Origin of the sequence: Pseudalkalibacillus sp. NRS-1564, from assembly GCF_050467905.1 — a bacterium.
GTDB lineage: Bacteria > Bacillota > Bacilli > Bacillales > Guptibacillaceae > Guptibacillus > Guptibacillus hwajinpoensis_B.
Map to the genome: position 1 here is coordinate 1 of NZ_JBITPM010000037.1, position 81,988 is coordinate 81,988.

Consider the following 81,988-nt stretch of genomic DNA (forward strand, 5'->3'; position numbering starts at 1 on the left):
TTATGTCCCAGCCTCTTTTTTAGTTCTCTAACGCTTGAAGAATATCTTCCCAAATATCCTCCCATGCTTCAAGACCAACAGAAAGGCGAATAAGAGTTTCACTAATCCCCATTCTTAATCTCTCATCTTCCGGGACAACGGCATGTGTCATTGTAGCGGGATGTTGAATCAGGGTTTCAGCATCCCCGAGACTAACAGCTATTTTAATCATATTAAGTCTATTCATGAAGGCTTGGGAGTCTTTCTTTTCCCCCGCAATTTCAAAACTAATTAAACCGCCTGGGCTCTTCATTTGTTTTTGAGCAATAGCATACGATGAAGATTCTTCCATACCTGGATACATCACGTTCGTTATGGCAGGATGCTCAGCTAATTTCTGCATAATTTGTCTAGCATTTGAAGAGTGACGATCCATTCGAATAGGGAGGGTTTTTAAGCCTCTTAACAATAGCCATGCATCGAATGGTGAAAGAATTCCACCTATATCCTTTTGCGTACTTTTAGCAATTGAAGAGATGGTCTCTTGGTCACCCACAACTAAACCGGCTACCACGTCTCCATGGCCACTGATATATTTCGTTGCACTATGCAAAACAATGTCACAGCCATATTCTAGCGGGCGCTGTAAATAAGGAGTCGAAAATGTATTATCCACCACAACCTTAATTCCTTTTTCTTTTGCGACTGCAGAAACCATTTCAAGATCAATTAATTTCAATGTTGGATTAATCGGAGTTTCAATATAAATAACTGTAGTATTTGGACGAATTGCTTTTTGTAATTGCTCAACTGAGTCTAGCGGAAGCAAGTCATGTTCAATCGAAAATTTCTCTTCTAACATTTTAAGTAATCCGAAAGTACATCCGTAGACCCCTTCTGAACAAAGAATGTGGTCGCCTGTCTTCACTAGGTTCAAAAGAACAGCAGACACGGCAGCCATTCCCGAACCAAACGCTAAGCCTGCCTCAGCATTTTCAAGAGAGGCAATCCGCTCTTCCAACATTCGAACAGTAGGGTTTCCAAGTCTTGAATAAATATAGCCAGGCTCCTCACCTGCAAACCTTCGTTCACCAGCCTCAGCCGTTTCAAATGTAAAAGTTGATGTTTGATAAATAGGAGATGCCAGGCTGTTGTGATGCGATTTAGATTCATATCCATCATGAATTGTTTTTGTCTCAAAGCGATGCTTCCCTGTCAAAGTTATAACCCCCTGTTATAAAAATAGCTAGATACACTTCCATTGTAAGCGCTTTCTATTATAAGGTGAAGAGGTATTTATCTTTCTCATATCCTAACCAATGATGTACACTTACTTTCTATCCACCTCATTTCTACTAAAGTTGACATCTAATACTGAAAGAGTTACAATAGCATTTGTGTAAAATAAGAATGGGCAGCAGCGTGACGGGCTGTGATTTCATTGTGTTCCTTTTAATAGGTACGCCGCGTAACCTCCGGCTGTCGAGGTGAAGGCGTGTGAAAACACAATGTGCACAAACCGGAATCACGACACTGTTTTTATTTTATACCAATAATAATGGTATAAAGGAGGAGCTAATTATGGCTCGTTATACAGGACCAAGTTGGAAAATTTCTCGTCGTCTTGGTATTTCTCTAAGTGGAACAGGTAAAGAATTGGAAAAGCGTCCTTACGCTCCAGGTCAACACGGACCTAACCAGCGTAGAAAGCTTTCTGAATATGGTCTTCAACTTCAAGAGAAGCAAAAGCTTCGTCACATGTACGGCATGACTGAGCGTCAATTCCGTCGTCTTTTCGATGATGCTGGCAAAATGAAAGGTGTTCATGGTGAAAACTTCATGATTCTTCTTGAAGCTCGTCTTGATAACCTTGTTTATCGTCTAGGTCTAGCTCGCACTCGCCGTCAGGCTCGTCAGCTAGTTAACCACGGCCACATCACAGTTGATGGCAAACGCGTTGACATTCCTTCTTATCGTGTAGCGACTGGTCAAGTGATCAGCGTTCGTGAGAAGTCTAACAACCTTGACATCATCAAAGAAGCTATCGAAGTAAACAATTTCGTTCCAGAATACCTTACTTTCGATGCAGATAAGCTTGAAGGTACGTTCTCTCGTCTTCCTGAGCGTTCTGAACTTCCTGCTGAAATCACTGAAGCTCTTATCGTTGAGTATTACTCTCGTTAAGCTGTTTCAAAAACCCCGGAACTTATTCCGGGGTTTTTTATGTCCAAATTTACTTAGTACAAAAAATATAAAAATGAGGAAGATCCTCCTCTTTTCAATGGGAGGGTCTTCCTCTTAAAGATTGGCTGTTCATAACCGCTGGTGATTTTTTACTCATTTACTCTCTGTGATAACCAACCGTTATTGGGAATCACCAGTATTAGTTAAAATAGCTAAATGATTAATACGTAAGAAGGAAATATTTCTTCTTCCCTCTACGAATAATCACGTATTGACTTTCGATTTGGTCGCTTTCTGAAATAACTTTATCCATTTCCTGACACCGTTCACCGTTGATATACACCGCTCCATTTTTAACATCTTCTCTTGCCTGGCGCTTAGATGAAGAAATACCAGCTTCTACAAGAAGGTCAATAAGTCCCTTTTCATTATCTTCTACATGGTAAGAAGGAACATCCTTAAAACCTAAACGGATTTCATCAGCTGTTAGCTGTTTAATGTCACCACTGAACAGCGCTTCCGAGATGTTGATTGCCTGCTGAAGCTTTTCTTCTCCGTGAACAAGCTTTGTCACTTCTTCAGCAAGAGTACGATGAGCTTCTCTCTTTTCCGGTGCTTCGATATGTTTTGATTCAATCTCTTTAATTTCTTCAATACTTAAAAATGTAAAGTAATGAAGAAATTTCACAACATCACGATCATCTGTGTTAATCCAGAACTGATAGAATTCGTAAGGAGAGGTTTTATCGGCATCAAGCCAAATCGCTCCACCTTCAGATTTACCGAACTTAGAACCATCACTCTTCGTAACAAGTGGGAATGTTGCTCCATAGGCTTTTGAAGACTCTTCGCTGCCTTCTTCTTTACGAATCAGTTCAAGACCTGCTGTGATGTTCCCCCATTGGTCACTTCCTCCAATTTGAAGACGACAGTTTTCTTTCCGGTAAAGCTGAAGAAAATCATATGATTGAAGAATCATATACGTAAATTCTGTAAAAGAAATTCCCGCTTCAAGACGTGAAGTAACAGAATCTTTCGCAAGCATATAGTTCAAACCAAAGTTCTTTCCAACATCACGCAGGAATGGAATAACATTTAACTCCCCAATCCAGTCGTAGTTGTTTACAGCTTTTGCAGAGTTCGCATCTGTTCCAAAATCCAAAAAGCGAGCAAGCTGTCCCTGTAACTTATTCGTCCAATCTTTTACAATGTCTTCTGAATTCAACGTACGTTCATTTGAACGGCCACTAGGGTCACCAATCAGCCCAGTAGCTCCACCAACAAGCGCAATCGGCGTGTGGCCAGCTAACTGAAATCTACGTAGGGCTAGAATAGGCAAAAGATGCCCAATATGAAGGCTATCAGCTGTAGGATCAAAGCCAGAATAAAGAGCAATGCGGTTTTCTGAAAGTTCCTTTTCAAGGCCCTCTCTATCTGTAACTTGATTTAAAAGTCCTCTTGTTTCTAATTCTTCTAATATGTGCATGTAATCGACTCCCTTTCGTTAATAATATCTTTTGGCAAACCACTAAAATAATCCAAATGGGCAAAAAAACAAAAAAAACCCGCCCCAGAAAAGGGACGAGTTTCATCGCGGTACCACCCTTGTTGAAGAAAGTAACCTTTCTCCCACTCAGTCAGAATAACGGTCTGAACCGTCTAATGCTACACAGACACTGTCTTTCCCATTAGATGCTCATGGAGGTAATTCACATTTTCCTTTATGCTGATTCTCACCGCACATCAGCTCTCTGAAAAAGGGAGAAAAATGCTACTTCGTCCAATCAAGGCATGTCGTTCATTAAAAAACACTAATTAAATTAATATCACAAAGGTAAAATCATGTCAATTCTAAGCCTACAGAAATCCCTACCAGTTTATACAAATCTCGACGACATATGCTATAATAAACAGGATTAATTTGAGGGGGTATAGGAATGCGAGAGCTTTTTTCTTCTATCAGGCAGAAGTGGAACGCGTTCATTGATAGATTACAAGAATATAACATCTTAACCGGGTCCAGGATCGCCTACAAAGTGACTTGGAATTTATTTCTTATTTTTATCGTGCTAGGTCTAATGGGCACTATTTTCGCCGGTGGTGTTGGTGCAGGATATTTCGCATCACTTGTTAAAGATGAACCGATTCGCTCTTACGATGAGATGAAGAGAGACGTTTATAACTATGAAGAAACCAGTGAGGTATATTTTGCAGGTGATGTTCTTCTTGGTAACTTTCGTTCTGATATTGAGCGAAAAGAGGTTGAGTTAAAAAACGTTTCTCCTCTTCTACAAAAAGCAGTTATTTCCACAGAAGATGAATATTTCTTCGATCACGATGGTATTGTTCCAAAAGCAATTGGACGTGCCGTTCTTCAAGAAGTCACCAATTCAGATGATCGAAGCGGTGGTAGTACATTAACACAACAGTTAGTTAAGAACCAGATTCTAACAAGAGAAGTTTCTTTCGAACGAAAAGCAAAAGAAATGCTACTCGCTCTTCGACTCGAAAATTTCTTTAATAAAGAAGAAATTCTAGAAGCATACCTTAATATCGTTCCTTATGGACGAAATGCTTCCGGTAATAATATTGCGGGCGTACAAGCAGCCTCACAGGGCATATTTGGTGTCAATGCTAGTGATTTAAATTTGCCTCAAGCTGCATTCATTGCAGGTATTCCCAAAAACCCTTATACATACACCCCTTTTACAAATTCGGGTGAGGTAAAGAAGGATCTTTCAGCTGGAATCGATCGGATGGAATTTGTTCTATATCGTATGTATGAAGAAGAAACAATCACTGAAGAAGAGTATAACAAAGCGCTAGAATACGATATTGAAAAAAATCTAGCTGAGTCTTCGCCTTCGCCAGTAGAAAAATACCCTTACCTTACATTTGAGATTGAAGATCGTGCGAAGCGAGTTCTTGCCGAGCAGATCGCGAATGAAGAAGGATATGACGGGAAGGAACTTTCGAAGAGTGTAGACTATTACAATCAAATCACTTATGATGCTAACGTTACTGGTAGATCTGCAACGGAAATAGCCAAGAAAATGGATTTGAAATGGGAAGAAGTTCAAGAAAATTCAGATGTATTCCTTGAATTTATGAGTAATGCAGAGAAAGAGCTTCGCAAAAATGGATATAAAATTTATACTACAATTGACAAAGATATTTATGAATCTATGAATGCTGCAAGAGATAAAGTGCTAGAAAACGGAAGCTATTTCCAAAGTGCTAAAACCCTCTCCGTGCAAAATCCTGAAACTGGAGAGCTTGAAAATAAAGAATTTCCTATGCAAGTAGGTAGTATCCTCATCGAAAATGAATCTGGAAAAATTCTTTCATTTGTTGGTGGAAGGGATTTCGCGCAAGAAGAACTTAACCATGCTACAGACGCCTATCGATCAAACGGTTCTACAATGAAACCATTGCTTGACTATGCCCCGGCAACGGAAATGGGAAAAGTTCAGCCTGGGTATATTGTGCCAGACTTACCAATTCAAGATGGATATAATCCTGGTAACTATTCATCAAACTACCATGGTCTTGTAACTGCACGTAAAGCGTTGGAAAGGTCTTATAACGTTCCAGCTGTTCGAGTTTATAATAAAATGAACCCAGTGGACGCAACCGACTATTTGGTGAAGATGGGCTTTAGTACAATGACTCTTGATGATCGAACCAATCCTTCAATGGCAATTGGTGCGCTACAACGGGGAGTAAGTGTCGAAGAGAATACCAACGCATTTGGCACGTTTGCTAATGGAGGAAAGTTTGTTGATGCTTATTTAATTGATAAAATAGTTGACCGCGATGGAAACACCATTTTCGAACAAAAACCAGAACCAGTGGATGTTTTCAGTCCTCAAACTGCCTATCTATCAATCGATATGATGCGTGATGTAGTTAACCAGGGTACTGCCCAAGACATTCCAGGGAAATTAAAATTCGCTTCTGACTGGGCAGGAAAAACAGGAACTGGACAAAATTATTATGATTCATGGTTTGTAGCAGTCAATCCTAATGTTTCACTAGGTGTATGGACTGGATATGACAAACAAATTAGCATGGATAGTCAATATGCCAACAGAAACAAAAACTTATGGGCACTATTTGCTAATGCCGCTTATGATAAAAAACCAGAAATAATGGATCCAGAAGAATCATTCAAAATGCCAACGGGTATTGTGCGACGTTCGTTCTGTGGTATATCTGGAAAGCTCGCTTCTGATCTCTGTCAGAAAGCCGGACTTGTCAAAACTGATCTATTCAACGCAAAGTATGTACCAACTGAAGTGGATGACAGTCTCACTCAAGGTCGTTATGTCATCATGAATGGTAAGACCTATCAAGCACTTAGTTCCACTCCAGAAGAGTTTGTATCCAGCGGAGTCATGATTAAAGAGGATTACTTCTCAGGAGTTGATATTTCACAGCTTCTCCCTTCTGGATTTAGTGATTTAAATATCGTGTCAGAAGGAAAAACTGCTTCAGAAAATGGGAAAAAACCTGGCGCAGTTGGTGGCGTTTCAATAAGTGGCTCTTCACTAAATTGGGGTGCTTCAGGTGAAAGTGATATTGTTGGTTATCGTATTTATCGCGCTTCGAACGGTAGTAGTTCATTTACGAAGCTTGGAAGCGTAAAAGCATCTGATGGTAGCTCATTCAACATCCCTTCTGGTGCATATGCCTATTACGTAACAGCAGTTGATGTAGCTGGGAATGAATCGGGACCATCGGCTAAAGTAACAAATGGAGATTGGTCTGATAAACCAGAGCCAAAACCTGAGAAAAAACAAGAAGCAGAACCTTCAACAGATGAAGAAAATGATGAAGCTTCTGATAATGAAGAGAACGAAAATAATGCTCCCTCCGATAATGAGAGTGATGAATCTAGCAACTCAGAAGATTCATCTTCAAATGAAGGGAATACCAACACCGGTGAAAATGCAAATGATAACAACTCCGGTAATGGAAATAACAATGGAAATAGTAGTCCTACAAATGGTGCTGACAGCGGAAATAATTCAAATAGCACCGGCGGCAACACAAGCAATAACGACCAGTAAAAAAACAGCCTGCAGCATAATGCTGCAGGCTGTTTTCTATTACTTAATCTTCCATTGTAGACAAATCGCCAGTTGGTAAATCCAGCTCCCACGCCTTTAATACGCGACGCATGATCTTACCACTTCTCGTTTTCGGAAGCTTATCTCTAAATTCGATTTCTCGAGGTGCTGCATGAGCTGCAAGTCCTTTTTTAACGAAATTTCTTATCTCTTCCATCAACTCATCAGACGGTTCATGACCATCTCTAAGTGAAATAAAGGCTTTAATAATTTCACCTCGCACAGGATCCGGTTTCCCAATCACTCCAGCTTCAGCAACAGCACTATGTTCGACTAGTTTACTTTCAACTTCAAATGGACCAACTCTTTCACCCGAAGTCATAATAACATCATCGACTCGCCCCTGGAACCAGAAGTATCCGTCCTCATCTTTATAAGCTGAATCACCAGATACGTACCAGTCTCCTTTTAAGAAATAGCTTTCATATTTTTCAGGACGATTCCAAATCGCTCGCATCATTGATGGCCAGCCTTTTTTAATCGCAAGGTTCCCCATTCGATTAGCAGGAAGTTCATTTCCTTGATCATCTACGATTGCTGCGTGCACGCCTGGAATTGGTTTGCCCATTGATCCTGGCTTTATTTCCATTGATGGATAATTACTGATTAGCTGTGCTCCCGTTTCTGTCATCCACCAGTTATCATGAATTCTCCGTTCAAGAACTTTGTTACCCCATTTAATAACCTCAGGATTTAATGGCTCTCCTACGCTTAGTACATGACGTAAAGATGAAAGTTCGAATTTCTTAACGATCTCATCTCCCGCACCCATAAGCATACGAAATGCAGTAGGAGCACTATACCATACAGTTACTTCATATTTTTCGATCGTACCGTACCAATCTTCTGGACTAAAACGACCACCACGAATGACGTTCGACGTTCCAGCAAGCCATGGAGCAAATATGCCATATGACGTCCCCGTTACCCAACCTGGATCAGCTGTACACCAGTAGACATCATCTTCTTTTAAGTCAAGTACCCATTTCGCCGTTTGATAGTGTTGTATCATCGCATTATGAACATGAAGTACGCCTTTCGGCTTACCAGTTGAACCTGATGTGTAGTGGAGAATCATACCATCTTCACGGTCAACCCATTCTATTTTAAGCTTCTTTTCTGCTGATTCAAAATGCTTATAAAAGTCTATATAAGGACCTTCTTCTTTAACGTTATTTCCTACTAGCACAACACTTTCGAGATTAGGAAGCTCATCAACCGGAACGCGCTCAAGTAGCTCAGGGGTTGTAACAAGTACCTTTGCTTCACTATCCTCAAGACGATCCCTTACTGCACCTTCCATAAAGGCTTCAAAAAGTGGGCCAGCAATCGCACCTAACTTAAGCGTTCCGAGTAGAATGAAGTATAGCTCAGGAGATCTTGGCATGAAAATAAAGACCCTATCTCCTTTTTCGACATTCACTTTTTTTAGAACGTTACCTGCTTTGTTACTCATTGATTTCATCTCACTGTACGTATACTTCTCATCTCGTGTTGGGTCAGAAAAATAAAGAGCTACTTTGTTTTTACGATCGGACTCAGCGTGCCTATCGATTGCTTCGTAGGCCATATTGACATTACCTGTCTCACTCCAGGTAAATGTTTTCTCCACGTCTTTCCAATCAAAATTCTCGTATGTAGCTTCATAATCCTGTAAATTATGATTACCCAATGTAGCAGAAAGCGGTTTCAATTCCATAAGTAATCTCCTCCTTCTCCTTCATGTCTTTCACTGATAGTATAACATAAATTCCTAATTTTTTAACAAATGACAAAACTTCAAAAAATAACATTGAAACCCCTTACATTTATCGCGTTTCATGTATAATAAGAACTGAGACCATTATTAAAAGGTGGTGACTAGATGGAACATCGTAAAACGTATAATGCAATCGAGAAGAACACCCCGCATGGAAAACTTATTATTGAAGGACCAATTACTCCAGATCGCCTGGCATCCTATCATTTACATAAGGACCTTGTCGCATTTCGCCCACCGGAACAACAGCATAAAGCACTGGTTGAAATAGCAGGTCTGCCTGAAGGCCGTATCATTGTGGCTAGGGAAAGAGAAACCATTGTAGGCTATGTCACATTTCTATATCCAGACCCACTTGAGCGTTGGTCAGAAGGCAATATGGAAGATTTAATTGAATTAGGAGCGATTGAAGTTATTCCAAAGTACCGTAATGCTAAAGTCGGCAAAAGCCTTCTCAAAACGTCATTTATGGACGATGCAATGAATGATTACATTGTGATAACTACCGAGTATTATTGGCATTGGGACCTTAAAGGAACAGGTTTATCAGTTTGGGATTATCGTAAAGTGATGGAGAAAATGATGAATGCAGGAGGTCTTGAGTGGTATGCAACGGATGATCCTGAAATAAGCTCTCATCCTGCAAATTGCTTAATGGCTAGAATTGGGACAAGAATTAACCAGGACTCTGTTCAAGCGTTTGATCGCCTGCGATTCCATAATCGCTTCATGTATTAAGATTGCAAAGGAGTGAGCCAAGTTGGTCATTGAAGAAATTATGAATCAAAATGTTTTTTCACTTGAAGAGAACCAAACCATTGCGGATGCCATTAAAATGATGAGAGAAAAAAACATTCGCCATCTTCCTATCGTAAATAGCGAAGGGGAGCTCACTGGCATTATATCAGATCGAGATATTAAAGATGCTAGTCCATCAATTCTTGACTCAAATCCAAACAAGGAAGTGTTACAGTCTCCTCTTTCCTCTATTATGAAGAAAGACGTCATTACAGCTCACCCATTGGATTTTGTAGAAGAAATTTCTACGATCTTTTATGAGCAGCGCATTAGTTCGATTCCGATTGTTGAAAACCGAAAAGTAATCGGAATGGTTACTGAAACGGATATGTTACATACGTTAATCCTTTTGACAGGGGCACACCAGCCGAGTTCACATATTGAAGTACAGGTGGAAAATGTGTCAGGACAATTGGCCGATATTACCCAAATCATTAAAAAGCGCAATGTTAACATTATTAGCGTTCTAGTCTACCCGTGTAGTCACAATGAAAAATTCAAAAATATCGTTTTTCGAATACAAACGATGAATCCCACTTCCGTTGTAAACGATATTAAAAATGAAGGTTATGAGGTTCTCTGGCCAAATATGCCGGGTGTTCAAAAATGAAGTGCGACTCCCTTTTTGTATATTCCTCAGACTATTTAAATTATAAATTCAGTGACGATCATCCTTTCAATCATATACGTGTTAAGCTCACACAGGACTTGCTTACCGAAATAAATGCTTTAAATGATCAAGAAGTGGTCCCTCCTCGGATTGCAACCGATAGTGAGATTGCTCTTATTCATGACCCAGCCTACATAGAAGCTGTAAAAAAAAGCTAGTAAAGGAAACCTTGCATCCTCTGTTGCAGCTAACTACGGTCTTGGAACAGAAGATACGCCAATCTTTCCGAACATGCATGAAGCTAGTGCTCTTATTGTTGGGGGAACGCTGACTGCAGTTGATGCAGTTATGACAGGAAAGTCTGATCATGCCCTTAACATAGGCGGAGGACTCCATCACGGTTTCCGAGGTAAAGCATCAGGCTTTTGCATCTATAATGACAGTTCAATCGCCATTGAATACATGAAACAAAAATACGGTGCAAAGGTCCTTTATGTTGATACTGACGCCCATCACGGAGACGGTGTGCAGTGGGCTTTTTACGACGACCCTGATGTTTGCACACTATCTATCCATGAAACGGGACGCTATTTATTTCCTGGAACAGGAAATATTAATGAGAAAGGTCAAGGAAAAGGATATGGGTTTTCATTTAATATTCCGATTGACGCTTTTACAGAGGACGAGTCATTTCAGGAAGTGTACGAGGATTCGTTTCGAAAAGTAATCGATTTTTTCAAGCCTGATGTAATCCTAACTCAAAATGGTGCAGATGCTCATTATTATGATCCGTTAACACATCTCTCTGTTTCCATGAAAAGCTATGAGTTCATTCCGAAACTAGCACACCAATTAGCTCATGAGTATTGTGATGGAAAATGGATTGCCGTTGGCGGGGGTGGTTACGATATCTGGCGTGTTGTACCACGCGCTTGGTCAAGAATTTGGTTAGAAATGAAAGGGCTATCAGTAGCCGGTGCCCTACCAAAACAATGGATTGAAAGGTGGGCCCCACTCTCACCACTTTCTCTTCCAGAGAATTGGCATGATAAAGCTGATTTGTATGAGCCCATTCCAAGGAAACAGGAAATCACAGAAAAAAACAAACTAACTTGCGAACGAGCGCTTTATCAAATAGTAAATTAATAAAAAAACGAGCCTAGGCTCGTTTTTTTAATCTTGATTATGAGTAGTTGAATTACGATGTTGCAAACGGTGTGGTAAAACAACCGTTTGTTCTTCTACTGTTTCTTTATTCATTAATTTTGTAAGAAGACGCATGGCGACAGCACCAATATCGTACATAGGTTGAACAACGGTTGAAAGCGTTGGTCGAACCATCGTTGCTAGTCTTGTGTTATCAAATCCAACGACCTCGAAATCTTCCGGAACGTTATAACCGTTGTCCTGTGCAGCGTGAATAACGCCTAGTGCCATTTCATCCGTACCTGCAAAGATAGCTGTTGGCTTCTCATCTAGTTCAAGAAACCCTTCCATTGCTTCAATACCTGAGTCATACGTATAGTCGCCAATTGCAACGCAATCTTCATCAACTTTCATACCTGCATCCTCTAAAGCTGTTCGGTAACCAAGAAACTTTTCTTCACCGTTAATTGGATCTTCTAATGGACCACTAACAAGTCCAATTTTTTTATGATCTTTTTCAATAAAGCTAGTCACAAGCTCATATGCAGCTTTTTGATAATCAATGTTAACTGACGGAATCTCCTGGCCCTTTTCTAGGGTTGCTGCTAGAACAATCGGAACAGGTGAGCGCTTAAATTCTTCAACATGTTCTTCTGTAATTTTACCGCCCATAAACACAATTCCATCTACCTGTTTTCCAAGCATCGTATTTAGAAGATGAATTTCTTTTTCTTTATTTTGATCTGAGTTACTCAAGATAATATTATATTTGTACATTGTAGCAATATCCTCAATACCGCGAGCAAGCTCAGCAAAGAAAATACTCGAAATATCAGGGATGATAACTCCGACAGTCGTCGTTTTTTTACTAGCAAGACCTCTTGCTACAGCATTGGGACGGTATCCAAGTCTTTCAATCGCCTCTAATACCTTTTTTCTTGTTGCAGGCTTAACATTAGGGTTGCCATTCACAACCCTTGATACAGTTGCCATTGATACTCCTGCTTCTTTCGCTACGTCATAAATCGTTGTATTCACGATGATCCTCCTTCATGCTCTTACGGACTTTAATTTATTTAATGATACGATACTATCCGTTTGACTGCAAACCAAAACCTATATCGACTCACACTAATAAACCACTATTAGCTGTGAAACACCTGCTATTATGATTATGTAGGTTATTTCACAATTAGATACTGTATTAAAGATAGCATATTTAGTCGCTTTTTGCTTTATATAAGCGTAAATTTTCAAAGACTAAATCATAAATCTGTCGTATTTGCTTCCATCTTTATATATGATAACACTCTTACGTTCTTTTATTCCAATAGAACCCAAGCCACTTAGGAACATCAGGTTGAGGATTCATACATCATACACAGAAAAAAACCTTCTACTTATAAAGTAGAAGGCGCAGCTTTCGCTGGATTGAATAAACCACTTGCTTTTAGATCTTTAACAAATTGTTCGTATTGTGGAATATCTAACTGCTGAGCCGCATCGGAAAGAGCTACAGCTGGGTCTGGATGAACTTCCACCATGATACCGTCTGCTCCAATAGCTAGACCTGCTTTTGCTGCAGGGAATAGAAGATCTTTGCGTCCAGTTGAATGCGTTACGTCAACTAGAACTGGCAAATGAGTTTCCTGTTTAAGAATTGGAACTGCTGTAATATCCAACGTGTTTCTCGTTGCTTTTTCGTAAGTTCTAATTCCTCGTTCACAAAGCATTACTTGTGTATTACCGTTCGATACGATGTATTCTGCCGCATTAATGAATTCTTGAATTGTCGCAGATAAACCTCTTTTTAGAAGAACCGGCTTATCAACGGATCCTGCCGCTTTAAGTAACTCAAAGTTCTGCATGTTACGTGCTCCGATTTGAATTACATCAACGTACTTAACTGCTGTTTCAATATCTGCAGGGTTTACAATTTCACTGACTACAGCTAGATCGTACTCATCAGCAACTTGTTTAAGAATCTTTAATCCTTCTTCTCCAAGACCCTGGAAGTCGTATGGCGATGTACGTGGTTTGAAAGCTCCACCACGAAGCATTTTAAATCCTTGCTTCTTAACAGCCCTCGCTACTTCAGCAACTTGCTCATAGCTTTCAACAGCACAAGGTCCTGAAATAAGAACTTGCCCGCCATCTCCAACTTTTTCGCCTTTAATATCAATAACCGTATTATCGGGTTGGCGTTTTCTTGAAACTAAAAGCGCCTTACGATGATCGTCTTCCTGTAACTCAAGGCTTGCCTTAAAAATTTCCTTGAATATATGTTGAAGAGTGGAATTATCAAAAGGCCCACCATTTTTCTCTGTAAGCAAATCAAGCATCTTACGTTCCCGAACAGGGTCAAAACGATTAATCCCCTGTGCTTTCTTTACTCTACCTATCTCTTTCGCCACTTCAGCACGCTCATTAATTAAATCAAGCAGCTGCAGGTTAATCTCGTCTAATTTCTCTCTCAACTCATCAATTTGGATATTAGCCATAATATCTCCACTCCTATCTGTTTAAGTGATTAGGGTTATTATATACGATGAAAAATAAAATGTCACTACTTTTCTTTTAATTCTTAAACGCTTTTAAGCATTAAACCATGTCAGTGAAAGAAAAACGGCTTTATAAAGCCGTTTACTTTAAATATTTTTTCGCAGCATCCGATAACGAGGTATTAGTGATTCTCCAATGTGAATCATTCCATACAACCTCATTTTCATTAAACACTAGCGCTTGTGGCGACTGATGCTTTACTCCATATGAGTCAGCAATTTCAGTTGATAAAGGACGTGATTCCTGCACGTTCAAATAATACACGTCTTCTGACACACCCTCGGAAAACTTCTGAAATTCTTCAAAAGCTTGAGCACTTATTGGGCAAGTTGTACTATTTTTAAATAATAGAAATTGATTATTAGCTTCCTTGATGCGTTTGAAATCTTCTGATGTAGTTATTTTTGTAATGGCCATAAGTTTATCCCCCTTCAAATTGCTATAAATTCATTATAAAGAAGTTTACAGGAAATGAAAAAGAAGAAGCATTATGCTTCTTCTTTTTCATTTCTATATAACAAATTAGGACTTAGTAGGATTCTCCATTGAAGCTGGTTCTTCTTCAGAGAAATGATCGCTAAGATCCTGTTGGAAGCTCTCAACGTCAGCATCTGCCTGAGTATGCAGATCACTATTTTCTTCTGTTTCAAGATTACGATCTTTAATCTTTGAAACAATGTTATTCGATTGATCCGATACTTGCTTGTAAATTGTTGAAGATTTTTCTTTAGCACGGTTAGCAAAATCTGTGCTACGTTCTACTGCAGAATCACGGAATTGAGAAGTCTTTTCCTTCACTGCTCCAGCTTGTTGATTTAGATCACTTCTAAGTTCTTTACCTGATTTAGGTGCTGAAAGTAGTGCAGCCGCTGCTCCAACGATACCACCAATAAGTGAACCAATGATAAAATCTTTTGTGTTAATGTTGTTATCCGACATATAAATACCTCCTATTATTTTGAATCAACGTACTGATCTGTGGCTTTCTTCTTAACTTGCCATTTTTGCCATATTTGCATGACAGCATTTCCCCACTGAACGACTTTTGTAACTTGTTCAGATTGACGCTCTGCCTCATCTGTTACTTTTCCAGAAATATTTCTTAATGAATGATTCATCTTTCCAAGTGATGTTCCGACTTCTTTTACTTGTACAAAAACAGTATCCAGAGCTTCAGATTTCCCCTGAATGTCTTCTGCAAGCAAATTAGTCTTATGTAACAGTGCAGTAGTTTCAGTTGTTAAACCATTCATTTGTTTTTCAAGGCTATCAAGTGTTTTCGCCGTATTACTCAGCGTATCCTTCAAGGATTTGAGAGTTTGGGCTACGAAATAAACAAGAACTGCAAATGCAATCGCAATAATAGCTACACTTAAATACAAAATAATCTCCATGTGCTGGCACCTCCCTTTTCTGAATCTCTTCCCTTCATTCCTCTTTCGTAAACACAAGTTTGTCATTTCACATACGAACGAAAAATGAGTCTACTTTACTACCCTACACCATAATTAATTCGTTACAAGTTTCATTATTCCTTTTTTAATTTTTTTTTATAACATATTCTCATTCTTCTCTATCAGGAGAATAGTAAAAAAAAGAAGGCTCAAGGAGCCTTCTCGCTTAAATAGACGCTTTTTCGGTCTCATATGCTTCTTGATATTTCTGAATATCACCGGCTCCCATGAAAAGAAGTACTCCTTTATCATGGTCATTAAGCTGCTGAATGGAATCTTCAGAGATCATGTGAGCATTAGGGATTTTTTCAATCAGTTGATCAATCGATAACTGACCTGCATCTTCCCGTGCCGAACCAAAGATGTCGCATAAGTAAACAACATCTGCTTCTTTTAACACATCTGCAAATTCATTTAGGAACGTCTTTGTTCTTGTAAATGTGTGAGGTTGGAAAATGGCCACAACTTCACGATTTGGATACTTCTGATGTGCTGATTCTATAGTTGCTTTAATTTCAGTTGGATGATGCGCATAATCGTCAATTAGTACCTGGTTATCAACGACTTTTTCTGTAAATCTACGCTTAACTCCTTTGAAGTTTGCAAGTTGAGCAGCTACTGCATCTCCTGAAAGATTTTCATAGTGACAAAGAGCAACGACAGATAAAGCATTCAGCACATTGTGTTTCCCGTACATCGGAATCTGGAATGTACGATAGTAATCATCACGAACATGAACATCAAATGTTGTCCCATGTTCATCAATTTTAATATTGGTTGCCTGAAAATCGTTTTGATCATCAAAGCCGTAGAATACGACTGGTACTTTTGTTTGGATTTGCTGAAGGTAAGAATCATCACCATAAGCAATAATACCCTTCTTCACAAGCATTGCCATTTCCTGAAATGCCGAAAAGACATCATCAACATCTGAAAAATAATCTGGGTGATCAAAATCGATGTTTGTCATAATCGCATAATCAGGCTGGTAAGATAAAAAGTGACGACGGTATTCACATGCTTCAAACACAAAATACTGACTGTCCTTTACGCCTTTACCAGTACCATCTCCGATAAGATACGATGTCGGTTCTGCTGCCCCAACAACATGAGACAACAAACCAGTTGTTGATGTTTTACCATGAGAGCCTGTTACAGCAATACTAGTGAATTTTTGAATAAAATCTCCAAGGAATTTATGGTAGCGATAAACAGGAAGGTTCATTTCTCTTGCTTGCACTAACTCTTCATGCTGATCATCAAATGCATTGCCGGCGATAATAATCATATCTTCTTTAATATTTTCTTCTCCAAATGGAAGAATAGTAATACCTTTTTGTTCAAGAGCCTCCTGTGTAAAGAAACGTTTCTCTACGTCTGAACCCTGTACACTGTATCCTATATCGCTAAGGATTTGTGCTAGAGCGCTCATCCCGGATCCCTTAATGCCAACAAAGTGATATATAGTCATTTCAGAACCTCCACACTTTCATTTCTTCTCCGCGTAACCTTTTTTAGTATATGATGTCATTACAAGTATGCGCTGCTTTTCTTTTCAATACTACATTATAGCAGAAAAAGAGACAGGTCTCCAATATAATTCATCAAAGTAATTTGGCACTACGGGCGCAAAAAAGACAGGATTTTGTTCCTGTCTTTTTTGCTTATTCAACACGCTCTAAACGCGGGTTGTGTCGATATTTTCTGCCTGCTTTAGCTTCTGCTTTATCATCAAGAATGACATTATCTCCTGTAAATCCAATGTCTACTTTAAGCAAACTACTTCCAACACCATAAATATCAACAGGAACGTTTTGAGATTCAAACGTTCGAATTCTTTCTTCCGTAAAACCGCCGCTTACTACAATTTTCACATGCTCGAAGCCTTCTTTATCAAGGGCATCTCTAAGTGCAAAAATCAGTTCTGCATTAACCCCTCTTGGATCGAACGTCCCTAGAACATCAGGATTACGCCAAAAATACTGATCAACCATCGTACGAGAGGTATCAACTCGAACACCCTTCAACGTCTTGCCAAATTCCCTTGCTACACGTAATGAATCCGTAATAACATCATTATTGTAATCAACAAGAGAAATCAATTCATCTTCAGGGTATTTCGCATAATAAGCTTTTGATGCTTCAACAACATCACCTTTAAAAAGTTGAATTAAGGCATGAGGCATAGTTCCCATTCCTCTTTTTCCCCACCATTCATTCATCGCATGGGTTGCCTGTGCAGTAGACCCCCCAATATGAGAAGCATACCCGTCACCCGCTTGTTGAGTATAATGATCATCACGATCGCCCATGAAAATAACCGGTTTTTGGATACCTGATGATCGTGCTGCTTTCACTACATGATAAACATTCGTCGCGACGGATGTTCTTCTGCCCAGAATACCATCAATAATTCCTTCGAGAAAACCGAAGTTTTGATATGGCCCTTTAATTTTCAAAACCGTTTCAAATGGAGAGATTTTATCCCCATCCTTTAGCGACTCTATTTCAAGCGATTCAGGGTCCTTCGCAAAGGTTTTTATGAGTGCAATTGCTTCATCTGAACCACAAAGAACGGCATCATGTTTTTGAAAGAACTGCATTGTCACAATATTGTCCGGCTTGAACTCTTCCACAATTTCGCATGTCTTTAGGAAGTAAACAGCTGAAAACCAGCCTTCGCCTACACGCTCATCAAATTTAAAGGTTCGGTTCGTAAGCCTTTTTATTTTGCCTTGCATTTTAAGTTCAATTTCCTTCATAATGGGGCTCCTTCAAGTAGTTTCGTCATTCGAATGTGAGCTCTCTATGTTCAACCATTCACTTATCTGACTATAATTTAACATTAGCTTAACACTACTTATCATATAGAACCTGGCTCTATAAAACAAGTAGAAAAGATATGCACTATACGTGCATATCTTTTAGGAATGTTTCTTCAAAATCAGCTTTCGTCATTAAAATACTTCTAGGCTTGCTTCCCATAGCTTCAGATACTAATCCACGTTCTTCCATCATTTCAATTAGTCTTGCCGCTCGATTGAATCCTATTCGGAAACGACGTTGCAGTGCAGAAGAAGAAGCCTGACCTTGTTCAAGTGCCCACATGCACGCTTCCTCAAACAATTCATCTTCCTGATCATCGTACTGCTGCTTCTTCATTAAATCTTCTTTTTTGATCAAATAATTCGGCTTCCGCTGCTTACGTACGTAGGATGTCACTCGCTCAATTTCTTCGTCCGAAACAAAATTACCTTGCAATCGAACTGGTTTCGAGGATCCATTCTCCAAACAAAGCATATCGCCTTTTCCTAGAAGCTTCTCAGCGCCACTTGTATCAAGGATTGTTCTAGAATCAATTTGCGAAGATACAGAGAAAGCAATACGTGTAGGGATATTCGCTTTAATAAGCCCTGTAATTACATCAACTGACGGTCTTTGCGTTGCCACTAGTAGATGAATCCCACAAGCTCTTGCTTTCTGTGCAATTCGACAAATCGCATCCTCAACGTCCTGTGGTGAAACCATCATTAGATCAGCGAGTTCATCAATCACAATGACAATGTATGGTAGTTTGTGCTGAGGTTCTCCGTGGTTTATCGCTCGCTCGTTATATCGCTTGATATCTCGAACACCAGCTGCCGCAAATTTCTCATAACGCTCTTCCATTTCATCCACTGCCCACTTTAAAGCAGTAGTAGCTTCTTTCACATCATTAATAACTGGTGTGACTAGATGTGGCAGGCCATTATATGGTGCAAGTTCTACCATTTTAGGATCAATTAACATCATCTTTACATCATTAGGATTTGCTTTAAGCAATAAGCTCACTAAGATCGAATTGATACATACACTCTTACCAGACCCTGTAGCACCCGCAATAAGACCATGAGGCATTTTTTGAATATCAGTTATTTTTGCTTCCCCAGCAATGTCAAAACCGAGCGCCGCATTTAATAGTGAACCTTCAGATTGGAATGCTCCACTTCGAACAATCTCCCGAATAAATACAGGCTTACTCGTAGGGTTTGGCACCTCAATTCCTATTGCATTCTTTCCAGGTATCGGTGCTTCCATTCTTATGTCTCTAGCTGCTAGACTTAATTTAATGTCATCACTTAAATTCGTAATCTTATTCACCTTAACTCCTGGACTTGGCTGCACTTCGAAACGGGTAACCGTCGGCCCCATTGTTGCCCCTACTACCTTAGCCTGTACATTAAAGTTTGAAAGGGTTAGCTCCAATAGTTCCCTTTGCTCTTCAAGCCACTGCTCGTCATTACCTTCATTGCGAGGAGGGATATCAAGAAGTGAAATAGGAGGAAGTTTATATTCTGCTCCACTGCCTGGTTTTTTTGTTAAATGACGTCGGTCATTCGCAAGCATCATTACATTGTAAGGAACCTGCGGCTTTGGTCGAGCGGAATCCCGTCCGGATTGTTCTTGAACATTTTTCTCCTTATGTTCAAGATGTTGAGACGACTCCTCAATTGATTCTTCTATTTGTTCTCGCTGAAACTGCTGTTCTACTTCGAGTTGATTAGATGGTTCTGGTTCTGGTTCTGGTTCTGGTTCTGGTGATTCTTCAATAGCTGTTTGTTCCTCATTTTGATGCTCAACAATAAAATCTTCATCTGAAATGATAAAGTCCTCTTCCATATCATCTGTCACTTCATAATCAGCAGTCCACTCTGATTTCTCTTCGTTTTCCTCTTCTAACATCTCGTTCTTTTGAAGGTCGTTTGTTTCTTCTAATGTTACATCTTCAGTGAGAGTTTCTATTTGCTCCCACTGTTTCTCAGGCTGACTGATTTCCAAATCGGCTTCACTAGATTGTTCACTCTCTTTTTCTGTCTCAAGAGGTAAGGAAGCATCGCTTTTAACTCCAAAGTTGTTCTTATCAGAAATGAAGACCTCTCTATTGTCTTCTCTTTCTTCTTCATTAACAATTGCCTTGCTTGTCGTTTCTTCTTTCACACTAACGGCTTCAGTCTCTTGCTGATCGACACCTTGAGTAACTTGATCTGAATCCGTCAGTATGCCGTTCCCTTCGCTTAGTGAATAAGGTTCAGGTTCCTGGATAAGTTTTTCAATTACGTCACTTTTATCGAGTGATGTATATCGATTGTTTGGATGTGATTTTTTTACTTCTTCTTCCATTTTTTCAGTAACAGGACGTTTGCTAAAACCATAAATAGGTGATGGGATTTGAGATGGTTTGAAATTCACACCTGAGAATTTTTTATTTGTTACTGAACCGTTGTTTTCTGAAAGCCCATCCCTCGTCGTTTTGCTGGAGGGGCCATCTTTCTTCGGAGAAGTGATGCTCTGATTACGATTCTCAGCCTTAGGTTTTTTCGTAGGAATCTGTTCACTTTGATGGCGTTGGACTTCTTTTCTCCCTTCTTTATTCTTTTGGTTATTTGAATGATCCGGAATAAGAGGGAATCGAAAGTTCCCTTCTCTTGGGTATTGGTGAACAATCCTTGCTTCATTCTTCCGATTCGCATTTTCCATCCGCCCAATGGAGTGTTTTCGATCAGGTCGGTCTTTTAACGATTTTGTTTCTTTAACATCTGTTTCCTTTCTTTGAGGTTCTTCTTCCTCATCAAGGTCAAATAATTTATTCCACGCTTTTTTTATCCAATTATTATCCAACTACTATCACCTTTTCTAATTAAGCCCTTTTAGGTCGATTTATTCTTCTATTTTATCGGAAACTCCCCTATCATTGTAAGGCTGTTTCTAAAATCTTTCGTAAAAAAAACAGGTTCTTCGTCTAAAACCGCAAAAATAGGTTCAATATTCCTTATTCCCAATTTTATAGAAAGAAAAAACCTACTAGAAAAATTTCTAGTAGGCCTTAAATTCCGTACCAATTTCATGATCCTCTGGAAGGACCAGAATCCCTTTCTCCTGAGGAGCATCTGGTAGTGCAAGTTCTTTTGCTGAGCAAATCATTCCAGTTGATTCAATTCCTCGCAAGCTCGCATCCTTTATGATCATACCAGAAGGCATGACGGCTCCAACCTTCGCAACGACCACCTTTTGCCCTTTGTCGACGTTTGGAGCACCACAAACGATTTGGAGCTTTTCTTGTCCTACGTTCACCTGACAAATATTTAATTTATCAGCATTCGGATGCTTTTCCATTTCCTCGACATAACCCACAACAAACTTAGGGGAAGCATCGTACACAAGCTCATCATCAAATCCGTTAGCTTGGATGGCCCGATTGACAGCATTAACAAGCTCTTCGCTTTCCTCAACGACACCTGAGCTTGTTAACTCCTGGATTTGTGAAAAATGAAATAGATTATAGCCAATAGTTTTATTCGTTTCTTTACTATAAATACGTGCAATATTCTCTTTGCGCTGAACTGCTTTATCTTCTCGTTCAGTACTTCCTAAAGTAACGATTAGAGTATCTCCAACGCCTTCTTTATTGTAAAACATGTTCATTGTCCATGTACTCCTTTTATCAAACAGTTATTTTTTCGGTTTGTTTTTCGCCATAATAAATACCGGCTCTAATTTTCCATCTTCATACATAAAGGGAAGTCCAGTTACTGGTACGAGTCCACTAGAAAAGAAATGCATGGTCAACTGTGCAAGTGCATCATAACCTTGCTCATTCTCAATATCAGCAAAAATCAGGACATCTTGATGAGGAACAGCTACCGCTAATTCACCCTTCGCACTCTTCGCCATGCGTTCCAATAATGAATCATTAAGAATTCTACTTGCGTCATATCCGTCGTTTGTATTCAAGAAATAAAATGTATTTCCTGCAACCGTATCTGCTTTCACTTCAGTAGATAACCCTCTTAAATTGAACAATGACACTTCATGCAAGGCTTCTTTCGTCCAATTTTCCTTCTTTAACCATTCCTCATCAATCAAGCGATAAGAATGACCAAGATCAAGTGCATAGTAGATTCTTGTCTCCGCCGTATGTTCTTCGAAAACAAATGGAACGCCAGCTTCCGTTTCTGAAGCAAACGACCCCGAGCGAATGACTGGAAAGATGCGGTTTTCTTTACCATTAAGTTCTTGCTTCTCTCTCATTACTTTTAACGTTTCTTCTACATGATGAACGACTTCATCTAGTATCTTTTCGCCTCGCTCTTCATACTTAGCAGACAATCCCTTTAATCCAAGACTAATTCCTTTACCTGTTGAACTATCCTCTACCCTAAGTTTTTCTTCCTTTTGATTGTATGTAAGCTCACGGTCTTCTTGTTGAAGACGTTTTTCGAGCAATTTCTTCAATTCTTTTGGTTCCATATTTTCACCACCTATAATTGAGATGTTCTTTTATCATACCATGAAATAAACCAATACAAAAACAAAGCTATGCCACGCATAGCTTTGTACGAAATTACTTAACTTCTGTAAGAAATTCCTCAATTTCTTCCTTGCTTTTTCTCATCTTACTTACAAATCTTCCTGTCTCTTCACCTTCATTAAAGGCTACAAAACTTGGGATGCCAAAAACATCCATTTCTTGGCAAAGTTCAATATGATCATCACGATCAACGTAATAGAAATCTAGCTCAGAGTACTTCTCTTCTAAATCTGGAAGAAACGGATCGATAACGCGACAATCAGGGCACCAATCTGCGGAAAATAACAAAACCGATTTCCCTTCTTTAATTGCTTGTAAATATTCTTCATGAGTGGCAAATTTCTTCATGATAAACCTCCTAGTACTAATCGGTATTAATTTTCATATCTCCTGGACGAATGAGTCCTTTTTTTCTCATTACCTCGGATATTAGCAGACTTATAATAGCTGGTCCAATAAAATGCAATAGAAGAATAGCTGTCCAAATATTTCCTCCGGCGCCCATAACGTTCAATGTCATGATTTGTCCAACAAAGCCGCTCGTCCCCATACCGGCACCTGATGGGTTGTTTAACATCGTCAGCCAACCGCTGCCAATCGGGGCAAGAATAGCGCCAGCTAGCGTAGGTGGAAGAAGAATCCATGGATTTCGAACAATATTCGCAACTTGTAACATAGAAGTACCAATTCCTTGAGCAATAACGCCTCCTACCCCATTCTCTCGGTAGCTACTTACAGCAAAACCAACCATTTGAGCTGCACAACCAACTGTAGCTGCTCCTGCAGCAATGCCTTCTAATCCTAGCATGATTGCAATGGCCGCACTAGAAATCGGAGCCGTAAGAGCTAGTCCCATAAGAACAGCTACTATGATTCCCATAATTATCGGGCGTTGCTCTGTCGCCCACATAATGAGTGAACCAAAATTAGTCAGTAATGTTTGAATGCCAGGTCCGATAAGAGCTGCCGTTCCATAACCTGCAAAAATAGTGATTAGTGGCGTCACGATAATATCTAACTTAGTTGACTTGGAAACAAGTTTGCCTGCTTCCGCCGCGATAATCGCTGCAGCGTAACTACCTGCTGGACCGCCAAGCTCAGCACCCGCTGCACCCGCTAGAAGCGATGCAAATAAGACAAGAGGAGGAGCTTGTAGACCATACGCTACGGCGACACCAATCGCTGGTCCCATTAAACTCATCGCAAGCTCACCAATAGGAACAAGAAATGATAACGATGAGATTTGCCCTCCAATCGTTTTCAGTATCAAGCCAATAATTAACGACGAAAATAGACCAAGAGCCATGTAGCTTAGAGCTGTAATAAAATAGACTCGTGGTGATAGAGTTACGCCTTTCCTTTGCAAAAATCCGTTCATTACTTTCTCCTTCCAGACTGATGATCCTTACTTAGTATACACAAATTTCTTATTTACCACGTTTGATTAAGGTTTCAGAACTAACAGGCATTTTCATTTTGCCTTATTCAAACAGAAATTGTAATTTAACCTTCTATTATCGAGAAAGGCTTTACTCGTTCTCTTTACTGGGAATATATGAAAAAGCCATGCTACAATAATACCGGTATCAAATTAAAGGAGGACTACAAATGGACTTAACTGTTTATCTTGCTGGACAAATTCACGATAACTGGAGAAATGAATTAAAAGAAAAAGCAATCAAACTGGAATTACCTATTCACTTCGTAGGACCCATGGAAAATCATGAGCGTTCTGACGCCATTGGTGAAGAAATTAAAGGCAATCAGCCTAATGCTATTATGAAGGATGAAGCAGCTTCAGAGATCAATAATCTCAGAACTCAGGTTCTTCTTGAAAAATCAGATGTTGTCCTCGCATTATTTGGTGAAAGTTACAAACAATGGAACAGTGCAATGGATGCTGCTACAGCTATCACCCTTGGCAAACCACTTATTCTAGTTCGCCCTGAATCATTGCACCATCCTTTAAAGGAGCTATCGAACAAAGCTCAAGTTACAGTAGAAAATACTGATCAGGCACTAAAAGCCCTGTCCTATATTTTAGAAACAAATTAACGAATCATCAGCTGATATTGACCGACCAGTAAAGAAACTAGTTGTTCATACATGTCAGTTCTTGTAACGGCGCCATTGGTAAAAACACCAATGGCGCCTTCTTTTTTGCTAACATCGACTTGTCTCGCATAATCTGAAATGACAGGACCTAATTCCTCCCCTTGTTCTAACTTCTTCTTAATTTCTTCAGGAAGTGGAAATCTTGCACCACCGGCTACTACTTCATTCCCATTCCCATCTACAAGTGCTCCCCAATTACAAACATATAAGTGGTCCCCTACCATCTGTACTCCGCCTTCAAGACCTATACCAATTATCGCATGCCCTTTTTCCATTGAAGCTATTGCTCTTTGTTTAGCACCAAGAAGTGTTTCTTCATCACCCCAAGGCTGCTCAGCGACACCTGACTCAACGCTCACCCCCACTACTTCACCTTTAAATTGAGCTTTGACTGCATTAACTTTCACAGGATTTGTCGACCCGATTGCAACTTTATCCATACATCTTCCCTCCACCATTTTTTTAAAAGATCTCATAAGAAAAGGAGCCGTTTTGGCCCCTCCTCACTTACACGTTGCTTTTAATGCTATCTACTGTAGCTTGATCTGTTGACTTCACTAATTTAATCAATAGTTCTTTTGCCGCTGCGTAATCATCTACGTGGATCATTGATGAAGACGTATGAATGTATCTTGAACAGATTCCTACTACTGCAGATGGTACTCCGTTATTAGATAAATGCACTCGTCCAGCATCAGTTCCACCTTGAGAGATGAAATACTGATAAGGAATTTCGTTGCTCTCCGCTGTATCAAGCACAAAATCCCTTAGCCCCTGATGAGTAACCATTGATCGATCATAAATACGCAGGAGAGCCCCTTTACCAAGCTGGCCAAATTCATTTTTATCTCCAGTCATATCGTTGGCAGGACTAGCATCAAGAGCATAGAAAAGATCAGGATCAATCATGTTTGCCGCTGTTTGTGCCCCACGTAAACCTACTTCCTCCTGAACTGTAGCACCAGAATAAAGCTCATTTGGATGCTCTTCATTCTGAAGCTCCTTCAACAGCTCAATGGCAAGACCTACACCATAGCGGTTATCCCACGCTTTTGCCATGATTTTCTTTTCGTTTGCCATAGGCGTAAATGGACATACCGGTACGATCTGTTGTCCAGGCATGACACCAATTTTTTCTGCGTCTTCTTTGTTATCCGCACCAATATCAATGAGCATATTTTTAATAGCCATTGGCTTGTTTCGTGTAGCATCATCAAGCAAATGTGGAGGGATCGAACCAATAACTCCAGGAATAGGACCATTTTTGGTCATAACCTGAACACGCTGAGCAAGAAGCACCTGGCTCCACCAGCCACCAAGTGTTTGAAAACGAAGCATCCCATTTTCAGTAATTGATGTAACCATAAACCCAACTTCATCCATGTGGCCAGCTACCATAATGCGTGGGCCATTGTTTCGTTTAACTCCAAAAACGCTTCCAAGATTATCTTGAATAATTTCATCCGTGTACTTGCCAATCTCACTTTTCACGAATTTTCTAACATCATGTTCAAAACCAGGAGCACCTTGTAATTCCGTTAATGTTTTAAATAACGAGAGAGTTTCTTTTTCCATATGTATCCCCTTCCATCGTTCCTCTATTCCTTTCCTATTGTATCGAATCTAGATAATTGTTGCTAGTGTCACGGATTTTCTATAGAAATATTTGGTCAGAGAGCTAACTTCAGATATACTAAAGATGGAAAATAAATCGTCCATTAAAGGAAGGGAGAATCATAGTAATGAGAACAAGAGATCTATTAATTGGAGCGCTTATTGGAGCTGGGGCAGCAGCTATTACTACTTCAACGATTGCTTCTAAAAAAACGTATATATCACCTGAAAAGGCACTAAAAGCTGTGAAGGGAGCTGTCAAACCTACTTATACTGTCAAAGGTTCATGGATTCACATGAAAACGGATTCAGTAGAAAAGTTCCACCTCCCGTTCACAGTATATGCTGGTGGACTAACCTGTGAAAAAGAAGGACAGCTCCAACAGCTTGAATTTATGGTTGATGCTGAAACAGGCACACTAGTAGAACTACAAGCTCAATAAGAGGACTAACTCTTTAGGCTTCTTGGGACTCCCCTTTGGAGTCTTGAATCATTAAAACCCCCTTGCGGAAGAATCGCAAGGGGGTTACATACATTAATTAATTAGAAAGTAGTATTCGTATCGTATACGTTATTTTGTAATTTAAAACGAAGAGTTGAATACTTATTTTTTGACCATAGATAAGCAAGAAGTGCTGGACCAACAAGCATTATCGCACTTAGAATTAGAATAACACTCATATGAAGATGCTCACCCGTTACGTCTGCATGACTGTCTTTGTATTCTTTTGCTTTTTCAATGTCTAATACTTTTGAGTCTGGAATAATAGCATTAGCTTCAGTGTCATAGAAAAGGACCTGTGTATGATCTTCAAAGAAGATATTGTCACGAACTGTCGTGAATTCTACAAGCATCATAGAAACCTTACTAAAGTCCTTATCTGCCGAGCTATCAACTTCAATGTTTTCAGCATCTACAACTTTAAGAGAACCTTTATCATAGTCATAATGCTCTTCCCCAAGGTAACCCGCAACACCCTTCTCTACATCACCACTAACATCAGCTTCAGCTTGTGCTGCAGTATTCGCGAAAGGTAATGCGATCAAAAACGCAGCAATAAGTGCAAAAATCCCTTTTTTCATCATTTTTTCCTCCTCTATCAAACAAATTATCCAATTCTTATCATATCATATTCCATCTATTATTCTACTAACATTTTATAGAAAAAAACATCCAATACGAGGAAGTAGAGGATAGATTCTGGTTCTACCTTTATAGCCCCATATCCTTTTTCACGATTTCATAACGGCTATATAAGTTTCCTTTAATCTCATATGATTTGGTATAAAAATGGGATACGAACGAGCACAGCAAAAAAAAAGAACCGGTATGCACCGATTCTTATTGAATAACAGGTTTTTTATTAAACTCGTTGCTAATTTCTTTTGAGCGTGTTGCAGCATTATCAACAGCGGCTTCAAAAGCTTCTCCTCCACCATTTTCATACAATGCCTCAAGACCCGCTTGAGTTGTTCCATTTGGTGAAGTAACTTTCTTTCTAAGATCAGCTGGAGAGTCTTCTGACTGCTCTGCCATCATTCCAGCACCAAGTACAGTTTGAACAGCCATTTTCCTTGCTGTTTCCGTTTCAATACCGCCTTCAATTGCTGCTTTTTCTAAACTTTCAATAACATAATAAATGTAAGCCGGTCCGCTTCCAGCAACACCTGTAAATACGTCCATTTGTTTTTCTTCGATCACGACTGTTTCGCCAATAGAACGAATAAGTGCGCGGGCAATTGATACCTGCTCATCATTTACATGTTTTCCTGCTGCTAGGGCAGAAATGGATTTACCAATCATACTTGAAGTGTTCGGCATAACGCGGATCACTGGTTGCTCTCCATCGAGCTGATCCTCAATATAAGATGATGGTACGCCAGCAAGAACTGATAAGAGAAGTTGATCATCTGAAATGAAATCTTCAATTCCTTCAAGTGCACGTTCAACATCTTTTGGCTTCATTGCTAGGATAACAACATTAGCCTCACGAACTGCGAATTCTATACTTTGAGTCGCCAATACGCCGTGGTTCTCCATAAGTTCCTGACGACGTTGTTCATTACTTCTGTTTGTCATAATAATACGTTCAGGTTCAATAGTACCTGACTCAATCATTCCTGCAGCCATTGCTTCTGCCATTGAACCCGCTCCGATAAACGTTACGGTTTTATTTTCTAGCATGATTGCCTCCTTTGGATTTCCGAAAAATCATCTACGGTCATTTATACTAACACTGCATCCACCACGCTTCAACCTTTATGAAGCAAGAAATAAGCATACGTGCAAGATACATAGTGAAAACGCTATCATTCGAATCTCAACGTAAACTAAGTGATTGAGATCGACTTATATCGCTTCTCACGCCCTCTCACAATCTCTCATCAAGACTGCATTATTAACATATTGTGGTAAAAAAGGTTCACTTCAGTTTTTTTAAACGATGGATTCTATTCATTACTTATATGAATTTCGATTTGCTTTTCCATAAATATAGCAAAAAAGAGGTCCCCTTTTGGGACCTCTCATTATTATGCTTGTACTTGTGGTTTAGATTTCTTCAATATTCCTACCATCAATGCCGTAATAACTGTACCAATGACAATGGCAAGGATATAGAGAAGAATATGAGTTAATGAGATGTTATTTACAGACCAGATAACAAACGCTCCGCCATGCGGTGCTGGTAAAGCTATATTAAACAACATTGTTAATGCACCTGCAACAGATGAACCAACAATAATGGAAGGAATCACTCGGCCTGGATCTGCTGCTGCAAATGGAATTGCGCCTTCAGTGATGAATGAAGCCCCCATCACATACGCTACTTTTCCTGCTTCACGCTCAGTTTTGTTAAATCGATTTTTAAATAGTGTTGTTGCAAGTGCGAGTCCAAGTGGTGGTGTCATACCGCCTGCCATAATCGCTGCATGATACGTCAGATTACCTGCATCAATCATCGCAATACCAAACGTAAAGGCCGCTTTATTAATTGGACCACCCATATCTACCGCCATCATTCCTCCTAGAATTAAGCCAAGAAGGAGTTTATTCGTAGTGCCCATACCACTCAACCAGTTCTCAAGCCCAGTATTCAGAGCCCCAACTGGCTCGATTACAACGTACATCATAATAATCCCTGTAATAAAAATACCAAACAGTGGATAAAGCAAGACTGGCTTTAACCCTTCTAGAGACTGTGGTAGTCCAGAGAAAAGCTTTTTCAAAAGAAGAACAGCGTAACCAGCAAGGAAACCAGCAATGAGTCCACCTAGGAACCCTGCACCGTTTGTAGAAGCCATCAAGCCACCAACAAGACCAGGAGCAAGACCAGGACGATCGGCAATACTCATTGCAATAAATCCTGCAAGAACTGGAATCATAAGGGCAAAGGCATTTCCACCACCAATTGTGCTAAGTGCTGCTGCAAATGCATTGTAACTTGGGTCATCTGGATCTGCGGCATTGATACCAAAGATAAATGAAAGGGCTATCAAAATACCGCCACCAACTACGAGCGGAAGCATATTCGAAACACCGTTCATTAAGTGCTTGTAGAAAGCTGATTGCTTTCCTTTTCTTTCGTTTTTCTTCTCACTGATTTGATCTTCGTATGACCCTGAAGATTTATAGACTGGCGCATCGCCATTTGCTGCCTGCTTCAACAAGTCAGCTGGCTTCCGGATTGCTTCTGCCACTGGAACTTCAATTACTTTTTTTCCTTTGAAACGTTCCATTTCTACCTTCGTATCAGCAGCAACAATAATACCAGGTGCCTTTTCAATTTCTTCATCAGTTAGACGATTTTTCACGCCTCCAGATCCATTTGTTTCAACTTTGACACTATAACCCATTTCAGATGCTTTCGCTTTCAGCGCATCCGCAGCCATATACGTGTGAGCAATTCCTGTAGGGCATGCTGTAACAGCTAATATTTTCCCAGTAACTTCAGTTGTTTCTTCTACTTCTTCTTCATCAGCATTTTCTTCTTCTTTCTGATCAAATGCTTGCAAAACTTCTTCTTCCGTTCTTGCTTCAAGAAGCCCTTTACGGAATTCGTTATCCATTAAGAATGAAGATAGTCTTGATAGCGCTTCTAGATGCGTTTGGTTTGCACCTTCAGTAGCAGCAATCATAAAGAACAGGTGCGCCGGCTGACCGTCAAGAGACTGATAATCGATACCCGCATTAGAACGTCCAAACACAATCGCTGGTGCCTTTACTGCTGCTGTTTTGGCATGAGGAATGGCTATACCTTCTCCAATACCAGTCGTACTCTCTTTCTCACGCGCATGTATCGCTTTTTTGAACGCGTTAAGGTCCTGTAATTTGCCTGCTCTCTCTAGTTTTTCAGATAGCTCATTAATAACACGATCTTTTGAATCCGCTTCAAGATTCAGAATCATTGTCTCTTTTGTTAATAATTCTGTAATTCTCATATACCTCGACCTCCCATTTCTTCATAAGTCTGAACCTTAATTTGCTTTCGTAATTCTTGTACTTCTTCTGCTGTACAAAAGCCTGTTGAAAATGCGCTTGCACTGCCTGCTGCAATTCCAGATTGGAATGCTTCCTTCAAATTCTCAGTTTCAATATATTTACTTAGAAAACCAGCTACGACTGAATCCCCTGCTCCAACTGAATTCTGTACTTTACCGACCGGGACATTTCCGAAAAGAATCTCATTAGATGTAATCAGCACAGCCCCATCACCGGCCATTGAGACAATCACGTTCATTGCTCCCATTTGTTGCACTTTCTTCCCGTATTCAACTGCATCTTCCACTGAAGTTATTTTAACTCCAAACAAATCGCCAAGTTCATGATGATTCGGCTTCACTAGGAATGGCTTTGCTTTCACGGTTTCTTCCAATGCTTTTCCCTTGGTGTCGACAATAGCCTGCACTCCGTCTGGTAAGGACTTCAAGATATTAGAGTAGATATTTTGATCAATACTAGTCGGCACGCTACCTGCCATTACGACGATATCACCCGCGACAGTTTGTGAAAGTTGTTGAAGTAATTTCTCAACATTTCTTTCAGAAATCATTGGGGATAGTCCATTAATTTCAGTTTCCTCACCATTTTTTAACTTAATGTTAATTCGCGTATCACCTTCAACATGGATGAAATGAGGATGTAGGCTTTCATCTTTTAGTGATTGTTCAATAAATTGACCTGTAAAACCGCCTACAAATCCTAACGCTGTAGAATCGTGTCCAAGTCGTTTTAATACTTTGGTAACATTAACGCCTTTACCACCGGCAATCTTTGTTTCCTCATCTACTGTATTAACAAGCCCCGTTTTAAGGTCATCCAGTCGAACAATATAGTCAACTGAAGGATTTAATGTAATTGTATAAATCATATTTTCACCACTTCTACTGTTGTTTGTTTACTAATATTATCTAAGAGCATTTCAGAATTTTCGTTCGTAATGATGGCACATGCTTCAAGATCAGCCACCTTACTGAATGCCGCTTCTCCGAATTTCGAGTAATCTGCAATAATGTATGGTTCGCGCGATAGTTTAATCGCTGCTCTTTTGATAATGGCTTCATCAGGGTCAGCTGTTGTATATCCTAACGTTTCATGAATACCGTTTATACCTATAAAACATTTATCAAACCGATATGTTTCAATACTTTCAAGCGCCTTTACTCCTGTCATAGCTCCTGTTCTTGATTTGAACTTCCCACCAATCACATAGGTGGTTATTCTATCTCCTTGAAGACTCTCAATTACAGGATATCCGTTAGTCACGACCATCACCTGTTTGTCAGATAAAAACTCAGCAATTTTCTGAGTCGTTGTCCCTGCGTCAAGAAAAATACAGTCACCATCTTTAACTAATCCAGCGGCGTAAGAAGCGATCTTTTCCTTTTCGGTCAAATTCTGTGTTGATTTCTCACCAAGGGACGGTTCTGTCCACTTCGAGTGAAAAAGAGATGCTCCGCCATGTACTCGCTTTAGCTTATTCTCTTCTTCGAGTTGGACAAGGTCACGACGAATAGTTGAAACTGAAGCACCAGTTGCATCGCTCAAATCATGCACCGTAACCGTTTCTTTTTCTTTAAGAACTTGTAAAATGATGAAATGACGTTCAGCATTTAACAATTCATCACCTACTTTCTAATCTCATTATAATGAAAGCACTTTCAGTAGTCAATCATTTTCGTTCAAATTTATTCAAAAACAATCAAAAACAATCACAAATGATCATACGAGACTTTCTATCAACCACAATTGCTTATTATTACACTTTGAACAAAGCTTTATTTGAACAAAAAAAGAAGACTGCCATTTAGCAGTCCCCTTACTATCACACATTTCGTTTTACTTCATCCGTCACGTTGTACTCCTTATCCCACTTTAAAGCACGATAAATCGCATCATGGTAAAAAATAAACCACGAATTTTGATCAACAGCATCTTTTATCCATTTCTCTTTCTCATAAATCGATGTCATCGGATAATCATCGTATGCAAGAACCCATAAAGGATTGTGATGGGCATGAGTTGGCATAAGATCTGCCATATGAATCAGGCGCTCTTCGCCCTCATTCATAATAATGATCGCATGTCCATCACTATGTCCTCCTGTATGGTACATATTCAAGCCTGGAATGACTTCATAAGATTCCTTAAATGTTTGGACTTGGTTTTGAATCGCTTCCCAGTTTTCTTTCCAATATGTATTTTTCGAACGAATATTTGGCTCCTTCATTTCGTTCCACTCTACCTCTGAAGCATAAATAACAGCATTCGGAAACGTTGGTTTATATCCATCTCCATCTGGCTCTGTTAATCCACTCGCGTGATCAAAATGAAGATGTGTCATTAAGACAATATCAATTTCCTCAGCAGATAGGCCAAGTTTTTCAAGGGATCCATGAATATCTGACTCTTCTTCAACTCCATAATTTCTTTTTTGTTTTTCACTTAATTTGTCTTTTCCAATCCCTGATTCAATTAAGATGTTCTTGCCCTGCCATTGTAAAAGGAGAGGATCTGTTCTAAGCTCAATCTGGTTTTTTTCATTTACCGGGTACCGCTTACTCCACAATGGTTTTGGTACAACTCCAAACATTGCGCCCCCATCCATATGAGTCACGCCACCTCTAAGCCATGTAATCGATAAACTCCCAACTTGTAACTGCTCCATCGAAATCCCACCTTTATAAGATTAGTTTCATTTTCTCACCAAAAGAAATCGCTTTCAATAATATTCAAAAAAAGAGCCACATTTAAACGACTCAACTTCTAAACTGTGCTTCACATCGATAGATCCGACTACCTTTTGATGAGAACTTTTCTTCATATTCCGTCATCACATTATCTTCCATATTACTCTGATGCAAGTTAAGGCTAACTTGATTAAGTATCATCCCATATAAGGAGAAGCTATGAAGAGAATATTCAAAAAGCCCTTGATTATCTGTCTTAAAATGAACTTCTCCATTTGGTTTCATAACACCCCGATAAAGATCAAGGAATGTCTTATTGGTAAGTCTTCTTTTCTCATGACGATTTTTTGGCCAAGGATCAGAGAAATTCAAATATACTCGACTGACTTCATTTTCTTCAAAAATGGTGCTTAAATCTTGTGCGTTCTCATTCAACAAACGAACATTTGGAACATCTTCTTCAATTAATTTCTCTAATGCTGACACCATTACGCTTGATGAAAGCTCTAAACCAACATAATTCACATCGGGATTCTGTCTGGCCATACCGATTATAAATTGACCTTTACCAGTTCCAACCTCTAAATGTATCGGATTACTATTATCGAAAACATCTTTCCAATTTCCTTTACGATCAGTAGGGTTCGTCGGAACGAATTGAGGATTCTTTGCAAACATATCTTCTGCCCATGGCTTATTGCGTTGACGCATACTTTCACTTCCTTATTATCTAATCACCGTTTTTACACAATCGACATTTTACCATGAATTCTTAAGAATAGAAAGGCGAGGGAGGGGGTATGTAAAAGTAACAAGATTGTTGAAAAGCAAACCAGAATCATTTAATAATATCGGTTATGCTAGAGACAGAGAGGAGGGTGAATAAATGGAGCACTTTCTCATGATGTGGGCACCCTGGATTGTCATCGTCGTTTCCGTGGTTGCACTTTTTGGCTGGGGAGCAAAAGGGGACACTAAATAACATATCCAAAAGCAGATAAAAGAAACTTTTCATTTCAAAACACGGAGGAATCCGTGTTTTTTCATTATTCAACCGGCATAATTCCTACACACATGTACACGCTATCTAATAGTACAAATAAGGAGGAACAATTATGCCACTATCACATCGCGACCAGCTTTTTATACTCGCTGATATTCTCAAAAATCATCAAACCGATTGCTCTGGAACAACTTCAGAGTGTGAGCAAATTCAGCGCCTTGCCAATTCCCTGCAACAAAATAATGGCATTGCACCAGAAATCAAACAAATCCTCAATCAAATTGAGCAATATAGTGTAACAGGTGCGACAGAAACAAATTTATTAAACCACATAGAAACCCACCAGCCTCATCTTAGCCAGTGGGTCGATACTATTGATCGGTATCAATAAGTCGATAATGATTCAAATTTTCTAAATCCCTTTTCCAGAATTCAACTTCCCCGTCTAAGCCTTTAAGATCATACCAGTAAATGGACAGTAAGGTCTGCGCTACCACATACCAATACATGCGGTGGCGAAGGCTTTCTGTATTCTCTAGCCCATAATGACCGAGCCATTCTCCCCATTCTTCTTTTGGAACATACCAGTATAGAAGCATCCCAATATCCAAAGCTGGATCTGCCACTACCGCTCCATCCCAATCAATCAAATAGAGATTCCCTTCTTCGCTAAACATCCAGTTGTTATGATTGACATCGCAATGACACACAACTTTTTCGACATGTTCAAGGTCATTCTTATTTGCAGCTAAATACGAAAGGGCTCTTATCACTTCCACGTCTCTCCGATGATGATTCTCAAACTTCTGCAATAGATCAAAATAAATCACATCAGGTGAGAGGGGCTTTTTCCCAAGCCGATTGAGCATCCTTCGGAGTTCTGAAGACCGATGTATTTTATAAAGCATTTGCGCCACTCGCGGCTGCTTCATTTCATAGGACTTCAGTTCCCTCCCCGGCAACCACTTTTGGGCTGTAATAACGTCTCCATTCTCAAGTCGCTTGGTCCAGAGAAGTTTCGGTACAATTCCTTCCGCCGACAAAACAGCCAGAAAAGGCGAGGAGTTCCGTTTTAGGAATAATTTCTCGTCTCCATATTGAGCTAAGTATGCTTCGCCTGTCGCTCCGCCAGCAGGGGTCACCTGCCAGCCTTCGCCTAAAATGTTATCCAACAAATTCACCTTCGATTTCCGTTAGTTTGTAGATTCTGGAAGTTTTGCGTTTTTAGCGAGATCTTCTCCGGACTTAGCTAAAAACCGTCTACGAATAAAAAATTATAACACACGTTGAAGAAATCTTCATGTGTTAATCTCTCGTTATTAGAACAATTGTGCTAAACGGTGCAATAGATATGACTTTTTCAGATGTTTTTCTTAGCGGTTCAACACTTGCATGTTCACCTTCAACAAGGACCCATTTGTCTCCATCTCCAATATCGATCACATCAGGATGATATCCTCCGTTATGAATCACAATAATCGATTCGCTAGTATGGTGCTGGTTGATTCGATATGCGAGAATAGGCCCTGGAGAATCGATAAAGTTAATTCGATTCATGTCATGACCTTCAGTCATTTTAAATGCTTCAAAATGTTTTCTAATCGAGATTAGTCCTCTAATATACTTGACATTTTCTTGGACAGCTCTCATTCTCTGCCAATCAAATCGGTTAATTTTATCTGGAGATTTATAGCTATCTTCTACCCCATTCTTTGTTCGGAAAAATTCCTGACCTGCATGAATAAATGGAATTCCCTGACAAAGTATTGTAATGGCAGTAGCCAATCTATGCATGCCTTGTTTCACTTCTTCGCTCACACTAGGATGACTGCGATTTAAGCGGTCCCATAGCGTATGGTTATCGTGACACTCCACATAATTAATGGATTGAGATGCTGTAATAAATTTTTCTCCAACACTCCCCATTATACACTTCTTTACATCTTCTTTAACTGAAAAATTTCCATTAGCGAAGCCTGTAGAGCCTGTATCAAACAATTTCCCTTTAACTGAATCTCTAAAGTGATCATTGAAATAACCGATTCTAGGCGTTTCCCGCGCATTTGAGCTCATCGCTTTCCGATGATCCGGTAGGATGGTGTTCATATGCCACCCTTCACCAAAAATCAATATCGATGGATCAATGCAATCTAACGCATAACGTACATCATTCATCGTTTCCTTATCGTGGATACCCATCAAATCGAAGCGAAATCCATCAACACCATATTCTTTTGCCCAGTAAACGACGGAATCTACAATTAACTTTCTCATCATTCTTCTTTCTGACGCCGTATCATTCCCAACGCCAGTTCCATTTGAAGGTTTTCCACCATGATCAAACCGGAAGTAGTAACCTGGCACAATTTTTTCCAAAGGGGATGCATGAAGTTGATAGACATGATTATAAACAACGTCCATAATCACTCTCAATCCCTTCTCATGAAGCTTCCCAATCATTTCTTTTACTTCTCTAATTCGCGTATAAGGTTCATGAGAATTTAATGAATAGCTTCCTTCTGGCACAAAATAATGGATAGGGTCGTAGCCCCAATTATATCCCGGAGGAGCTTTCATTTCATCCACACTACCAAAATCCTGAATTGGAAGAAGTTCAACATGCGTAACACCGAGCCACTTTATATAATTAATCCCAGAAGGAAGACCATCTTTAGGCGGTGGCTCTTCTGTAAATGCCTTATATTTCCCTCTATTTTTAAGACCACTTTTTGCTTGTGAGCTAAAATCTCTGACGTGAAGTTCATAAATAACTGCATCAGAAGGTTTTGCAAAAGTAGGTTTTTCCATAGGATTCCAGCCATCGGGGTTCGTATTTGAAGCGTTCATTACCATCCCAAACTTGCAGTTAGACGTAGCGGCTTTCGCATAAGGATCGATTGTTTCTCGCATTTCTCCATTCACATATACTGTGTAAGTGTACAGCGTTCCTTCTCCATCTTCAGGAGCTATCCCCTCGAATACACCTTGTTCTTGTTTTAGCATCGGTAATTCTTTTACCTTTTGGAATTCCTCATTATAAATATTGACGATTACTTCTGTAGCAGTCGGTGCCCATACTCGAAATATGGTTCCATTCTCAGTTAGAATTGCCCCTAGTTCACCATCATAATAATAGCGTTCATCAAATAAATCAGTTCTGACAACTTTCCCAGTAAAAACAAGACTTGTTTCACCACTCGAATGAACTAGAAAATAATTGTTTCCTGGACTATATTCATGATCAACATGCAACGAAACTAGCCTCTTTTTTCCCATTTTAGAGGTTTCTTTTACTTCAATTGAAAGATCTATATGTCCATCAGTAAGGGTGTAGGCATCTTGAACATCTAACGAGACATCAGCCATTACCGTAATCGTCTGAAAGTCATCCCAATAGGCTGTAAAAGCCTGGCTCACTTTTTTATATGCGGAATAATCTCGTATCATATGAATCCCATCCTTTGCTGAGATGCTTACAACCGTTTGTCACTACCTATCTTATTTTGAAAATCTTTTTTTGACATTTGTTCGATTTAGATTTTCATGAAAACCAACTTAATAATATCGGCCCAAGTATAGAGACACTTAGGGCACATAAACTTAACCCAATAGAACTAATAGCTGCTTCTCTCTCTCCATATTCAAGGGCTTTTGAAGTGCCAATGGCGTGTGATGCCCCACCAAATGCCATTCCCACTCCAAGAAAATTGGATATACCAAGTAGCTGAAATAACCATGGGCCTGTGACAGCACCGCCAATCCCAGCGATCATGACGAAAATAACCGCAAAAGCTGGCTCTCCACCAGTCATACTGGCTACTTCCATTGCAACAGGGGTTGTCACGTTTTTGGAAATAATTGTGGAGACAATCATTTCATTATACCCACTTATGACCGCAAGCCAATATCCTGACAAAATGCCTACTATACTTGCTATTAGTACCGTTACAAGTATTTCTAATTTGTATTTACTTAATAATTCCCTTTGTTGATATAGCGGAAAGGCAAGTGCCACAATGGCAGGTCCTAATAAAGCATCAATCCATTTCCCCCCGCTGAAATACGTGTCATATGACACATCCAAGGACGTTAAGATGATAACGAGAATAACAGTGCACGTTAGCACTGGTATCATAAATGGATAAGGAAATATCTGATAAAGACGCCGGAAAACAACATATAACAATAAAGTAATCATAAACCATAGAATCATTTGCATGATCATCATTTTTCTCTACTCCTTTCGATTAGCAAGAAACTGGCCAAGCAATCCTGTCGTTCCCATTACAACCCATGTGCTTATCAGAACGATTGGAACTAACCAGAGACTTTTTCCACTAAAGAAGTCGAGATGTTGCACAATACCGACAGTAACCGGTATAAAAAGCAACGGTAAATGATTTAATAATGTAGCTGCTCCTTGAGAAATCCAACTCACGGGAATCCACTTTAAATAAAGTCCCAACAAGAGAAGGAGCATTCCAACAACGCTTCCTGGAATTGGAAGTGATAAGACCTTTTGGAGATAACCTCCTACAATGTAAAACCCGAACAGAAGGCCAACCTGCAAGGTGATCATAAGGAACTTATTAATTAGTGAATTCATAAGAGGCCACACATTTGTATCTCGGTTTATCATTAGGTTCAACTCGATATAGATGAATGCTTGAGACGTCCTGACTTTCACATGATAGTGACGGCCAATCAGGATGTATTTCTTTACTAGAGTCGCGCCATTTTTTTGCAAGCGTAACGTGAGGAGAATATTCCCCTTCACTAACAGGAAAACCTGCCAATTCACTCACCCGGAGTATTTCTTGATGAATTATTTCCAATGGTTCAGTTCGATGGACGGAAGCGTACAGTACTCTTGGGCGTCTATCATGACCGAAATGATCTAACCCTTCAAGCATAACCTTAAAGGGTTTACTATTCCTAACCACCCTTTCCAACCCTTGATGAAGTACAGATAACTGTTCTTCTTCTGCTCCACCTAAAAAAGCTAGTGTAATATGAAAATCTTCAGGATACACCACATGTTTAAACAATTCTAAAGGAGAGCTTTCTTGAATTTCTTGAAGCGTTCTTCTAAGTTGTGGTTGGATGGGGAGTGCTATAAAATAATGTGTATTCAACTTACTCACTCTTTCTATCCTAATTCTATTCTATCAAAAAAACTGAATAATCTTTTATCTTTTTGCTTTTAAGCTAGTTCTTATTACTTAAGATTTATCTTTTGCTATAATGGGGAACAGTAATAGGAATCATTATCTGTTGGGCTCCACCGATATTATTACTCTCTATACTCTTACCAATTAAATAAGGTAAATAACCTTAACTTGTCTGAAAAGGATGTGCTTATATGATCTATGAAAATATGGCTGATCTTATTGGTGATACACCATTACTTAAATTAAACCGTGTTCCAAACCCAGACGGAGCAAAAATTTACGCCAAACTAGAGTATTTCAACCCCAGTCGAAGCGTAAAAGACCGCGCAGCGTTCAATATGATTGAAAAAGCTGAGCAAGATGGGTTACTCAAAGAAGGTTCAACAATCATCGAGCCTACTTCTGGAAATACAGGTATTGGTCTTGCCATGAATGCAGCGGCTAAAGGATATCCAGCTATTATTGTTATGCCCGATAATGCTACGCAAGAGCGAATCAAGCTTCTTAAAGCTTACGGATCAAAAGTCGTATTAACTCCATCTTCTGAGAAAATGCCTGGCGCAATTAAAAAGGCCAAAGAAATTGCCGAAACAATTAAAAATAGCTTTATCCCAATGCAATTCGAAAATGCAGCTAATCCGGATGCTCATAGGACATCAACGGCTCTTGAGATTATTGAAGGAATGAAGCAGCTCGGCGTTACACCGGCAGCCTTTATCTCAACAGCTGGTACTGGCGGAACTGTAACAGGAACAGGAGAAGTACTGAAAGAACACTACCCTGACTTAACCGTTCATGTTGTGGAACCTGAAGGCTCACCAGTGTTGTCTGGTGGAAAGCCCGGAAAACACAAGCTTGTTGGAACAAGCCCAGGCTTTATTCCAGATATTCTTAATACGTCTGTCTATGATGGAGTTATTAAAATTTCAGATGAACAGGCATACGAAGTAACCAGGAAACTTGCTCGAGAAGAAGGGCTTCTTGTGGGACCCTCATCAGGTGCAGCCGTATATGCTGCTATGCAAGTTGCTGAACGTTTATCACCTGACCAAGTTGTTGTCACAATGACCTGCGATTCCGGTGAACGATACCTTTCAAGTGATTTATTCAGCTCTAAATAAAAGAAGTGATCTTTGATTTATCATTAATTAGTCAGCGCCATGCCAATGTTGGCATGGCGCTCATTCTATTATTTTGCAAGTTCATAAATAGCTTCAGCATAAATGGCTGTTGCTTTTAATAAATCTTCTATATCAACATACTCATCTTTTTGATGAGCGAGTTGTGGCTTCCCTTCAAATAAAGCACCGAACGCAACCCCCGCTTTTAGTGAACGAGCATAAGTCCCTCCACCAATCGATAAAAGTCTTGCTTGCTCACCAGTCTGCTTTTCATACACCTTTTGAAGCTTTTGAATCAATTCATGATCCTCAGGTACGTGATGGGGTGTCATATGATCAACTACATTCATTTGCACTTCCAGTGGTTCAGTTACTTTATTGAACGTTCTCTTAACATCATCGAACGAGCATGTAACAGGGTAGCGCAGATTAATGCCAATTCGCCCTTCATGATTAGCTTTATATGAAAATGTACCTGCGTTCATCGTTAGAGAACCTGTTGCCTTATCTTCGTAAGCTACACCAAACCGCTCCCCATTAAAATCATTCAGGAGCCACTTAGTAATAAATCCAATATAGTTGGCGCCATTTTGATCGAGAGCTTGTTCATCTAGAAATTCAGCTAATTTGAAGGCTGCATTTAATCCTTCATGGGGAGCAGATCCGTGGACAGATACACCGTGCACTTCAAGTGATAGTTCCTGATCTAGTGTTACACGACCTTCTAAACCTTTCTTTTCTAAAAATAGCTCGAATGCTTTCTTTGCGTCAAGTAACTCAGCTTCATCCCCCTCACATTTAGCACTAGCAAAATCGGGAACCATGTTCAAACGCTGACCGGAAATAAATGATTGAAGAATCATTCCTTCTTTCTGAGTGTCATTAACAGGAAAAACCCATTCGAAATCAGCAATCCCCTTCTCCGCATGTATAATAGGGAAAACTGCATCAGGTGCAAAACCCATGTCTGGCATTTCTTCATATTTAAAATATGTGTCTACACAGCGCCATGAACTTTCTTCATCTGTCCCGATAATCATTCGCACTCGCTTTGAGACTGAAGGCAAAAGCTCTTTCACTATATTCATCGCCCAATAAGCAGCAATAGTTGGTCCTTTATCATCAATAGCTCCTCTAGCAAACAACTTTCCATCGCGTAGATCAGGATCAAATGCTGGAGTCGTCCAACCATTTCCCGCTGGAACAACGTCCACATGACACAGCACACCTACAATGTCTTCTCCTTCACCAAATTCTAAATGTCCTGCCACATGTTTAACATCCTTCGTTTGATAGCCATCTCGCTCACCTAAAGCAAGCATGTAATCAAGAGCTTCTTTTACGCCGGGACCAAACGGTGCTTCTTCATTTCCTATCTCTTCTTCTAGCACACTTTCGATTTTCAAAAGTCCTTTTAAATCAGCTAACAAATCTTCTTTTCGATTGATCACTTCTTTTTTCCAATTTATACTCTCCATATTATTTACACCTGCCTACTTATTTTTTCATATACGCTTTTATCACAAATCACAAATAATTTTGCGTCACGTGAAATTGGTTCATCAAGACGGCGATTTATATCCATGCGGTTACCATCTGCAACCAATGTGGCACCCTGCTGTAATAAGTCCTGAAAGGCTTCCCTATATGTATTCCAATCTGGATGAACAGCTATTTCATATAAATTATCACCATGTCCTCGACTTAATAGCTGAGAATAGACGCTTGATATTCCTTTCGTAAATGCTGATCTAACCGCCATGCGAGATACAGCTTCATGCGAAAGTACAAATTCATCTACCTGGACATGAGTGAAATTCTTTATGTGCTCTTCTTTCATCACTTCAACCGTTGTGTGAATATCAGTTGACATGCGTTCGATCGAACTAGCAATAATCAACGATTTCCCATCAGCAAGAAGAGAATCGTGGATAGCATCATCCGAAAACACCAGAACCGCCTTCGCTTTCATTATATCCGCTTTTTTGAGAGTGGCTTCTTCAGCCGCATCCCCCTGTATATAATGAATGTTATCTTCTGTTAGCGGGGTTTTTGGTAGTTTATCAATGATGACAATCTCACATTTATCAGAATCCCTAATCTCTGATACGGCATATGCCGCCTTTTGTGACCACCCTATTATAACAATATGATTATCTCCCTGATACGGCATTTTCCCTTCCTCCTTTCGCTTTTTAATTTCTGCAAATCCGTCCACAAACTTACCGATAACCACACCAATTAATCCAATTCCTGCGATATAGAGAAACATTGCATAGATTCTTCCTCCAACTGTGACAGGGAAGTAGTCTCCATATCCTACTGCCGTAACGGTCGTCATAACCCACCAAAATGAATCAAAGAGTGAAGGAAATGTCTCAGGTTCGAGTAAACGCATAACAAAAGCACTTATGATCACTAATGCTATAGCGACAATGATCATAAACCGGTTGTTTAATTTAATCGCATTTTTAATAAATATTCGAAATAACACCAGCACACGCCTCCTCTCAATATTAGTCCTTTAAGAATAGCAAAGGTAAGTTCGATAAGGAAGTTTGACTCAAAAGAAATGAAATTTTTTGCCGAAATAACAGAATTATTGTAAAATAAACTTTAAAGAGGGGGTGTAAGTTCGCCCAAAAGAGGGAAATGGGAGTAGGAGTGGAATTAAATAATAATACCAATCAATCGCTTATCTTATGAAAGTGGTCATACCTATTCGTCAATACACCAAGTTGGGGAACCCAACACATCCAGAAATCACTTCCAGTCATAATCGGAGCACTCAACCAAACTTTCATGAAAAAATCGAAGGAACAATTAGAAAATTAAGTATATCTTTACGTTTCCTTCATATGGTTTTAATAGTCACTATTTATGCTAAGGATAAGGCATTGATTACATGTTAGGGAGTGGTTCTTTGAGTATTACTTCAACTGATCGTATGATGACCCGTATCAAGTCTATCTATTTATTTATTAGCAAGCATGGTACTGTCAGCACTAATGAGTTAGTTGAAGAGTTTGGGATTACCCAGCGCACTGTTCAAAGAGATTTAAACGTGCTGGCCTACAATGAACTAGTCAAAAGCCTAAACCGAGGATTCTGGACAACCACAAGCAAGAGAGTAAAAGTTGGATAACAAAATAAATTCACTCGTAAAACCTGGCTTTTCGTCAATGTCATTCTGACGAAGGCCTTTATTTTTGGTCTCTTTCACTTTTAATTTTGGATATGTTAGCTTCTATTGTTGATTTTCGATTTTTGAATCATTGAAGTGAGTATTCGCTTTAAATGCCTAAATGAGCTAAAATTCAACAACGCTTATTAACACAGCCCTCTAATTAAGGAGACCACGATAAAAGCCCTGCTACTAGAGCAGGGCTTGCATCATTTATTTTTTCAATAATGAGTGATGATAATTCGCTGGAACCATGATTTTATCATGACGATAACTTACAGATTGATCCGCACTTAGAAAAGGGTGATCACTTGAAAGAAAATCAGATAAGAAACCCTCTGAAAGATAAAATCCTTCAATCTGTCCATCCTTATGAATCACGATATCTTTCACCTTCCCTAACTCTTCACCATCCTCCGTTAGAACCTGACATTTATCCAACGATTTATATGAACATTGATCAATTAAAACGGAGGATTGCACTTCTTCTTGTTGATTATGAAGAAGGTAATCATCACCTTCCCAATTGATCTGATTATATGAAATAATCATCGTTTCATCGGCTTCCTTTTCTTTTCGGTCATCGTCTGTAACAGGATAGTTATCAGGAGTAAACTGCCCCCCAGAGGCTTGAATAGAATGAAGCATTTCATCTGAATGATGATCTGGTATTGCATTCTGCTTATTCGTTGCTTCTTTTTTCTGAACCTCAACAAACGTTGCTTTAGAAAGTGATCGATCGAAATAAACCTGCTTTACAACAAATTCAGCTGTTGAATCATTCTTAAGCTTTTGATTCAGCACTTCTTTTCCAACCTTAATCATGAACATCCTCTCCTTCGCGACTGACTAGTAAGGGTATTCCCCAGCTACACGAAAAGAAAACGGTAAAGTAAACCTTCCTTCATCAGAGGAGGACTTACTTATGCAGAATGTCTACTTCTTCAGCTGTTAATTCGCGGTACTCCCCCGGTTCTAAATCGCGATCAAGGTGAATATCCCCCATTTGAATCCGCTGCAAATAAACGACTTGCTTTCCGACTGCTTCAAACATCCGCTTTACTTGATGAAACTTCCCTTCATGTATCGTTAATTCAATCTCCGAGACCTCATCCGATGATAGAATGGTCAATTCACCTGGTTTTGTTTCGTAACCATCATCAAGAGTGACACCTTTTTCAAAAGCATGAACATCTTCTTCTGTAACAACACCATTAATTTTAGCGAAGTATGTTTTAGGAACATGATGTTTTGGTGACGTTAAATGATGTGCGAGCTTTCCATCATTCGTAATGATAAGCAATCCTTCTGTATCTTTATCAAGACGACCGACAGGAAATGGTTCAAAAACTTGATCATCAGGAACGAGAATGTCAATGACGGTCTCATCGTCTTCATCTTCCGTTGCTGAAATCACACCTGCTGGCTTATTCATCATCAAATAAATAAATTCTCGATATTCAACTATTTCTTCATGCACCGTTACTTGGTTCTGTTCAGTGTTAACGTGTTGCTTTGGATCTTTAATGATCTCTTCATCAACGCGGACAACGCCTGTCTTAAGAAGTTTTTTTACTTCCTTTCTAGTTCCATAGCCCATATTTGCCAATAGTTTATCTAAACGCATAAAATCAATCCTTTTCCATATTTTTTCCACGATTTATTTACTTTTTTAGCATACTTTCTAGTTCTGAAGGGTATGTAAACGTTAAATGCCAATATGCACGTTTGGAGTGAATCGAATGACTGTGAAAGTTGGACTTTTAGCAACGGCTCGTAAGAAAAGTAATAAATCAGCGCCTGTTACAGAATTTTACCAGAGTCCTTTATTTCAAAAAACGCTTGAGTATGCATCACACCACTATGATCGCATGTATTTTTATAATGCCAAAGACGGCCTCTTATTACCAGACGACATCATGGATCCATATGATGTATCCATCAAAACATTTACACATCATCAACGTGAGGAGTGGGCTCAAAAAGTAATTGAGCAATTCTCTCAGTATGAAACGTCTACAGATATTGTTGTGTGTTTGCACGGAGGATCTGTCTATCGCAAACACCTTGAACCGCAGCTAAATCATTTCAATTACAAATATGAGGTTCCTCTCAAAGGTCTTGGAATTGGAGAACAATTAAGCTGGTATCAGAAAAACTCAGTATAACACGGGACATATGCCCAGCAACACTGCCCAGCACTCACATACACTATCAGGTACCTATTTAAGGAGGGATCTTTATGTATGATCGTCAGCAAGGGCAAGGGTATCAAATGTATCCCGGATTCCCAGGATATCCTGGTCAGCCCGGTTACCCTGGCCAACCAGGATACCCAGGAAACATCGAGCAGCAATTAAGAGAAATTGAGCGTCAATTAAGACGACAGGATCGTCGAATTACAAGGATTGAAAGACAAATTGGAATAAGAGATGAGGACTACGGATATTAATATCATCTCTCAAAAAAATGAAGGCCATTTTGGCCTTCATTTTTTAACGTCTTTTTAAGAATGAGAATCGCTCTCCTAAAATTAAGCCTGCAAGGTTTGATCGGTAGGATAGCCATAGAAATACAATTCCTCCAACTGTTACTCCAATCAACAGGTTAATGATTGAATACAGCATGCTACCACCTTCACTTGTTGAACGATACAAATCAGGCATGAGAAATTCCAATGGTAGTATTGAAAGTTTAGAAGCCACGGCCATCACGACCACAAAGATACCGATAAGCAGCAATCTTCTTGAAAGAAAACCAAATTCGTATTCAGTATATTTCTTAATAATAATGATTGTGATTAACACCGATGTAAACAATCCAAGATTTGTAGCTAGGATAGAACCTTTCCCTTCAAAAATTGTGACGAATGGGTAAGTTAATCCTGCTTTAAGGGCTAATCCTGCAAGTAAGCTATAAACCGCAAATTTTTGTTTATTTATTCCCTGTAGGATAGCAGCCGTTACAGAGAAAAGAGCAAACAATATAGCAGTTGGCGCATACCACATTAACAACGAACTTCCGAGTTCCTGATTCACTGTAGGATATAGCACTCTAAATATCGGTTCAGATAGAACCGCTAGTCCAATTGCGGCAGGAGTAGTCAAAAACAATAAAATCTGGAAGGTTTGTGTTAACTGAGTTCGCAAAGCACCTTCACGATTTGCTGTAAATGATTTCGTAATGGCCGGTATAATCGTCATTGAAAGAGCTGTTGCAAGAGAAACTGGGATCATAATCAATTTATGAGCAAGGCCTGTAATAATCGCAAAAACTTCTTCATAAGCGGGTTTATCATAACCAATACTCTTTAGCGCCGGATTAATTAATAAAGTATCAATTTGCAAATACAATGGAATTGCTAGACCAACAACGACAAACGGAAGAGCGTACGTAATAATTTCTTTATACATATCCTTTAACGACACATTATGATCAACCGTACTTTCAGCCAAATGTTGATCTAAAGCAGGTTTACGTTTTCTGTAATACCAGAAGACGACCATCAGTCCACCTACTGCACCAACGAAAGCGCCAAACGTAGCGTACGTAGCAGCAGTTGCCTCATCTCCGTCCATAAATTTCATAATAATAACACTTGATACTAGAATAAAAACAATACGAAAGATTTGTTCAACGACTTGCGAAACGGCCGTTGGCCCCATTGATTGAAGCCCCTGGAAAAACCCTCGAGTTAAACTCATAATCGGTACGATCAATAACGCCATACTCACAACACGGATAACCAATGTTACATCAGCAATCGTGTTACCTTCATTACCTTCATCAATGACGATATGAGCAATTGGTTCTGCCAATAAAAAGAGAGCTAAAAACGCAACGAATCCAGTAAGAGACATTAAAAGAAGTCCTGATTTAAACAGCCTCCGACCAGTTCGATAATCCCCGAGAGTATGATATTTAGATACAAATTTAGAAACAGCCAATGGAATCCCAACCGTAGACAGGCTAAGCATAATGGTATAAGGAGTATAAGCATACGTATAAAGCGCTACCCCCTGTGTACCAACTAGTGCTGTAAAAGGAAACATATAAATCATACCAATAATCCTAGAAAAAAGGGTGGCTGCTGATAACAGCATCGTCCCTCTAATCACATTTGAATCAGACATTTCTCCATCTCCTACTTCTAACCATTCAACTATATCTATTCGTCATCTATCAACAATTTTCAACAGTTATGAAATACACTTCTCCATTTTAAGCTATTTACCTAGTAACAACAAATATAAATTTTTGTGAAACTTTTATAATCAGTACAAATTGTGGTATGTTTGTGTGTAGCAAAATGAGAGAGGTGTAAGTATGAACTATGATGTCATTGTGATTGGCGGTGGCCCGTCCGGACTCATGGCGTCTGTATCAGCGGCTGAACATGGAGCAAAAGTACTTCTCGTTGATAAAGGGAATAAGCTTGGGCGAAAACTAGCCATTTCTGGGGGAGGACGGTGTAATGTCACTAACCGCCTTCCACTAGATGAACTAATTAAATTCATTCCAGGTAATGGGAAGTTTTTATTCAGTGCATTTAACATATTTGATAATGAGGATATCATCACATTCTTTGAAGATCTAGGCATTAAATTAAAAGAAGAAGATCACGGTAGAATGTTTCCCGTAACTGATGATGCAAAATCTGTTGTAAATGCGCTCCTAAACAAAGTACGCCAGTTGAATGTGACTATCCAAGTAAACACCCCAGTTGAGAAAGTTCTATATAGGGATGGAGAAGTAGCTGGAGTGAAGCTACAAACAAAAGAAGAGATCCACTCTTCAAATGTAGTTATTGCAGTAGGAGGAAAATCTGTTCCACATACTGGTTCAACAGGTGATGGATATGCATGGGCAAAAGAAGGTGGTCATACCATCACAGATCTTTATCCTACTGAAGTGCCTCTTACATCTAGTGAACCTTTTATCAAAAATAAAGAACTGCAGGGCTTATCGTTAAGAGATGTCGCCCTATCCGTTCTCAATCCAAAAGGAAAGATAATAAAGACACATCGATGGGATATGATCTTCACCCATATCGGACTATCTGGCCCCGCTGTTCTTCGCTGCAGTCAATATGTCGTTAAAGCAATGAAAAAATTTAATGCTCAGTATATTCCCTTACAAATTGATGCCGTACCAGATCAAAACGAAGAAGAATTATTTCGCGAGCATATGAAACTCGCAAAAGAAGAGCCAAAAAAAGCGATTAAGAACATTTGGAAAAGTAAAGTTCCAGAGCGATATATGCTCTTTCTATTTAACAAAGCAGAAATTTCTCCAGATACAACTTACGCTCACTTATCGAAAGAAAAAGTGCGCGAATACGCGCGGCTATTAAAGCAGTTCCAGGTGGCCATAGACGGTACGCTTCCAATCGATAAAGCTTTCGTAACAGGTGGCGGAGTATCTCTAAAAGAAATTAACCCAAAAGAAATGGCGTCAAAATTCACAACTGGTCTTTACTTTTGTGGTGAAGTACTCGATATTCATGGGTATACCGGCGGATACAATATTACATCAGCCTTCGTCACAGGCTATACAGCAGGAAAAAGCGCAGCCGAAAGGAAAGCGGAATCCGCCGTTTAGTTCAACCACTAGATATTTTTAAGGTGAATACATGCAAAGAAAGAGGGACCAGTCCATAGACAGGTCCCTCTTTCTTTCGTTTAACTTATCGTTTGTTTCGATTTCTTCCGTTATTTCGATTGTTCGATGCCCCTGGCTTCCGTGAAGATCGATGATTTCTTCCTCTTTGATCATTCTCTCTACGATCGTTACGCTCTTCATGCGAAGGTAATGCACCCTCAACGCTCTTTCTGGCAAGTTTTTTACCGATTCCCTTTTCAATCATTTGAATAAAGGCCTGATCTTTTGCAGCAATAAACGTATACGAAGCTCCATCGCCACCAGCTCGTCCCGTTCGACCAATTCGGTGGATATAGCTCTCTGTATCTTGAGGAATATCATAATTAAAGACATGGGTAACACCTTCGATATCAAGACCACGCGCTGCCACATCTGTTGCTACTAGAAGCTGGATTTTAGCATCACGGAATCGCTTGATGACACCTTCTCGTTTCGACTGTGATAAATCACCATGAAGCTCGTCAGTTAAATAGCCTCTTGCTTTTAAATCTCCATTTAGTTTACTTACTCTACGCTTTGTACGGCAGAAAATAATCCCGAGGAACGGTCTGACCTCATCGATGGTTTCGGTAAGCGATGCGAACTTCCTCCGATCGGTCGTTTCAATTACAAACTGCTCGATTTCTTCGACAGTTTTCCCTTTTTCCTTCCCTCTAATTTTCTCAGGGGAACGCATAAATCTCTTTGCAAGCTGTTTAATATCACTTGATAACGTTGCAGAAAAAAGAGCTGTAAGACGACTTTCAGGCGTTTCACTAATAATATCTTCCACTTCTCTTAGGAAACCGATATGAAGCATTTGATCAGCTTCATCTAATACAAGATAAGAAGTATGGGATAAGTCAATGGTCTCTCTCCGAACGTGATCAAGCAGACGTCCAGGCGTTGCTACAACAATGTGTACTTGTTTATTAAGGCGCTTAATCTGTCTCTCTACATCCTGACCACCATAGACAGCTAGTACATTAATGTCATCGCGATGTTCTACTAACTTCATTAGTTCCGATGAGATTTGGATGGCTAGCTCTCGTGTCGGGGTTACAATAAGAGCCTGCACTTCAGGTGCTTCTGTATCCATTTTTTCAAGTATCGGTAGTAAAAACGCAAAAGTTTTACCCGTTCCTGTCTGGGCCTGAGCAATCACGTCTTTTCCTTGTAACATAACAGGGATTGTTTCTTTTTGAATATCGGTCGGGGTACTAATACCCTGAACTTCTAGTTGTTTAACGAGACGTTCATCAAGTCCCATTTCTTTAAATTCGTTCAAATTATTCACCTCGTGTTTAGTATAACAATTATCTTTATTATCTTTAAGGCCATAAGAAACCATGACCCATCTTGGTCAAGATTGGAACGATTCTAAGTCCCATTCCATATAAAAAACTGCCTCCTTTACGACTGCTGAAGAGCGGTCGACGAGACAGCCTTTACTTATTATGTCTGGTAATGACCCATTACTTTTGAAACATAATTTTGCGTTTCTTCGAATGGAGGAATCCCACCGTAACGATCAACATTCCCAGGTCCAGCGTTATAAGCTGCTAATGCAAGCTTAATATTGCCATTATATTTATCCATCATTTGCTTAATGTATTTCACGCCACCTTCAATGTTTTGTCCAGGATCAAAAGGGTCCTTCACACCAAGTGAAGTGGCAGTTGCGGGCATTAATTGCATTAATCCCATAGCTCCTGCTCCGCTAACACTATCGGATTTATAGCTAGATTCCTGTTTAATAATCGAATGAACAAGTTTTGGATCAACACTATATTTAGCCGATAATTCTTCAATATATCCATCAATTTCAAGCGATGAAGATGTGTACGAAGAATTAGTCGACGGTACTATTTGGGAATTGTATGTGCCATAGGAATTCACCGAGGTTGAGTTTACAGGGACTTCTGCTTTCATTTGCTGTCCTGTACTTTGAGTTGAGAGAGCTTGCTCAAGCATGTCTGTAAAGGAAAAAGTAGACGGCTGTTGCTTGCCTAATGCGTTAGGCTGTAGCTGTCGCAAAGCCTGTAAATCCATCATTGCACGTATAAGATCTGCTTTCATTTCAACACCTCGGTGTAGTCTTTTCCATCATTATACCAGATCATGAGCAAGAACGATTGTTTTTCTCATATTTTGATCCACTTACGAACCGAGCGATATACCTAGGAATCAACAAAATGAATAGAGAGCTTTAAGGCAATTTACTTGGACAATGGAGAAAAAAGTGCTATGATTTATTAATCTTATCAACTTACTAGGATTAAAGATTCAGTAAAACGCCTTTTAGAGACCAGCTCCAAAAGACGTCGTACTTAAGAAACTGTCATGTAATAAATAGGTTGCTTGCGTTGTTTCATCAAAATTTTAACAGCAAGACGTGCTGCTTTTCGATCTTCCGCAAGAACAATAATCTCTTTATCACACACTTCGTTTTCTTTCGTTTGTCTGCCTAGATAAGAAAGCGGGATGTTCTTTGCTTTTTCATAAGGTGTCCGGTGTGAAAGAATGTAATCTCTCACATCGATTAGACAATATTTATCATCATCAAACCGCTCCATATTAATTGGCTTCATATAAGAATAAGGATAAATGACTCTCCATAATCCTAAAGTAAATGCAACAGCTGCTAAAGCCGTTCCCCATATCGCCATTCAATCTCTCTCCTTTTTAGCAGGGCTATTTCACTTTACCCTCCCATTTCATCATACCGCCAACCATGTTCTTCACTTCATAACCAGCTTCTTGCAAGTACTCACATGCGCGCTCACTACGACGTCCTGAACGGCAAATCATAATATGTTCTTCTTCTTTATTGATCTCATCAAGTCGTTCCGGAAGTGTGCCAAGACGAATATGCTTTGCTTCAGGGATCATGCCTTCTTCTACTTCTTCATCCTCACGAACATCGATTAATGAAACATTTTTGCCCTCATTAAGTAACTCTTGAACCTCTTGAGGTGTTACCGTCTTAATTTCGTTACTCATAAAAACATACCCCTCTCGTACAGTTTTAATATGGATTTTTCAGTTATAATCACTTCAACAAATTCAATCGTACATGATTTGCACATTCAATACAAGAAATCTATCTTCCACTCATCTTAGTAGTATTCTCAGCTTTAGGAAAAGGTTATTCGAGTTGTTTAAAAATTTCCCATCCGTAGTTTACATTCAAAAACCCTCTCCTTAGTCGTTAGGAGAGGGTTCAACCTTAATTAGCTACAATATTAACTAGCTTTCCTGGTACTGCAATCACTTTTCGAAGTGTTTTGCCATCAAGTTGACCTTTAATCTTCTCATGCTCTAAAGCAATTTCTTGCATTTCATCACGAGATGCTTCAGTCGGAATAGAAATTTTGGCACGAAGTTTTCCATTGATTTGCACTACAATTTCTACTTCATCTACAGTAAGCTTGCTTTCGTCAAACATTGGCCAGTTTGCATATGCGAGTGTATCCTCATGTCCAAGCGCACTCCACAGCTCTTCAGCAAGGTGCGGTGCGATTGGAGATAGCAACTTCACAAAGCCCTCCATTAATGTAACGGAAACTGACTCTTGCTTATATGCTTCATTCACAAATACCATCATTTGTGAAATAGCTGTATTAAAGCGTAAGCCTTCCATGTCCTCAGTTACTTTTTTAACCGTTTCGTGGTAGACGCGCTCCATGTCTTCTCCTGAATTTTCTTCAGAAATAGAAGACTTCGTTAGATCCCCTTCACCAAATAAACGCCACACACGATCAAGGAAACGGCGCGCGCCATCTAAACCATTGTTAGACCATGCAATAGAACCCTCGAACGGACCCATAAACATTTCATATAGACGAAGCGTGTCAGCACCGTGGCTTTCGACAATTTCATCTGGGTTAACAACATTTCCTTTTGATTTACTCATTTTCTCGTTGTTCTCACCAAGGATCATCCCTTGATTTCGGAGACGTTGGAATGGTTCTTTTGTTGGCACAACACCGATATCATAAAGAACTTTATGCCAGAAACGAGCATATAACAAGTGAAGAACCGCATGTTCCGCACCGCCGATATACATATCAACAGGCAACCACTCATCGAGTTTTTTCGGGTCAGCTAGCATTTCATCGTTATCCGGATCAATGTAGCGAAGGTAATACCAACAGCTTCCAGCCCATTGCGGCATTGTGTTTGTTTCACGTCGGCCCTTCATGCCCGTTTTAGGATCAACTACGTTCAACCAATCCTCAATATTAGCTAAAGGAGATTCGCCAGTTCCTGACGGTTTAATTTCCGTTGTTTCAGGAAGAACGACAGGAAGCTCTTCTTTCGGGACAGCAGACATTGTGCCATCCTCCCAATGGATAATTGGAATTGGCTCGCCCCAATAACGCTGACGACTAAATAACCAGTCGCGAAGACGATACGTCGTTTTTTTCGTTCCCTTTCCTTTTTCCTCTAGCCATTCAATGCTTTTCGTAATTGCTTCTACTTTCTCAAGGTCGTTTAAGAAATCAGAGTTCACATGCTTTCCGTCTTCTGTATAAGCTTCCTTGGATACATCTCCTCCAGCAACGACTTCTTTAATAGGAAGATTAAATGTAGTAGCGAACTCATAATCGCGCTCATCGTGAGCTGGAACTGCCATAATAGCTCCTGTTCCATAGCTCATTAGAACGTAATCTGCTACCCAAATTGGAAGCTTCTCATTATTGATTGGATTAATGGCATACGCGCCAGTAAACTCGCCAGTCTTCTCTTTTGATAACTCTGTACGCTCAAGGTCACTCTTTGTTTGTACTTTTGATCGGTAGCTTTCAACTTTTGAGATTTGTTCACTAGTAGAAATTTTGTCAACGAAAGGATGCTCAGGTGCAAGGACCATATACGTAGCTCCAAAAAGTGTATCAGGACGCGTCGTAAACACATCGATCGATTCATCATGACCGTCAATCGTGAATGTCACTTCAGCACCCTCAGATTTCCCAATCCAGTTACGCTGCATTTCTTTAATGCTGTCAGACCAGTCAAGCTCTTCAAGGTCTTCAAGTAGACGATCGGCATACTCTGTAATTTTAAGAACCCATTGCTTCATTGGTTTACGAACTACCGGATGGCCTCCACGTTCACTTTTACCGTCGATCACTTCTTCATTCGCAAGAACCGTTCCAAGTGCTGGACACCAGTTAACAGCCACTTCATCTACGTACGCAAGTCCTTTTTCGTAAAGCTTTGTGAAAATCCACTGTGTCCATTTATAGTATTGTGGATCTGTTGTATTAACTTCTCTATCCCAATCATAAGAAAAACCTAACTCTTTAATTTGACGACGGAATGTGTCAATGTTCTTTTGAGTAAAATCTCGTGGATTATTTCCTGTATCAAGAGCATATTGCTCTGCCGGAAGTCCAAATGCGTCCCATCCGATTGGGTGAAGAACATTATATCCCTGCATTCGCTTCATACGTGAAAGGATATCCGTAGCTGTATATCCTTCAGGGTGCCCAACATGTAGCCCAGCCCCTGAGGGGTATGGGAACATATCAAGAATATAAATTTTTTCACCATTAGCATCGTTTTCTGTCTTAAAAGTCTTGTTTGTTTCCCAGAAGTGTTGCCACTTCTTCTCAATTGTTTTGTGATCAAATGCCATTGTCACTCTCTCCTTCCAGTCCTTGCAAAAAAATAAAAAAACCTCCCGTCCCCGTTGTTCATCAACAGGGACGAGAGGTTGAGAATCTAATATTCACAATCACCCGCGGTACCACCCGGCTTAGTGCTAGAAACAGCACTCACTTAAGGCCTTTAACGCAGGCATACGGGCAACCTTACTCTATTCAGGCTTCCGATTCAAAGGTGAGTTCACAAATCTCCTATGTTAACTTCCACCAGCCGTTAACTCTCTAGTAATAGAATTTTTGTTACTATTCCTTATCATTATCTTTGGTTTCACTAGTTACGTATATAATTTGTATTGTATGAATACTTGTGAGAAATGTCAAGAACATTATCAGAATAGACGTTTTTTTCGTAATCTATACATCCGCTGTCCTTATATTCGATGAATTAGCATGTGTGCCAAAAGAACAATTCCAATTAATACAGTAAGCGGATATCTCAAAAAAAGAAACGCACCCTGATTGGGTACGTTATCCTTTACGATACTTTTTTTGACTAGCCGAATCATCTTTGGAATGTGGCTTATCTTTTTCTTCTTTTTGTTCTTCTTTTAAATCTTCTAATGGAATCGCATCGACATTCATTTCTGAAGCATCCTCGTCGAGCTGATTTTTTTCCTTATTTGGTAATTGCTCGGGATTATTAGTTTCGCCTTGTTTATGTGATTTTTCATGCTCTGCCATATGATCACCTCATTTTTTTGTATAGTACTCTGTACCACGAGCCAGATATTCCCAAACACATAAAGATGTTAGTTGGAGTAAAAGGTCGATCATGGTAAAGTCATACTTAGTTAGAAGCAAACAAGAAGCCACTCTAAACCTCGACGTCCTAATAAATTGATAGGATAAGTTTCAGAAGACTCATTTAAGAAAATTTTAATTGTTAGAAAGGATTACAGATCATGCAACGAATATTACCTTTTACAAGAACGCTACTGAATTCAGTATTAAAAGAAGGAGGCATTGCTATTGATGGCACTTGTGGAAACGGACATGACACTCTCTTCCTAGCTGAATCAGTTGGGAATTCAGGAAAAGTGTATGGCTTTGATATCCAACCTGAGGCGATTGAAGCTACAGAAAAAAGGCTGACAGAAGCTAAGCAATCTGCCCAGGTGGCATTATTCCACGAGAGTCACGCTTCAATCAATAGCAAAATTGAGACGAAAGATGTAGGAAACGTTTCTGCCGCAATCTTTAACCTTGGCTACCTCCCAGGTGGAGATAAAACTATTGTGACGAAACCTGAAGAAACGATCCAAGCAGTAACAGACATCCTACATTTGCTTCGTTCAGAAGGGCTCCTTATTCTAGTCGTCTACCCAGGACATCCAGAAGGTAAAATTGAAAGTGAAAAGGTGTCAGATTTCGCTTCAGATCTCGATCAGTCACAGTATCAAGTTCTAAAATACCAATTTATTAACCAAATCAATGAACCACCCTATATTATTGCCATCAGCAAAAAATAAGAGGCTGTGCATCTGCACAGCCTCTATTCTCTATAGAATTCCCATCGTTTCGATATGTTCTCTTGTTTTCTTATTCCCTAATTTGTGTAAAAGACCATAGATCTCTTTCATATGATTATCATAATCATCATTGTTCTTATCTTCATGATAACTCATAGCTGGAACATGTGAACGATATAACGATAGGCGACTATCCTTATCTGTCAGATCAAATAGCTCACTGAGCTTGAAGATATCTTCCTCATCCGCATCGATTTCAAAATTATAGCTCGATGCCCCTTGATCTTCGAGTATCTCGCCCGAACTTACAGCCACATAGTAACGCTTTTTCATTTTAAGAGCCCCTTTCAAAATCCTATAGGCTTCTTTTCTCACGAAAGAGCGTTTTTTATACGCTTTTACTGAGACGCTTTGTGAAGTCTTCTATAAACCCAACCATTAAAGTAGAAGAAAAGGCTCGATCTTCCTCCAATTCGAATAATTTTACGAGCAAGAGAGCGCACGTCTTTCTGTTCCATTACTTTACGATCCGCAAGGTAAATACCAAGTAAACCGCGATTAATTAATCGATGAAAGGAAGAATGTGGAAGACTTTCAACGCTTTTATCCGCTTCTTTAATGAAGTGAGCAACACGCTGAGCGAGCTCATCATTGTCTTTATAATAAAAACAAAAATTCAAATCGCCACCTGCTCGATCTTCTTCCTGATCTATAAAGTAATCCAGCATTATGTGAAGACCCTGAACCCAGGGGAAATAACCTTCCTTAATCATAGCTGTACCGCCCTTAGGGATCATGTCTCCTAATGAGTAAGATACAAGACAGAAAATCCCTAAGGTTGATCCAGCACACGCTGAGAATTCATTCCATGTCATTTCTGGAAGCTGTTGCTTATGCTGGTCAAACCAGCTTTTCAACCTTGGAACACGGTCTTCCTCTGTAACATGCTTATGTACCTGGAGATCACAATAGTAATGGCAGAGTTCAAGTAAGGCAGGCTGCACTTCCCTTTGATTCGGCAATTCACGAATGACTTTTTGACACGTTTGAACCAGTTCTAATAGATAGCCTCCATCATCTTTTTCTTCACGATACCGATAATAGTTATTTGAAGCTTCAACTTCAGGGGAAAGAGCCTCCGCCATTGCCTCATGTAATGCACTAAAGTCTTCTGGATCAAGCGAAGTACTTCGATCACACAAGTTATCCAGATAGTCACTTATCGTCTGGTAAGCTGCGATAAATGAAATAGAACGATCAATTTCTTTCCCGGCAAGCAATCCATAAATCCCTCCACCTTCACAGTGAAACGTTTTTGAATCAATGCTATCTAACGCCTGCTTTCTCAATTCAGGATTAGGGATTTCTTCAGCCCGCTTCCTCCAATATTCTAATTCATGATGAACCCTCGGTAAGACGCGTCTATAAATACTATACATTAGCGTCCACGGTTGACTTGGTACTTTCAAGTGATCCCACTCCTGTATTAATTATTTATCTTATTTTCCTTACGCTCTAATAATTCAAGTTTTAACTCAACAAATGATTTTGCCGTTTGAAATACATCTTCACGATCTGGTTCATTAAACACCTCATGATAAAATCCATCCCACTCTTTAAATGCTTTCTCTGTTAATGGAATGCGATTGAACCACGAAATAACAGCATGCTTATCTACAATTCGATCGTCGCCACCCTGTAATACAAGCAATGGTAAATTATGAAATGATCTCGCTCCTTCATTGGCTATTTTCATCGCTTTTAGAAGTTCACGGTACCATCTAACAGATACTTTTTGAACCATTAATGGATCTTCTTGATCTCGTTTGTGGAACTCTGGATTCCTTGTCCCAATGTTCGGTTCTAGCTTTGAATTTAACCTTAGAGAAGGGACAATTGGATTTAGTACTTTTGAGAGCAAGTCTACACCTTTGTTAGGGGGATTAACTAGTCCAATACACGGAGAAGATAAAATGACTCCAGTTAGAGAAGGACGTTTTTCCATAATCGTACGGATGGATGCAAGTCCTCCCATACTATGCCCAAGTAAGAACACAGGTAGCTTATACTCATGAGCTCTCTTGATCCACTTATCAATCGTTTCAATATATTGGTTAAATGAATCAATATGGCCCCGTCTTCTAGTACTTTCACCTTGTCCAGGTAAATCGCCAAGCACTACATGATAGCCTGCTTCAATCCACTTAGAAACGAGCCAATCATACCTTCGATGATGTTCGTTTGCTCCATGAACTAACACAATAACCGCTTTTGGATATTCAGTTTCTTTTATACGCATGGACATTAGCCCCCTTATGTAGGTTCCTTCTTTTTGATACACTACTTTTGGAAAGGATTTCATCTATAATAAATGAAAGTTGGGATTGGAATGCTTTATGCTTATCATGACAAAAAACCAGTGATTCATGAAACGGTCTATATTGCGGATTATACTACCATTACAGGTGATGTGACAATCGGGGAACATAGCAGCGTCTGGTTTAACACGACCATACGTGGAGATGTGGCCCCAACTGAAATTGGAAATAAGGTCAATATTCAAGACAATTGTGTCCTTCATCAGAGTCCAAATAAAAAACTCATTCTGGAAGATGGTGTGACGATCGGCCACCAGGTAATCCTTCATAGTAGTATTATTCGCAAAGAGGCACTTATTGGAATGGGTTCCATTATTCTTGATGGAGCTGAGATCGGGGAAGGTTCCTTTATTGGCGCAGGAAGCCTTGTTCCACCAGGTAAGAAAATCCCCCCTCATTCCCTTGCTTTCGGGAGACCTGCAAAGGTTGTTAGAACATTAACAGAGGATGATCGAAAGGATATGAACCGCATTCGAAGAGAATATGTTGAAAAAGCTGCCTATTACAAAGAGCAAAAGCCGCTCTAGAAAGCACGCATATTTATCGCTAGTTTGAGGAAGGTTACCAATACAATCCTAATGGATCGAGGTGGCCTCCGTGTACAAAATGACCATGGTCTTGATCGTGCTCGTCGTCATCACCTTGCTTATAGGGGCATATATGACGTACAGACTCGGACAAAATCAAAAAGGCGAATATGATAATCAAGGGAACGCCAGGGTGAAATCTTCTTTCTTTAGCAATCCGATTTTTCTTGTTTATATCGTCGCAACAGCACTTGCAATCGGTTATGTTATTTACTTCACATTAATTTGAAGAAAAAGATCAGGATGGTATTCCTGGTCTTTTTTCATGGTATTTTGTGTGGTTTTTGAAAACGTTTGGAGCGTTAGAGTGTGGACGATCTTATGTATTTTCTTGAAAGCCATCTATATATTCCAGATCCTGGGTCGCTTCACCTTTCAATTCAAACAAAAGGGGCTTGTTCTAGTTCAAGAGCTCCAATATCTCCGTTTCTAAACGCTCGGCTACGCTTTTCTTGGCTAGCTGCGACTCGCAGAAACTGCGATATTTCACTCTTTCACCAGAACACAAAGGACGTGTTCTAGTTCAAGAGCTCCAATATCTCCGTTTCTAAACGCTCGGCTACGCTTTTCATTATACTCTTAACAATTCTTTAAGATTTCTTTAATAGTAGCATTAAATTTCTCGTATAGGATAGAAGTAACACATAGGATGAAGGGGGATTCTTTTTGAGTAAAGTGGTTGGGTGGCTTTATGAGCGTGAGTGTACGATGTTTCGGTTTGTGAATTTAACGTGTCATTCAAGATATCTTACTTCTATTTTTGGATTTGTTACACATACGGGTGGTGCTCGGGCAACGATTTTAAGTACACTTTTGTTGATGTTCCTGTTACCTGCTCCTTTAAAGATATGGGCGTTCCAAGCTGCGCTTGCCCTTGCTGTTAGTCATATACCTGTTCAATTTATAAAAAAGCATTATCCAAGACACAGGCCATATCTCGCTCTACCTGAAACAAAGATACTCGTATACCCTCTAAAAGATCATTCTTTTCCATCAGGACATACAACGGCTATTTTTTCTGTGCTTACACCATTTATCTTTCATATTCCTTCACTAGCTATTCCCTTAATGGCTCTTGGGAGTCTAGTTGCCATATCGCGGATTTACTTAGGTCATCATTATCCTTCTGACGTTCTTGTTGGTTTTATACTTGGTGGCGGATCCGGTATTCTTTCAACTTTCATCCTAAGCTGAAAAAGGGAGGGCTATTCATGAAACTTGCACTTTTTACTGACACTTACTATCCACAGGTTAACGGAGTATCTCGCACTCTGGGTAAACTAACCAGGTATATGGACCGTCAGCAGGTTAATTATATGCTTTTTGCTCCTAACTGTCAGAAAGATGATGACCTTTTCTCAAGTAATATTCACCGCTTTACCAGTATGAAGTTTTTCCTTTATCCCGAATGTCGCATTGCCCTTCCTAACGTAAGTCTTATCCGCAACCAACTTAAAGATTTTCAACCAGACCTTCTTCATGTCGCGACACCTTTTAATATCGGCATGTGCGGACTACATTACGGAAAGAAAAATAACATACCTATGGTTGCTTCATACCACACTAATTTTGATGACTATTTAAAGCATTACCACCTTGAATGGTTCTCTCCTTTTATGTGGAAATACTTAACCTGGTTTCATCAACCATTTTCCACTACCTTTATTCCTTCCAATGAAACGCGCTATCGATTAAAAGGAAGAGGTTTTAAGAACCTCAAGCTTTGGAGAAGAGGCGTCGATTGCGAACACTATTCTCCGATTAGAAAAAATCACTCGCTACGTGAACGATATAATATTCAGGAGAAGTATATTCTTTTATTTGTTAGTCGACTCGCTCCAGAAAAAAATCTTGAAACATTACAAAAAATCATGTGGAAGTTACCAGATCAGCTGAAACAACAAACAAGGTGGCTGATTGTTGGTGATGGACCAGCCCTCCCTCATATTCAAGAAAACGTCCCTAACAACGTCACTTTCACCGGTTATAGAGAAGGGAAAGAATTAGCAGAGCTATACGCTACTTCAGATCTTTTCATCTTTCCATCAGCTACTGAAACATTTGGAAATGTCGCATTGGAGTCACTTGCCTCCGGGACCCCTGTTATCGCTGCAAATGCTGGAGGGTTATCCGACGTTGTCACTGGAGAAAGAAACGGTCTTTTCTGCTCTCCGTATAAAGAAGACGAATATATCCACGCTATCAATCGTCTCTTATCAGATGATACCGAACGGAGAATGATGGGTTATGAAGGACGTCGTTATGCACTTACTCAATCATGGGATGCGATCTTCGGACGATTAGTAGAGGATTATGAGAAAACAATTGGAATTAAAAGATTAGCTCGATATGCTTAGAAAGGAGAAAAAAATGATTCTTACTGTATTTGGGATTAACGAAATCGGCTTAACTGCACCTTCTATCTTCGCAACACATGGTCACAACTTGTACGCGCTAGATGAAATGCGAAAAATAGCAAATACGTATGATCTCATTTACTGCTCCATTGTTCAACCAAACATACACAAAGGTTTGGGCTCGATTTCTGTTCAATAAAGACGTTTAGTGTAACTTTCTTTCAACGATTCAATCACTTTTTCTTCGCCTATTTTTGCATGATCAGATAGCATTCTGGCAGCTGGGGCGAGCCCCTCAGTACTCGGCCATCGTTCAGGTTCAAAAAGATATGATCGTTTAAAGGCTTTGGCACAATGAATGTAGCATTCCTTTACTTCTACTCCAATACCTAACAAAGGCGTTTTCCCCTTATATTCACACTGCTCTAGCAGCGTTTTATCTTTTACAATCAAGGCCTTCCCATTAATACGCAACGCTTCTTCTCGGCCGGGAATCATCAGCAGCAAACCGATATTTGGGTTTTCTAATAAATTGATCAATGAGTCCATTCGTTTATTTCCCGGTCTTTCCGGTATCAATAAATGATGATTATCTAGAACCTGAATAAACCCCGGTGCATCGCCTCTTGGCGAAACATCACCACCCGTACTTGATTGGGTGGCAATCGTAATAAATGGTGTACGGCATATGAACTCTTTACAGTGTTTATCAAGAAAAGATATGACTTTGTTTGCAGCCAATTTACTCGGTATTCCTGCCATGTCTTTTAGTTCATTCACATCGGTCACGGTTTCTCCGAATATACTAGTATTCACACATTACACTCCTCCATTTTTTCTTCCATTTTATCACAACACCCATCTATTTTATGATAATTCAATACAATATAACGGATGTCAAAAAGGATGATAGAGCAAAAAAAAGAAGCCAAAATATTTTTGGCTTCTTAGAAATTAATTAAATTCCGGCACCCTGTTTAAGGGATTCTGCACGATCTGTTTGTTCCCATGGAAGGTCAATATCAGTACGTCCAAAATGTCCATACGCAGCTGTTTGCTTATAAATGGGACGTCTAAGATCAAGCATCTTTATAATGCCTGCTGGACGAAGATCGAAGTTCTCTCTTACTAGCTCTACAAGACTTTCCTCAGACACTTTTCCTGTGCCAAATGTATCAATAGCAATTGATACTGGCTGAGCAACCCCAATAGCGTAAGCAAGTTGAACTTCACAACGATCTGTTAGACCCGCTGCCACAAGGTTCTTAGCAACATAACGAGCAGCATATGCCGCAGAACGGTCTACTTTCGTAGCATCCTTACCTGAGAAAGCACCGCCACCGTGACGCGCATAACCGCCGTAAGTATCAACAATGATTTTTCTTCCTGTTAAACCTGCGTCACCCTGCGGTCCACCGATAACAAAGCGTCCTGTTGGGTTGATGAAGTATTTTGTTTCTTCATCAATTAATTCAGCAGGAACAACCGGCTTCACAACGTGTTCTTTGATGTTACGTTGAATTTGTTCAAGTGAAATTTCAGGATGATGCTGTGTAGAAACAACAATGGTATCAACGCGAACCGGCTTACCAGCTTCATCGTATTTCACTGTTACTTGTGTTTTACCATCAGGACGAAGATAAGGAAGAATTTCTTCTTTTCTTACTTCACTCAAACGACGCGCTAGTTTATGCGCAAGAGAAATCGGAAGCGGCATTAATTCCGCTGTTTCATTACAAGCGTAACCAAACATAAGCCCCTGGTCACCTGCACCAATTGCATCGATTTCATCATCTGACATCGTACCTTCACGTGCTTCAAGAGCAACGTTTACACCTGCAGCGATGTCTGCAGACTGTTCATCAATAGATGAAAGAACAGCACATGTTTCAGCATCAAATCCGTATTTCGCACGTGTATAGCCGATCGTTTGAATCGTCTCACGAACCACTTTCGGAATATCAACATAGTGTGATGTTGTAATTTCACCGGAAACTAGAACAAGACCAGTTGTTACTGTAGTTTCACAGGCAACGCGCGCATTTGGATCATGCGCAAGAATATCATCCAGAATGGCATCGGAAATCTGATCTGAAATTTTATCAGGATGCCCCTCTGTTACTGACTCAGAAGTAAACAAACGACGATTACTCACTCAAGTACCTCCTTAAGGATTGGATCCTATCTAATTATGTTGTAATGGATACGGTACTCATTTCCCTATTACCCTGTGCCGAAACGAGAGAACGAATTCAATTTCTTATCGTCTTACCTTTTTTTATAGCGTCATCAATCTCAACGACATTAAAAAAGCCCTTCCCTACATTCAGAGGGAAAAGGAGCTGATATCTCATGCCTTTCGCCTCTTATCTTCCAAGACTATCGTCTTGCAGGTTAGCACCTTAATCCTGTTGTATAGGAGTTGGTTGCTGAGCTTCATCGGGCCTGTCCCTCCGCCTGCTCGGGATAAGAGTATCCATTCTCGACATATAATAACGCACATGAAAGGATGTGTCAATGAAGAAAAGCGGAAGCGCCCGTTTAGCTTCGACAAGCGCTGGAGCCCTACAAAAAGAACACGGGCTTTGTGTTCGAATTCAAGGGCGAAGCGACCGAACCACTACCCTAATCCTTACCCATAAAATAATCACTTCCTATATAATGGCGACAGGATTTCAACCTAAAGAAATAGTCATTCACCCATTTTTCACTTTTTATGCAAAAAATACATAGATTAGTATAGAATAATTGAATGAATGTGTTATACTATTTTTGAGTTAAACAAGTCAATCAACGAAATCTTTAAAAAAGGATGGGTTTAACGTATGAAAACAGCTTCCTTCTCCTCACCGTTATTGGATGCGATATTAAATAAGAATAATCCACATGTGAATTTATCAGTGTCTGAACTGGTTGAACATTCACTATTTAAAAACGAAGGGCAACTATCAGCTACAGGAGCTCTTCGCGTAGAAACCGGAAAATATACAGGACGTTCTCCTGGGGACAAGTTCATTGTAAAGGAAGATTCCGTAAAGAACAAAGTGAACTGGGAAACAAACCAACCTATTTCCGAAAAAAGTTTTGAAAACCTTTACACAAAGGTGTTGAACTATCTCGGTGAGAAAAAGGGACTTTATGTGTTTAAAGGATTTGCTGGTGCTGACCAGTCATCAAGACTACCCATTCAGGTTATTAATGAATATGCCTGGCATAACCTTTTCGCCCACCAGCTGTTCATCTGTCCGAATGAATCAGAGTTAAAAGAACATGACGCTGAATTCACTGTCATTTCTGCACCTGGTTTTCAAGCTGATCCAGAAGTGGATGGCACAAATTCAGAAACATTTATTATTATCTCCTTTGAGAAACGAACCGTCTTAATTGGTGGAACAGAATATGCTGGAGAAATTAAAAAGTCTATTTTCACCGTTATGAACTACTTATTACCAGAGCGAAATATTCTTTCAATGCACTGCTCTGCTAACGTAGGTAAAGAGGGGGATGTTGCTCTATTTTTCGGTTTATCTGGAACTGGAAAGACAACGCTCTCAGCAGATGCTCATCGATCTCTTATCGGTGATGATGAACACGGATGGTCTATGAATGGTGTCTTTAATATTGAAGGTGGATGCTACGCTAAGTGCATCAACTTATCAAAAGAAAAAGAACCTGAAATCTGGGATGCAATTCGCTTTGGAACGGTTCTTGAGAACGTTATGATGGATAACGGCTCGCGTGAACCTGACTACGATAACACTAGTCTAACTGAAAATACTCGCGCTGCCTATCCGATTGACGCCATACCTAATATTGCAATTCCTAGCGTTGCCGGACATCCCAACACGATTATTTTCTTAACGGCAGATGCATTTGGCGTCCTTCCTCCAATTAGCAAACTGACCAAGGAACAAGCCATGTTTCATTTCCTATCAGGTTACACGAGCAAGTTAGCCGGAACAGAAAGAGGCGTCACTTCACCAGAAGCCACTTTCTCTACATGCTTTGGTGCACCGTTCTTGCCATTACCTGCCCATCGCTATGCAGAAATGCTCGGCGAGAAAATTATGGAGCATGATGTTCAAGTCTTCCTCGTAAATACCGGATGGTCTGGGGGCGGTTATGGTGTCGGAGAGCGCATGAAGCTTTCATATACTAGAGCGATGATCCAGGCGGCTTTAAATGGAGAACTTGATCGTATCGAAACAGTAACAGACCCTATTTTCGGATTGCATATTCCTTCTCATTGTCCAGGTGTTCCAGCAGAAGTATTGCAGCCAAAACAAACATGGGAAGATCAAGAGAAATATGATGAGAAAGCAAAAGATCTCGCTACTAAGTTTGTGAAGAACTTCGACAAATTCTCAAATGTAGCTGACGAAATCAAACAAGCAGGCCCAAATGTTTAGTCTCATTGCAAAAAGCACCTTAACGGGTGCTTTTTTTATTTGAAGACTCATTCACCTTCACTTCGCGCATCCTCCTCTTTCTATCTACCTCCATTAATTTACCTATTCAAAACACCAATTGTTTTAAAATACATAGGCTATAGTATCTAAAACATGAGCCTACCTCATGTGACAAATGTGGAGGATAGATAATGAAAAGAAACTGGTTTATAACGTTTTGTATATACACAAGTGTATTTCTTCTTATTCTTTCGGCGTGTGGTACAAATAGTGGAAACGATCAGGTAAGAGTAGCTGAGGTTACACGCTCGATTTTCTATGCACCACAATACGTGGCACTCTCAGAGGGTATTTTTGAGAAGCATGGCATTGATGTCGAATTAACGACTACTCGGGGCGGAGATAAAACAATGACCACTCTACTATCTAACGGAGCTGATGTCGCCCTTGTAGGATCAGAGACGTCCATTTATGTCTATGCACAAGGCACTGATGACCCTGTCATAAACTTTGCTCAACTTACACAAACAGACGGTACGTTCCTTGTATCAAGAGAAAAAGTCGATCATTTTGAATGGAAAGATTTGAAGGGAAGTACATTCCTTGGCCAACGTAAAGGTGGTATGCCACAAATGGCTGGTGAATACGTGCTGAAACAGAAAGGAATTGATCCACAAAACGATTTGGACCTTATTCAAAATATTGATTTCGCAAACATTTCAAGCGCATTCGCTTCTGGAACTGGCGATTACGTTCAGTTATTCGAGCCAACAGCAAGTGTCTTTGAAGAACAAGGGGTTGGACACATTGTAGCTTCATTTGGAAAAGAATCAGGGGAAATTCCATATACAGGATTTATGGCAAAAGAAAGTTATTTGAGTAAAAATGCTGATGTAGCAGAGCGTTTTACAAAAGCACTTTATGAGGCTCAACTGTGGGTAGATACTCATTCTTCTGCAGAAATTGCAAAGTCAATTGAACCCTTCTTTCAGGATACCGATCTTGAACTCATTACAACTGTAGTAGATCGTTACAAAAGCCAGCATTCATTCGCTACAAACCCATCACTGGATCAAGAAGAATGGGATAACTTACAAAATATTATGGATGAAGCAGGAGAACTCCCAAAACGCGTTGATCATAGCAAATTAGTAGATAATAGCTATGCCGAAAAAGCGCAAAAATAGGAGGGAAAATAATGTCTTTCCTTCAACTCAACGCTATTTCACATGTGTATTTAACGAAAAACGCTGCCAAAGAAGCGATTTCCAACCTCTCTTTCGCTATTGAAGAAGGAGAATTCGTTTCCCTCCTTGGGCCAAGTGGATGCGGGAAATCTACTCTGTTGTCGATCATTTCAGGATTAGTAAAACCTACTGAAGGGAGCGTTTCTCTACAAAATAAAATTATAAAATCTCCCGGCGAACGAATGGGCTATATGCTTCAACAGGATTACTTGTTTCCTTGGAAAACAATTGAAGAAAATTGTTTTATAGGATTAAAGCTTCTAAACAAGTTGACAGCGGATAAAAAAGAACAAACATTGGAATTATTGGATAGCATGGGGTTAAGCGATGTCCGCTCGGCCTATCCTGATCAGCTTTCAGGTGGAATGCGTCAACGCGTAGCTCTCGTTCGCACACTTGCAACAGATCCTGATCTACTGTTATTAGATGAGCCTTTCTCTGCACTTGATTATCAAACAAAATTAAAACTCGAAGACCTTGTGTTTAAAACATTAAAAAAGCATCGAAAAACCGCCTTGCTGGTGACTCATGATATTGGAGAAGCGATTGCGATGTCAGACCGCGTCATCCTTTTAACGCCTCGTCCCGGGAAAATCGCGAGAACTTTTCAAGTCCCAGCTTCCCTTAAAGAATTACTTCCTTTTGAAGCTAGGAATGATTCTGCTTTCCCTGAGAATTTCCAGCTGATTTGGAAGGAGCTTGATTCTCTTGAACCATCTCCAACTTAAACATAAGCATCAACATTATCTAAGAGAGTTGAAAAGGGAAAGAAATGAAATATTGGGTTTTCAGGTGTGTATTCTCTTTGCATTTCTCACTTTATGGGAATTAGCAGGACGGTTCACATGGATCGATCCGTTATTATTTAGCTACCCCTCTAAAATTGCTTCTCTCTTTATAACAAAAGTAACAGATGGTTCATTACTGTTACACACTGGTGTAACGTTACTTGAAACAATTGCTGGATTTCTTCTTGGAACAGTACTTGGAACCGTGTTCGCGGCAATTCTATGGTGGTCACGCAAAGCTTCTAGAATCTCAGATCCGTATCTTGTTGTATTGAATTCCATGCCTAAAGTAGCTCTTGGTCCAATCATCATAGTTGCGCTTGGTCCAGGTTACATCTCCATTATTACGATGGGTGCTTCTATTTCCGTTATTATTACTACTCTTGTGATCTACCACGCATTTCATACTGTTGAACCAAACTTCATCAAAGTTATTCGCTCATTTGGTGGTAATAAGCGCCAGATCTTCTTTGAAGTAATCCTGCCATCTTCCTTTCCAGCGATTATCTCTACCTTGAAAGTAAATGTGGGTTTATCGTGGGTCGGCGTTATTGTTGGGGAATTTCTCGTTTCAAAACAAGGTCTTGGTTATATGATTATTTATGGCTTCCAAGTATTTAATTTCACATTGGTTTTACTGAGCTTATTTATGATTGCGATTCTCTCATCAATCATGTATTTAGGGGTCGAATGGTTAGAACGGAAATTAATTAAACACTAGCTCCTCTTAAGAGGGGCTTATTTTGTTGTGATTGGGCAAACTAGTTAGCCACCACTCACAAATATGATGGGTTCCTACACGTCTTACCACTTGCAAAATGATTGCTATAGACCCACCCAAATACCATCTGCTAGCATATAGAAGAACATATTCTTATATAAGACAGGTGAAAACAATGAGCGCACTAAGAGGTGTATGGCTTAGCATAACAGCTTACTTACTACTTTCAATGATCAAATTAGGCGCAGGGTATCTCTTTGGTTCAGAAGCCCTCTTAGCAGACGGATGGAATAACGCATCAGATATCGTGGCATCCATTGCTGTTTTAATTGGCATGAAAATCTCTCTTAAGCCACCAGACTTGAACCATCCATATGGCCATTCTCGAGCAGAAACCGTTTCTTCTCTATTCGCCTCATTTGTTATGTTTGCGATTGGAATACAAGTCCTCTTCCATACAGCTACTGTCTTACTCAGTGGTAAAGTCTCCTCTCCTCCACTTAGCTCTGCCTGGGTTGCCTTTTTTTGGAATGATCGTTATGGGAGGCGTTTATCTTTTTAACTACCGCCTCGCTAAAAAAACGAATAGCCTCGGACTAATGGCTGCAGCTAAAGACAATTTATCAGATGCTCTCGTTAGTCTAGGTGCTTTTATTGGAATTATTGGTGCTCACTTTAACATGCATTGGCTAGATCCTCTTACAGGCTTTATTGTAGGTCTTATCATATGCAAAACGGCTTATGATATCTTTAAAGATTCATCACTCATGTTAACGGATGGATTTGATAAAGAGAAATTGAATGATATAGAGGCGACGATCCAAAACATTGAAGGGGTAGAAACATTAGTGGATATTAAAGCACGGATGGCCGGAAATGATATTATTGTCGATGCCGTTGTAGAGGTAGCACCTCATTTAAATATTAAAGAAGGGCATACGATTACGGACAAAATAGAAGCCCAGTTAGAGAAGGATCATGACGTTCGAAATGCCACCATTCATGTTGAACCTGGCAGGGAAATTACTGAAAGAGGCTCTGCCAATGAATAGTGCATTCTCCATCTGTTATTTGTTTGAAGAAAGTGGCTTATTGGATTTTGTATAATTACGAGCAAAAAAGTCCAGTACAATGAACTGGACTTTTTTCTCATTACAAATAATTAAGATGTTTTAGACTATAAGTAAGTACTTGATCCTTCATCATAAAGCTATAACGCTCATTTAAGTGAATATCTTTCGGAAGTGTTGTTAGCTTCACCGGTCCCTTTGTTTCCATATAATCTTCTTTGTCTACGAGACGATCAATATCAGCATAATAGACATTCTTAATAATTGTCCCGCCTTTTCCTTCAACACGATACTGACCTACATATTGAAGATGCTTAACAACTCCACCTGTTTCTTCATATACCTCACGCACCGCGGCTTCTTCGGCATTCTCTCCTACTTCCACTTTCCCACCTGGAAATTCAATGCCTCTTCGAGAGTGCTCGGTTAACAGCCACTGTTTTTCGAGGCGACAAATAACCCAAACATGTTTTGGTGCGGGAGAGTAAGGATGATCCTCGAAAGAAAATGTTACCTGATTATGATAGTAATCTGTAAACATAAATTCGCTCATTTGATAACCTCGTCCTTTAGTTTCTTACTTTATTGTAAAAGAGTAGCCTGTGCTTGTCCAATCTACCTGTACAAAAAATAAAACGCACGGACCAAAAGTTCCGTGCGTTTGAATTATTTAATCTCAAAATCATTAATGATCCAATGGTTGTTTTCATAAAGAAAATGGATGTTTATTGTGTAAGAGCCATAAAGGTCAGACTCATTCGATTGTGTCAGTTCATATTCATATTCATTAAGTTTCTCCAGTTCATATGACTCATCAGTATTCACCCACGGGAATAGCTCTGTTGGTACTAAGTAAAGATCACCTTCACGCTCTGCAAAATAAACATCCGCAATTTCAGAAGCGAGTTCTTTTGAGGTTATCTTTTGTAAGTCCTGCTCAACCTCTGCTATTGTTTGAAACTGTTTAACTTTACCCTCTTCATCTGTATCCTGAATAATATGATTGATAAGTTCGTTAGATAAATTCTCAACTTCTGGTTTTTCAACTGAATCCGTCTTTGCTTCTGCTTTATTCTCAAGAGTAGAAACCACTATTTCTGAATGATCAGCAGCAACTTTTGATAATTCTCCGCCACAACCCGAAGTGAAAGTTAGTGCACCTACAAACATTAATAAACCTATGTATTTTTTTATGTCACTCATCCTTTAAGTATAGTAGAATTTCTTTATATTGATTTCATACCTCATCCTATTAGGTGTCAAACAAACTAGAGATATATTAAGTCTTTTTTACCATAGCAATGAAAGGATTTTTGCTATTTTCTTTTGGATACACTACTTATACGAAAAGACATAGCAGAATGTTTCGATTTTTCATAATTTATTTCGGGAGAGGGGTGATTTATTGGGAGAATTATGGAAGATTCGATTTAATAATTATCTGCGGCATCGACTTAAGTATTTGTCTTACATCATGCAAGGCGGATTTTTGATCGCTTTATTGCTAAGCGGAGCAATAGGAATTGTTTATTATCAACGTTTAATCGATGTTATACCTGAGCCATTTCCACTCCTATTTGCGATCGCCCTCATCATGAGCGTAGTACTAAGTATTCTTGAAGGAAAGTTCTTTCTCTTTCAAGCGGATCGCGTCTTTTTAATCGCATGTGAAGATCGTATGAGGCAATACATTAAATATACTTTCTTCTATTCTTTGATTCGTTCACTGCCGATAATTTTAATCGTTAGTTTAGTAAGTGCTCCTGCCCTCATTCATTTAGAAATTCCTTTAGAATTACTAACATGGATTTATGTCATGGTACTCTTGCTCTTTATATTGTCTTTTTTTACGATCATACGATCTTACTTCACGAAGAAAAAATGGCTGCGTCTTTACCTTTTCATTAGCAATTTCACTATTCTTTCCTTCACCATGAAAGGATATGTTTTTATTGGTGCCTTATTCCTTATGTTTCCCATTACATACCTTTACTTACTATTTCGTCAAAACTCGATGCTTCAGTGGGAAAGATTGATTGAACTTGAATCATCACAAACTGCTCGGTTTGAGCAATTCGCAAACCAATTCGTCGATGTGCCTTCTTTACAGAATAAAGTGAAGGCAAGAAAGTATTTGCACTGGATTATTCAATTGATACCAGTGTCTAACGCACAGACCTTTCTATTGATTAGGATTTTCTTTCGTAAAGGAAACTACACATGGGTGTATATCAGATTAATTGGACTCGGAGCATTGATTCTCTATTATCTAAGAGGAGAGTACACATCGTACATAATGGTCCCAATCCTTTTATGGGTCACTCAAAACCAGCTTTTAGCAATCAAAAAAGAACAAATGAGAGACTCGTTTCTTGTTATTCTCCGTAACGATTATCCACTGAGAAACATGATTTTATCGTTATTAGTTATACAATCCATTTTATTTAGTATTGTTCAGCTTCCTTCTTTACAGCATAGTTTTTGTGTTTTAATAGAAGGACTTTTGATTTCATTTTTTTAGAACATAAAAAACAGAGAAATACATAAAGAGAAGCCGGCTAATATTAGCCGGCTTCTCTTTATGATTTAGCAACAATAAGGATTGTAGTTTGCTCCGCCTACATAACCTGGTCCAGGACCACAACCGCCGCCCATTGCGCCAGCTCCAACAATAATTAGTAAAATAAACAGAACAACAATTAACGCAAAACCTTTACCATATCCTCCGCTCATCTTTATCCCCCTCGTTAAAATTCATTCACTACACTATTACTTTATGTAGTTGATTCCATTTAGGAAGGGCATGAGCGGAGTTCATGGAGAAAAACTAGTTGTTCATCCTCAATTTCTTGTATTGTGGTTTAGAGCTGATAATACGCCCATTTGATCAATTTGTTGCTTTGTATGAGGTGTGCCTAGTCGATGGATCATCTTATATAATTCATAAATTGCTTCATCCGTCCAATCTCGATGACGGTCTACTTCACTTTCATCATAATGATTCAGTGAAAAGAAATCATTTTGTTGCACATATTTCTGAGAGCGCAACTTCTCAATTACACGTTCCATTTCCATTTTCTCTTCTTGACTTGCTCTAATTTCAAAGGCATTCATTTGAGTGCCAACATTTGTCTCATGAAGCTCACCTTTAGGTGTTACAAAATACGTCTCACGTACCATTGCTTCTCACCTCCATGAAAATTTAAACAGGACTTTCTTCTAAATGACGATACCCTTTGTATTCATGTTGAGCAGCATCAATGGTTTTCTCAACAGTATCAAGCCTAGAGCGAAATGATCCAACGTCACGTCCCTGTTTCTTTGCTTCTTCAACTCGCGCATCATAGTTGGTTGCTTCGGTCGCTTCTGACTCCACATGAAATTGTTTTTTATCATGATCCACTACAACTTGAATAAATTTTTCCATTGATTTTTCCTCCTCTTTATCCTATCCTGCTTGTCACTTTACCCTTTTCGGATAAATATTAATCTTTTCCTTAAAAACGAAAACACCTAAATTTATGTTAAAATGAAGGGATGAATCCATAAGAATAGTTCAGGTGATGATCATGAATTTTACTACAACACCGCATCAAGCAGTGACTGAATTGGACCTATCTGCTCCTTTAACACCCCACTCGTCTCTCAGACCATTGGAAGATAAAGCAGAGCAGGCTTTTTTTCATGCTTTAGAGGAAAAAGGTATACGTCTGAATGAACCTCAAACAAAAGCAGTAAAGCATACTGAAGGCCCTCTTTTGACAATTGCCGGAGCCGGAAGTGGAAAAACATCTGTTTTAACAGCACGAACAGCTTTTCTAATGACAGTAAAGGAAAAAGATCCTTCTAGTATTCTACTCATTACTTTCACTCGAAAGGCATCTGAAGAAATGCGACAGCGTATCAGTCACTTACCAGGTGTCTCTTCTCAAGACTCCGGAAGATTAACAGCAGGAACATTTCATTCTATCTTCTTGAAATTATTAAGGAGTCTCGGTTATAACCAAAAAATATTGAATAGTGATCGTCACAAACAAATTATAATGAAGAATATTCTAAAAAAAATGAAGAGTCCTGAAGCATCTTTACCAGAGATTATGCTTTCATCAATATCTGCCTGCAAAGTTAAAATGATGGAGCCTGCAGATATCCCTGACAGTAAAGAAACAGAAGAATTAAAGAAAGCCTACTCTGAATATGAAGAGTGGAAAACGGCTAATGGCTATATTGACTTTGATGACATTCTTGTCTATATGTATCGAGAATTCAATCAAAATCCCGCTCTACTTCAAAAAATGCAAAATCGATTTCAATATATTTTAGTAGATGAATTCCAGGATACGAATCCAATTCAATATGAATTAATTAAACAAATTGCAGCTCCTCAAAACAACTTATTTGTAGTGGGTGACGATGATCAAGTTATCTATTCTTTTAATGGTGCAAATAGCTCAATCATTTTAGAGTTCGATCGTGCTTATCCCGAGGCATCCGTCGTAACGCTGGATACAAACTATAGATCAGCTCCACCCATTGTTGGACTCGGAAACCATGTAATTAAGCACAATACGTATCGAAGAACGAAAACGATGAACGCTACAGACAAAGACGGAAAGCAACCATACTATCTTCGCCCTGCTACAACAGAAGACGAAGCAGGTTATGTCCTCCGTCATATTCGAGAAAAGAAGCGAGAGTGGAAAGACATTGCCATTCTTACAAGAACTTATACAAATGCTAGAGCCATTTTCGAGCAGTTGATTGAACAGGACATCCCTTTCAACGCACAGGGAATGAAACAGGTCTTTTACGAGCAGTCGATTATTAAAGGAATGATGGAGCACCTTCGCCTCGCATACGAGCACCAAAATCTTGATGCGACAGCCGCCATACTCCCATCCCTTTTTATTAATCAAGAATCAGGTATGCGCCACATTGAGATGGAAAATTTTGTTGATCCAGTTGAATTTCCTTTGTTACATTTAAAATCTTGGAAAACACTACGTGATTTTCAAAAAAAATCGATAGATCGACGTGTCCGCCTTGTTCAAGAAGCTAAACGTCATCGACCCCAGAAAGCCATTCAATTGTTACGAGATGACTATATGAAACATCTGGACAGCGCAAATGACGAAGCATTAACTGTGCATAAGACTACTCTTAAAGAAATGATGGACGAGCTTGAGTTCTCGAGCTCACGATTTGAAACCATCCCAGAGTTCCTTGCCTACGTCGATCGAATCATACAACGATTCAATGAGCATAAACAAAAAGCTAGCGCCTCTAACGCGCTTTCACTACTATCCATTCACCAGGCTAAAGGGCTTGAATTCCCTGCGGTTTACGTCATTGGTGCTTCAGAAACGATTCTACCGCACGTTTCTGCGCTCAATACGATGAAAGACAAAGAAGCCTCTCATAAGCAGCTCTATATGAAAAATCCGACTGCTGACCTTGAGGAAGAACGTCGCCTTTGTTACGTTGCCATTACACGTGCAAAGGAAGAGCTCTATATTTGCTCCCCTGAGAAACACCTTGGTAAACAAACACCCGTCTCTCGTTTCTTAACGGATGCCTTCAAGAAGAAAATTCAACAAGAAGGTAAAACGGTGAAAGCATGGGTTTGCAGTAGTGAATTTTGCAAAGGATGGATGAAAATAGAGGATAAGAAACAACCTGATCAAAAGCAATGCCCCTTATGTGATAAGCCAATGATCATTTCGCAAAAGCCTGTTCAAAAAGACTGAACTATGTCACTGTGTTAAGCTTTGTTGCGCTTTGATTACAAATTATTTAAGAGAAGTTTAACTTCAATAATTCGCTCTCCAAACGTGCTATAGTAGAAAAAAACGCGCAACAGGAGGGCTCCGATGAGCAGCATTCGTTACGAAACCATCTTTCAGAAGCAGCTTGGAAACGGTACGATTATCGGTATTATGGATTACCTTGAAGGCAAGCTGATCAGACTGAACTTAAATGATGAGGAGCCGGACTTACTTAACCCGGAGCTAAAAGAATTTTTCCAGCAAGAGCGGATGAAGGTACATCCTAAACAATAGTTACCCACTCAGAAACAAATGTTTAAATAAACGAAGAAGCCTCCAAATAAAGGAAGGCTTCTTTTTATTTTTCAAGCATAAAAACCCAGATAACTGGAACGCTATTCATAAATCGCTTTGTAACTTGAAGTATTTTCTTCTGAAAGTAGTCATTTATAACTATTTATTTCAAAAAAAGGTTTGATATAAAAAATGAATAGGGTATATCAATAGTAGCAAAGGACATTGCTATATTAGAGGAGGAAGTCATTATGTTAAAACAAGTTCTCGTTATTATCGGTATTGTTGTTGTAGTAGCATTTGTTGTCAGCGCATTATTCTAGAAGGCAGCAAAAATATAGTTATGTATGAACTAAATTGACTTTATCAAGGAGGAATAGCAATGGTACGTACAATCCTTATGATCATTGGCGCGGTTGCTGTGATTGCAGCTATCATTTCATTTATTTAATATTGTAAAATTGAGCAATTGAAATTTATTAATTCATCATAAATAAAACAGTCGAGCCATTACGGTTCGACTGTTTTTTATCGTCTATTAATCATTCTTCTTCATGTTTTTTTGGCTTCATCAACTTTGGACTTTGGAATGTATATAAAGATTGCCTTTTTGTTATTATTCATACAAATCTCCTTCAGAGTTGATTTATTGTTACCCTCATTCATTCTACTCGATAAAGGCACGTATAAGCAATCATCACTTACAAAACATTTGAAAACAATGCCTTAGTACTAAATTTTCTGTGAATAAAAAATTGATTAGGAGTATTTGCATTCAAACTGTCAAGAAATCGATAAAACTTCAACTTCTATTGTAGGACTAGTATTGATATACTATTTGTAAACTGCCTGTAACTGTTTATGTGAAGCAGATCACATCAGATAATGATGAAGGAGTGAAATACATTGTTGAAACAACCATTGAAACTATTCCGAGGCGTCGGCTACGCAGAAGGAATATCATTTTTATTATTATTAGGAATCGCGATGCCCCTTAAATATATGATGGATATCCCTATGGCCGTAACGATTGTTGGAGCGTTACATGGCGGACTGTTTGTTCTCTATCTTGCCGTAATTCTATATGTCACAATCGTTAAGCGCTGGTCTTTCATTAAAGCCGCGCTCGCAGTTGTCTCCTCCGTTATCCCATTCGGACCGTTTATATTCGATGCGCGAATCGCAAAAAATTCTGAAGTATAAAAACAAGGCAGGACCTTTAGAAGGTTCTGCCTTTTGTTATCTTTTCCCTAGCTATGTTAATAAACTTCTTTAGAAACCGTCACCCTCTCAAGTTCTTGCCAGTTTATTTCGTATCCGATCCCATTCTCTTTAGAAACAGTAATCAAACCGTTCTCCACTTCCACTTCAGGTTCAATAATATCTTTTTCCCAGTACCGTGCTGATGCAGAGACATCTCCTGGTATTGTGAAATTAGCCAAACTAGAAAGCGCGATATTATGCGCCCTTCCTATTCCAGACTCTAACATGCCACCACACCAAACAGGTATCCCCCTTTCACTACATAAATCATGGATCCTCTTACTAACGGATAACCCTCCAACACGTCCGGGTTTAATATTAATAATCTTACAGCTATTTAAATCGAGCGCTCGACGGGCATCATCATAAGAATGTATACTTTCATCCAAACAGACCGGTGTTTCAATCTCTTTTTGTAAAATCGCATGATCTACAATATCGTCAGCTGCTAGAGGTTGTTCAATCATCAGCAAATGAAATGGATCAAGTGCTTTTAAACGATCGATGTCTTGCAGAGAATAAGCTGAGTTCGCATCTGCCATTAACGATAAGTTTGGATAAGAATGACGTATTGCTTCTAGAATCGAAATATCCTGCGAAGGTTTGATCTTCACTTTAATTCGTTCATATCCCTCATCAACTCTTCTATGGATTTCTTCTAGCATAACTGAAGGATCCGAAGCGCCTACGGCAACTCCTGCCTTAATCTTCTGTGAAGAACCACCTAATGCTCTTGAGAGGCTAATTCCTTCTCTTTTAGCATATAAGTCCCAGATCGCACCCTCAATCGCAGATTTAGCCATTGGATTTCTTCGAATGCCCGCTAGTATTCCTTCCACATCGGACGGATGAGCAATCAGTTGGTTTTTGAGTTTAGGAATGATGAAGTCTCTTAGCATATGCCAGGAAGTTTGAAGCGTCTCTTCTGTATACCAGGGCGACGTAAAGGCAACTCCTTCTCCAAAACCTACTTCCCCTTCAGAATCTCTTACTTCGACGATAATTAAATCTCGAGCAGTGACTGTTTCCAAACTGTTACTAAAAGGGGATTTTAGGTTCATTCGAATATGACGTAGAGTAACACTCTCCAGTTGCATCATATCGTATCACTCATATCTACTAATAAATTTCGCTGTAGCTTATTTGCCCCATTCCTAGGAAGGCTATCCACATAAGTAATCGTTCTAGGTAGCTTGTAACGCGCAAGACGTTCTGAAAGATAATCGAGCAGCTGCTGTTCCGTCAAAGAGCGATTCTTACTAACAACAAATGCTGCAGGTACTTCTCCCCACTGCTCATCTTTAAACCCAGTTACGCCTGCATCCTCCACATCTACATGCTCAAGGATCGCCGCTTCAATTTCTGCGGGATACACATTTTCACCACCAGATATAATGAGGTCTTTCCTTCGATCCAATACAAAGAGAAAGCCATCTTCATCCAGATAACCAATATCGCCTGTATGAAGCCACCCGTCTCCAAATGCAGCTCTTGTTGCATCATCCCTTCGCCAATACCCCTTTGTAATCGTAGGTCCTTTCACGAGAATCTCTCCATGCTCTAAAGCAGAAAGGGATTTATGATCAAGACTAATCATAATCTCTGATGGGAAAAGCGCCTTTCCAGCTGATCCCTGTTTATCTAGCATATATTCAGGTGAAAGCGTCACAATTTGAGAGGCAGTTTCCGTCATACCAAATGTCTGGAAGACAGGAATATGCTTCTCCTCGCAAGTAGAAAGAAGCGGGTATGGAGCTGGACCACCTCCAAGAAGCATGCAGCGAAATGTTTCGGGGTAATGATCGGTTCCAAGGTCATCGAGCATTTTTTTCAGCATAGCGCTTACTACCGATACAATTGTAATCCGTTCTTTTTGAATCGATTGATTAACGACACGCGGTTCAAACCGTTGTTGAATAACCATTGTGATTCCGTAAATAACACTTCGCAATAGAATAGAAAGTCCACTCATATGGAACATTGGAACCGCACACAGCCAGCGATCATTCATATCTAAACCAAGATTAAGACTGGAACCGATCGCACTCCACCAATGGTTACCATATGAAAGCATAACACCCTTAGGTTTTCCAGTTGTGCCAGAAGTGTACATAATCGTATGAAGCTGATGTAACTCAATAGTTGTTTGTAGCTCTTCTAACTGATAAGCACCTGGGTGAAGATCTTCCCAGATGATTATATTTACCGGACTTTGTTTTGCGTCACTAGCTTTCTTCTCAAGTGAATTGTCAGTGATCACATAGGAAATCTCAGCATCGTTCATTTGGAAAGATATCTCTGGTCCTGTTAATCGATGATTCAATGGAACAATGACAGCCCCAATGTACATCAGAGTATGTAAACAAACGGCAGCGTCTAATCCATTCTCCATATAAAAACCAACATGCTTTCCTTTTTCGATCCCTTTTGCTTTTAGAGCATTTGCCATCTTAACTGCCTTTTCTTGTAACTGTTTATAAGTTAACTGTTTGCCATTATCGATAAGCGCCACTCGCTCAGGCGTCATAGAAGCACGTTTATGTAGCCAATTTGGCATCGTATCCATCTTTAACATCCTTTCTTTCATTACCATAGACTATTTGAAAAAAACAGCTTGATGGGAATCCATCAAGCTGTTTCAAGCAATCGATTTAAGGAAAACGTGGGAACTGTTTAAAGTCCGGTTTGCGTTTTTCTTTAAATGAATCGCGTCCTTCTTTTGCTTCGTCAGTTGTGTAATAAAGAAGCGTTGCGTCTCCACCCATTTGCTGGAGTCCTGCAAGACCGTCTGTATCTGCGTTAAGAGAAGCTTTAAGGAAGCGTAGGGCTGTTGGTGACTTATCAAGCATTTCCTGTGCCCACTGTACTGTTTCAGCTTCAAGCTGATCAAGTGGAACAACCGTATTAACAAGTCCCATATCAAGTGCTTCTTGTGCATTGTATTGACGACATAGGTACCAGATTTCACGAGCTTTCTTATGACCTACGATACGAGCAAGGTATCCTGCACCGTATCCAGCATCAAAGCTACCAACTTTAGGGCCAGTCTGACCAAAAATAGCATTATCTGCAGCAATTGTCAGGTCACATACCACGTGAAGGACGTGTCCTCCTCCAATCGCATAACCTGATACCATTGCAACAACCGGCTTAGGGATAACACGAATGAGGCGTTGAAGATCCAAGACATTTAGACGAGGAATCTCATCATCACCTACATAACCACCATGACCACGAACACTTTGGTCACCGCCAGAACAGAAAGCTTTGTCTCCAGCTCCTGCTAGAACAATAACACCAATATCTGAATTGTCTCTCGCAAATGAAAAAGCGGTAATTAATTCGTTAACCGTTCTTGGCGTAAATGCATTGCGCACCTCTGGACGGTTGATTGTAATCTTAGCAATACCATCATACGTTTCGTAAAGAATATCTTCAAATTCTCGTTCAGTCTTCCATTGAATCATTTAGAAATTCTCCTTCCTTATGTAACAAAATTTACAGATTAGAATCTGCATGCTTTTTTAGAAAAGCTACTACCATTTTATCAAAGATTTCAGGTTCTTCTACATGAATTGTATGCCCTGCGCCAATAATTTGCACAAAATCAGCCTGAGGAATCTTTTTTTTCATCTGTTTCCCAATTGAAATGAACTTCTGATCGTACTCCCCAACTATTAGAAGGACTGGAAAGGTTATCTTCTCTAACACACTCCAATAGGAAGCCTGTGCCCCCGTTCCCATTCCAATTAGACTATTTGCTAGTCCTATTTCAGTATTGCTCAAACGCTGCTTTCTTATTTCACTTTGAATACTTGGTGAAAGTTTCTTCTGCGAAGAAAATAACGGAAGAGATTCCCAGAAGGTTACGAAATCTTCAATACCTTCCTTCTGAATTCGCCTGGCAAGTGCATGGTCTTTCTGCACTCGTTCTCTTCTTTGATCTTCCGTAGAAAGCC

At 39.5% G+C, this 81,988-nt stretch carries 79 protein-coding genes, 4 pseudogenes, 1 riboswitch and 2 other annotated features; of the genes and pseudogenes, 29 read left to right on the forward strand and 54 right to left on the reverse strand.

Annotation, left to right across the window (positions count from 1 at the left end; all coding sequences use genetic code 11):
• Window positions 1-19: 19 nt before the first annotated feature.
• Complete coding sequence (gene megL, locus ACIFPW_RS16420) at window positions 20-1,198, reverse strand: methionine gamma-lyase (RefSeq protein WP_430245882.1); 1,179 nt, start codon at window positions 1,196-1,198, stop codon at window positions 20-22.
• Window positions 1,199-1,560: 362 nt separating this feature from the next.
• Between megL and rpsD the strand changes: the two genes are divergently transcribed.
• The gene (rpsD, locus tag ACIFPW_RS16425) at window positions 1,561-2,163 is read left to right on the forward strand and encodes a 30S ribosomal protein S4 (protein WP_136948553.1); all 603 of its coding nucleotides are present in this window, start codon (window positions 1,561-1,563) and stop codon (window positions 2,161-2,163) included.
• A 220-nt stretch (window positions 2,164-2,383) separates the two neighbouring features.
• Here the strand turns inward: rpsD and tyrS are convergent, their stop codons facing one another.
• Entirely contained in the window at window positions 2,384-3,649 is a 1,266-nt protein-coding gene (tyrS, locus tag ACIFPW_RS16430; RefSeq protein ID WP_430245884.1) for a tyrosine--tRNA ligase, read from the reverse strand.
• An 88-nt stretch (window positions 3,650-3,737) separates the two neighbouring features.
• Window positions 3,738-3,960 (reverse strand) — a binding site (T-box leader).
• A gap of 140 nt (window positions 3,961-4,100) precedes the next feature.
• On the opposite strand from tyrS, the gene ACIFPW_RS16435 reads away from it, so the two are divergent.
• Window positions 4,101-7,235 (forward strand): transglycosylase domain-containing protein, encoded by a 3,135-nt coding sequence (locus ACIFPW_RS16435; RefSeq protein WP_430245886.1) that lies wholly within the window; start codon window positions 4,101-4,103, stop codon window positions 7,233-7,235.
• Window positions 7,236-7,278: 43 nt separating this feature from the next.
• Here the strand turns inward: ACIFPW_RS16435 and acsA are convergent, their stop codons facing one another.
• On the reverse strand, window positions 7,279-8,994 hold the full coding sequence (gene acsA / locus ACIFPW_RS16440; protein WP_430245888.1) for an acetate--CoA ligase: 1,716 nt from the start codon (window positions 8,992-8,994) through the stop codon (window positions 7,279-7,281).
• 165 nt (window positions 8,995-9,159) lie between these two features.
• On the opposite strand from acsA, the gene ACIFPW_RS16445 reads away from it, so the two are divergent.
• The 3 genes and pseudogenes from ACIFPW_RS16445 (at window position 9,160) to ACIFPW_RS16455 (ending at window position 11,608) form a co-directional block, all read left to right on the forward strand.
• Window positions 9,160-9,792 (forward strand): GNAT family N-acetyltransferase, encoded by a 633-nt coding sequence (locus tag ACIFPW_RS16445; RefSeq protein WP_194219253.1) that lies wholly within the window; start codon window positions 9,160-9,162, stop codon window positions 9,790-9,792.
• A 22-nt stretch (window positions 9,793-9,814) separates the two neighbouring features.
• Window positions 9,815-10,462, forward strand: a complete 648-nt coding sequence (locus ACIFPW_RS16450; RefSeq protein ID WP_430245890.1) for an acetoin utilization AcuB family protein — start codon at window positions 9,815-9,817, stop codon at window positions 10,460-10,462.
• Window positions 10,459-11,608: pseudogene (locus ACIFPW_RS16455) on the forward strand (acetoin utilization protein AcuC). The gene ACIFPW_RS16450 and the pseudogene ACIFPW_RS16455 overlap by 4 nt, the downstream one beginning before the upstream one ends.
• Before the next feature lie 27 nt (window positions 11,609-11,635).
• On the opposite strand, the gene ccpA reads toward ACIFPW_RS16455, so the two are convergent.
• From ccpA to ACIFPW_RS16515, 12 genes are all read right to left on the reverse strand, one after another.
• Window positions 11,636-12,646, reverse strand: a complete 1,011-nt coding sequence (ccpA, locus tag ACIFPW_RS16460) for a catabolite control protein A (protein WP_226614743.1) — start codon at window positions 12,644-12,646, stop codon at window positions 11,636-11,638.
• A gap of 362 nt (window positions 12,647-13,008) precedes the next feature.
• Window positions 13,009-14,109: a bifunctional 3-deoxy-7-phosphoheptulonate synthase/chorismate mutase gene (locus ACIFPW_RS16465; protein WP_283153869.1), complete on the reverse strand. Its 1,101-nt coding sequence runs from the start codon at window positions 14,107-14,109 to the stop codon at window positions 13,009-13,011.
• A gap of 142 nt (window positions 14,110-14,251) precedes the next feature.
• Window positions 14,252-14,587 (reverse strand): bacillithiol system redox-active protein YtxJ, encoded by a 336-nt coding sequence (ytxJ, locus tag ACIFPW_RS16470; protein WP_194219248.1) that lies wholly within the window; start codon window positions 14,585-14,587, stop codon window positions 14,252-14,254.
• 105 nt (window positions 14,588-14,692) lie between these two features.
• Window positions 14,693-15,109, reverse strand: a complete 417-nt coding sequence (locus ACIFPW_RS16475) for a YtxH domain-containing protein (protein WP_194219247.1) — start codon at window positions 15,107-15,109, stop codon at window positions 14,693-14,695.
• Window positions 15,110-15,123: 14 nt separating this feature from the next.
• Entirely contained in the window at window positions 15,124-15,564 is a 441-nt protein-coding gene (locus tag ACIFPW_RS16480) for a DUF948 domain-containing protein (RefSeq protein ID WP_430245893.1), read from the reverse strand.
• Window positions 15,565-15,790: 226 nt separating this feature from the next.
• The gene (gene murC, locus ACIFPW_RS16485) at window positions 15,791-17,095 is read right to left on the reverse strand and encodes a UDP-N-acetylmuramate--L-alanine ligase (RefSeq protein ID WP_430245895.1); all 1,305 of its coding nucleotides are present in this window, start codon (window positions 17,093-17,095) and stop codon (window positions 15,791-15,793) included.
• A 193-nt stretch (window positions 17,096-17,288) separates the two neighbouring features.
• Complete coding sequence (locus ACIFPW_RS16490; RefSeq protein WP_430245897.1) at window positions 17,289-18,386, reverse strand: nicotinate phosphoribosyltransferase; 1,098 nt, start codon at window positions 18,384-18,386, stop codon at window positions 17,289-17,291.
• 145 nt (window positions 18,387-18,531) lie between these two features.
• On the reverse strand, window positions 18,532-21,282 hold the full coding sequence (locus tag ACIFPW_RS16495; protein ID WP_430245899.1) for a DNA translocase FtsK: 2,751 nt from the start codon (window positions 21,280-21,282) through the stop codon (window positions 18,532-18,534).
• Between the two features lie 195 nt (window positions 21,283-21,477).
• Complete coding sequence (gene ytpR / locus ACIFPW_RS16500) at window positions 21,478-22,086, reverse strand: YtpR family tRNA-binding protein (protein WP_194219243.1); 609 nt, start codon at window positions 22,084-22,086, stop codon at window positions 21,478-21,480.
• A 27-nt stretch (window positions 22,087-22,113) separates the two neighbouring features.
• A complete protein-coding gene (locus tag ACIFPW_RS16505) occupies window positions 22,114-22,911 on the reverse strand; it encodes a DUF1444 domain-containing protein (RefSeq protein ID WP_430245901.1) in 798 nt (265 codons plus the stop codon).
• A gap of 94 nt (window positions 22,912-23,005) precedes the next feature.
• The gene (locus ACIFPW_RS16510) at window positions 23,006-23,320 is read right to left on the reverse strand and encodes a thioredoxin family protein (RefSeq protein ID WP_194219241.1); all 315 of its coding nucleotides are present in this window, start codon (window positions 23,318-23,320) and stop codon (window positions 23,006-23,008) included.
• A 16-nt stretch (window positions 23,321-23,336) separates the two neighbouring features.
• Window positions 23,337-24,350 (reverse strand): PTS transporter subunit IIC, encoded by a 1,014-nt coding sequence (locus tag ACIFPW_RS16515; RefSeq protein ID WP_430245903.1) that lies wholly within the window; start codon window positions 24,348-24,350, stop codon window positions 23,337-23,339.
• A gap of 230 nt (window positions 24,351-24,580) precedes the next feature.
• On the opposite strand from ACIFPW_RS16515, the gene ACIFPW_RS16520 reads away from it, so the two are divergent.
• Window positions 24,581-25,027, forward strand: coding sequence for a YtoQ family protein (locus tag ACIFPW_RS16520; RefSeq protein ID WP_194219239.1), 447 nt, complete (start codon window positions 24,581-24,583; stop codon window positions 25,025-25,027).
• On the opposite strand, the gene ACIFPW_RS16525 is transcribed toward ACIFPW_RS16520, so the two are convergent.
• Window positions 25,024-25,527 (reverse strand): DUF84 family protein, encoded by a 504-nt coding sequence (locus tag ACIFPW_RS16525; protein WP_430245905.1) that lies wholly within the window; start codon window positions 25,525-25,527, stop codon window positions 25,024-25,026. The genes ACIFPW_RS16520 and ACIFPW_RS16525 overlap by 4 nt on opposite strands.
• A 67-nt stretch (window positions 25,528-25,594) precedes the next feature.
• Window positions 25,595-26,662, reverse strand: a complete 1,068-nt coding sequence (locus tag ACIFPW_RS16530) for a M42 family metallopeptidase (RefSeq protein ID WP_430245907.1) — start codon at window positions 26,660-26,662, stop codon at window positions 25,595-25,597.
• Window positions 26,663-26,829: 167 nt separating this feature from the next.
• On the opposite strand from ACIFPW_RS16530, the gene ACIFPW_RS16535 reads away from it, so the two are divergent.
• Complete coding sequence (locus ACIFPW_RS16535) at window positions 26,830-27,144, forward strand: hypothetical protein (RefSeq protein WP_430245910.1); 315 nt, start codon at window positions 26,830-26,832, stop codon at window positions 27,142-27,144.
• A 101-nt stretch (window positions 27,145-27,245) separates the two neighbouring features.
• On the opposite strand, the gene ACIFPW_RS16540 is transcribed toward ACIFPW_RS16535, so the two are convergent.
• The 7 genes from ACIFPW_RS16540 to trmB all read right to left on the reverse strand — a co-directional run bounded on the left by ACIFPW_RS16540 (window position 27,246) and on the right by trmB (window position 34,601).
• On the reverse strand, window positions 27,246-27,785 hold the full coding sequence (locus tag ACIFPW_RS16540) for a hypothetical protein (RefSeq protein ID WP_430245912.1): 540 nt from the start codon (window positions 27,783-27,785) through the stop codon (window positions 27,246-27,248).
• 259 nt (window positions 27,786-28,044) lie between these two features.
• Window positions 28,045-28,887 carry a pyrroline-5-carboxylate reductase gene (gene proC, locus ACIFPW_RS16545; protein ID WP_430245915.1) on the reverse strand — a complete coding sequence of 281 codons (843 nt, stop codon included), beginning with the start codon at window positions 28,885-28,887 and terminating at the stop codon, window positions 28,045-28,047.
• Window positions 28,888-29,234: 347 nt separating this feature from the next.
• Window positions 29,235-31,142 (reverse strand): PTS fructose transporter subunit IIABC, encoded by a 1,908-nt coding sequence (locus ACIFPW_RS16550; RefSeq protein ID WP_430245917.1) that lies wholly within the window; start codon window positions 31,140-31,142, stop codon window positions 29,235-29,237.
• Window positions 31,139-32,071, reverse strand: a complete 933-nt coding sequence (pfkB, locus tag ACIFPW_RS16555) for a 1-phosphofructokinase (protein WP_430245919.1) — start codon at window positions 32,069-32,071, stop codon at window positions 31,139-31,141. The genes ACIFPW_RS16550 and pfkB overlap by 4 nt, the downstream gene beginning before the upstream one ends.
• Entirely contained in the window at window positions 32,068-32,820 is a 753-nt protein-coding gene (locus tag ACIFPW_RS16560) for a DeoR/GlpR family DNA-binding transcription regulator (RefSeq protein WP_194219231.1), read from the reverse strand. Before ACIFPW_RS16560 ends, pfkB begins: the two co-directional genes overlap by 4 nt.
• Window positions 32,821-33,025: 205 nt before the next feature.
• On the reverse strand, window positions 33,026-33,868 hold the full coding sequence (locus tag ACIFPW_RS16565) for a YtnP family quorum-quenching lactonase (RefSeq protein WP_430245921.1): 843 nt from the start codon (window positions 33,866-33,868) through the stop codon (window positions 33,026-33,028).
• Window positions 33,869-33,959: 91 nt separating this feature from the next.
• Window positions 33,960-34,601 (reverse strand): tRNA (guanosine(46)-N7)-methyltransferase TrmB, encoded by a 642-nt coding sequence (gene trmB / locus ACIFPW_RS16570; protein ID WP_430245924.1) that lies wholly within the window; start codon window positions 34,599-34,601, stop codon window positions 33,960-33,962.
• Window positions 34,602-34,776: 175 nt separating this feature from the next.
• Between trmB and cydS the strand changes: the two genes are divergently transcribed.
• Window positions 34,777-34,872 (forward strand): cytochrome bd oxidase small subunit CydS, encoded by a 96-nt coding sequence (gene cydS / locus ACIFPW_RS16575; RefSeq protein WP_371018339.1) that lies wholly within the window; start codon window positions 34,777-34,779, stop codon window positions 34,870-34,872.
• A 133-nt stretch (window positions 34,873-35,005) separates the two neighbouring features.
• Window positions 35,006-35,284, forward strand: a complete 279-nt coding sequence (locus ACIFPW_RS16580) for a YtzH-like family protein (protein ID WP_194219228.1) — start codon at window positions 35,006-35,008, stop codon at window positions 35,282-35,284.
• Here ACIFPW_RS16580 and ACIFPW_RS16585 read toward each other — a convergent pair.
• The 5 genes from ACIFPW_RS16585 to thpR form a co-directional block, all read right to left on the reverse strand.
• The gene (locus ACIFPW_RS16585) at window positions 35,265-36,074 is read right to left on the reverse strand and encodes a phosphotransferase family protein (RefSeq protein WP_430245927.1); all 810 of its coding nucleotides are present in this window, start codon (window positions 36,072-36,074) and stop codon (window positions 35,265-35,267) included. The two genes, ACIFPW_RS16580 and ACIFPW_RS16585, sit on opposite strands and share 20 nt — an antisense overlap.
• A gap of 124 nt (window positions 36,075-36,198) precedes the next feature.
• On the reverse strand, window positions 36,199-38,340 hold the full coding sequence (gene pulA, locus ACIFPW_RS16590; protein ID WP_430245929.1) for a type I pullulanase: 2,142 nt from the start codon (window positions 38,338-38,340) through the stop codon (window positions 36,199-36,201).
• A 94-nt stretch (window positions 38,341-38,434) separates the two neighbouring features.
• Window positions 38,435-39,121, reverse strand: a complete 687-nt coding sequence (locus tag ACIFPW_RS16595; RefSeq protein ID WP_430245931.1) for an LrgB family protein — start codon at window positions 39,119-39,121, stop codon at window positions 38,435-38,437.
• Window positions 39,122-39,127: 6 nt separating this feature from the next.
• The gene (locus ACIFPW_RS16600) at window positions 39,128-39,499 is read right to left on the reverse strand and encodes a CidA/LrgA family protein (protein ID WP_430245934.1); all 372 of its coding nucleotides are present in this window, start codon (window positions 39,497-39,499) and stop codon (window positions 39,128-39,130) included.
• Entirely contained in the window at window positions 39,483-40,037 is a 555-nt protein-coding gene (gene thpR, locus ACIFPW_RS16605) for an RNA 2',3'-cyclic phosphodiesterase (protein WP_430245936.1), read from the reverse strand. The genes ACIFPW_RS16600 and thpR overlap by 17 nt, the downstream gene beginning before the upstream one ends.
• 218 nt (window positions 40,038-40,255) lie before the next feature.
• On the opposite strand from thpR, the gene cysK reads away from it, so the two are divergent.
• Window positions 40,256-41,185 carry a cysteine synthase A gene (gene cysK / locus ACIFPW_RS16610; protein WP_430245938.1) on the forward strand — a complete coding sequence of 310 codons (930 nt, stop codon included), beginning with the start codon at window positions 40,256-40,258 and terminating at the stop codon, window positions 41,183-41,185.
• Window positions 41,186-41,253: 68 nt separating this feature from the next.
• Here the strand turns inward: cysK and pepV are convergent, their stop codons facing one another.
• A complete protein-coding gene (gene pepV, locus ACIFPW_RS16615) occupies window positions 41,254-42,663 on the reverse strand; it encodes a dipeptidase PepV (protein ID WP_430245940.1) in 1,410 nt (469 codons plus the stop codon).
• Between the two features lie 5 nt (window positions 42,664-42,668).
• A complete protein-coding gene (locus ACIFPW_RS16620) occupies window positions 42,669-43,679 on the reverse strand; it encodes a potassium channel family protein (protein ID WP_430245942.1) in 1,011 nt (336 codons plus the stop codon).
• Between the two features lie 411 nt (window positions 43,680-44,090).
• Here ACIFPW_RS16620 and ACIFPW_RS16625 point away from each other — a divergent pair, with 411 nt between their 5' ends.
• Window positions 44,091-44,330, forward strand: a complete 240-nt coding sequence (locus tag ACIFPW_RS16625) for a DeoR family transcriptional regulator (protein ID WP_430245945.1) — start codon at window positions 44,091-44,093, stop codon at window positions 44,328-44,330.
• A gap of 252 nt (window positions 44,331-44,582) precedes the next feature.
• Here ACIFPW_RS16625 and ACIFPW_RS16630 read toward each other — a convergent pair whose 3' ends face one another.
• Window positions 44,583-45,194 carry a PRC-barrel domain-containing protein gene (locus ACIFPW_RS16630; RefSeq protein ID WP_283153849.1) on the reverse strand — a complete coding sequence of 204 codons (612 nt, stop codon included), beginning with the start codon at window positions 45,192-45,194 and terminating at the stop codon, window positions 44,583-44,585.
• A gap of 94 nt (window positions 45,195-45,288) precedes the next feature.
• Window positions 45,289-45,996 (reverse strand): pseudouridine synthase, encoded by a 708-nt coding sequence (locus tag ACIFPW_RS16635; RefSeq protein ID WP_430245947.1) that lies wholly within the window; start codon window positions 45,994-45,996, stop codon window positions 45,289-45,291.
• Window positions 45,997-46,111: 115 nt separating this feature from the next.
• Between ACIFPW_RS16635 and ACIFPW_RS16640 the strand changes: the two genes are divergently transcribed.
• Both ACIFPW_RS16640 and ACIFPW_RS16645 read left to right on the forward strand, forming a co-directional pair.
• Window positions 46,112-46,537 (forward strand): DUF6884 domain-containing protein, encoded by a 426-nt coding sequence (locus tag ACIFPW_RS16640; protein WP_194219218.1) that lies wholly within the window; start codon window positions 46,112-46,114, stop codon window positions 46,535-46,537.
• Window positions 46,538-46,611: 74 nt separating this feature from the next.
• Window positions 46,612-46,821, forward strand: coding sequence for a hypothetical protein (locus ACIFPW_RS16645; RefSeq protein ID WP_194219217.1), 210 nt, complete (start codon window positions 46,612-46,614; stop codon window positions 46,819-46,821).
• A 43-nt stretch (window positions 46,822-46,864) separates the two neighbouring features.
• Here ACIFPW_RS16645 and ACIFPW_RS16650 read toward each other — a convergent pair whose 3' ends face one another.
• On the reverse strand, window positions 46,865-48,502 hold the full coding sequence (locus ACIFPW_RS16650) for a putative polysaccharide biosynthesis protein (protein ID WP_430245949.1): 1,638 nt from the start codon (window positions 48,500-48,502) through the stop codon (window positions 46,865-46,867).
• Between the two features lie 193 nt (window positions 48,503-48,695).
• On the opposite strand from ACIFPW_RS16650, the gene ACIFPW_RS16655 reads away from it, so the two are divergent.
• Window positions 48,696-49,970 carry an NAD(P)/FAD-dependent oxidoreductase gene (locus tag ACIFPW_RS16655; protein ID WP_430245951.1) on the forward strand — a complete coding sequence of 425 codons (1,275 nt, stop codon included), beginning with the start codon at window positions 48,696-48,698 and terminating at the stop codon, window positions 49,968-49,970.
• Window positions 49,971-50,055: 85 nt separating this feature from the next.
• On the opposite strand, the gene ACIFPW_RS16660 is transcribed toward ACIFPW_RS16655, so the two are convergent.
• From ACIFPW_RS16660 to ACIFPW_RS16685, 6 genes are all read right to left on the reverse strand, one after another.
• Window positions 50,056-51,279: a DEAD/DEAH box helicase gene (locus tag ACIFPW_RS16660; RefSeq protein ID WP_430245998.1), complete on the reverse strand. Its 1,224-nt coding sequence runs from the start codon at window positions 51,277-51,279 to the stop codon at window positions 50,056-50,058.
• A 185-nt stretch (window positions 51,280-51,464) separates the two neighbouring features.
• Window positions 51,465-52,088 (reverse strand): lytic transglycosylase domain-containing protein, encoded by a 624-nt coding sequence (locus ACIFPW_RS16665; protein WP_430245953.1) that lies wholly within the window; start codon window positions 52,086-52,088, stop codon window positions 51,465-51,467.
• 251 nt (window positions 52,089-52,339) lie between these two features.
• Entirely contained in the window at window positions 52,340-52,678 is a 339-nt protein-coding gene (locus ACIFPW_RS16670) for a rhodanese-like domain-containing protein (RefSeq protein ID WP_194219213.1), read from the reverse strand.
• A 25-nt stretch (window positions 52,679-52,703) separates the two neighbouring features.
• Window positions 52,704-53,012: a rhodanese-like domain-containing protein gene (locus ACIFPW_RS16675; RefSeq protein ID WP_430245955.1), complete on the reverse strand. Its 309-nt coding sequence runs from the start codon at window positions 53,010-53,012 to the stop codon at window positions 52,704-52,706.
• A gap of 226 nt (window positions 53,013-53,238) precedes the next feature.
• Window positions 53,239-55,653, reverse strand: coding sequence for a leucine--tRNA ligase (leuS, locus tag ACIFPW_RS16680; RefSeq protein ID WP_430245957.1), 2,415 nt, complete (start codon window positions 55,651-55,653; stop codon window positions 53,239-53,241).
• A 63-nt stretch (window positions 55,654-55,716) separates the two neighbouring features.
• Window positions 55,717-55,947: a binding site (T-box leader), on the reverse strand.
• A 202-nt stretch (window positions 55,948-56,149) separates the two neighbouring features.
• The gene (locus ACIFPW_RS16685) at window positions 56,150-56,362 is read right to left on the reverse strand and encodes a hypothetical protein (RefSeq protein WP_430245959.1); all 213 of its coding nucleotides are present in this window, start codon (window positions 56,360-56,362) and stop codon (window positions 56,150-56,152) included.
• Between the two features lie 221 nt (window positions 56,363-56,583).
• Between ACIFPW_RS16685 and ACIFPW_RS16690 the strand changes: the two genes are divergently transcribed.
• Entirely contained in the window at window positions 56,584-57,150 is a 567-nt protein-coding gene (locus ACIFPW_RS16690) for a class I SAM-dependent methyltransferase (protein WP_430245963.1), read from the forward strand.
• A 30-nt stretch (window positions 57,151-57,180) separates the two neighbouring features.
• Here ACIFPW_RS16690 and ACIFPW_RS16695 read toward each other — a convergent pair whose 3' ends face one another.
• From ACIFPW_RS16695 to ACIFPW_RS16705, 3 genes are all read right to left on the reverse strand, one after another.
• Window positions 57,181-57,483, reverse strand: coding sequence for a hydrolase (locus tag ACIFPW_RS16695; RefSeq protein ID WP_226614834.1), 303 nt, complete (start codon window positions 57,481-57,483; stop codon window positions 57,181-57,183).
• A gap of 65 nt (window positions 57,484-57,548) precedes the next feature.
• Window positions 57,549-58,619, reverse strand: a complete 1,071-nt coding sequence (locus ACIFPW_RS16700) for a tetraprenyl-beta-curcumene synthase family protein (protein WP_430245965.1) — start codon at window positions 58,617-58,619, stop codon at window positions 57,549-57,551.
• Window positions 58,620-58,636: 17 nt separating this feature from the next.
• Window positions 58,637-59,449 (reverse strand): alpha/beta hydrolase, encoded by an 813-nt coding sequence (locus ACIFPW_RS16705; protein ID WP_194219207.1) that lies wholly within the window; start codon window positions 59,447-59,449, stop codon window positions 58,637-58,639.
• Window positions 59,450-59,539: 90 nt separating this feature from the next.
• Here ACIFPW_RS16705 and ACIFPW_RS16710 point away from each other — a divergent pair, with 90 nt between their 5' ends.
• The 5 genes from ACIFPW_RS16710 to ACIFPW_RS16730 all read left to right on the forward strand — a co-directional run bounded on the left by ACIFPW_RS16710 (window position 59,540) and on the right by ACIFPW_RS16730 (window position 62,671).
• The gene (locus ACIFPW_RS16710; RefSeq protein ID WP_430246000.1) at window positions 59,540-60,055 is read left to right on the forward strand and encodes a gamma carbonic anhydrase; all 516 of its coding nucleotides are present in this window, start codon (window positions 59,540-59,542) and stop codon (window positions 60,053-60,055) included.
• A gap of 70 nt (window positions 60,056-60,125) precedes the next feature.
• A complete protein-coding gene (locus ACIFPW_RS16715) occupies window positions 60,126-60,344 on the forward strand; it encodes a hypothetical protein (RefSeq protein ID WP_206759433.1) in 219 nt (72 codons plus the stop codon).
• Between the two features lie 479 nt (window positions 60,345-60,823).
• Window positions 60,824-61,309, forward strand: a complete 486-nt coding sequence (locus ACIFPW_RS16720) for a phosphatase PAP2 family protein (protein WP_430246003.1) — start codon at window positions 60,824-60,826, stop codon at window positions 61,307-61,309.
• Window positions 61,310-61,326: 17 nt separating this feature from the next.
• A complete protein-coding gene (locus ACIFPW_RS16725) occupies window positions 61,327-62,472 on the forward strand; it encodes a glycosyltransferase family 4 protein (protein ID WP_430245968.1) in 1,146 nt (381 codons plus the stop codon).
• Between the two features lie 13 nt (window positions 62,473-62,485).
• On the forward strand, window positions 62,486-62,671 hold the full coding sequence (locus ACIFPW_RS16730) for a hypothetical protein (protein ID WP_430245970.1): 186 nt from the start codon (window positions 62,486-62,488) through the stop codon (window positions 62,669-62,671).
• Here ACIFPW_RS16730 and ACIFPW_RS16735 read toward each other — a convergent pair.
• Both ACIFPW_RS16735 and metK read right to left on the reverse strand, forming a co-directional pair.
• A complete protein-coding gene (locus tag ACIFPW_RS16735; protein WP_430245972.1) occupies window positions 62,665-63,288 on the reverse strand; it encodes an MSMEG_1061 family FMN-dependent PPOX-type flavoprotein in 624 nt (207 codons plus the stop codon). The genes ACIFPW_RS16730 and ACIFPW_RS16735 overlap by 7 nt on opposite strands.
• Window positions 63,289-63,430: 142 nt before the next feature.
• Window positions 63,431-64,627 (reverse strand): methionine adenosyltransferase, encoded by a 1,197-nt coding sequence (metK, locus tag ACIFPW_RS16740; protein ID WP_430245974.1) that lies wholly within the window; start codon window positions 64,625-64,627, stop codon window positions 63,431-63,433.
• A gap of 208 nt (window positions 64,628-64,835) precedes the next feature.
• Window positions 64,836-64,945: riboswitch (SAM riboswitch) on the reverse strand.
• A gap of 352 nt (window positions 64,946-65,297) precedes the next feature.
• Between metK and pckA the strand changes: the two genes are divergently transcribed.
• From pckA to ACIFPW_RS16765, 5 genes and pseudogenes are all read left to right on the forward strand, one after another.
• Complete coding sequence (gene pckA / locus ACIFPW_RS16745; protein WP_430245977.1) at window positions 65,298-66,881, forward strand: phosphoenolpyruvate carboxykinase (ATP); 1,584 nt, start codon at window positions 65,298-65,300, stop codon at window positions 66,879-66,881.
• Window positions 66,882-67,072: 191 nt separating this feature from the next.
• The gene (locus tag ACIFPW_RS16750) at window positions 67,073-68,068 is read left to right on the forward strand and encodes an ABC transporter substrate-binding protein (RefSeq protein ID WP_430245979.1); all 996 of its coding nucleotides are present in this window, start codon (window positions 67,073-67,075) and stop codon (window positions 68,066-68,068) included.
• A gap of 11 nt (window positions 68,069-68,079) precedes the next feature.
• Complete coding sequence (locus ACIFPW_RS16755) at window positions 68,080-68,856, forward strand: ABC transporter ATP-binding protein (protein WP_430245981.1); 777 nt, start codon at window positions 68,080-68,082, stop codon at window positions 68,854-68,856.
• Complete coding sequence (locus tag ACIFPW_RS16760; protein ID WP_194219199.1) at window positions 68,837-69,637, forward strand: ABC transporter permease; 801 nt, start codon at window positions 68,837-68,839, stop codon at window positions 69,635-69,637. Before ACIFPW_RS16755 ends, ACIFPW_RS16760 begins: the two co-directional genes overlap by 20 nt.
• Before the next feature lie 157 nt (window positions 69,638-69,794).
• A pseudogene (locus tag ACIFPW_RS16765) lies at window positions 69,795-70,689 on the forward strand (cation diffusion facilitator family transporter).
• 100 nt (window positions 70,690-70,789) lie between these two features.
• Here ACIFPW_RS16765 and ytkD read toward each other — a convergent pair.
• Together ytkD and ACIFPW_RS16775 are read right to left on the reverse strand one after the other, a co-directional pair.
• On the reverse strand, window positions 70,790-71,260 hold the full coding sequence (gene ytkD, locus ACIFPW_RS16770) for an RNA deprotection pyrophosphohydrolase (protein WP_430245984.1): 471 nt from the start codon (window positions 71,258-71,260) through the stop codon (window positions 70,790-70,792).
• Window positions 71,261-71,373: 113 nt separating this feature from the next.
• A complete protein-coding gene (locus ACIFPW_RS16775; RefSeq protein WP_430245986.1) occupies window positions 71,374-71,910 on the reverse strand; it encodes a hypothetical protein in 537 nt (178 codons plus the stop codon).
• A 202-nt stretch (window positions 71,911-72,112) separates the two neighbouring features.
• On the opposite strand from ACIFPW_RS16775, the gene ACIFPW_RS16780 reads away from it, so the two are divergent.
• Window positions 72,113-73,228, forward strand: coding sequence for an ABC transporter permease (locus ACIFPW_RS16780; protein WP_430245988.1), 1,116 nt, complete (start codon window positions 72,113-72,115; stop codon window positions 73,226-73,228).
• Window positions 73,229-73,368: 140 nt separating this feature from the next.
• Here ACIFPW_RS16780 and ACIFPW_RS16785 read toward each other — a convergent pair.
• From ACIFPW_RS16785 to ACIFPW_RS16795, 3 genes and pseudogenes are all read right to left on the reverse strand, one after another.
• A pseudogene (locus ACIFPW_RS16785) lies at window positions 73,369-73,440 on the reverse strand (YjcZ family sporulation protein); the annotation flags it as partial.
• A 108-nt stretch (window positions 73,441-73,548) separates the two neighbouring features.
• Window positions 73,549-73,887, reverse strand: a complete 339-nt coding sequence (locus ACIFPW_RS16790) for a hypothetical protein (protein ID WP_194219193.1) — start codon at window positions 73,885-73,887, stop codon at window positions 73,549-73,551.
• A gap of 22 nt (window positions 73,888-73,909) precedes the next feature.
• Window positions 73,910-74,134, reverse strand: coding sequence for a hypothetical protein (locus tag ACIFPW_RS16795; protein ID WP_430245990.1), 225 nt, complete (start codon window positions 74,132-74,134; stop codon window positions 73,910-73,912).
• Window positions 74,135-74,276: 142 nt separating this feature from the next.
• On the opposite strand from ACIFPW_RS16795, the gene ACIFPW_RS16800 reads away from it, so the two are divergent.
• From ACIFPW_RS16800 to ACIFPW_RS16810, 3 genes are all read left to right on the forward strand, one after another.
• Window positions 74,277-76,454 carry a UvrD-helicase domain-containing protein gene (locus tag ACIFPW_RS16800; RefSeq protein ID WP_430245992.1) on the forward strand — a complete coding sequence of 726 codons (2,178 nt, stop codon included), beginning with the start codon at window positions 74,277-74,279 and terminating at the stop codon, window positions 76,452-76,454.
• A 123-nt stretch (window positions 76,455-76,577) separates the two neighbouring features.
• Window positions 76,578-76,766 (forward strand): hypothetical protein, encoded by a 189-nt coding sequence (locus ACIFPW_RS16805; RefSeq protein ID WP_194219190.1) that lies wholly within the window; start codon window positions 76,578-76,580, stop codon window positions 76,764-76,766.
• A 906-nt stretch (window positions 76,767-77,672) separates the two neighbouring features.
• Window positions 77,673-77,969: a DUF3817 domain-containing protein gene (locus tag ACIFPW_RS16810; protein WP_430245994.1), complete on the forward strand. Its 297-nt coding sequence runs from the start codon at window positions 77,673-77,675 to the stop codon at window positions 77,967-77,969.
• Window positions 77,970-78,025: 56 nt separating this feature from the next.
• On the opposite strand, the gene menC is transcribed toward ACIFPW_RS16810, so the two are convergent.
• The 4 genes and pseudogenes from menC to ACIFPW_RS16830 all read right to left on the reverse strand — a co-directional run.
• Window positions 78,026-79,126: an o-succinylbenzoate synthase gene (menC, locus tag ACIFPW_RS16815; RefSeq protein ID WP_430246005.1), complete on the reverse strand. Its 1,101-nt coding sequence runs from the start codon at window positions 79,124-79,126 to the stop codon at window positions 78,026-78,028.
• Window positions 79,126-80,595: an o-succinylbenzoate--CoA ligase gene (locus tag ACIFPW_RS16820; protein WP_430245996.1), complete on the reverse strand. Its 1,470-nt coding sequence runs from the start codon at window positions 80,593-80,595 to the stop codon at window positions 79,126-79,128. The genes menC and ACIFPW_RS16820 overlap by 1 nt, the downstream gene beginning before the upstream one ends.
• Window positions 80,596-80,680: 85 nt before the next feature.
• Window positions 80,681-81,496: a 1,4-dihydroxy-2-naphthoyl-CoA synthase gene (gene menB / locus ACIFPW_RS16825; RefSeq protein ID WP_194219187.1), complete on the reverse strand. Its 816-nt coding sequence runs from the start codon at window positions 81,494-81,496 to the stop codon at window positions 80,681-80,683.
• 31 nt (window positions 81,497-81,527) lie between these two features.
• A pseudogene (locus ACIFPW_RS16830) lies at window positions 81,528-81,988 on the reverse strand (2-succinyl-6-hydroxy-2,4-cyclohexadiene-1-carboxylate synthase); the annotation flags it as partial.

Bases quoted from the DNA above. Each gene is read 5' to 3' on its own strand.
- ACIFPW_RS16445 (WP_194219253.1), top strand. From the start codon at position 9,160: ATGGAACATCGTAAAACGTATAATGCAATCGAGAAGAACACCCCGCAT.
- ACIFPW_RS16730 (WP_430245970.1), top strand. From the start codon at position 62,486: ATGATTCTTACTGTATTTGGGATTAACGAAATCGGCTTAACTGCACCT.
- ytpR (WP_194219243.1), bottom strand. From the start codon at position 22,086: ATGAACATGTTTTACAATAAAGAAGGCGTTGGAGATACTCTAATCGTT.
- pepV (WP_430245940.1), bottom strand. From the start codon at position 42,663: ATGGAGAGTATAAATTGGAAAAAAGAAGTGATCAATCGAAAAGAAGAT.
- ACIFPW_RS16505 (WP_430245901.1), bottom strand. From the start codon at position 22,911: ATGGAACCAAAAGAATTGAAGAAATTGCTCGAAAAACGTCTTCAACAA.
- ytkD (WP_430245984.1), bottom strand. From the start codon at position 71,260: ATGAGCGAATTTATGTTTACAGATTACTATCATAATCAGGTAACATTT.
- ACIFPW_RS16540 (WP_430245912.1), bottom strand. From the start codon at position 27,785: ATGAAAAAAGGGATTTTTGCACTTATTGCTGCGTTTTTGATCGCATTA.
- ACIFPW_RS16490 (WP_430245897.1), bottom strand. From the start codon at position 18,386: ATGAAGGAAATTGAACTTAAAATGCAAGGCAAAATAAAAAGGCTTACG.
- ACIFPW_RS16805 (WP_194219190.1), top strand. From the start codon at position 76,578: ATGAGCAGCATTCGTTACGAAACCATCTTTCAGAAGCAGCTTGGAAAC.
- ACIFPW_RS16480 (WP_430245893.1), bottom strand. From the start codon at position 15,564: ATGGAGATTATTTTGTATTTAAGTGTAGCTATTATTGCGATTGCATTT.
- ACIFPW_RS16465 (WP_283153869.1), bottom strand. From the start codon at position 14,109: ATGGCTAATATCCAAATTGATGAGTTGAGAGAGAAATTAGACGAGATT.
- ACIFPW_RS16595 (WP_430245931.1), bottom strand. From the start codon at position 39,121: ATGATGATCATGCAAATGATTCTATGGTTTATGATTACTTTATTGTTA.
- pckA (WP_430245977.1), top strand. From the start codon at position 65,298: ATGAAAACAGCTTCCTTCTCCTCACCGTTATTGGATGCGATATTAAAT.
- ACIFPW_RS16510 (WP_194219241.1), bottom strand. From the start codon at position 23,320: ATGAAGAAATTTGCCACTCATGAAGAATATTTACAAGCAATTAAAGAA.
- menB (WP_194219187.1), bottom strand. From the start codon at position 81,496: ATGATTCAATGGAAGACTGAACGAGAATTTGAAGATATTCTTTACGAA.
- ACIFPW_RS16580 (WP_194219228.1), top strand. From the start codon at position 35,006: ATGCCACTATCACATCGCGACCAGCTTTTTATACTCGCTGATATTCTC.
- ACIFPW_RS16655 (WP_430245951.1), top strand. From the start codon at position 48,696: ATGAACTATGATGTCATTGTGATTGGCGGTGGCCCGTCCGGACTCATG.
- ACIFPW_RS16435 (WP_430245886.1), top strand. From the start codon at position 4,101: ATGCGAGAGCTTTTTTCTTCTATCAGGCAGAAGTGGAACGCGTTCATT.
- ACIFPW_RS16650 (WP_430245949.1), bottom strand. From the start codon at position 48,502: ATGTCTGATTCAAATGTGATTAGAGGGACGATGCTGTTATCAGCAGCC.
- ACIFPW_RS16550 (WP_430245917.1), bottom strand. From the start codon at position 31,142: ATGAGAATTACAGAATTATTAACAAAAGAGACAATGATTCTGAATCTT.
- ACIFPW_RS16790 (WP_194219193.1), bottom strand. From the start codon at position 73,887: ATGGTACGTGAGACGTATTTTGTAACACCTAAAGGTGAGCTTCATGAG.
- ACIFPW_RS16705 (WP_194219207.1), bottom strand. From the start codon at position 59,449: ATGCGTATAAAAGAAACTGAATATCCAAAAGCGGTTATTGTGTTAGTT.
- ACIFPW_RS16635 (WP_430245947.1), bottom strand. From the start codon at position 45,996: ATGCGTTTAGATAAACTATTGGCAAATATGGGCTATGGAACTAGAAAG.
- ACIFPW_RS16685 (WP_430245959.1), bottom strand. From the start codon at position 56,362: ATGGCAGAGCATGAAAAATCACATAAACAAGGCGAAACTAATAATCCC.
- pulA (WP_430245929.1), bottom strand. From the start codon at position 38,340: ATGATACGAGATTATTCCGCATATAAAAAAGTGAGCCAGGCTTTTACA.
- ACIFPW_RS16640 (WP_194219218.1), top strand. From the start codon at position 46,112: ATGACTGTGAAAGTTGGACTTTTAGCAACGGCTCGTAAGAAAAGTAAT.
- ACIFPW_RS16710 (WP_430246000.1), top strand. From the start codon at position 59,540: ATGCTTTATGCTTATCATGACAAAAAACCAGTGATTCATGAAACGGTC.
- ACIFPW_RS16520 (WP_194219239.1), top strand. From the start codon at position 24,581: ATGGACTTAACTGTTTATCTTGCTGGACAAATTCACGATAACTGGAGA.
- ACIFPW_RS16600 (WP_430245934.1), bottom strand. From the start codon at position 39,499: ATGAATTCACTAATTAATAAGTTCCTTATGATCACCTTGCAGGTTGGC.
- ACIFPW_RS16820 (WP_430245996.1), bottom strand. From the start codon at position 80,595: ATGGATACGATGCCAAATTGGCTACATAAACGTGCTTCTATGACGCCT.
- trmB (WP_430245924.1), bottom strand. From the start codon at position 34,601: ATGCGTCAACGCAATAAGCCATGGGCAGAAGATATGTTTGCAAAGAAT.
- acsA (WP_430245888.1), bottom strand. From the start codon at position 8,994: ATGGAATTGAAACCGCTTTCTGCTACATTGGGTAATCATAATTTACAG.
- ACIFPW_RS16775 (WP_430245986.1), bottom strand. From the start codon at position 71,910: ATGAGTGACATAAAAAAATACATAGGTTTATTAATGTTTGTAGGTGCA.
- ACIFPW_RS16750 (WP_430245979.1), top strand. From the start codon at position 67,073: ATGAAAAGAAACTGGTTTATAACGTTTTGTATATACACAAGTGTATTT.
- tyrS (WP_430245884.1), bottom strand. From the start codon at position 3,649: ATGCACATATTAGAAGAATTAGAAACAAGAGGACTTTTAAATCAAGTT.
- rpsD (WP_136948553.1), top strand. From the start codon at position 1,561: ATGGCTCGTTATACAGGACCAAGTTGGAAAATTTCTCGTCGTCTTGGT.
- ACIFPW_RS16625 (WP_430245945.1), top strand. From the start codon at position 44,091: ATGTTAGGGAGTGGTTCTTTGAGTATTACTTCAACTGATCGTATGATG.
- ACIFPW_RS16695 (WP_226614834.1), bottom strand. From the start codon at position 57,483: ATGAAAAAGCGTTACTATGTGGCTGTAAGTTCGGGCGAGATACTCGAA.
- menC (WP_430246005.1), bottom strand. From the start codon at position 79,126: ATGCAACTGGAGAGTGTTACTCTACGTCATATTCGAATGAACCTAAAA.
- ACIFPW_RS16565 (WP_430245921.1), bottom strand. From the start codon at position 33,868: ATGGAGCAGTTACAAGTTGGGAGTTTATCGATTACATGGCTTAGAGGT.
- ACIFPW_RS16475 (WP_194219247.1), bottom strand. From the start codon at position 15,109: ATGTCGGATAACAACATTAACACAAAAGATTTTATCATTGGTTCACTT.
- ACIFPW_RS16795 (WP_430245990.1), bottom strand. From the start codon at position 74,134: ATGGAAAAATTTATTCAAGTTGTAGTGGATCATGATAAAAAACAATTT.
- ACIFPW_RS16525 (WP_430245905.1), bottom strand. From the start codon at position 25,527: ATGGATAAAGTTGCAATCGGGTCGACAAATCCTGTGAAAGTTAATGCA.
- cysK (WP_430245938.1), top strand. From the start codon at position 40,256: ATGATCTATGAAAATATGGCTGATCTTATTGGTGATACACCATTACTT.
- ACIFPW_RS16645 (WP_194219217.1), top strand. From the start codon at position 46,612: ATGTATGATCGTCAGCAAGGGCAAGGGTATCAAATGTATCCCGGATTC.
- ACIFPW_RS16800 (WP_430245992.1), top strand. From the start codon at position 74,277: ATGAATTTTACTACAACACCGCATCAAGCAGTGACTGAATTGGACCTA.
- ACIFPW_RS16660 (WP_430245998.1), bottom strand. From the start codon at position 51,279: ATGGGACTTGATGAACGTCTCGTTAAACAACTAGAAGTTCAGGGTATT.
- ACIFPW_RS16675 (WP_430245955.1), bottom strand. From the start codon at position 53,012: ATGAGTAACGAAATTAAGACGGTAACACCTCAAGAGGTTCAAGAGTTA.
- murC (WP_430245895.1), bottom strand. From the start codon at position 17,095: ATGACTATATATCACTTTGTTGGCATTAAGGGATCCGGGATGAGCGCT.
- leuS (WP_430245957.1), bottom strand. From the start codon at position 55,653: ATGGCATTTGATCACAAAACAATTGAGAAGAAGTGGCAACACTTCTGG.
- ACIFPW_RS16535 (WP_430245910.1), top strand. From the start codon at position 26,830: ATGAGAACAAGAGATCTATTAATTGGAGCGCTTATTGGAGCTGGGGCA.
- ACIFPW_RS16630 (WP_283153849.1), bottom strand. From the start codon at position 45,194: ATGATTAAGGTTGGAAAAGAAGTGCTGAATCAAAAGCTTAAGAATGAT.
- cydS (WP_371018339.1), top strand. From the start codon at position 34,777: ATGGAGCACTTTCTCATGATGTGGGCACCCTGGATTGTCATCGTCGTT.
- ACIFPW_RS16690 (WP_430245963.1), top strand. From the start codon at position 56,584: ATGCAACGAATATTACCTTTTACAAGAACGCTACTGAATTCAGTATTA.
- proC (WP_430245915.1), bottom strand. From the start codon at position 28,887: ATGCTAGAAAATAAAACCGTAACGTTTATCGGAGCGGGTTCAATGGCA.
- ACIFPW_RS16670 (WP_194219213.1), bottom strand. From the start codon at position 52,678: ATGGCGATATGGGGAACGGCTTTAGCAGCTGTTGCATTTACTTTAGGA.
- ACIFPW_RS16725 (WP_430245968.1), top strand. From the start codon at position 61,327: ATGAAACTTGCACTTTTTACTGACACTTACTATCCACAGGTTAACGGA.
- ytxJ (WP_194219248.1), bottom strand. From the start codon at position 14,587: ATGGCCATTACAAAAATAACTACATCAGAAGATTTCAAACGCATCAAG.
- ACIFPW_RS16720 (WP_430246003.1), top strand. From the start codon at position 60,824: ATGTTTCGGTTTGTGAATTTAACGTGTCATTCAAGATATCTTACTTCT.
- ACIFPW_RS16515 (WP_430245903.1), bottom strand. From the start codon at position 24,350: ATGAACGGATTTTTGCAAAGGAAAGGCGTAACTCTATCACCACGAGTC.
- ACIFPW_RS16665 (WP_430245953.1), bottom strand. From the start codon at position 52,088: ATGAAAGCAGATCTTATACGTGCAATGATGGATTTACAGGCTTTGCGA.
- ACIFPW_RS16755 (WP_430245981.1), top strand. From the start codon at position 68,080: ATGTCTTTCCTTCAACTCAACGCTATTTCACATGTGTATTTAACGAAA.
- ACIFPW_RS16530 (WP_430245907.1), bottom strand. From the start codon at position 26,662: ATGGAAAAAGAAACTCTCTCGTTATTTAAAACATTAACGGAATTACAA.
- pfkB (WP_430245919.1), bottom strand. From the start codon at position 32,071: ATGATTTATACAATTACATTAAATCCTTCAGTTGACTATATTGTTCGA.